Source organism: Pararhodobacter sp. SW119 (assembly GCF_017811755.1).
In the GTDB taxonomy this organism is placed as follows: domain Bacteria; phylum Pseudomonadota; class Alphaproteobacteria; order Rhodobacterales; family Rhodobacteraceae; genus Pararhodobacter.
Map to the genome: position 1 here is coordinate 1 of NZ_JADDJF010000004.1, position 112,998 is coordinate 112,998.

Here is a 112,998-nt window from a genome sequence, read left to right on the forward strand (position 1 = left end):
CGAGAAACGCTTGCCCGGACCGGCCTCGGCCCCGCCGCCGCCAGCGTGTGGGGCGCGCGTCGTCGGGGCCGAGGCCGCCGTCGTGCCAGGTTTCAACTCGTTCTTGTCGTCCATGTTCTACCCCCGTTCATACGGAAAGTAGCGCTCGACGCTGTCTCAAGAAACCGTGCCCCAGCCCAACATTTTGTCTCCGGGATTCACATCAATGCCAACTTTTTTGTTTCGTAAGACCTCTGCAAGTTGAGGATTCCCGCGCCTTGTCTGCCCTGCTATTGTCGATGGGGCAGTTTTCGGGTGGGACCATGGACCTTTTCTTGCGTGAAGTGGCGGTTCGGATTGATGCTGACGACGTGCTCTCCAGGATCGATGCGCTGATCGACTTACGGGCGTTCTCGCCGATCCTGACGCGCGGTCTGGGGCGGTCGGGGGATGGGCCGCAGGGCTATGATCCGCTGGTGCTGTTGAAGTGCCTGCTGATCGGCCAGTGGCACGGGCTGTCGGACCCGAAACTGGAACGCGCGCTCAAGGTGCGGCTGGATTTCATGATGTTTTGCGGGCTGGGCCTGCATGCGCCGGTGCCGGACGAGACCACTCATTGCCGGTTTCGCAACGCATTGGTCAAAGGTGGGGTTTACGATGATCTGCTGGCCGAAGTCTGCCGCCAGCTTGAACATCACGGGTTAAAACTGAAGGCCGCAGAGGCCGCGATCATCGACGCCACGCTGGTCGAAAGCGCCGCGCGGCCGCGCAACCATATCGACCCACCACAGGACCGAGCCGAAGGCGATGCCCCCGACGCGCCGGACATGCACTTCAGCGCCGATCCGGATGCGCGTTGGGTCAAGAAGGGGTCGAAAAGCACCCTGGGCTACAAGGCCTTCGCCCGTACCGACGAGGACGGCTACATCGACCGCGTCCACACCACCCCGGCCAATCAGGCCGAGAGCCCGCAATTCGCCACTATGATCGAAGGCGCGACAGCCCAGCGCGTTCTGGCCGACAAGGCCTATGCCAGCAAGGCCAACCGCGATGCGCTGCGCGGCCAGCACCGCGACGGCATCATGCGAAAGGCCGCACGAGGCCGCCCGCTGCGCCCATCCGAGAAACGCTTCAACAAGCTGATCTCGAAACGCCGCTTCCGGGTGGAGCAGTGCTTCGGCACCATGAAGCGCCTCTTCGGCCTGCACCGCGCACGTTACTTCGGCTGCGCCAGGACCCATGCCCAACTGGCGATGGCGGCCATCGGGCAGAACCTCCTCAAGGCCGCGAACAAGATAATCCTCAACCCGCAAACCCCGGCAATCGCATAAAACTCAACCCACGCCCCACCTAAATCCGCTGCACAGGCAACGGCGCAGACAACGTGGCAAAATCAAACCAGAATCCCGAAATCAGCCCGCTACGCAGAGGCCTTTTCGTTGACTAAAATAGTTTTGTCGCTTGCCGCTCGCTGGCTATTTGCTGAAACGCGCTATGCCGCTAGGCTTAGTCTAGTAAACAAGGTCGCGTGCGTGACGTTGAGGGGAAGCTTCAGTGCAGAAGGCGGAATGCAAGACTCGGACTGGGACTTCCTCGGAACCGATAAGCGTCGTCATTCCTGCCCACGACGAGGCCAACTATATCGGCGCCTGTTTGGAGGCACTACTGGCTCAGGATGCTGCGGCGGGACCGGTCGAGGTTATCGTAGCCGCAAACGGATGCAGCGATGCGACAGCCGACATTGCTCGCAGCTATGCCGCGGCCTTCACAGCTCGCAGCTGGCAACTCCAAGTGCTTGACCTGCCGCAGGGCGGCAAGCCTAGCGCTCTAAACGCCGGCGACGCCACCGCGAGCAGCGCGTGGCGGTTGTACCTGGACGCCGACATCCGTTGCCATCCAGCGCTTCTTGGCCAATTGCGTGCGGCGCTCTCCGTCTCTGAACCTCTCTACGCCACCGGTCGGTTGGAACTAGCTCAGGCACGAAGCCGCATTACCGCACTCTACGGCAGTTTCTGGCGCCGGTTACCGTTTTTGCGTGGTGGTGCGGTGGGCGCAGGTTGTTATGCAGTAAATGCCGCTGGGCGTGAGCGCTGGGACACGTTTCCTCCGTTAATCGCGGATGATAGCTACGCTAGGCTTCAGTTTTCGCCTACGGAACGGGTGGAGGTTCCCGCTCCCTACTACTGGCCGCTTGCTGAAGGCTTCCTGGCGCTGGTCCGGGTGCGACGCAGGCAGGATGCTGGAATGCGACAGCTGTTCGCATACCATCCTGAGCTAGTCGCGCACGAGGGTAAGGCTCGGCTAGGGCCGGGAGAGTTGTTGAGGCTGATACTTGCTGTACCGTCGGGCTTTCTTGTCTATGCTGCGGTGGCCTTGGCGGTGCGTACTCGACCGCAGGGCCACGACTGGAGTCGCGGCCGCTGAGTGGAAACTACTGACAAGGGATTGACACTAGGGTACCGAACTGGGCTTCAATGCACTTCCTTGTTCAGAGGCCGAGTAATTGCCCGATGCCCGACCGTTCGCTACTACCTTATGGTCCGGTCGCCTATCTGACCGGCGTTTATCCTAAGGTCTCGCACACCTTCATCCTGCGCGAGGTAGCCGCGCTGAGGGCCCTTGGAGCTGATGTGCTGCCTTGTTCTGTGCGTCGCCCGCCGCCTGAGGAAGTGCGCGGCCTCGAGGCCGAGGCTGAGTTCGCCCGCACCTTCCTGCTGCTAGAGGCAGCGCGCAGTCCTTTAAGGCTGGCGGGCGCACATCTGCGGCTAATCGCCAACGATTCGCGTCGCTGGGGTGCGGCCGCTCGGCTAGCTTGGAGGACCCGCCCGGCTGGATTGAAGGCGACGCTTTGGCAAGCCTTTTACTTCGCCGAGGCAGGGGTGCTCGCGCGTCATTTGCAGGCCCGTGGCGCGGTGCATCTACACAACCACCTGGGAGATGCTAGCGGCACGGTGGCGATGATTGCAGCAACTATGGCCGGTATCCCGTTCAGCTACACGGCCCACGGGCCGGATTTGTTCTTCGCACCAATTCACTGGCGCATCGACGAAAAGACCGCGCGTGCGCGATTTGTTGCCTGCATCAGCCATTTCTGTCGCTCGCAGTTGATGATCTTTTCCGATCCGGCGCACTGGCACAAGCTCGCCATCGTACGTTGCGGGGTGGAGCCAGCACGCTATGGGGACGCACCCCGCGCCCGTTTTGATCAGCGTGTGCTTTTCATCGGACGTCTGGCTGCGGTTAAGGGCGTGCCGCTACTGCTGGAAGCTTTTGCCCGCGTTGCCGCAGTTTATCCGAATGCGCGTCTTACATTGGTCGGCGACGGACCCGAGCGGGCGATGCTCGAGTCCTTGGCAATGACGCTGGGGTTGACGGAGACCGTCCATTTCGCCGGCTACCGCAGCCAGGAGGAGGTCAAGGCGCTGCTCAACGAGGCCGATATGCTGGTGCTGCCAAGTTTCGCCGAAGGCCTACCGGTGGTGCTTATGGAGGCGCTGGCGAGCCGAATTCCGGTCATTGCAACCCAGGTAGCGGGTGTTTCTGAACTGGTACGCGACGGCGAGACTGGCCTGCTCGTGCCACCGGGCGATGTTAACGGCTTGGTCGAGGCCCTCGATCGTTTACTGGCTGACCCTAGTCTTTGCCGCCGCCTCGGCGAAGCCGGGCGCGCTGCGGTGCTGGACCGACATGACGTAACTCGCGAGGCTGAGCGACTTCTGGCGCTGTTCCGTGGCGGCGCCGCGGAGAAGCCGGTAGTTTCTCAACTTGGTAGAATTACGAGTCTTCAATCACTGTGGTAAAGATATCCTCCATTCGGTTAACTTTGGATTGCCAATCAAAACCGCTGCGTACTCGTGCCGCACCATTTCGCCCCATAGCAGCTGCACGCTCAGGGTCCTGAGCCAAATCCAGAATTGCCCTTGCCAGACGCTGCGCGAAGGTGTCGCGTGGGGTGGGATGTACAAGAACGCCGCATTGAGAAGTCAGATAGTCGGAAGGACCGCCCCAGTCGGAGGCAATCACTGGTAGGCCCATCGCCATCGCTTCCAGCACCACCGCACCTCCGCATTCCCGCAGTGAGTTCAGGATAAGTGCATGACTGGATGCTAGGATTTCTGCACACTCAGTCTGAGGTCGGAAACCATGGAAAGCCACCCCTGGCTGGTCGAGCGCTTCGAGCCGCGAGCGCTCCGGCCCATCACCCAGTATATCAAGTGTGATGTCCAGATCAGAGCGCTCGGTACGGGCTAGAGCAAGTGCATCAAGGGTAATGTCCAGCGCTTTCAACGCGACCAGCCGCCCTAAGAAAACCAGCCGAAAGCCTGGCCGCTTCGCTACCTGTGCGGGCGCGGTCCAAGTAGAAAAATCAACACCGTTCTCCACAAGTTCGATTACCCGCGAATGTGCTACCGGCAAAACGCTGCGGGTGCGCGCGTTGGCTACCAACAGAACGGCCGCTTGCCGCTTGCCTGGCACCAACCGACTTGCGATCCCAGAAAGAGCCCGAGCCAACCGAATGAAAGTTCGTGTGCCTGGCCCTTCATAATCTTCGTATCCAGGCGGAAAACTCATTCCACCATTCATGGGCCCAATTACGACGGGAACTCCCATTCCGTAGACCATAGATGGCGCTGTGGGCGAGACGGGAATCGGTTGATGAATTAGATCTACAAGCTGCTTCGCCACCAACAACCTGATCAAGCGCCGCTGATGCCATTCGTTGACCAGTAGCAGAATATTGCCAAACAGATGGTCGCGGATGCCACTTGGAAAACGAATTCCCATCCGCCATACCGCGACATGCAATGCAGTGTCCTCAACGTAGTGTATGTAAGGTTCGGCATCGGGTAGAGCCGCGGCAAGTTCAGAACGATTGCGGGAATGGGCAATTAGGCGGACGTCATGGCCACGGGCACGCAGGAACGTAAAGTACTTCAAGGGCAGGACTGCTTCGCCTCCAGAGCGAAACGAAGCGTTTGGCGTAACAATCAGTATTCGCATTCAATTCTCACATCTAGCGCAGTCGAATAGGACAATCGCTGACATCCCAGCTTGATTATGAAACTCATATTGTTCTCTATATGCCATTTATATTCGTCTACGCGTAACACGACGTGCGAGACTGACAGCGTCTCGGATCACCGGTAGTCGATCAAACCAGCGCAAGGCGTGGATGTCCGTACGCGACGATCGCTGAAAGCCTAACGCGGGTAAGGCGGCGAGCGCAATCACTTGAGGGTTGTTCGCGCGAAAATGATTGAAGGCGCCGTCCACATGCATCGGCCCGCCGTCCGGATGACCTCGCGGCCGGGCAAGGATTGCTTCGAGACTGGCAATTAGCGGCGCGATGACCGAACAACGAAAAACGAGGAAATGAGCTCCGTGCACAGGCAGTGCTGGCTTGAGCTGTGAAAGTCCACCAGGTAGGGAAGGCTCAAGTTGTTTGGGGAGGTTTAAATGGCCTGCGTATAGGATGTCCCAATCCTCAGCGGCGAGACTTTGGAGCATTTGCGGCACCCGGGCTGAAAGATCGCTGCCGAAGTCAAGATCGTCCTCGCAAACGATCACGCCGGCAGCGTCCTCCGCCAGAGCGGCTCTCAGCACCCCGAGATGGCTCATAAAGCAGCCATGAGCTCCTACGCTCGGAAAGCCGTCGGCCTTTTCAGGACGTACACCGGGAAATACTCGCACGCGCGAGTCCTTTAGAGAAAGCCCGATTTTCGCGAGCTGGGCCGCAAACTCGCGTCGCCGGTCAAGTCGGTGTGCGAGGCTGATCACGTAGAGCGGCCCCAACGCGTCCGACAAAGCCAAGCCGGACGCGTCAGCAGCTTTAGGCATTGGCGCGGCTCCTTCTTTTGCGATCAGGTCGCACCGCCAACTGGCGTTTTAGCGGAATTCCGCGAGCGCGGAAGACTAAAGATCCCAAACCTCGACGCTTACCATGGCTTTCGAGTATAGCCCTGTATCATCAACTGCCCAGTAGGAGAAGTTATCAACGCCAGTAAATCCATGATTAGGTTGGTAGAGAATCTTGCCATCGTCTCCGATGAACACATTTCCATTTCTCGGATCGGCAGCTTCGGCCACTCTAAGAATGCCGCCATCTGGATCTGAATCGTTAGCTAAAACATCCAGAATGACCCCTTGATTGACAAAGGTGGTCATGAAGTCATCATTCACGTCTGGCTTTTGCCCTTCTAGATCGATAACTCCATTATACTCCGCGCCACCAAGTAGTTTAATTCTATAGTCGTTCTGAATTTGCTGATGAGTCATGTTCAATGTGACAACCTGAGTCAGCACTAAAATCTCACCGGTTGCGCGATCCGAGATTAAGTCCGGTATCAAAATTACGTTTCGGCCGTCGCTCGTGCTATAATATCCGTTTTCGGCAATTAGCGGGCTAACTTGGTGCCACCAATGTAGCTTTACTGGGAACCGCTCGTACGCCCCAATGGAGTCCTCAATAGTCCCAGAAAGTATAGCATCCCTACCACTTGCCGTTACTGATGGGTTTGGTTCATAGGAAAGACGACCTGAGATCAGTTCGTCTTTGCTCAGCTCTATGTGCGTAGCGGGGTCATAGCCCACGTAATCTCTCAGATTGCCGCTTAAGCCTCCGTCAATCAAAAAATGGCTCTGCGAGTTTCCAGTAAAATAGACACCAGTGTTAAATCCCTCGACTTTAAATTCGTTCACAACAACATCGCGTGTGTTATTACCTATAACCATTCCGGTGCCGTGATACTTGTTGGCGTAGCTCTCACTCGATCCAACTAGATCGAAGTTCTTCAGAGTGTATTGTCCAGTATATGAAAGATTGGCGCCCTGAAGAGTCTCCCAATTTAGGAATCCGTCCATAATTGTTCTAAAGTCATGATTTTGGATCGAGCTGGCCTTGACAACCATTAAGCCTACTTCGGTCCCGAATGCTTCGTTGTCGCGAAATCCCTGAATGGCCGCCTGGTCGGGCCTGAGAGTTTCTCGCCCATAGGCAATTGTTGGGTGATGTAGACTGTCTGAAAGCGCTGAAGTTGGCGCGGAACGAGTCATCCAGACATAACCGTGTGTCGTGTTGGCTGCTACGTTTTCCGTAGCTTCTACTAGTCGACCTGCGAAGAAAAACCCTTCGCCAGAGCGACCATTGTCGTGCCTCGCTGTGTCTTCTCCGCGTTTCACCGTCCAGTCGCCCCAACCAACACCAGTCACGTTGATCGCCATGTTCCGCAGCCAAGTGCCAGTCTCATCGCCATCTTCAGCGGCATAAGCCGCACCGAAAACATCGTAGGCGACGTTGTCGATGAAGTCAGCGTGACTTGAGTGATGCACGAAGCCCCATCCAATCGACCCCGTGACAGTGTTACCAAGCGCAATCGCGGGGTTCTCCTGGTCTTCCGTGCCGGTCTTGTGGAAGTGGAATGAATATCGCCCTTTCACGTTGCTATCGGACGAGATGGTATCGAGTGCCCCCACGTCAAAAGCAGGGGTCGATTTGTCCGTCCTGCCAAGATGATCGAACGCCGCGTAGCGAACATCTACATCGTCATTATGCATGAACATCACATGGCCGCGATGATGGACGGCACTCTCCGCGCCACTCTCGCTCTCGAAAGTGACATTGCGGGTCGTATTGGCGACGTAGGCGAAAAGATCTTCGCGCGGGGTATCGTGGTCGTATGCAAGCGGACGGTCAAAGGTAATTTTGTTCCCATCGATTGAGACGATCTCCAAAACCTCGTCCTGGCTCGCGGTCCCAAGCTTGGTTTTGTGTGTCCCGGTCACGACCAAAGTGTCACCAACCTGCCACCCGGTCGGCGCTTCAGAGAGATGGAGAGACGTATCACCGCGCATGGGTGCTACCGCAACCTTCTCAAACGCCGTCTTTTCGGCTCCGTAGATTTCTACAGACCCATGGGACAAGACGCCCCGAGAGAGAAGTGTCGGATCCCAATTGACATCGATGTCACCATTGTCGGCAATTACGATCCGAGCGTTCACTCCAGCTTCTATCGGTCGTTCGGCGGAACCAATTTCCAGGCGACCACTCGGCGCAACGACCATCGTGTCCAGCACAAGTTTCGTGTCGCGATCCGTGGCGAACTGCAATGTGCCGTCTACTCTGATCGAGAAAAGAGAAGCGTCGCTTTCACCATTATAGTTCACCTCGACCCCACGGGGGATCAGAACCTTCGCGCCGGCGTCCGGAATGCGCCCTTGATACCAGGTCGAAGCATCGAACCATTCGCCATTTCCGATCGCCACGTGCGTTGCTTCGGAGCGTGGGACGAGATTTAGCAACTGCTGGTGTTCTGTAGCCATTTGTGTGCTGTCAGGGTGCGCGTGGTGGCCGTGATGGTCTTCTTCCGATTTCACGGCCTGCACATAGGCTTCGATTTCTTCATCGGTTCGTGGAGAAGTTGGCGATCCCTGATGATCTTCATCGCCGTGATCGTGCGAGCCATCCTGGTCGTGAGACCCATCATGGTCATGCGGCCCATCGTTTTCCGGAGCTTCGTTCACCGGGTCGGCCGGCGCATCATGGCTCAGGGCCGGTCCGTTCACCAAGCCGCGAACACCGCCGGTGTCCGGCCCGGCCCATTCAAGGCGCAGACTCTGATCCCCACCGCGTTCGAAATAGAGGATCTGGATGTCGTGGGAACCGGCGTCGAGCTGCAGCGTGACCGCGCGTTCCTGCGTTGCGTGAGCGCCGTCATTGTCGATGACACGCTGGCCATCGATGTAGAGGGCTGAGCCGTCGTCGGAGGTGAGATAGAAGGTGTAGCTTCCGCTCTCAGCAACGTTGAGCGCACCAGTGTAGCGAGCCGCAAAGTTATCCGCTGGCCCACCCTCCCAGAACGGGTCCGAAGAGCGAATGATGTTGAACTCTTCCCAGACGTCGGTCGCATCGGGTTCGCGTGAAAAGTCGATGTCGGCAAGGACCGAGACGGACCATGGCTTCAGGACGAAGAACTCGGCCTTGAGGCCAAGGACCTTCGAAGCTTCGTCAGCCTGATCAGGATCCTCGACAGGATCCGGTTGCGTTGCATCCCCGTCAGGATCGATGATCGGGGTTTGGTTTTCCGGAGCTTCGCTCACAGGCACCTCTCCTCCTGGAGTTTCATTGACCGGCTCGTCGGGCGCGGGGGCCGGCTCGTCGCCCGGGTACTCTACCGCGGAATCAGCATCAAGGGACGCATCATGGCTGAGCGTGGAACCGCTCACGAGGCCACGAACACCGCCTGTGTCCGGCCCGGCCCATTCAAACCGCAGACTCTGATCCCCACCGCGTTCGAAATAGAGGATCTGGATGTCGTGGGAACCGGCGTCGAGCTGCAGCGTGACCGCGCGTTCCTGCGTTGCGTGAGCGCCGTCATTGTCGATGACACGCTGGCCATCGATGTAGAGGGCTGAGCCGTCGTCGGAGGTGAGATAGAAGGTGTAGCTTCCGCTCTCAGCAACGTTGAGCGCACCAGTGTAGCGAGCCGCAAAGTTATCCGCTGGCCCACCCTCCCAGAACGGGTCCGAAGAGCGAATGATGTTGAACTCTTCCCAGACGTCGGTCGCATCGGGTTCGCGTGAAAAGTCGATGTCGGCAAGGACCGAGACGGACCATGGCTTCAGGACGAAGAACTCGGCCTTGAGGCCAAGGACCTTCGAAGCTTCGTCAGCCTGATCAGGATCCTCGACAGGATCCGGTTGCGTTGCATCCCCGTCAGGATCGATGATCGGGGTTTGGTTTTCCGGAGCTTCGCTCACAGGCACCTCTCCTCCTGGAGTTTCATTGACCGGCTCGTCGGGCGCGGGGGCCGGCTCGTCGCCCGGGTACTCTACCGCGGAATCAGCATCAAGGGACGCATCATGGCTGAGAGCCGATCCGTTCACGAGGCCGCGAACACCGCCCGTGTCCGGCCCGGCCCATTCAAACCGCAGACTCTGCGCCCCACCACGTTCGAAATAGAGGATCTGGATGTCGTGGGAACCGGCGTCGAGCTGCAGCGTGACTGCGCGTTCCCGAGTACCATGTGTCCCGTCATTGTTGATGACACGCTGGCCATCGATGTAGAGGGCTGAGCCGTCGTCGGAGGTGAGATAGAAGGTGTAGCTTCCGCTCTCAGCAACATTGAGCGCACCAGTGTAGCGAGCCGCAAAGTTATCCGCTGGCCCACCCTCCCAGAACGGGTCCGAAGAGCGAATGATGTTGAACTCTTCCCAGACGTCAGTCGCATCGGGTTCGCGGGAGAAGTCGATGTCGGCGAGTCGCGAGGCAGACTTCGGCCGCAGGACAAAGAACTCGGCCTTGAGGCCAAGAACCTTCGGAGCTTCGTCAGCGGGCGATTCGAGAAAAGCGTAATCCTCCGTAGAAACCTCTTCTGCTTGATAGCCGATAGGTTCCAGTGCGGACTGTTCCTGCGTGCCATTTCCGTTCGTGCTCATGACGTCACCACCCCAAAAAAGTAAAGCTTCTGAGGTTGACTCATCCCAAGGTTGAGTTAAAGTATGGTTGAGTGAAGCCGGCAACATGACGGCGATTGCAACGATGGCAAATATTCGGCTAATGGCCATGTAGTCACAGTGTCCTACGGAGCCGAGATTCCGGACGATGGAATTGAGACATTCCAATCGTGTCGAGCCTGATTTGTAACATTTTTTGCCCCCAACTGCGCCGCTCCGGCGCCAAGTTTTTCTGTCATCAATGCACCGCGCATCACGGCAAGATGGACTGTTTGATGAGCGCTTTCGCCTGCATCGGCTCGTTCACGCTGAGAAGAAAATCTAGCAGTTTTTCAAGAATTCATGGACAGTAAATCCCTCTTGCCTACGATCTGGGCAAGAACTTGCGACGACCTCCGTTGCGGTCACGGTCGGGCGAGTCCCGATTTTGTTCGGCTACAGTGCATGGGTGCCCGCCATTCGGCGGAGATACTTACTCGTCGCCACTGGCGCGCTCTTTGTATTCGATTAGCCCGCGGCGCCGACCCACGAGACGGCGCAGGTAGTACTCAAGGACACCAATCGCCTCCGGGATCTTGCCCAAGGTGACGAAAAAGGCCCATTCCCAGATCAACCGCCGACCGGCGCCGTCTCGGATCGCCAGTCGGACCACCTGTGCCGGCCAAGCAAACAGCAGTGTCAAAGCCCAAGGGGTGAGCAGCGCTCCAAGTCCCGCAACCGCCGGAAGGCCAACTCCCCAGGCCAAAGCCCGACGCGTCTGAGCAACACCATGGCGTTCGGGTCGGCGACCGTGCATTGCAGATCCCTCGGCGGCAGCATGCCCGCCCCGGCGCGCTCGCCGCCACCATTGCGAAAACCGGGCCATGGTAGCGTCGTGCAAAGCCATCTCGGCATCGATGCGCCAGACCTCCCAACCCGCGGCGCGCAGCCGGACACATAGTTCGGGCTCCTCCCCTGCAATCAGTGCTGCATCGAAACCACCCGCAGCAGCGAATGCGTCCGCGCGGATCATGAAGATGCCACCGCATGCACTGTTGAGACCCAACGGCGTATTCCATTCTTGATCGCAAAGCCGGTTATATACACTGGTTTCGGGGAACCGCTCGCGCAGCCGACCGCAAACTACCGCCGCTTGAGGGTTGGCCTGCAAAAAGTCTACAGCGGTGTCGATCCAGCCCGGCTGCAGCGTACAGTCCCCATCGATGAATTGCACGAAATTGACCGCCCAGCCGTCCCGCAGCGTCGCGAAGCCGGCGTTGCGGGCACGGGCGGCGGTGAAGGGGTCGTTCATACTGAGTTCCACCACCCGCGCCCCAAAGGCCCTGGCCAATTCTTGGCTGCCGTCGATGGAACCAGAATCGACATAAATCAGCGGCATCGTCGCCTTTGGGATCGATGCGAAGCAGGCCTCAAGACGTTTCCCCTCGTTGCGGCCGATAATTATCGTGGCGATGCTAGTCATTTTCCTTCGCCCGAACGACTGGATCTGACCCCGCGCAGAAGCACCGGTAGCGCCACGCGGGGAAAATCGCGAAGGAACCCCGCAGGTAGCGAAGGCTGCCGCCGACGCAGTAGCGCAATCAGATGGTTCAGAAGGCCCGCCGACATCTTGACGCCTGCTGCAGCAACTCCGCCGACGCGCCCGTGACTGGCTCGGAAGTAATGGGCCCAAGATTTATACCAGTAATCGGGTCGACGCAGCGGAGCGCCGGCTCCGCCCCGAATGCCGGTCGCGATTCCTTCCGAGTGCAAGACATGGGCTTCGCTGACATGCCAAACCTCGCCGCCCGCCGCAGTAAGTCGCCGCATCAGGTCGACCTCCTCGAAATAAAGAAAGAAGGCAGAGTCGAAACCACCTGCTGCTACCAACGGCTCAAAGCGGAACATTACAGCTGCGCCGGAGACCCAATCCACCCGCATCGTATCGATCACGGGCGAAAGAGGCACTGTCCAATCAGCGCAAAGCCGGGCCACAGGGCCGAAGGCGAGGGTGTCAGCGAATTCGCTGATCAAAGACGGAAAGCGGAACGCTGCCGTGGCTGGATTGCCTTCAGGATCAGAGATCCGAGCCCCGGCACAAGTAGCGGCGGGGTGGCTGTCAAGGAAGTCGGCAAGGATCTGGATCACTTCATTGTCGAGCCTTGCATCGGGGTTGAGCAGCAAAACGTAACGGGGCGGAGCGGAACTGTTAGCCAGTGCTTTCAGCACCAGATTATTTCCGCGTCCGAATCCGTGGTTGACCTTCTCAGGATAAAAGGTGATCCGCTCGGCGCCGAAAGGGGCCTCCAGAGCTCGAGCTAGCCGGGCCGCGTCGTCACCAGGGGAGGCGTTGTCAACCAGATGCATCTCAACCGACCGGCCCCCGTGGCTACGCGCTATTACGCTCTCAATCGCCTGTACAGCCAGTTCGGCGGTGCCGTAGTTTACGATAATCACAGCGACATCCACGCCATTCGGTGAATTGCAAAACAGTTGCTCGGCGGTCATGGGCGGCGGGATCCGGGATGCGGGATGCGGGATGCGGAGTTTTGCCACGAAACTATGGCAGACTTAAAGATATTTTCTGGAAGCAGTGGAAGAAAGGCGGTGCAGTCGCTTGCTTGCCCGATGCATGGAAGCACGAGGCCTGATGTGCGACAACAAGGCGTCGAGACATCGTCCTGGCGGAAACGTCCGCGCGGCCCGCGTAGCCACGACCATCACTCGCACCATCGACGCCCTGTGGAACGAGCGTTGTCCGTCACCCTGATCGCCTTCCGCGAGACCTACAACGATCACTGGCGAATCGAACGGGACGGCCAAGCTGTACTGCACCCTGGCAGGATCACGAGGGTCCACCATGCAAGCGGCGAGACGCTGCGCCAGTCCGGCTTTGCGTTCGATGTCGCGCAGCGGGGTCAAACCGGTGTCGGAACTAATGTCCGCGCCGTCAAAGCCAAGCAGCACAGGCTTGCCATTCAAGGATGACAGAGGGGGGCAAGTGCGTCTAGAAAAAGTCATGGTGGAGGTCGTGATCCTGGAAACTGAGTGTTCGGCGTAGACAACCTGAACATACTCATTTTCAACAGGTTACGATACCTCCACCACACCCTCATGAATTTTCCGGGCTAGATTAAACTCCTAAGGGGGCTATCCTCGAGCACCGTGCAGACGAGGCGGTCGCACAAGGCCGCGTCCAAGCTCGTCTTGTGGGGCTCCCGGAAAAGGACGTTCTTCAGGGAGCGGATGCGAATTTCTTCCACGGGGTCGAGCGGGAGCTCGGTAAAGTCGAAAACCCGTTTCGCGGATCCCGGAAGATCGGCCTCGATCTCGGAATAGGTCAGGAGAAGATAGCGGTCCGAATGGGCGGCCAGCGACTGCAGGCTTTCGTTGATGTATCGCCAGCGCCAAAGCTCCACCTCGACGAGGTTCGCTTCGACCGGCTCTGCCAGCCGGTCCGCATCATGCCGGCCGAAATGGGCTAGAATCCGGGGGACATCCCGGAAATTCGCCTCGAATGACGCCGTGCCCACACCGTTTCTTATGAACCGGTTGTACCAGGATTGCAGATACGCAGCCGGCGCGCGGATATTGTGCAGGATCCGGCACCCCGGATCCGCCTGTGCAAGCGCCGCCGCCCAGGCCGGCGTGCCGTTGAGCTTCAGGACGAGCCGTGCGTCGGGGAGCCTGCTCTCGGCCAGAAGCGGGCTCGGCACGCGCCATTCGTCTTGCCCGTCGAGCAGGCCGAGCGGGCCCAGTAGACGCCGCACCCGCGTCTTCCCAAGGACCGGAAGCACCCGCCGACCCGTTCCGGTGAGGTAGTCCTTGTCGGTCTGGTCGAGCCGGTCGCGCGCGCTTCTGCGCAACGCTGCGCCGGATATCGCGTCCTGCAGGGCCGCAAGCTGCCTCGGACCAAAATCCTCGGGAAACAGCGTCGCCCCGATACCCCCGAAGGAACTGCCTAGTATTTCGTCCACCTCGTTGCGGCACACGGTGCGGCGACTTGTGTCGAGAATATCGAGCAGCCGGTTTGAGCCTGAACGGCCCATGCCGGCAATCAGGATGTAGGAATTTCCCAATTCAGCCGACATGGCCAAGCCGTTGCCCCTTGGGTTTGAACCTCCAACCACAGGGGGATCACGGCCACCGTGGAGGCGGGCTTTACCCTGCGACATTCCTCAATTGGCGCGCCATTGGAAAACAAAATACTGAACGATCTCTTGAGGTCAAGGGCTGTTCGCTTCGGATCGCACATGCGTTGTGCGGCTGCACTCGGCGAGCATGGCGAAGAACGCTCCGAACACGCGGCCTTGCTCAGCCGCGAGAACCGCTTCCAGACGGCAGTGACCGAACCGCTGCGGCAGCCCCCGGCAGGTGATGTTGTGGACTGCGGAAGTAGTTCAGAGCCTCAAGGACCAGCTGATCGTCCCGGCCTTTGGCGCCCCGCCTCGGCAGGCAGGTCCGGTGGGTGTGTGGAAACCAATGTAACATGCGCCCACGCCGCGGTTATTGGCCACCTTGGGCTTGCTAGGGGATGGCGGGGCCATGGGCTTCTCAGATGGATCTTACGCCGCTCGAGGCGATCTCCGTTTCTCAGTCGCGATTGGAGCCGCGTTCTCGATCTTACGAAGGTACTTGTGCCCTTGTGGCGGCGATCACGGCCTGAATTCCGATGATTTCGATGGCCCGTCGCATGTTGTAGGCGAGCACGTGCAAACCGCCCTCTCGGCGCAGCCGAACCCATTGATCAGACGTTCCCTAGCCAATTGGAACCTTCTGGAGACATGCCCCCGAAGGTTTGGCGCTCAACCCGCAGAAAAGGATGCGGACCTCTCGGCTCACCACCAGCTGGGGGGGTGGGCGATGGTGACGCTCTCCGAGGCGCGGGTAATGGCCGTATAGAGCCAGTTCTTGCGCTGATTCGCGTCATTCTTGTCCCAGAGCCTGCTTTCGTCATAGATCAGCACGTGCGGCCACTGGCTACCCTGCGACTTGTGGACCGTCACCGCATAGGCATAGTCGAAGAGCTGGAGTCCCTTGGCGATCTGCGCAGGCAGGGCGGCGGGATTGGTGAAGCACTGGGTCGGCACGTTGACCTCGAACGGCGCGCGATCCGGAAACTCAAGGCTCTGCACCACCAAACCAAGGGCCTGGGAATCGCTATCCTCCCCGGCAATCGAGATGACCTTGAAGATCTCGCCATTACGAATGTTCAGCCCACCATGATTGCGCAGGCAAATCAGCTGCTCGCCGGGCTCGGGAAAGATCGTCGTCCGGCCCTCAGCGCTCCGGTAGCGCATGTTGAAGGCGCGACGAATACGGTTGGTCCCGCAAAGCACGATGTCGATCTGCGCGTCCGACGGCGGCATCACATCCTTTCCGAGGACGCGGCTCCTGCCATACTCGCCGACAGGAAGCTTCTTGCCCTTCCGGGCAAGCGTGGCGAGCTGGATGATCGGATCGTTCTCGGCCTGGCGATGGATCTCGGTCAGCTTCACATCAGGCTTCTCGCCCATGAAATAGCCCGCGCCCTCCACCGGGGGCAACTGACCGGGGTCACCGAGCACGAGAATCGGACGGCCGAAGGACAGGAGATCCTCCGCGAGGTCCCGACCGACCATCGAGCATTCGTCGATCACGATCAGGGACGCACCGGCGGCGACACTGTTCGGGTCGAGTTCGAACCCGGTCGGGGACTTCCGCGGACCGACATAGGTATAGATCGTGGAGTGAATCGTCGAGGCACCCTCGCAACCGGCCTGCGCCATGCGCATGGCAGCCTTTCCGGTGAAGGCGGCATAGACTACCTCACCCTCTACCTGCTCGGCGATACGCCGAGCGATGGAGGTCTTGCCAGTTCCGGCATAGCCGAAGAGCCGGAAGACCTGCTGATGATCGGTGCCATCTTTCAGCCAGCGACCGACGGCGTCACAGGCCTTGCGCTGCTGCGCGGAGAAATCGAGAGAAGACATGTGTAGGTGCTCCTGGGTTGAGGATACGGCGGGAAAGAAGAGAGAGTGATCGGATAGTCGGATGGATCGGAATGCCCGGATCGAGAGGTTCCGCCGGGCCGCGCATTCCGAGCGCATCACTGAAGGATTAAGTCCGGTTGCCGGACGGGTCCGGGGACTGCGCGAATACCGCCTCGTACGCGAGCGTATAGGCACGGCCGGTTCCGAGGCGGCTCGGCAGCTTCCGAGCGAGATTGCCGCCTTCGCCAGCCAGAAGATGACCCGAGCGCCTGAGACCGCGCGCGACCTCGATCCCACCCGAATTCCCGTTGCAGGAATCCCGATACCGTTCTCGATTCGGGTGAACCGATGCTGATTGAGCGAGACGAACTGGCGAATGCGATCCAGCGCGGCGTCGATCTCCTTTGCGCCAGGTGCAGCAGTATTCTCGAGCCATTCCCGATATATCTCGCTGATCGCTTCCTTCACCTCCACGATCGACCAGCCAGTCAGGCCGAAGGCGGTGGCTTTCTCCCCGGCGAGCATGATCAGCGCCATTCGGCGCGCGGCGCGCCGGGCGAGGCCATAGACCGGCCCGACCATCTTCGGCCCGTGCGCGGCCCTGGCATCGGCATGGTCTTTCAGGAACCGATGACCTCGCTCAACCCGGCGATCAGCATTGGAAGGCAGATGGCCGAAGGGCTGGCGCTGCATCGCCGCATGAGACCGGCCGAGATCCGCGCGCATTCCATCGCCATGCTCAAGTGCGTCGGCATCGACGGGGCAGAGGATTGCCTGCGCGCCTTTCCACACGAATTCTCGGGCGGCATGCGCCAGCGGATCATGCTGGCCAGCGTCATGGCGCTGCGTCCCGCACTCCTGATCGCGGACGAACCGACGACCGCGCTCGACACGCTGACCCAGGCCGAGGTGCTCGACCTGATGATGGAACTGACGCGCGAACACGGCACGGCGGTGATGCTGATCACCCACAACCTCGGCCTTGTCGCGCGCTACGCCAACCGCGCCATCGTCATGCACGAAGGCCGCATCGTCGAAGCCGGCACCGCACGCGCGCTGCTCTCCTCTCCGCGCGCGGCCTATACCCGCCGCCTGGTGGACGCCTTGCCGCGCCGCGCGCCGGCGCGTCCGCCGGTCGCCGCCACCGAGCCGCTGATCGCCGCAACCGGGCTGGAAGTTTCCTTTGCCGGGCGGCGGCGCTTCTTCCGCACCGGCCGCGGCGTGCAGGCGGTCCGCGGCGTCGATCTGCAGATCCGCGCCGGGGAGGTCGTGGCGCTGGTCGGTGGCTCCGGGTCGGGCAAGACGACGCTCGGGCGCGCCATGCTGCGCCTGATCGATAGCACCGGCGGTGCGATCACCTTCCGTGGCACTGATGTCACCCAAGCCACCGGCCGCGGCCTCCGCCGGTTCCGGCAGGACTGCCAGATCATTTTTCAGGACCCGTATTCGTCGCTCGACCCGCGCATGCGCATCGGCGCCATCATCGGCGAAGCGCTGCGTTTGTCCGGGCTTTCCAGGACCGAAGTCGCCGCGCGCGTGCAGACCGCTCTGGAGGAGGTGCGCCTTGAGGGGCTGGGCCGGCGCTTTCCGCACGAGCTTTCGGGCGGGCAGCGCCAACGCGTTGCCATCGCCCGCGCGCTGATCCGCCGCCCGGCCTTCGTGGTGGCCGACGAGCCGGTTTCCGCGCTGGACATGACGATCCAGAAACAGGTGCTCATCCTGCTTCGGGAACTGCAGGAGAGGCACGGCTTTGCCTGCCTTTTCGTCAGCCACGACCTGTCCGCGGTCGAGGAGATCGCCGACCGCGTCGCGGTCATGCAGCGTGGCCTGATCGTCGAGGAAGGCCCGCGCGACGCCATTTTCGACACACCGCAAGATGACTATACGCGCGCCTTGCTGGCGGCGGCACCGCGACTCTAGACCCAGGGGTCGATAACCCACGGGGCTTGCTCGGGATAGTCCTATTCAAAGACCATGGTTTGAGGTGGTGTGACGCGCCCAATATTGGCCGCAGAAGACCCGCTACAACCGCTGGGCCCGCTGGAGCCGGCTAAGGGTCTGGGCTCGGATCATGGAAGGGCTAGCCTCCCTGAGGCTGTCCGCCAGGGTTGTCGTTTCGCGACACACGCAAAGAATGATGTGGGATCGGCGCATCGCAGTCGTAGAGCAACACGTCCGCCGCTCGGGTATCCCGCGCGCCCGGAGACGATTCCCTCCACTCTTTTGGAGGCTCAGGCTGATGAAGTCGGCGCAGTGCGGCTTCACAGCGGATCTCGAATGTCGCAATCTTCTGCCGAATAACCCCGAGGAGGCAGCTATGGTGCCTGTTGAAGATCAGCTCGGCGTCTACGAACTTTAAGCCAACAGCCTGAAAATGAATTCCAGCCCGGAGAACGTGCGTGCCATATACAGATCCACTCAAGCGGCTCTTGCGGAAAGGAAGCTTCCCACTGAAGGCGGACAGCAGCCTGCCGTTATGGGAAGAGCTCATCAAGAGCCTCGAGACCCAGGCCGCTACGGCGACGGCGGAGGCCAAGGCGCTGCAGCAAGGTCTCGACTACGGTATTTTCGGCGATACTGTCACGGTGAACGGCATATCTTTCAATCCGGGCCTGGACGATTTAGGCATGTTCCTCGGAGCGATGCATGCTGAACTGATGCGGGACTTCGACATCTACAACCGTCGGGGCGACACACGGATCCATGACTTTGCCCGACGGATCCGCGACATCGCGATCAAGCACAACATACTTGCAGCCTCGGACGTGACGCTGCAGCCGGTCAGTCCCGATCATGGCATGGGCACCGGCCTCGTCACTACCGGCGAATTGAATTTCATTCCCGATCCCAACCTCTGCGACAAGGGCGGTTTCGGATCGCAGCCGGACCAGAAGTTGATCGGCATCGCCGCTCCGCAATGGGAACTGTTGAAGAAAAGGCGCTATGTCAAGCAAACGACGGGCGCGATCGGCCGTGCCTCGCATTACGTCCTTGCGCACCTTCTGAACCACCAGGTGAACGGCAGCGGCAAGAAGGTGGCGAACGTTGTCGCTTTTGCGTCGGATGGCAACAAGCAGATGGCCAAACAGGTTGAGGGTATCCTGAAGGAGGCTGTCCATCGTGGTCTGACCGTGAACTATGCAGTAAGTGCCGTCGGCAAGGTGGGTATGACCCCGGGACGTTCGGCAGCATTACAAGCATGCTCCACGCAGACGCAGAAGGCGATCATCGAGATCGAACAGCATCTACCGGAAGAACTCGTCATCTCGCTATCGGTGCGGCAAGCCGACGGCACCTATGTGTCCATTATCTCGCAACAGCGGATCTCGAATTTCGTCCCCGAAACGGTTCCGGTTATCTGAGTGGCCTTCCGTCGAGCAGAAGCCTCCCCCGACCATCGACCCACGAGTTCTGGATGCATGCACGCGCCAGCAAAGCGCGCGCTGACAGCGTCCATTCCTGAAAACGACCGGGACCATGGCAGTCAAAAGAGAAGCCAGCCCTGAAGGCTCTGGTGAGACAGGCGGGAGCGAACGGCATGGGCACCTGCGATATCCCGCGCCGAAGGTGTCATAGCCCTTGCATTCGACGCAGCCCAATAGCATCTGCAAATGCCCTGATCCTCGAGACGCGTCATGATCCGCTACGCCTTGGCGACCTATGGCCGGAGACCATCATCTTCCGATGCTTGGAAAGAGCATCCGGAAATTTGGACCCAGCTCGTGCTGACGAAGGTCCTCGCGACAAAGCAAGGACACGAGGTTCTCGGCGTCGCGTTCGATTATCATCGCGCGCCGCGAACCCTCGCCGATCTTCCGCAGCTGCGTTCCGCGCTCACTCGCGCGAAACAACTGCGTTCCTGCGTCATGGTCGACACCCTCGGGCGTCTGCTACGTGCAGCGGCACCTGCGCACCGGGAGGCGCTTCTTGCCGAGCTTCGTTCATTCGGTGAGCACCTCTACTGCGCCCAAAGCAAAGCGAGGCTTCGCGAGATCGAGGACGCCTGGATCAGCATGCTCATAGACACACCCGGTCTTGAACGGCAGCTTGCGCATGCCTCACGCAAGATGACAGGCGAAAACCCAAAACAGACCGAAAGCGCGCGCGAACGTTCTGGTGCGACCCGTAGGGTGCGAAGCCAGAAAATCGCGCGGCAGCTTGACGCGATCCGCACAGCGTTGCGGGCGGCCGGAAGGAATGGCACCGGCGAAGAGATCGCAGTGGTTGCCAATGAGCGTGGACTGCGCACACAGCGGGGCACCGAATGGTCCGGCGCGACAGTGCGGCAGGCGTTGCGGAACCAGCATCGGGCCGCATCTGCCGCAAGCAGTCCGTCAAAGAACTGCATGGGTGAAAGCTGCGTCTGACATCAGCGGTGGCGGCCGAAGGCGCTGTTGTCGCCGATCAGCAGCCGGAGCGCAGCGCAGGATCGCGGCATGCTCCCCAGACCAGCCAGATGCGCACCGGCAGCGTCCGTGGCACCCGATGACTCGAGATAGCGGAAGGGGTCTGGCGCCAGCCAAGGAGCGCCCTATTGAGTTTGGGCGATCGAGGCGATGGTGCCGCATCCCGATGTTCGCGGCCTTGGTCGTAGGATCAGCCTCTGGTGACTGGGAGCATCCCCTTCTGCGACTGCGCATGGTTGTGCCGGAGAAGCGCGACGACGATAGAGTCCGCCTGGTCGCGCGGCTCCAAGAGCGCATATCTGTGTAAGTAACACAGTTATGCGATGCTCATCTTTCGCGGACCGGAACCAAGAGCGAGTGACATGGCTGCCGCTGCCTTCCGGAGGTTTGCGCTACTTTTCTGTTAAGGTGTAAAGGTAGAGAGATCACTATATACATGTAGACTTGCGGCTTATGGATCCCGGTCCGTTTCCGACACCTGCAGCCCCTTCCTTACCCCGGTCCGCAACAACGCATGAGCGCAGCGCGGCCTGCAGCGTGACCTCGCTGGCCAAGGCCGACAGGCAACTCGGGGCAAGCGGCTCCGGTTCGACTAGAGCACGCAGGTCAAGCATCGCGCCCAGCGTGTCGGATGCGTCGCCCCGCTCAATGGGGTGGTCGGTGAGCGTGCTCCTCGCACGGGGAGCTATCAGGTGTCGTCTGGTGTGCCAGACCAGCCAGCGAGCGTCCCAATGGTTCCGGCGAACGTGGATATGGATAGGGTCTCGCTGGGCGAGGGCGCTGGGTTCAGAGCATGTCGTGCCCGGCCTGAGGTCGGTGGAGGATGGCTATCCCGGCCGATCTATGAAGGCTGTCGCTGGCGCCGCCGGAAACCTCCACCTCCCGCCGGCCACAAGACCAACCACAAGACCAACACCATGCGCGGCGATGCGGCTTCCGGGAATTCGATCCCCGGCTCTACGCTCTGGCTATTCAGCCATCCAGCCAATCAGCTACTCGGCTACACCTGCAACCTCAGGAAGCTTCCCTCTGCACGTCGCTACCAGCGTGCCGTTGGTTCAGTCCGGTGCATGTGCCGGGCGGCTGGCGAGCTGGACTCGACTTAGAGAAAAGCGGCAATGCGGAGTAGCCGCCGGTGGCTATCGTTCGGGTAGCGAGCGGTGACCTTCGGGCGAGGTTGCCTAAAGGAAAAAAGGAGCCAGGCCCGCTTTCATGAAACCGATATGTAACCCTCGGAACGTGAACATTAGATGAACATCGGTTGCGTGGACGGTTACATAGCATTTTGAATCCGACTCTGCGAACGGCTTGGTCGGTGAGCAGCAAGTCGAAGGACCTCGGCGTCAAAGAAGGCTTCGTCCTCCTCGGAGAAGACTAGAACAACCCGAAGAGCGGGTTGTTCCGATAGGGATGCTCTTCCGCCTCGTCCGCCACGCGGTCGGCCGCGGGCAAGTTCTCGGCATCCGGGCGAGGATCAGTCAGACCCGCGTTCGCAGGTTTCTCGCGCTCCGAAGCAGCCGCGACATGAAATCCGTCGGTCTGAATCGCCGCAGGCGCGCACAGCCCCCCGTCCATCTCGCCGTCTAGCGCAGCTTGTTCATCCAGAAGCCGCAGTGCTGCGCGACGCGGCCGGTGTAGCCCATCCTTTGACCACGGCTTCCCCGAGCCGGACCGGAAACCACGAGCGTTCAGGAGGTCAGCCAGTGCGCGCGTGGATAGCTGCCGATGCGCGGGGGACTCGGCCAGCACTCGAGCGATGTCTTCGATAGCGATGTCGGCCTTTACACGACGCACCTTGCTCGACGCGTAGGCCGCAGCCCGCTTGTTCCCCAGATTGTCCCGGTGCTTGCCGGCGGCGACAAGGCGCTGCATGGCGCCGGAGGTGCGCATGGAGAGCGCATCTGCTTCCGCCGCGGCATCGGCCACCGACTGCTTGATGACCCTGCGTGAACGAACGCCGGTGCGACGGTCGGGCTCCGCGACCGTGATGATCTTCCCTTTCAGGAGACGATCAATCTCGATCTCATCTGCCGGGTTCCGAGACAGACGAGCCGGCGTGGTTATGACGATGTCTGCCGCTGCGCGGTTCGCCTCGGTGATCGCCTGCCGAAGGCCGGGCCTCCGAGCGACACTGCCTTCCTTGCGTCCCGAAGCCGTGTCCTCATAGATCCCCAGAAGAACGTAGCCATGACGTGCGGCCCACTCTCTGATGCGGCTTGCCTGGTTGTCTAGGCTCGGCGTATCGATCTCCTGCTTGGAGGTCGACACGCGGATGTAGCCGACTGCTTTTCGTATGTCTGTCAAGGGCATGGAGAGATCTCACTGAGGGCCTTGGGGGTTAGGCAGAAGCTGAGGTGGTAGCTCGGCGAGGCTCGTTCAAGAACCCTGAGCATTTGCATGAATCGCTCTTGCGAGTGCCCTGAGCATATGCAGACGCTTCTTCAATGCACCCGGTCGACTTTGCTGAGTCCGCTGCTGCGGTCGCGATCCTTCTCGATCCCTCAAGCCAGGTTGCCAGGCAGGGCAACCGGGAACCAGAACGCCAACCACAGGAGGATCGAGCAAAGCTCCGTCTGGCGCAGCGGCTGCTCGATATAGGTGTTTGGGATATGGAGATCGAAACCGGTCGCCTGATCTGGTCCGACAACGTCTACAGCATAGGCGTTCGGGCTGCCGTCTTTGCGTCGCTCTCCAAACTGACAGCGGATCGGTCAACGATCAATAAGGACAATCCGCGACCGCCATGGCGCTCGAGGGCATGACCGACAAACACATTCGCGCAGCCCGGCACGCAGGAGAATTGAGGCTCCTGATGCCTGGGCGTTGCCTCTCCTACTGATCGATAATTCTCTGGGGTGAGGTGACGGGCGCGTAAGTGGGCGCGGCAACCGGGAGGCGAGACGTATCATGCGCGCACATGGCTACGTCTACGTTGACCAAGTCAACGCCACCGACCCTCAGGCCCGAAGGTCCAGTGCCTCGGTCACCCTCTGATAGGGCAACGCGGCCCGGTCGTTCAGCGACTGCACTTGTTCGGCGCTTTCGCCTTCGAAGAAACACATGCACCGGCCGTCGTTGGGCACGAAGGACGAGTGCATGTATCTGACCTTAGCGCCCTCGCGGCGCATGGTTTCGGCAGTGGCGATGGCGGCCTTTTGCGCTGCGGCCAGGTCATCCATCGCGATGCCCTTCAAATCGCGTTCGACCATGTAGACAGTCATCTTTCCCTCCGTGAATGCTTATGATGCAGTCATCATGAAACCCGGTTTCCGGCCGAAAAGAAAATGGCGAGTGGTGATCGAACAATAACCTGCGGTATGGGAAGTTTATGGTATCCTGACGGTCCGGCTGCGCTCTTGGGGGAGGTTGCTCGTGGAAATGGCGCAGATTCGATACGTGCTCGCCGCAACGAAGCACCTCAACTTCACCAGGGCGGCGACAGAGTGCAATGTCACGCAGCCGGCCCTGACCAAAGGCATCAAGGCGCTGGAGGAGGAGCTTGGCGCCACGCTCTTCCATCGCGAAGGACGACGGATCCTTTTGAGCGAATTCGGCCGATCGATGCTACCGCATTTGCAGCACATTTCCGATGAGGCGGACACCGCGCGGATGATTGCTCAGAACTTCCGGCTACTTGAAAAGGTGCCGATCCGGCTGGGCGTGATGTCGACCATCGGGCACCTGCGATTGGCCCGGTTTCTCGCGCGGTTCGAGGCGACGCACAAGGGCCTTGAACTCTCCGTCTCGGAAGGCTCTGTCAAAGACCTGACCGATCAACTGAACGATGGCGACCTCGACATCGCAATCATGACCCGGAGCGAGTCGCTGGCCGACACCTTCCGCACCTACCTCCTCTACTCGGAGCGCTATGTCGTCGTCTTTCCGCCAGAGCATCGCCTTGGAAAGCTGAACGCCGTGACGCTGCGCGAGCTTTCGGGCGAGCCCTATGTGGACCGCCTCGCCTGCGAGATGCGCGAGATGGTCATGGCGGCCTGCGCTGAATCAGAGGTCATGCTCTACGCCCGCTTCCGCTCAGAGCGCGAGGATTGGGTGCAGGCGATGGTGCTGGCCGGCATCGGCTTTGCCTTCATGCCGGAGTACTCGGTGACACTGCCAGGCCTCATTCAGCGCCCCCTGATCGAGCCTGCGGTCGAGCGCGAGATCTGCACCGTCACCGTGCCGGGCCGGCGCCATTCTCCGGCCACCGATGCCTTCCTTCGAGCCACCCGCGGCTTCACTTGGCCAGGCTGAGCAAGTTTTTTTGCAAGCCTTTGCAGAACCTGACGCGTCTGGAGCGCTCCTTCGTGGCGCGAAAAGACCCAGTAGAGCCAGGTTGATGAACATCAAAACGAAAACGAGCAGAAGCGGCCATTCCACCCAGCGCAGCACCGCCCGAATGGCGAACGCATAGACCCCGATCACGACGCCGGGGACCATGGCAAGCGGCTATGAGAAGGGCGCCTGCGCGGCCGATCCGAACGATGATTGGGGCACACTGTCGCGCCGGGGCGCGGTGGCGCGCCCTGCTCGTCACGGAGCTGATTATCGCTGTCGCCGCTGCTGGTGCGGGAGCGGCGATCTGGCTGTGTTTTTCGCTAGGTGGTTGAAGTGCTCAGGGGCGCCTGGTGCGGAACCAGCCGACTACGGCCAACAGCACGACGGCGCCGATCGTTGCGACGATGATCGCGCCAATGAATCCGGTGGCGCCGAGCCCGACAAGCCTGAACAAGAAAGCGCCGAGATAGGCGCCGATCACGCCGACGGCGAGGTTCATGAGCAGTCCGTGGTTGCGGGACATCACCTTCTCGGCGATGAAGCCCGCGATGAGGCCGATGATCAGGAAGCTGATCCAGCCATATCCTTCCATTGCTTCGTCCCTTCGTTGCTTGTCCGGAATCTGCCGGACTTGAGGATCGATTCGATACGCACACGCAGTCCTTGTCAAATTGTTGCGCAGGGCGCCAAGCGAAATGTTCTCTAGAACGGATCAGATCATGCATGACCCAGCTGTCGAATCAAGCGTTGCCCCGACGATCGTGGAGAACTTGGTAGCGCACTGGATCCTGAGCATACCCGCCGAGGCCATCGCAGACCACCTGCATACGCTCGTCTGGAGCAGCGCCGCGCTGGTAGTCTGGCGCGACGCAGCATTGACCGTGGCGCGCCATGCTGGTCGGCCAAATCCCGCAGGTTCTGTTTGAGCCTGCGGGATCGAAGGTCCAAAGGCGTCACCTCGCCGGGCGGATGCGACGGATCTCGATCGTGGTGCCCTGCATGCAGATCGACATCTCGGCGCGGCGACCCTGAACCTGGACGCGATCGCCCGGTTCGAAATCCTCGATATCGCCGGCGAGGGTATAGAGCCGCCCGTCATCACCCCGCATGGCGGGACAGGTTGCGCCCTCCCATGTCAGCGTGCCGGTGATCTCGAAGCTGGCGGGCGCCTGGAGCAGTTCGTCAAGGCGATTGAGCTGGCGCACCTGGATCGTGGTGCCCTGCATGCAAATCGAAGATCGCGCCTCGCGACCAATCACATCCACCCGCTCGCCCGGACGCAACGGCTCGAAGATGCCGGCAAGCGTATAGAGCCGACCGTCGTCGCCGCGCAGTGCCGGACAGGAAACGCCTTCGCGCGTGACAGTGCCGGTGACACGCAGATCGACCGGGACGAACGGCGGCACCGAGGGTTGGGACGGCGGAACGCCGGGCGGATCGAGCCGCGGGGGCTGACCGGCCAGCGCGCCGGGCATCCGGATTACCTGACCCGCCCGGATGACATTCGGGTTGGTGATTTGCGGATTGGCGCGAAGGAGCGCCGCCACCGTTGTCCGGCAGCGCATCGCGATCCAACGCAGCGTTTCGCCCGGTCGCACAGCGACGGCGGATCCGCAGGGTCCGGTGGCAGCGGGCGGGATCTCCGGTGGGGCGGGTCCTCGCGGCACCGCCGCACCCCGGCGGCCCGGCATATGAACGAGTTGCCCGACCCGGATGGCGTCGGGGTCATAGATGCGCGGGTTCGCGGCCATCAGCTCGGCGATGGTCACGCCGCAATACCGTGCAACCCGGTAAAGCGTGTCGCCGGGCTGGATCCGGACGGCATCACCACAACGATCGAATGCCTGGGCTATCGCGACTTGCGGAACGCCCAGATGTGCAGTCGCGGCCAGAATTCCGACCACTAGGATACGAGGAAACCATTTCATGGGAACGGCCTTGCGTGGAGGAGTCGTTGCTGTTCAATCCGTGGCCGGATTGGCCGGTTCTGTCATCGATAGCCAAGCTGACCCCGGCTTCGAACAGATCAAGCTATAGAAGATTGCTCCTGGCCGGATATCAGTTCAATAGGCTGATCTAGCAGTTCGCGAAACCGTGCGTGGCGAGGTAGTTCGCTTCTTAGGCAAGCGTCAATCGCGGCGGACGGCCAAACCGACCGCGTGAGCGTGGCTGGGAGGGCACAGGTCCCTCCAGCGCCTGTCAAAATCAATAGCGGGTCGAACGCGTGGGCGAAGAAATCCCGAGGCCCCGATAAGTGCGTGGCAGTTGCCGCTGTTCACAATTCCCTGAACGAGATACGCGCCGCGTTCCCCGAAGTTTTCACCATGCAACGGAAGAGCCAGCGCCACGAGTATGGTGCTGCCAGACATGATTCCGCTTTTCGTTTCCCTGCATCGCCGGCAGTTCCGCGCCTCGTCGCGCCGCGCCGATTGACGCCGCCATGGCACGGGTAACAGCGCAACGAAACGGAAAACTCCCCTCAGGCGGCGCCGCCCCGCTCAGGGCGGCGCCGCGGTTGTCGATCAGGCGCCGTCAGTCATGCGCGCCGTGGTGGCGTGAATGCGCGGAAGCATGATGTTCGCAGGTCACGTTCGGGTTGAACGGATGCAGCGGCCCCAACGGATTCGGGCGAAACCAGACATGCTGGTCCCAATGCGGCTCGAACCCGTGCGCCTCATCGCCGGGCGTCGCCGGGTCGTCGGCCATATTGTCCCAGTTCCGTCCGGCGAGGCTGGGCGCATCGGTATTGCCGGCGCGGCGCCAGGCTGCCTCGAACACCAGGTTCTCGACGCCAACGAGCACCAGGGAGCCATCCGCCTGTGGCTCGTAGAGCAGAATCGAGGGGTTGAGAAAATCAGTATGCAGCCCGACCCCGTCGACGCGCGGCTCGGTCGCCGTGATCCCGAGCAGGTCCGGGCGCAGGTAGTGGATACCCATGGCGCCCCATTCGGTCGGCAGACCCTCGGCCGCAGCGCTGACGCAATGGCCCGAGGGATCGGGCACAAAACCCTCGGCCAGCGCCACCTCGACGTTCTCGAACCGCAAGGTGGCTGCCTGGATCGACGCGACAAGCGCCGCGATGTCATCCCTCGGCTCCAAAGCGCCAGCAGGCGCAAGGATGGCGGCGGTGGCAAGATAGCCGGCGGCAAGGCTGGTAAGCAGACCGGAACGGTAGACATTCGACATGATCTTCTCTCCATCGGGCCCTGCACGGTTCGTCCGGCAGGGCGAGTTCTCGATGGGCCGTGCAGTAATCCGGCGGCGTTGCCGCGGCTACTTAAGTGTTTCGCAAGCATTCACTAAAAGATTGCTAAATGCCGGCCGCGTGATACTCTTTTTCATCCGAGGCGGCCCATCGGGGGCGGGAGGGGGTTTGTCTGGCGATTCGCCGAGCACCATCCCTTCCGGGCAGGCTGACTCTGGCTTTCGTTATTGTCAGCGTCGTGTGATACGCATGCCTCGGGCAGAAATTCCGTCACGTCCTTCCGATGATTTGGCCGCTCGTCGGCCATGGCGCACACTCGATGGCGTGCTGGTGCCGGAGCTTGCAGCTTTTTGCCAGCGCGGGCTGAGCGTCTGCCTGGCCAGTTGTGACACTGCCGGAAATCCGATCGCTGGACAGGGTCTGGCCTGCCGGCAGGACGGCAAGGCAATGCGGGTCGTCCTCCAGCGGCGCGGAAACGACAGCATCCTGCGCGCGATCGATGCCGGGTCACCGGTCGCGGCCACCTTCTCGCAACCCGAGACCCACCGCTCGATCCAGCTCAAGGCGGTCGAGGCGAGGCTGGCCCCGCTGATGGCCGAAGATGAGCCGGAGCTGGCGCGCCAGGCCGCGGCGATGCGCGACGAGCTGGTCTCGGTTGGCTATCCCGTCACCTTTGCCTCGCTCTACTGTGCCTATGATCGCCACGATCTCGTGGCGATCGTTTTTGTTCCCGCGCAGGCCTTCGTCCAGACGCCGGGCCCAGACGCGGGGAGTGCGCTTCCATGAACTTGATTTCGCTCGACGTGATCCGCAACTGCCTGGAGGGCTTTGTCCCGGCAATAATGGCCACTCGTGATAGCGACGGGATGCCCAATGTCTCGCTGATCTCGCAGGTTCACTACGTCAGCGCCGATCGGGTCGCGCTGTCCTATCAGTTTTTCAACAAGACCCGCCGCAACGTGCTGGCGACCGGCCGCGCCTCGGTTGCGGTGGCCGACCCGCCGACGCTGTCGCAATACCGGCTGTCGCTGGAGTTCGAAACGACCGAGAGCGAGGGGCCGCTTTTCGAGATCATGAAGGCGAAGCTCTCGGGCATTGCCTCGCATTCGGGGATGCAGGGGGTCTTCCGGCTCCTCGGCGCCGATATCTACCGCGTGCGATCGATCGAGCAGATCGCGCCGCCGGTGCTCGCTGCACCGCCCCCCGAGCGCAACCTGCTGACCGCGATCCGGCGCACCTGCGCGGCGATGACGACCTGCTGCGACTTCGACCAGCTGCTGGAGCGCACCCTCGGCTGCCTGGAGACCGAGTTCGGCATCCGTCACGCCATGGTCCTGATGCTCGACGAGGCCGGCGGCCGGCTCTACACCGTGGCCTCGCATGGCTATCCGCGGTCCGGCATCGGCTCGGAAATCGCGCTGGGCGAGGGCGTCATCGGCGTCGCCGCACGCGAGCGGGTGCCAATCCGCATCGGCCACATGACCTCGGAAGACGACTACAGTAACGCAATCCGAGAAAGCGCGCTGGCCACCGGCACCGCCTGGGCCGAGACCACGCGCATCTCCTATCCGGGCCTCGCCGCGCCGCAAAGCCAGCTCGCCCTGCCGATCCTCTGCGCCGGGCGCACGATGGGCGTGCTCTTTGCCGAAAGCCCCGATCCGATGCGCTTCTGGTATGACGACGAGGATGCGCTGGCCGCCGTGGCCGGGCATCTCGGCGCGCTGATGGCCGTGCTGCACGCGACCGAGGCGCAACCCGCGCCGGTCGAGCCGCCGGCTCTGGCGCTGGTGCCCGCCGGGCCACCGCTCATGGTGCGCTACTATCACGCCGATTCGAGCGTCTTCTTCGACACCCATTACATCATCAAGGGTGTCGCCGGCGCGATTCTGTGGAAGCTTCTGCGCGAATACCTCTCCGAAGGACGCGTCGAGTTCACGAACCGCGAATTGCGCCTCGACCCAGCCCTGCGCCTGCCCGACCATGCCGAGAACCTGGAGGCGCGGCTGGTGCTGCTCTACAAGCGCCTCGCCGAGCGCGAGACGCCGGTGCGCATCGAGAAGGCCGGTCGCGGCCGATTCCGGCTGAGTGTGCAGCGCGCCCTGGCCCTCGACGAGATCGGCTCGGGTCGCGGCGAGGCCGCTTAGTGTTCTTTTACGGTTTCTTGATGAAACACTTAGCGGGCACCCGGCACGGCCCGGGCCTATGGCTGCGCTCCGTCACCAGCATGGAGCGCACAGATGACCCCCGAACAACTGATCCACGCCCTTGAGCAGATGCTGCTCATTCGGGCGCACGAAGAAGCCACCGCCGCCCTGCAACGCGACGGGCGCGGTCCCGGCACCTGCACCGCCGTCGGCCAGGAAGCCGCAGCCGTCGGCGTCGTTTCGGCGCTGAGCGCCGAGGACGAGATCCTTACCAACCACCGCAGCATCGGGCACTTGCTGGCGCGCGGTGCCGATCCGCGTCGGACAATGGCCGAGATCCTCGGCCGGCAGGACGGCTATTGCGGCGGCAAGAGCGGCTCGCTGCACATTTCGGCACGGGAGTTGGGCGTCGTGCTGACCTCAACCATCGTCGGCGGGGAACTGGCGCTCGTCACCGGCGTGGCGCTGGCGCGAAAGATGGCGCGACGGCCCGGCATCGTCGCCTGCTTCTTCGGCGACGGCGCCGCCTGTCAGGGCCGGTTCCACGAATCGGTGAACCTCGCCGGCGTCTGGGACCTGCCGATCCTCTATGTCTGCGAGAACAACCAGTGGCAGGCCTTCGTCCACCGCAAGGAAACGATGCGCATCGACAAGATCGCCAGCCGCGCCGCGGCCTACGGGATTGAGGGCGCGACCGTCGACGGCAACGACGTCGCCGCTGTCCACGCCGCCGCCCGCGAGGCCCGCGCCCGGATTGAGGCGACCGGCGCGCCCTTCCTGCTCGAGGTCGTCACCTACCGCCTGCGCGGCCATTTCGAGCCCGACGACCAGGCCTATGTCGATCCCGCCGAACTCGACACCTGGCGCCGGCGCGACCCGATCGCGCGACTCAAAGACCGGCTTCTGGCCGAGGGGCATCTGACCGCCCAATCCCTCACGGCGCTGGAGGCCAGCGTCGCCCGCAGCATCGCCGCAGCCATCACCTTCGCCGAAGCGAGCCCCGTGCCACCCCTGCGCGAACTCAAAACCCATGTCTATGCCTGAAGGAACCCATCCCATGACCGTCATGACCATGACCGACGCCATCACTGCCGCACTGGCCGAGGAGATGCGCCGCGACCCACGCGTGCTGACCTTCGGGGAGGGCGTCGCCACGACACAAGCTGCGCTTCTGGCCGAATTCGGGCCCGGGCGCGTGCGCAACACGCCGCTCGCCGAGGGCATCATCGCCGGCACCGCCGCCGGTGCCGCCGCCTCGGGCCTGCGGCCGGTGATTGACCTGCTGTTCGCGCCCTTCCTGACCTACGCGATGGACGAGATCGTCAACAGCGCCGGTAAGCTGCGCTTCCTTTCGGGCGGGCAGTTCTCGTTCCCGATGGTGGTGCTGGCGCATACCGGCGCCGGTTGGGGCGTCGGCGGGCAACACAACCACAATATCGAGGCCTGGTTCGCGCATGCGCCGGGGCTGAAGGTGGTGATGCCCGCCACGGCCGAGGATGCACACGGGCTGATGCTGTCGGCGATCCGGGACGACAATCCGGTGCTCTTCTTCACCGACACGGCGCTGGTCTTCGCCCCCGGCGAGGTGACGGGCGCGCCGGTCCCGCTCGGCCGGGCCGCGGTGCGGCGGCAGGGCGCGGATGTGTCGCTGATCGCCTATGCCAAGACAGTGCATACCTGCCTCGAAGCCGCCGTCCAGCTGGCCGAAGCGGGAATCGAGGCCGAGGTGATTGACCTGCGCACGATCAAGCCGCTTGACGAGGCCGCGATCCTGACCTCGGTGCGCAAGACCGGGCGTGCCATCGTCGTCCACGAGGCCAGCCGCATCTGCGGCCTCGGCGCCGAGGTCGCGGCCATCGTCGCCGAAAAGGCATTCGACGCGCTGCAAGCGCCGGTGCTGCGCCTCACCGGGCCCGACGCGCCGACCTCGGGCAGCTTCACGCTGGAGGCCGCCTTCGCCCCCCAGGTGGAAGACGTTGTCGCCGCTGCGCGTGCGACCCTGGCCGGAACCCCGCGCAAGGGCCGCGCGTCGCTTCCTGCCTGATCCGGCCGACGGCGCGACCCGCGCCCGCAACCCCGCCGCCGTGCACGCACTTTCGCCCGCGCGGCGGCCCGCTACGGAGATCTTTCATGCACACGCTGACAGTTCACGACATGACCCGTGCGCGACCGCTGCTGCGACAGTTCAACCTGCTACTCCTGGCCCTTCTCGCCGGGCTGATTGTCGGCCGCTCCCTCCCCACAGTCGATAACGGCCTCCCGCAGTCGACCCAGATATCGGATGAGGTGGACGATGCCTAAGCCGATCGCATTAACCATCTGCACCCGACTTCCGAGCGGATTGCCGCGCACCGCCAGCCAAGCTGAGACTCCGCTCGGGCGCATGAGCCGTTTGAAGACGTCATTCTCGTGCGAGCAACAAGTAGATATTTCACGACCGGCACGTGCCCTGGCAAGAGCGTGGACGCGCTTGCTGCGATCCAACCGCCGCCACTGCCCGCCATAAATGGCGTGGCGGGCAGTGGCTTCCAATCACCCGGAAGCCGGCTTCTGGATAAGACAAGCCATGCCGGGTTCGGATCTAGGGTCGATCATATCTGGAACAGATAACGAGCATCTGGCGACAGCAAGGCAAAGCGAGACGACCAGACCCACCTCCGGGACCCCCCCGGTCACTAGTCGCAGACCGCCTGGACGGGCGTCAGGAGCTTGCCGAGCCGTCGACCCGTCCGGCCCGGTCCCGCATGGCGCGCGCCAGTCTCCGGATCCTGAGCGCTCGGTTGAACTCGCCGCCAAAGATCAGAACCAACGCCGCGAGATACATGAAATAGAGAGCGGCGATGATCCCGGCGAGTCCCCCATAGTAGCTGTCGTAGCTGGCGAAGTTGCGCAGGTAGAAGGAGAAGGCAGTCGCCAGGAGCGCCCAAATCGCAAGCGTCAGAAGCACCCCGGGCCAAATGTTGGCGAAGCGGGTCCGGCGGGCCGGCAGCACGACATGAGCCAGGAACAGCGCCGCCAATAGGATCCCCGCCGCCGCCGGATATCGGATCAGTCCGATGGTTACCGAGGCCGGGTCGAAGGTTGGAACCGCCTCGTGGAGGATCGACCCGACCCGCGGTGCGAGGACGAGCAGGTAGCCCACCAGCACCAGCGCAAGACCGGTGACAAAGACGACCGACGACTGCACAGCATAGAGCACGAAGGTGGAGCGCGTCTCGCGTATCCCATAGGCGCGGTTCAACCCGACGCGCACCCCATCGACACCTCCGACGGCGAACCAGATCGTCAGAAGGATTCCGAGGCTGAGAAGACCCCCGCGCTGGACGCTCATAACCTGCTCTACCTCGGACAAGATGGGGGCAACCAGTGCCTGCGGAACGATTGCAATGAGGAAGTGCTCGAGGCCGTCGGCCATCGATGGATCACCGATGAAGGCAGTCAGCGAACTTGCGAAGATGAGAAACGGAAAGATCGCCAGAAGCGCACGAAAAGCCACGTTTCCGGCCAGGCCGAACGCATCGTCGCTCCAGAGTCTCAGCGTCGCCTCTCGGGTCACCGCCCGGATCGCGCGCCAGCCCCTGCCATGCAGCAGATCCTCCGGCCGCTGACTGAGTATGCCGTGCGACAGGACGGCATCGCGTCCCAATTCACGTTCGTTCCTCGTGTTCATTGCCGGTGCCCCATACATCCATGGAGCGACCTCTCCGATAGCCGCTCGCAGCGCAGAAGATATAGCGCTATTCTTGTGCGCAACTCCTCCCCTGGCGATCCAACGGAGGAGCAGGTCCCGGGGTTCCGGAGCATACCCCCGGCCCCATCGTCAAGCTCGGCCTGTTCTCGCCACTCGAAGCGGGAACCCCGCGAGTTTTCGCGTGCGCCGGTGATCGCGATGGCTTCAAGCCAACGGACGCGGATGAAGGCGCTGGCACCGACACATCGGCCGCAATAGACTCGAACATTCCAGTTGGCGCTTCGCGTGACCAACAGGTAAGCGTTGCGCAATCCGCCCTGCGCAGAACAGGTGAGCGATGAAACCCAAGGAGAGCCTGGCTGAATTCGTTCGAGACGGTCTTCGGGCTGGACATGAACCTGAAGAATTGCGCAGCGCCCTGGGACGCGCCGGCTGGCCCGGCGCCGAGATCGATGCCGCGCTGGCTTCCTGGATCGATGGCGGCCTGCGCCTTCCCGTCCCGCGGCCGCGCCCCTCTGTTTCCGGCCGCGCGCTGGTTATGTTCGGCCTCTTCGCAATCACCCTCGTCCTGGTCATCTGGCATCTGGTGCAGCTTTCCTTCGCCCTGATCGAAACCTGGCTTCCCGATCTGGCGCGCCCTGGCGGTGGCTGGGCGCATGGCAGCATCCGGTGGTCGCTGTCGACGCTGGTCGTGGTGCTGCCAATCTTTGCCTGGCTGACCTGGCGGGTGGAGAGACCGATCCGCGGCGACGCAAGCGGGCGGCGATCGCCGATCGAGTTGCGCTTTACCGCAATCGCGGTCCTCCTCTCGATCGTCGTGCTGATCGGCAGCGCGGTCGCCGTGGTCTATGCCGGCCTCAACGGAGACCTGACGGCGCAGTTCCTGGCGAAGGCGGCGGTCGTCGCGATTGTCGCTGGTATCCTGATCGCGTGGTTCCGCGGTCGCGCCGACGAGGCCTGAGCATGCGGATCCCCGCCCTTGCCCTGATCGGACTGGCCGCAGTGATGATCGTCGTCTCGCTCTGGACCGTCGGCGGGCCGGAGCAGGCGAGAGCAGAGCGCCGCGACCAGACGCGCATGAACGACCTGCAGAGCCTCGCCCAGCATCTGACGTGCCTTCACCGCCTGGGGCTGGGTATCGACGAGCAGTCGGACGCCTGCCCGGAAGGCGCGCGCCGGACGGATCCGTTGCGAGGAGAGCCATACCGGGTAGAAGCGGTCTCGGGCGATGCCGTGCGGCTCTGCGCGGATTTCGAGACCCGGCTACCAGGGCAGTGGTGGGCGAACCGTGACGATTTCAACCCCGAAACCGGATGCCTCTTTGCCACGATGCGCGAGGCGAGGCCATGGTAGCGGCGGCACCCGCTATCCGTGGAAGAGCCGAGCGCCGGCAAGCGCCGCGCGCTCGCGGTCCGGGAGTCACCACAAGGCAGGAGCGCGATCCATGACGAAGAAACCGAACAAGGCGACGGGCGCGAAACATGTGAACGTGACGGGACGCGTCCAAGGCGTTTCGTTCCGGGCATGGACGCAAGAGCAGGCCCTGGCGCGTGGGGTCTCGGGCTGGGTGCGCAACCGACCGGATGGATCGGTCGAGGCCATGCTGGCGGGGCCCGATGAAGCGGTTGCGGCACTGATCGCAGCGCTACACGAAGGCCCACCCGCGGCGAAGGTCGTCGAGGTGCGCGTCACCGAAGCGGACACGCCAGCGAGGAACGGATTTCGCATTGTTGGGTGAAGAGCGGCTCTACTTTATGTTGGTAAATATCTGCGCGAACGACACAGGTATGCGATCAATGTGGCTCAGGCCTCTCATGAGGCCGGATTGCCCGTCGCCAGATGGCCCATACCGCTCAACAGGCATCTGAGGACGTCCGAGCCGGTGATCATCCGCTTCTCCTGCGGCGACCAGAGAAGAATGACCGCCTCATCGTGGCCGGTGCCGCGCTCGCGTTTGCCGGCGAGGAGACGTAGCGCATCGTCGAGCGTGTCAGTGGCGTCGGTGACCACCGCCGGGATGTGGCAGTAATCGCTGGGCGCAACGTCCTGTCCCAGGATCATCAGGTCGCGCAGGAAGGCCTGTGAGTTCAGCAGCAGGCGCGGCTGGCCGTCGCCGTCGGTGAGAACGATCCACTTCTTGCCCGAAGCGATCAACTTGCGGACGAGCGGGTCTGCCGGTGACGGCTTGAAATCGGGGAATGCCGGACGGGTTCCCTCGAATGGAAGCTGAACGATGCTCTCGGGAACGATGCGTTCGCCCTGGTCCGACACAAAGAGGTCATCGAGCGCGAGGAAGTTCGTGGCGCCGATCGCCTCCACCGCGCCAACCTCGCTGCCGGTGTTCGCGGCATGGTAGCGCAGGATGTTGTGCAATTCGCGTTCGCGGAACCAAGGCACGGTTTCGGTGCCCACCCAGGCATCGAGCAGTCGAGCGGTGGGCTTTGCAATCGGCCACAGCAGGATCCTGTAGAATCGCAGGACCGGCGCCACGAACGATACCGCCCGCAACGCATGGCGCGAGAAGTAGGCCTGCGGCACGATCTCGCCGATCGCCGTGATGACGATGGTGGAAAAGAGAAACGCCAGTAGGCCCGCCATCACGGAATCGGCGAGCAGGGTCAGCAGGACGTTGATCGCGACATTGCCGGTGAGAATGGTGACGAGTGTGAAGTTCGCATCGCGCCTGAGTTCGAGGGCGCTCGTCGCGCTCTTGTCGCCCGCCGCGGCCGCCGCCTCGAGCCGCAAGCGACTGAGGCTGAAGACAGCGATATTCGATCCGGAGAACAGTGCGGATTGCGAGATACAGAAAGCGATCCCCAACCAGATCAACGCGTCGTTCATGAAAGCTCCTGCATTGCCGAGGTGAACGACAGGACGCGCTATTGGTTCCGGCAGAAGCGGGATGTGCGACGCAACGCGTGCTCAATGCGCAGAGCTGCCCGACGTCATGGGACGCGCGCCGGCTGCTGTCCGCGTCGCCTGATGACTGGAGATAACTGCCAGAGGAGAAGCGAGCCGGTGACGCTCTGGGTGAGCGCGCCGAAAGGCGGATTTCCTGGGCCACACGGGCCGATACCGACTGGCCAGGTCGGGTCTGGAGCCCGCCACGGAGCATCCCATCGAGTTTCGTCGCCCAAGGCGATGTTGACGCATCTCGATGTCCACGCACGCAGGCGCACACCTTGACCGCCTATGCCTTGTCCAGCACCTTGCGCACCTTCGCGGCCAGTTGATCGCGGCGGTAGGGCTTGCCCAGCAACTCGACCCCGGGGTCGAGCCGGCCGTGATGGACGATCGCGTTCTCGGAATAGCCTGAGGTGAAGAGCACCTTCAGATCGGGCCGCTCCCCTCGCGCCGTGTCGGCCAGCACGCGCCCGTTCATGCCGCCGGGCAGGACGATATCGGTGAGCAGCAGATCGATATCGGGCGTCTGCTTCAGCGCGTCCAGCGCCTGCGGCCCGGTTTCGGCTGCCGTCACCCGGTAGCCCATCCCCTCGAGGCGCGCGACAAGATGCTCGCGCACCAGCCGGTCATCCTCGACCACAAGAATGCTCTCGGTGCCGCCGATGATCCGGTCGTCCCTGACGTCGGCCTCTTGCCCGGCCTCCACGTCATAGGATCGCGGGAAATAGAGCTTCACGCAGGTGCCCTCGCGGGGTTCGGAATAGACGCGGATGTGGCCGTTCGATTGCTTGACGAAGCCATAGACCATGCTCAGGCCCAGGCCCGTGCCCTTGCCGACCTTCTTGGTGGTGAAGAAGGGCTCGAAGATCCGCAGCAGGGCCTCGGGCGAGATACCGTGACCGGTGTCGGTGACGGCGATCATCACGTATTGCCCGGGCATAAGATCCGGCTCGGTGGCGACATCATCGTCGTCCAGCGCCGCATTGGCCATCTCGATGGTCAGCCGGCCGCCGTCGGGCATCGCGTCGCGGGCGTTGAGCGCAAGATTCAGGAGCGCCGACTCCAGTTGGCTCGCGTCGATCGCGACCTGCCACAGGCCGGCGGCGCGGGCGATCCGGAGGTCGATGCTCTCGGGCAGGGTGCGGCGCAGCAGTTCCTCCATGCCGTAGACCCGGCTGCTCACATCCAGCACCCGCGGCTGCAGCGCCTGCTTGCGCGAGAAGGCCAGCAGGCGGCTGGTCAGTTCGGCTCCGCGTTCGGCGGCGGCTGCAGACATGTCGGCAAGCCTGCGCAGATCTTCCTGATCGCCCAGTTTCTCGGCCAGCATCTCGGCATTGCCGAGGATCACGGTCAGCAGGTTGTTGAAGTCATGCGCCACGCCGCCGGTGAGCTGGCCCACGGCCTCCAGCTTCTGGGCCTGGCGCAGCCGGCTCTCCATTTCTCGCTGGCTCGTGACATCGGACAGGCTGCCAATCATCCGGATCGCCTTGCCCTCGGTGTTGCGAATGACGAACGAGCGATCAAAGACCGTCAGATCACGGCCGTCGGCGTGGCGATAACGGTATTCGCCCGACCAGTATGTATCCGATCCGGCGATAAACGCCTTGACGCTTGCAACAACCCACTCCCTGTCCTCGGGGTGAATCCGGTTCTGCCATGTGTCGATTGCTCGATCGCTCTTCATAGGATCGTGGCCAAGAACTTTCTTCAGGTTCTCGTTGCCCCATTGCGCGCCGGTTGTCAGATCCCAGTCCCAGATGACGTCGTTCGTGGCCTTGGTGATCAGTTGGAACCGTTCCTGGTTCAGACGGAGCTCTTCCTCTGCGCGTTTGCGTTCGGTGATGTCGCGCTCGACCGAGACAAAATGCGTGTACCAGCCGGTCCCATCGGCAATCGGCGCGATGTCCAACTCGAGCCAGAATTCCTCGCCCGCCTTGGTGTAGTTGATCAGTTCGGCGCGCACCGGGCGCCATTTCTCCAGCGCCTGCCGGATGCGGTCGAGTTCAGCGCGGTCGGTCTTCGGACCCTGCAGCATGCGGGGCGTCGCCCCGATCGCTTCGTCGCGGCTGTAGCCGGTGCGCTTGATGAAGGCTTCGTTGACGTAGACGATCTTCGGGCCGCCGGGGGCATCGATGGGTTCGGCCTCGGTGATCAGCAGCATGTCGCCCTGGCGCGAAACCGCGGTCTCCAGCAGCCGCAACCGTTCCTCTCGGGCCTGTTCCTGGGTGACGTCACGGAAATAGATGGCGAGGCCCTCAGGCGTCGGTTCGGCATCGACCTCGAACCATGTCTCGAGCGGGGGATAGAAGTTGCGAAACCGAACAGGTTTTCCGCTTTCGAGCGCACGCTCGAACTCTCTCTGGACAATGGTGCCGACAGCTTCTGGAAACTCCTCCCGGTAGCTCTTGCCCAGCAGATCCTCACGGCGGCGTCCCACCAACCTTTCAGCCTGTGCGTTGACGAACAGAAATCGCCACTCATGGTCGAGAAGAATGAACGCATCGCTGATGCTTTCGAGCGTCTCGCGCAGACGCCGCGAGAGATTCTCGGATTCATTGCGGGCGGCGATCAGTTCGGAAATATCCTGGAACGCGCCCTGCACTGCGACGATATGGCCCTGATCGTCGCGCACCGCCTCACCGATGGTGCGCACCCATACGCGCTTGCCTTTCGCGGTCACGATCTGAAGCACTTCGTCATAGGGGCGGCCGTCCCGGGCGCAGGCGGTGAATACCTCGGTGATGCGGGCGCGATGCTCGGGCGCGTAGTAGTTGATGCCGTCCTCGATCGAGGACGTCGTGCCTTCGGGCTCTTCATGGATGGCCGCGGTCTCAGGGCTCCAGGTCACTCGTGGTGGATCGAGTTCGGCACGCCAGGCGCCCATTCGCGCCATGCGGCCGGCGATGCGCTGCATTCGCGAGGCTTCGGAAAGCTTGTTCCGGACAAGAACCTCGTCGGTAAAGTCCTGGAACACACCGATGAGCACTCTGTGCGCGCCGTGGCTTTCCGCGAAGGCTTCGCCACGCACATGAAACGTCTCGCCTTCCCGGCCCAGGACACGGTGGCGGAATTCGAAATGCGTTGCGTCCGAATGCCGGAAGTCCTGGAAATTGGCAATCAGCGCCGCGCGGTCGTCGGGATGAACCGTGGCGAGATAGGCGTCGATATCGCCGCTGAAATCCTCGGCGGCCTCGTCATCGGTTCCTTGCAGGCCGCGCGACCAGGTTATCTGCCCGGTCTCGACCTCCATCTTCCAGGTTCCGATATCGAGCATGCGCCGGGCCAGGTGCAGGGTCGTGTCGCATTCGCGCAGACGGAGATCCTGCGCGTCGCACCGGCTCTGCAAGGCCGCCCGGCCCGAGGCATCGTGCAGGGTCGCGAAGATCTCGGGCCCCTCGCCATTTGCAAGCCGGCGCCACCGGATATCGACCGGCCAACATTCACCTGAAGCCCGGCGCAACCGCCACAGACCCGCGTTCGCGAAACTTGTGCCCAGTGCTTCGAGCGCCGCCCTGAAGCCCGCGACGTCCTCGGGCCGCAGAATCTCCTCCAGCGTCATCGCGTGCAGTTCGTTGAAACTGTAGCCGAGGGCATCGGAAAGTTCGCGGTTGACCCCGAGCAGTCGCAGCGAGCCCGGGTCGAACCGGCAATAGGGAAACGCGAGCAGAATGGCGGCTTGATCAAGTCGTTCCGTGCCCTTGCCTGTGTCCATCCGATCACCCGTTAAGCGCGAATCCATGTGGTCCAACTATCGCCTTAGCATACATGAAACCCGAACGGATCGTATTCGCTTTCACCGCCCCGGGCATGCTGCCGGCGACACTGAGGTGCTCAATGGCAGCTCCCCTGCTTCACAACGACTGGAGACAGCAGCGCGCGAGCGTCGCCAGCCCGGTCCGTCCTGACGATGCCGGGCAAACTGGTCCGCAAATCGGAGATCGCGGAGATTTGTCCAGCTCGGCGACGAGGCCGGAAACTTCGTGGCCTGCTCTCAGCCCCTACAATGGACGATCTTATGTTCGTGCGGAGCGGAATTGCCGCAACCGCGTTAGATACGAAAGCCGGAAGGAGGATGTCATGGCGTCGCGCGCGGTGTGGAAAGGGCAGCTGCGGCTGTCGCTGGTCTCGATTCCGGTCGAATTGCATTCCGCAACGAAGAGCGGCGCGCGGATCTCGTTCCGCCAGATCCACGGGCCCTCGGGCAAACCCGTGCGCTACCAGAAGTCGGTGACGGGAGTGGGACCGGTGAAGAACGAGGATATCCTCAAGGGCTACCAACTTCCCGACGACGAATACCTCCTCCTCGATCCCGCCGAGATCGACGACATCAAGCTCGAGACCCGCAAGACGCTCGAACTGGTGCAATTCGTCGATCTGGGGGAAATTTCGCCCCTCTACTATGAGAAGCCCTACTATGTCGTGCCGACGGACGAGCTGGCAGAGGATGCCTATCGCGTGGTGCGCGACGCGCTCCGCAAATCCGGCAAGGTCGGGCTCGGGCAACTGGTCATGCGCGGGCGCGAGCATCTCTGCGCGCTCAAACCTTGCGGCGACGGGCTCCTGCTGGAAACTCTGCGCTACGCTGACGAGATCCGCGAGGCCGAGCCTTTGTTCTCCTCGATCGAGGATGACGAGTCCGACACGGACCTGCTGGCGGTGGCCACCCAGCTGATCGAGCGCAAGACCGCGCCCTTCGATGCGACCGCGTTCAAGGACAGCTTCGACGCGGCGCTGCGCGAACTGATCGAAGCCAAGCGCAAGAACCGCAAGACGCCGCGGGCACGCGCTGCAGACGATGCGTCACCGCAGCGGGGCGACAATGTCGTCGACCTCATGGGCGCGCTGAAAGCCAGCCTGAAGGCCAGCGGCAGCGCGTCGAAGGGCGGAAAATCCGCAGGCCCGGCAAAGAAGACCACGCGACGCAAGTCTGCCTGAGCCGATGGAGCGACTGGGCGCCTACCGACAGAAGCGGGACTTCGCCCGCACGCCCGAGCCCGACACCCCGGGCGCGCCGTCGTCCCTGGCGCTGCGCTACGCGGTCCAGAAGCACGGCGCCTCCCGGCTGCATTTCGACCTGCGCCTCGAATGGGAGGGCGCCCTTCTCAGCTGGGCGATCACGCGTGGACCTTCGTTGCGCATCGCCGACAAGCGGCTGGCGGTGCGGACCGAGGATCACCCGATCAGCTATCTGCAGTTCGAAGGCACGATCCCCGAGGGCAATTACGGGGCCGGCACGGTGATGCTGTGGGACATCGGGCATTGGCAGCCGCTGGATCCGGTGAAGACCGGCCTGAGCAAGGGGCATCTGCGCTTCGCGCTGCACGGCCAGCGCCTGACCGGGGCGTGGCACCTGATCCGCATGAAAGGCGGCAAGGCCGGGGGCGCGAAGCGCGAGAACTGGCTCCTGGTCAAGGAAGAGGACGAAGCCGCGGGGCGGCGCGATCCGGTCGCGCGATACCGGCGCGCCGTCATCACCCGGCGCACCATGCGCGAGATCGCCGCGGATGCCGACGCGCAGCCGCCGCCGCAGGACGGCCCGCGACCGCGCTTTCGGGCGGTGCAACTCGCAACTCTCGCAGAAGACCTGCCCGAGGGCGACGACTGGTGGTACGAGCTGAAGTTCGACGGCTACCGCGCGCTGGTCTCGCTCGGCCGGGGCGGACCGCGCCTTTATACGCGCAACGGGCACGACTGGACGGACCGTTTCAGTGCGCTTCCCGGGTGTTTCGACGACCTCGCCTGCCAGAGCGCCCTGATCGATGGGGAGGTCGTCGTCGGTGCGGGTATCCAGGGGTTCTCGGCAATGCAGCAGGCCCTCGCCGCGGGCGGACCCTTCGCCTTCTACGCCTTCGACATCCTGAGCCTCGACGGCGCCGATCTGACCGACCGGACCGCCGAGATGCGGCGCGCCGCGCTCGAGCGGGTGTTCGCGCCGGTGCCGCCGCTCGGGCCAGTCGCCCTGTCGCCGAAGATCGAGGGCGACGCGCCCGCACACCTGCAGGCGGTCTGCGAAGCCGGCGGCGAAGGCCTGATCGCGAAGCGCCGCAGCGCCCCCTATCGGGGCGGGCGCGGAATGGCCTGGCTGAAGATCAAGTGCCAGCGGCGCGAGGAGTTCCTCATCCTCGGCTGGCAGCCGAGCCGCAGCCGCGGACGGCCGTTCGCCTCGCTTCTGCTCGGCACCCATGATGGGGACACGCTTGTCTACGCGGGCAAGGTCGGAACCGGCTTCGACGCGGACACGATGCAGGATCTGGCCGCCAGGCTCGCACCCATCGCGCGCAAGACCGCCCCGGCCGAGGTGCCCGCCAGCGAGTCCCGCGGCGCGCGCTGGGTGACGCCGCGCCTGGTGGCCGAAATCGCCTATGCCGAGCGCACCGCGCAGGGCCGCCTGCGCCACGCGGTCTTCCACGGGATCCGCGAGGACAAGCCCGCCCGCGTCGTGCAATGGGAACGCCCGCCATCGACCGAGGAGGAAAGCATGAGGATCGCCGGCATCGCCATCTCGAACCCGGACCGCGTTGTGTTTCCCAAGGCCGGCCATACCAAGGGCGATGTCGCCGCATACTATGCCGAGGTTGCCGCGACGATGCTGCCCTACTGCGCGAACCGCCCCGTTTCTCTCTATCGCTTGCCCGAGGGGATAGAGGGGGAGGGCTTCTTCCAGCGCCACGCCGGCAAGGGGTTCCCCGCGGCGCTGAAGATCGTCGAGATCGCCGAAAGCGATGGCGAACGCGCGCCCTACCTTTATCTGACGACGGCTAAAGGGCTCGTCGCCGCGGCGCAGATGGGCACGATCGAGTTTCACATCTGGGGGGCGCGACGCGACCGACTGGACCGTCCGGACCGCATGGTCTTCGACCTGGACCCCGACGAAGGGCTGGGCTGGGCGGATGTCACCTCGGCGGCGATCGATCTGCGCGACCGGCTTGGCGATCTCGAACTGCCGTCCTGGGCGCTGGTTTCCGGCGGCAAGGGCGTGCATGTCGTGGTAGAGTTGAAGCGCACCGCCGAATGGGAGACGGTCAAGCTTTTCTCACGCGTGATGGCGACCCTCATGACGCGCGACATGCCAGACCGCTTCACCGCCGAGATGTCCAAGGCGAGGCGCAAGGGCCGCATCTTCATCGACTGGCTGCGCAACGACCGTTCAGCAACCGCCATCGCGCCCTTTTCCGTCCGCGCGCGCGAGGGCGCACCGGTGGCGGTTCCCGTCGGCTGGGACGAACTCGCGGGCCTGAAGTCGGCCCGCGCCTTCAGCCTCGACGCCGCGCGAGAACGCGCAAAGACGCGCTTTCCCCGACCGGATCCGGTAGCGCTTTCCGCGCCCCTGATCGCCCGCCTGGAACGCGCGGTCGGCAAGCCGAATGGCACAGTGCCAGAGCCGGACGCGTAGTCCGGCGATACCTCGGCACGCCGACGCCCCGCATCGCATCAATATAACGGAGCGCCGTGCCGCCTGGCCAGTCACACTGCAGGTCTGTGTTCAGTCGTGATGCTCAGGCAGATTCTTGACCTGGTCCTTGGTCATCGACGTGGTGGCATGCACGGTGCCGCTTTCATCGCGCATGAAGTTCAACTGGTTTGCGTCCAGCGCAACGGGTTTTGCGCCAATACCAAGAAAGCCACCCACGTCGACGATTACCTTCATCCCGGAACCCGCACCGTGGACATGCGACACCGTGCCGATCTTCTCGTCACCAGGTCCATAGATGGCGGCGTCCATCACGTTCGTTTCGCTGAGTTCAGACGCCGTGAGCGGCGTATGCTTTGAGTGATCCATTGCTTCGTTTCCTCGGGGGTTGGGCCAAAACGCATGGCACCCAATCGAAACGCATCCTTCGTTGGAAGGTTCCGGTCGCGCGCTGATCAAACGCGCCAGATACTTTCTGCAGGAAGGGAACGGACTGCAGGGTTGCGTAGTGTCCCTTCCGGAGGCGGGAAGCAGGGCGGCGACTCGGGGGCACGATTCCACGTTGTTTATCAACGCGGGAAGCGAGATATTCTCGCGCAAAACCATACAATTCAAAATTGTTTAACCAATTCCATGGACTCCCTAGAGCTCAATGACCGGCAAAGAGGCTTCCGGAAGTCGGTCGGAGCGGTCGTAGGCCTCTGCCTGTGGCAGTGGCTCGTGCCGTAAGCTGTCCATGTCCTTAACCATCATGCTCACCGTGACACCACAGTGTCCGAACCAGCCATTCAGAAGCGATCGGGCCAGAGCCGGACACTGTGCCGGAAGGCCAGGAGCTCGAGCACCTCGCTCCGAACCCGGTAGGCCAGGATGTACCGCGGGTGGACAATCAGTTCACGCGTGTCGGTGACGCGGCCGGGTCGCCCCATCCGCGGCTGTGTGACAAGCGTGGTTTCGATAAGTTCAAGGAGGCGGTCATTGAACCGGCTGGCAGCGGCAGGGTCTTCGGCTGCGATCTCGGCAAGCACCGCCGCCACATCCGTGAGGGCGCGCCGCGTCCAGAGGATCGTCATGCGCGGCGTGGCTTCGGCGCACTAGGAGCAGCACCGGTGGACACGCGACGCAAGTAGGCGTTCGCCTCGGCATGCGAGATGACCGCACCGGCGTCGGCCTCGGCGATCCCCTCCTCGACCGCAGCGACGAAAGCCTCCTCTTCGGCCAGGTATCGTTCGACTGCTTCATTAGTGAGGTATGACTTGCTGCGACGGGTCAGATTGGCCAGCCGATCGAGGCGTGCCTTGGTTTCCGGCGTTGTATGGAAAGTGACGGTGGCGCGTTCGCTCATGGCAGCGGCCTCGATGTTTTGATGCATATGTACACATCCTAACACAACCACTGGAAAGCGCCAATGATAGGCCGGACGATGACTCCCCTGCTCTGTCAAGAGACGCGCAATGGCGTGCTGACGTATACAGATCGGCAGACAGTTCCCTCCCCGGCGTCGGGTGCGGCCGAGATTGGCTCGGCCGTGGCCAGCGCCAGGGAGATCAACCATGAACACCACCTCACTTGTGGAGCCGGGCAGCCCCAGTTCCGTCCCGCTCTGTGCCACCCGTGGCAGTGATACCATCATACATGTTGCCTGGGCGGTTTCCCTCGCGCTCATTTCGAGCGCGTGCACAGGAGGCGCACATGGCACCGGACAACAAGGCGAAACCGGGCAACGGAGGCAAGAGCGGGTCCGGAGGCGGGAAGCAGGGCGGCGGCCAGTCGTCGCAGGCCGGCGGCGGCAACAAGAGCGGCGGTTCATCAGCCGGCGGGAAGCAGACCAAGGGCTGAGTGAACGCCAAAACTGATGCGCGGGGCGGCCCGGTGCTGCCCCGCTTCGTCTATCGTTTATTGCGCGCCCGTCCGGGGCTCGACGATGCTTCCAGATCGTCAAGCGGCGCACCGATCAGCACCCTTGTGTGGGCGCTAGCGACGGACCTGGGCAGTCGATCGCACCATTTCCCAGCGCGGTGTCGTGCGGCCGGCAGATCCTCATGCCCTCTGCCCGCGCCGGATCGACAGACGCAGGGCCTGAACCGTGGCGAGGTTCGGTGGCGGGATGACGCCACCTCCAAGTTCGCGGAGCATGCCGATCCAGGCACGCTCGTTCGCACTCAGGCCGGGCATCTCCGTCACCGACTCCGCCAAGCGGATAGCACCCAGATCCGTCACTACGATCATTTCCCGAAGATCCCACGAAAGGCCGCGCGACTGCGTGCCGTCAATCTCGGATCGGTATCGCCGCTCGCATCGCGAAGCTCCAGGATCCATTCGATTTCGTTTCGCGTCAGCGGCGTTCCGAAAATGTCGTGAACAGATTTCGCCGCGGTTGCGCCAAGCGACTGTTCGAGCGCAAGGCGCAGCAGAAACGCAGGATCGCATTCGAGCGCCTTCGACAATTGCGGCACGCGATCGAGCGCGAGTTTCGTCGCGCCAGACTTGATCATCGAGATCATGTTCGAGTTTGCAAAACCCGCCTCGCTGGCGATTTCGGCCTGCGTCTTCCGACCTCCAAGCTCTGAAATTCGCCGCGTCACATATTTCGCCAGCCGCGTATTCGAATGCGGTTTCGTCGCCATTCCCTTGACTCCATGCCTTGACGGGATCGCAACACGCGATCACTGACTTGCTTGTAGCGGCGGCTTTGACGGTTCCCTTTGGGGAGACTATCCGAATCGCGTAAGGAACACGCTTTCGGAAATGGCGCGCTCGGAGGATCGGAATGATCGGATTGCCTCGGAAAGACGACGCAGATCAGCGCATCCGCATGCCGGGCGGTGCGCTCGATTTCACCCAGCAGGTGCCTCGAGACACCGCCTGCGCCAAGCGGGCTAGCGCGGAGATCTCCAGCCACCAGCACCTTTGCCCGTCTCGATCTTCGGGTGAAACCAGCCTCTGAAAAGTTCGAGATGCGCGGAACGCAACAGATTGCTGGCCTTGTGCCCAGAGCCTGGCACTCTCGGCGCCGTCCCGCGTTTGCTCGTGGTTGCGCATTGAGGAGCCGCGGCCACTCAAGTCAGTTCGAAGTCGGGTAGTCGGTCAATTGCTGCGGCCTTTGCGACCAGCGTGACGTCGCCGTAACCATCGCCTGCCGTGCGGCCTGCATGCCCCTGGATCGCATCGACCACACGATCTGATATCCCGATTTCGCGCGCCTTTGTCTTGAGACGGTGCCGCCAGGCATGGTTTGGCTGAATACCCTTGGGCGCGATGCCCGAACGTCGGAGCCACTTGGCGAGCTCATCGGACACGCTTGCAGCCGCCATCGCGAACCTGGCAGGGTTTGCCGCTCCGTGGAACAGCGGGCCGTCTGCGGCAGCCTGGACGAAGTCGATGAAGCCGAGTGCGACAACCTGTCGGTGAATCGGCACATCCCGCCAGGCACCGGTCTTGACCGTGCCGGCTTCCGGCGTGATGCGCATGACCCAATGCTTGCCCTCGCAACGGATGTCCTCCTTGCGCAGCTGCGTGATCTCCGAGATGCGCGCCCCCGAGAAAGCGCACAGGATCGGAGACCAGCGTTTCGCTGCCGTCATATGGGCGGTCTCGCGGACGAAGCCGAATTGGTTTGGCTTCGGCTGGTGAGCGATCGATGCTTTCAGGACAGCCAGCGCCTCCGCGTCGGTGTATCCGCGTTCTCTTGAGTGAACTTTTCGAGGTTTCGGCTGCCGCACCGTCGCGGCCACGTTCGCAGGTAAGCGCTCGTTGTCATGCGCCCAGGCAAAGATCGATCGAATCGTCGAAAGGTAGATGTCGTTGACGGTTTTCGCGGCTTTTCCGTCAACATGCAGAAGATGATCGCGCCATTCGAGCAGGTCTTTCTTGGTGATCCGGCGCGCGTCATCATGCTTGAGAAAGCTCCGCAGGCTCTTGAGGACGGGTTCCTGCCGCTTGCCACCGTCCTTGAGGAAGCCGGCCTGAACTCGACCTGCCAGATAATCGGTCCAAAGACGGGACAGGCTAACCGGTTCCAGGGGCTCCTCAGGCACCTCAGGGTTCGCGAGCATCGGGTGCGTGGGAGTACCGCTGAAATCGCCGTCGTCGCGTTCGGCGAGCCGAGATAGGGCTTCGTATTCAGCAACGCACAACGCCCGTGCAAGCTGGCGCCATTCGTAGGATCCCCGCACGACGTCCGTGTTCCCTAGGTGCTGGAACTGTCGGACCCAAGGGCCCGCGAGCGCCTGAAGCTCATCATCACTCAACTTGCCAGCCATGGCATTTCGAAGCCACCGCACCCGCAGATCGTCAACCCCGATATCACAGGCGCCTGGTACACCGCGAAAATGGTCGTCCATCTTGACGAGCTCCGCATAAAGGCTGCGAGCCATTTGGGTTTCAGTGAGGGGAAAGCGTGCCGGAAGCGGATCGGGTTTTTCGCCCTTGGATTTCTGCTCAGCCTCGGTGACGAGGTGCTGGAGCTTGGCCACCGCTGCCGGGTGGAGTCGAAGGGCGGCTCGGCGATCGGCGCCGAGCGGCTCGATCAGTTCGCTCCGGGGCCGATCGAGGTAGGAACGCAACCGCTCGGGCACCGCGATCCGTGCATAGAACCGCCCGTCCTTTTCTTTCCAATGGCGCAGTTTTCCAGCCATGATCCACCTACATTCTGGAACCGATTCTGGCACAGAAAGGGGCACAAGCTCTCGTAATGCAAGAGATATTTTCGGGTCAAATAGTTAGGATGGTAGGCCCGGAGGGACTCGAACCCCCAACCAAGGCGTTATGAGCGCCCTGCTCTGACCATTGAGCTACGGGCCCGGCCGACTGATCTGCTAGCAGATTACCCGTCCGGGTCAAGGATTTGCGGCGTAATGCAGGGCGCGACGGGGGCGCGTTGAGGCTCAGGACGGGTGTTTCCGGGGTGCTGGCAAGCGTATGGCAGGCGTATGGCAAACGTATGGCAGTTGGCTGGCAGCGGGGCGGGTGCGCCTGTGAAAACGGCGCCCCGAAGGTTCGGGGCGCCGCATCGGTGTCGTCCGTCGGCTTCGATCAGCCCAGATCGAAGCGGTCGGCGTTCATGACCTTGGTCCAGGCGGCGGCGAAGTCCTTCACGAACCGTTCCTGCGCGTCGTCCTGGGCGTAGACCTCCGCATAGGCGCGCAGGACGGCGTTGGAGCCGAAGACGAGATCGACGCGGGTCGCGGTCCATTTCGCCTGTCCGGTCTTGCGGTCCACGATCTCGTAGAGGTTCTGGCCCTTCGGCTGCCACTTGTAGGCCATGTCGGTCAGGTTGGCGAAGAAGTCGGTCGTCAGTTGCCCTTCGCGGTCGGTGAAGACCCCATGCCGGGTGCCGCCGTGGTTGGTGCCGAGCACGCGCATGCCGCCGACAAGGCAGGTCATCTCGTGCGCGGTCAGACCCATGAGCTGCGACCGATCCAGCAGCATTTCCTCGGGCGTGACGACATAGTCCTTCTTCTGCCAGTTGCGGAACCCGTCCGCCAAGGGCTCCATCGGATCGAAGGAGGCGGCGTCGGTCATCGCCTCGGTCGCGTCGCCGCGGCCGGGCGCGAAGGGCACCTCGATCTCGAAACCCGCGGCCTTGGCGGCCTGTTCCACGCCCAGGTTCCCGGCGAGAACGATGACATCGGCGAGGCTGGCGCCGCTATCGGCGGCGATGGGTTCCAGCGTCGAGAGGACCCGCTGCAGGCGCGCGGGCTCGTTCCCCTCCCAGTCCTTCTGCGGGGCCAGACGGATGCGCGCGCCATTGGCGCCGCCGCGCAGGTCGGAGCCGCGGAAGGTGCGGGCGCTGTCCCAGGCGGTGGCGACCATGTCGGCGATGGACAGGCCGCTGGCGGCGATCTTCGCCTTCAGCGCCGCCACGTCATAGTCGCTGCGCCCCTTCGGCACCGGATCCTGCCAGATCAGATCCTCGGCCGGGGCCCAGGGGCCGATATAGCGGTCTTTCGGTCCCATGTCGCGGTGGGTCAGCTTGAACCACGCGCGCGCAAAGGCGTCCGAGAATTCCTCGGGGTTGCGATGGTAGCGTTCCGCGATCTCGCGATAGGTCGGGTCCATCTTCATCGCCATGTCGGCGTCGGTCATGATCGGATTGACGCGGATCGACGGATCCTCGGGGTCGACGGGCTTGTCTTCTTCCTTGATGTCGACGGGTTCCCACTGCCAGGCGCCGGCGGGCGATTTCTTCAGTTCCCACTCGTGATTCAGCAGCAGGTGGAAATAGCCGTTGTCCCACTTGGTCGGGTTGGTGGTCCAGGCGCCCTCGATCCCGCTGGTCACGGTGTCGCGGCCGACGGCGCGCGTGACGTGGTTCATCCAGCCGAGGCCCTGCTCTTCCGGTCCGGCGCCTTCGGGTGCGGGACCCAGGTTCTCGGCACGGCCGTTGCCGTGGCACTTGCCGACGGTATGGCCGCCGGCGGTCAGGGCCACGGTTTCCTCGTCATCCATCGCCATGCGCGCGAAGGTCTCGCGGACCTGGAGGGCGGTCTTCAGCGGGTCGGGGTTGCCGTTCACCCCCTCGGGATTGACGTAGATCAGGCCCATCTGGACCGCGGCCAGCGGGTTTTCCATGGTCGCGGGTTCGTCGACATTGGCGTATCGGTTGTCGCTTGGCGCGAGCCATTCCCGCTCGGACCCCCAGTAGACATCCTTCTCGGGGTGCCAGATGTCCTCGCGGCCGAAGGCGAAGCCATAGGTCTTCAGGCCCATCGAGTCGTAGGCGATGGTGCCGGCCAGCGCCAGCAGGTCGGCCCAGCTGAGCTTGTTGCCGTACTTCTTCTTGATCGGCCAGAGCAGGCGCTTGGCCTTGTCGAGGTTGGCGTTGTCGGGCCAGCTGTTGAGCGGCGCAAACCGCAGGCTGCCGGTGCCGGCGCCACCGCGGCCATCGGCCAGCCGGTAGGACCCGGCGGCATGCCACGACATGCGGATCATCAGCCCGCCATAATGCCCGTAATCGGCCGGCCACCAGTCCTGGCTTTGAGTCATCAGGTCGGTGAGGTCGCGCTTGAGCCCCTCGAAGTCGAGCGCGCGGACCTCGGCGCGGTAGTCGATGTCCTTGAGCGGGTTGGTCTTGGTGTCGTGCTGGTGCAGGATGTCGAGGTTCAGCGCCTTCGGCCACCATTCCATCACCGTGCGCCCGACCGCACTGTTGGAGCCATGCATGACCGGGCAACCGCCCGCGCGTCCTTGATCGTTTCCGTCCATCTTCGTCTCCCTTGTGGGGTTCGCGGGTTCAGGCGGCGCTTGAACCCGGCTGCCTGTCTGGAATGGTTCTAACAGGTCCCTTCCATCGGTAAAAGTTGCATTTCCTGATTATATCGATAAGCAGAGCTGATGGTGAGCTTCACGCTCAAGCAGTTGCGCTACTTCGAGGCGCTGGCCCGGCACCGGCACTTCGGACATGCCGCCGATGTCTGCGCGATCTCGCAACCTGCGCTGTCGATGCAGATCAAGGAGCTGGAGGGATCGCTGGGGGCGGCGCTTTTCGAGCGCAGCGCGCGGTCGGTGCGGCTGACCGGTTTCGGCGAGGAATTCGCCGCGCGCGCCCGCGAGATCCTGCGCGCGGTGGACGAATTGTCCGAACTGGCCCGCGCCGCGCGCGACCGGCTGAGCGGGCGGCTGCGGATCGGGATCATCCCGACGGTCGCGCCCTATCTGCTGCCGGCGATCATCGGCGAATTGTCGCGGCTGTTTCCGGGGCTGGATCTGAACCTGCGCGAAACCATAACACCGCGCCTGATCCGCGAGTTGACGGAGGGCCGGCTGGACACCGCGGTGGTGGCGCTGCCGATATCCGAGCGCGGGTTGGCCGAGGTGCCGCTGTTTTCGGAGGAGTTCGTGCTGGTCCGCCCGCACGGCGATGCGGGGAAACCCGTGCCCGACCGCGAGTCGCTGCGCGAGATGCGGCTGCTGCTGCTGGAGGAAGGGCATTGCTTCCGCGATCAGGCGCTGTCGTTCTGCGACCTGCGGCACGCGCGGCCGCGCGAGTTGCTGGACGGATCGTCGCTGGCGACGCTGGTGCAGATGGTCGGCGCCGGCATCGGCGTCACCCTGATCCCCGAGATGGCGGTCGCGGTCGAGACCCGCTCGGCGCCGGTTTCGGTGGTGCGCTTCGCCGACCCTGCGCCGCAGCGCACCATCGGCATGATCTGGCGCAACACGAGCCCGCTGGCGCGGCAGCTTGCCGAGGTCGCCGATGTCGTGCGGGCGGCGGCGGCGAAGACCCGCGACGTGGGGAAGGCGCAGGCGGGCATGCCGGGCGCGGGCTGAGCCGGCTTGCTTGCGTTCAGTCGGTGACCCGGAAGAACACGCGCCAATCCGGCTGGCCCAATCCGTCCGGCCAAGGATACACCTCGGGGTAGTTGAAGAGAACGACGCCGACGAGGTCCGGAAACCGATCGCCGACCGCGCGGACCTCGGCCTCCCACGCGGCGACATAGTCGGTGGTGCCCGAATAGCCGAGTTCGGCGACGACGATGGGCCGCCCGAAGGGGACCGCGCGGGCGTAGCGGGGTTCCAGGATCTCGGAAAAGGTGCGGTCGCGCCCGAACCAGGCGCGGTCGGCGGGCTGATAGCCGAACACCGAGAGGCCGACGAGGTCGACATAGTCCGCGCCCGGCCAGTAGTCCTGCATCCCCTCCTCGCCCAGCGGGGACCACATGATGGAAATGCCTGGCGCGACCGAGCGGCAGAGGTCGATGACGCGGCGAAACGCGGCGATGTAGGCCGCGGGCGACCAGCCTGCCCAGATGAACTGGCCGCGATCGTCCTCCATCTCGTGCCCCCAGCGGAAGGTTACGGGGACGGGAAGCTGGCCGAGCACCGCGCAGATCGAGAGGACATTGGGATCGTAGGCGCCCGAGAAGATGCCCTCGCGCAGGGCGGCGGGGGTGCTTCGTTCGTTGCGCACCCAGGTCCAGGGTTCCAGCGTTACCAGCAAGACCCGACCGCGCGCGGTGGCATAGTCGGCGGCGTCGACGAGCGAGGCGAGCGCGACATCCTCCCACGGCAGGAAGAGATGCTCGATGGTGACACCGTCGGTCCGGGCGAAGTTGCCCGGCGGGTCGTAGACGCCGAAGGGGATGTCGCCCGGCGGGAGGGGCGCGACCTGGGCGGCGGCGGATGTCGCCAGGGCGGCGATCAGGGTCGCGCAGGCGGGCGCGGCGGCGCGCGTCGCAGCGGATCGGTTTTTCGTCATCGTGGTCCCGGTCTTTCCAGCCAATCGAGGTTCAGTCGGTAGATGAAGGTCCCGGCCCCGTCCCGCCCGGCGCCGGAGACTGCGGCTTCGACGCGGACAAGCTGGATCGGCTCCAGCCCCAGCGAAAGGACATGCAGCCCCTCGAGCCCGCTCGTCGACAGGCCGCTCAGAAGTGCGGCGGTGAGCAACCCGGGCACCGAAAGATGGGCCAGTGTGGCGATGCGACCGGTGGCGCGATCCGTCCGCGTCCGGGCCAGATGAGTGCCGACGATCAGCGCCAGCACGACCACGTAGAGCGCGCCCGTCAGCAGCGACAGAAGAAGAAAGCCGCCCGCCACCTCGAGCCGGCCGGACAGGAGGACCGGCATGATCGCAGCCGTGGCGAGGCCGCCGTAGACGATCGGGATCAGAGGCGGCAGGTTTTCGGTCGTGGCGTCGCCCTTGGGTGTGATGCGGAAGTCGACGAAGCGCCCGGTCAACCGGTCCCGCACGGCCATGACGCACCCCCAGAGTACCCAGGGCCACTGCAGGAGCGGAAACACGACCCGCTCCCAGGACAGAAGCGGCGCGCTTGCGGGTCGAAAGATGCCGTCCCGGCGCAGGGCGGCGGCGTGCAGCAGGAGAAACAGAATCGGCGGCACCGCATGGGCAAGGAACGCCGGATAGGTGACATGGGCGTAGCGCAGATCGAAGATCACGGCGACGATGGGCAAGAGATAAAACGCCATCATGGTGAGAGCGATCAGCGGATAAAGAATCTGGCAGAAGAGGAACTGCGCGCGCAGCCGCCAGGGAAGCGTCGGCAGATATCGCCGGGTGTGCGCCAGAAGCAGCGTGACCAGGCTGCGCGACCACTGAAACTCCTGCACCGCCATGTCGGCGACGCTCGCCGGGCCGTCCCCGACCGCCAGGGCGTCGAGCGCGTGAACACCGCGCCATCCTCCGGCGTTCAGCAGCAGGGTCGTCGAATGATCTTCGGCGAGGTCGGGACCGAGGCCGCCGACGGCGTGCAAGGCCTGGGTGCGCACAGCATAGTGCGACCCGATGCACATCGGCGCGAGCCCGTTTGAATACCCGGCCTGCAGCGCCCCGTGAAACGCCGCTTCGGTGTGCAGGCGGGTTCGGGCGGCCCAGCTTTGGCTGGCGTTGCCGGCGCAGATGCTGGGCGCGGAGACGTAGCCGACGCCGGGGTCCGCAAAGGGCCGCAACATTTCGCGTAGGTAGCCGGGCTGCGGCACATGGTCGGCGTCGAGCTGCACCACGATGTCGTAGTCCTCATAGCCCCAGTGATCGTAGAAATAGGCGAGATTGCCTTCCTTGCAGCGCGCCCGGCGCGGCCAGGAGGCGCGATGGTAGTCCGGACAGCCCTTTCGCGTCGACACGCGCACGCCGTTCGCGCGACACCAGGTCAGGGTCTGGGTATCCGGATCCTCGTCCGCGAGCCAGGTGTCGTGGGGATAATCCTGCGCGCGCATCGCCATCAGCGCACGGCGCACGACGGCGAAGGGCTCCGCCGGGGTCTTGGTCACAATCATCGCCACACTAAAGCGCCCCGGCACCGGGTCGGGCGCCGCGCTTCTCGAGGCCCGGTTGCTGACGATCAGGAAGAAGGCCTGCAGGAAGAAAAGACACAGCAGAAGTATCGTGATCAGGCCATAGCGCCCGTCGCCCGTTGCGTGATGCGGCCGGAGCCACCAGAGCCAGAAAGCGGCCGCTGACACAAGCCAGCCCAGCCCGATCAACAGGTAGAGCCACCGCCGCCGAGGGGGAATTGCCGGAACGAGACCCGCAGTGCCGGCCGCGCGCCAACGCGCCACCGTTGCGACGGGGCGCTTTGGAATCGTCGGGGCACGATTGCGGCTGTCTGCCGGTTCCGGCATCGGCGTGGCGGGGTTTTCCTTGCGTCGCATGGACGCCACCTGTCATCAAATCGCTTCGGCCGGCGTGAACAGGGCCTCTGCCTCATCCAGCATCGCCCGCGCGAAATGCGCGATCGTGCCGCGCAGGCCGGGTTCCAGATCGACCTTCGGCTCCCAGCCTAGCCAGGCTTTCGCGCGCGCGATGTCCGGACGCCGGCGGCGCGGATCGTCGACCGGCAGCGCACGGTGAACGATGCGCGACGGCGCCTCGGTCATCGAAATGATCCGGGCGGCGAGTTCGGCCACCGTGATCTCGGCCGGGTTGCCCAGGTTGACCGGGGCGGGTTGCTTCAGGTCCGATTCCATGAGCGCGATCAGGCCCGCGACCAGATCATCGACATGGCAGAACGATCGCGTCTGCTGTCCGTTGCCGTAGATCGTCAGGTCGTTTCCGTTCAGCGCCTGGGTGATGAAGTTTGCCACGACGCGCCCGTCGTCGGGCGCCATCCGCGGGCCATATGTGTTGAAGATCCGCGCCACGCGCGTGTCCACCCCGCGGCGCATCGCATAGTCGTGGAAAAGTGTTTCCGCGGCGCGCTTGCCTTCATCGTAGCAGGCGCGCGGACCCCAGCATTTCACCGAGCCGGCGTACTCCTCTACCTGGGGGCTGACCGTCGGGTCGCCATAAACCTCGGAGGTCGAGGCCTGAAGGATTCGCGCCCCGGTCCTGTGCGCGAGGTCGAGCAGGTTCGTCGCGCCGAGGACTGATGTGCGGAGTGTGAAGATCGGATCGAGCTGGTACTTTGCCGGAGAGGCCGGGCAGGCCAGGTTGTAGATCCGCAGGACGGGGCCGTCGATGACAGGCAGGTCAATCACGTCGGCGCGCAGGAAGCGGAAACGGGGATGGATCAGGAGCGGGGCAATGTTCTCGATCCGCCCGGTGACCAGGTTGTCGATGCAGAGAACGTGATGGCCGGCCCTCACCAGCGCTTCGCAGAGGTGCGAGCCGACAAACCCCGCGCCCCCCGTCACGATGGTGCGCCCAATCCGACGCGTCCCGGTCGGACTTTCGCAGGCACGATGTTCGCTACCGACAGATTTCATCTGTCCCCCAACGCTTTACTTGAAACAATGTTCGTCGCAATTTATCGAAAGGTTGTCGGAATTTGCGCGGAAATGCGCCGATGCGCGATAAATCTGAGGTTGAGTTGATTTTATGCAACACAACCTAAGGGTCATTTCCCGGTTCGCGCGGAATTAACCAAGGCGTCGGTTTCCGCGCCGCTTCGGGCTGATCGGCCCGTCGTTTCAAGGTTTCGAAAGCTTTCGCACACAGCATCGACCCCGGGTGTGAAGGGTTCTGTTCGGTTTCCTGAGAAGGTTCGACGCGCCAAGCCGCGTCGACGCGCTGGATAGGCCCAGGTTTTTCAAGGTGGGGTCGAAGCCATGCGTAGAATCATGTCTGCAACGTTCGCAGTCGCTGTGTTCATTCTTCTGTCGCCAGAGGGACAGGTCGAAGCCGGCGCGGGCCAGGGCATCGCGGCCTCCCGCGCCGAGACGCCGTCAGTCTCCCGAATTGCGGGCGCGGGCCAAAGGCGCGACTTCGACTGGCACAACCCGAGGCCAGGAGGCAATCGCGCCTATGCCAACGGCGGCAAGACTCCGCGGATCACGGTTGTCTCCGGTCGCGGCTCCTGGATCTGCTCGCCGGCGGGTGCGGGTGCCGACTCGCGTTGCTTCGGGCGTTAGGTACCGGTCTGCGCAAGGCGCGACCCCCGACCGAGTGCCATCTTCCGGTCAGGAGCAGGTCTTGTGCCTGACCCTGCTGAAGTGGCATGTTGCACCCGAGCTTGGCCGCCGGCCGGCCGGCGCTGCCGACTGAATGCGCCGTCGCCAGGGTGCAGGCATTCCGTCGTTTCGGGTGGCGTCCATGAAATCTCCTCGTTCCCTGCCCGTCGAAACTGCGCCCGCCGTTGAGGCGGAAAACTTTACGTCGGCGGAACCCGCGGTCGCGCGCTTGATCGAGCTTTACGAGCAGGCGACGGGTTTTCTGATCGACCGGTTTGCCGCCGTGCTGAAGACCGGCCGCGCCGAGGCGCGCTTTCGGGCCTTCTACCCCGAGATCCGGATCACGACGACCGTCTTCGACCTGCCGGATACGCGCCTGAGTTTCGGACATGTGCCGGGCCCCGGCACCTATGCGACGACCGTGACCCGCCCGGACCTGTTTCGCAATTATCTCGAGCAGCAGATCGAACTTCTGCTCGAGAACCACGGGGTTCCGGTCTCGATCGGTCAGTCCGCGACACCGATACCGCTGCACTTTGCCGTCGCGGGGCACGAGGAGATCACGCTTGCGCAGCATGTCGAGCTTGGCTTCAGCCTCCGCGATCTATTCGATGTGCCCGACCTTGCGGTCACCAACGACGCGATCGTCAACGGCGAAGGGGTGCGCAATCCCGACGGATCGACCCCACTTGCCCCATTCACGGCGCAGCGGATCGACTATTCGCTTGCCCGGCTGGCGCATTACACCGCGACCATCCCCGAGCATTTCCAGAACCATGTCCTCTTTACCAACTACCAGTTCTATGTCGACGAGTTCGAAGCCTACGCGCGTCGTGCCCTGGCGGACCCCGACAGCGGCTACACCGCCTTCGTCGCGCCGGGCAATGCGCTGATCACCGACCCGCACAGTCCGGTCCCACCGATGACGCGACTGCCGCAGATGCCGGCCTATCACCTGAAACGTCCGCGCGGGCAAGGCGTCACGCTGGTCAACATCGGCGTCGGCCCGTCGAACGCGAAGACGGCAACCGACCATATCGCCGTTCTGCGCCCGCATGCCTGGATGATGGTGGGGCACTGCGCCGGGCTGCGGAATTCACAGTCGCTGGGCGATTTCGTCCTAGCGCATGCCTATCTGCGCGAAGACAACGTGCTGAACGAGGATCTGCCGGTCTGGGTCCCCATTCCCGCACTGGCCGAAATCCAGATCGCGCTTCAGGAAGCCGTGGCGGAGGTCACGCAGCTTGAAGGGTACGAGTTGAAGCGGATCATGCGGACGGGGACGGTCGCGACGATCGACAACCGGAACTGGGAGCTGCGCGACCAGTCCGGCCCGGTGCACCGGCTCAGCCAATCGCGGGCAATCGCGCTGGACATGGAAAGTGCGACGATCGCGGCGAACGGCTTTCGCTTCCGGGTTCCTTACGGGACGTTGCTCTGCGTTTCCGACAAACCGTTGCATGGAGAACTCAAGCTGCCCGGCATGGCGTCGGAGTTCTACCGCACCCAGGTCGCGCGGCATCTTCGGATCGGGATCCGGGCCATGGAGCGGCTTCGCGAGATGCCGCTGCACCGGATACACAGCCGGAAGTTGCGCAGTTTTTCGGAGACAGCCTTCCTTTAGGCAGGGTTCAGCCCCGGAAATGCTGTGCTTTTTCGCCTGCAACGGGAGTTTTTTCAATTGTGCCGCATTGCAAAATCTGGCTAGAAGCGCTGCAGTCCAACTTTCACGGGCGAAGAACCCGCAATCAGACCGCAAACGAGAGGATGAGGAGACGAAAATGTCCAAACCGATGACCAAGACCGAGCTGGTCAGCCAGCTTGCCACCGAAATGGGTTCCGACAAGAAATCGGCCGCGGCGGCGCTTGATGGACTGGCCACGATCGTGATGCGCGAGGTCGGTAACGGCGGTGCCGTCACGGTTCCGGGCATCGGGAAGATCCATTGCCGCGCCCGCCCCGAGCGTCAGGTCCGCAACCCGGCAACGGGCGAGTCCCTGACGAAGCCGGCGGACAAGGCGGTCAAGGTGGTGATTGCAAAGGCGCTGAAGGACAGCGTCAACAGCTGATCCTGCGGAAGCGGGGCCGATTGAAGCGGCCCCGCTTCGACTTTCCACGGATGCCCCATCCACAGACTCGTGCAGAGTCCGCCCTGCCCGCTGCATTTGGCGGGACGCAGGCACCAGCGCATCGGCAGCCCCGTATTCCGGTGCAGGTGCTGGCAGCCCCGCGCCGAGCCAGGGTCCAAGGTTGGACCGAACTTCAATGCATTGATATGATTGACGTATTCGTTGCGGTTAACCGCAATGAAACTTTCTGCGTGGGCCCCTCACGGTGTCGGTTTTCAACCGGACTCACCGGCCCCGCCCCCCGCTTACCTTCGCGCCGCATCAGCAAAATACGCTGGTGCACCCGCCGGAAGCGGCGCTTCGGCGGGATTTGCGACGCACGAGGCATCACCGGGTCTGCGGCCAAGTAGCGCCCGCGCGGGATCAGCCGGAAGGCGTCGACGACACCCCGACCTGGGCGGGACGCAGCAACTGATCGTGCAGCCGGAAGCCGTCGGTCATCACCTGGATGATCTGGCCCGCGGCGTACTGCGGGACCGGCGCCTCGAACATCGCCTCGTGCAGGTGGGGATCGAACTGATCGCCCGGCTTCGGCGAAACGCGTTCGACGCCGTGGCGGCCCAGCACGGCGAGAAGTTCACGGTGGGTCAGTTCGACCCCCTCGACCAGGCCCTTGGCGGCCGCGCGCGTCTGATCGTCGGCGGCGTTGAGCGCGCGGTTGAGGTTGTCGAAAACCGGCAACAGGTCCCGCGCCAGCTTCGATCCGCCATAGATCGCCGCCTCGCGCCGGTCCTTCTCGGCGCGCTTGCGGGTGTTTTCCAGTTCCGCGAGCGCGCGCATCAGCCGGTCCCGCATCTCGGCGCGTTCGGCATCGAAGGCGGCCTCGATATCGGCAAGCGCCTGCGCCGGGTCGCGCGCCTCGGATTCGGCGGCCTCGGTGTTCTCTGGTTCTGCGTCGGTCTGCGCGTCGGTCGGCTGTGGCTTCGCCATAAGGTCCTCTGTCAGTCTGCGCCGCGCTCGGTCAGGATGCGTCCCACGAGCTGGGCGGTGTAATCCACGATCGGCACGATCCGGCCATAGTTCAGCCGCGTGGGCCCAATCACGCCCACGGCACCGATGATCTTTCGATCAGCGTTCATATAAGGGGAAACGACCAAAGTGGAACCGGTCAGAGAAAAAAGCTTGTTCTCCGAGCCGATAAAGATGCGCACCCCCTCGCCCCGTTCGGCCAGTTCCAGAAACTCGGCGACGTCGCGCTTGCGTTCCAGATCGTCAAACAGTTCGCGAATGCGGTCCAGTTCTTCGGATGCGGCGCGGTCGAGCAGATTGGCGCGTCCGCGCACGATGAGACGCTCTTGCGCCTCGCCCTCATTCTCCCAAAGCGCCATGCCCCGGGAAACCAGATCGCTTGCCAGCACGTCGATCTGCTGCCTGTAGCGCTCGATCTCGACCCGCGCGCGTTCGCGTAGTTCCGACAGGGTCAGGCCGGGCGCCATCGCATTCAGGAAATTCGACGCTTCGCGCAACGCCGAGGGCGGAACCCCGGCCGGCGGGGTGAAGATCCGGTTTTCGACCTGCCCGTCGGCGAATACCAGCACGACAAGCGCGCGTTCCGTCGAAAGCGCGACGAATTCGATGTGCTTGATCGGCGCCTCGGTCTTCGGCGCGAGGACGAGGCTCGCCCCGCGCGTGAGAGAGGAAAGCGTCTCGCCGATGCGGTCGAGCGTTTCGCCCAGGCCATGATCGTTGCGCGCGCGTGTGGCGTCGAGCTTTTCGCGGTCGGTGGCGGACACGGGGTCGATTTCAAGCAATCCATCGACGAAGAGGCGCAGGCCCTGCTGCGTCGGCACCCGCCCGGACGAGATATGCGGGCTCTCCAGCAGGCCCAGATACTCCAGATCCTGCATCACGTTGCGGATCGTCGCCGCGGACAGGTTTTCGGTCAATTCGCGCGTCAGAGTGCGGGACCCGATCGGCGATCCGGTCGACAGGTAGGATTCGACCACCCTGCGAAAAACCTCGCGCGAGCGGTCGTTCATTTCGTTGAGCAGATTGCGATTCTCGGTCATGTCCCGGCTTGATGTTGCGCCTCTGGGATAGTGTGGAGTTTACCCCCGGTCAATTCAGGTTGCATATGGGCAAGGCGGGACGGTATCTGAAGGGCTTGCCAGATCAGGAGTGAGCATGCGTCCGTCACGACGGGAACTGAATGAACTGCGGCCGGTGTCGATCGAAACCGGCGTGAACCGCCATGCCGAGGGGTCGTGCGTGATCCGGATCGGAAATACGCACGTGCTGTGCACCGCCTCGCTGGAAGATCGGACGCCGCCGTTTCTGAAGGGATCGGGCCTGGGATGGGTGACGGCGGAATACGGGATGCTGCCGCGGGCGACCAACACCCGCAATCGGCGCGAGGCCTCGACCGGAAAGCAGACCGGAAGAACCATTGAAATACAAAGGCTTATCGGAAGATCGCTTCGCGCCTGTGTTGATCGGGCGGCACTGGGCGAACGACAGATCACCATCGACTGCGACGTTCTTCAGGCCGACGGCGGCACCCGCTGCGCGGCGATCACCGGCGGATGGGTCGCGCTGCGGGTGGCGGTCAATCGCCTGATGGCGGCTGGCCTGGTGGTCAGTGACCCCCTGCTGGGTCACGTTACCGCGGTCTCTTGCGGGATCTACGCGGGCCAAGCGGTGCTCGACCTTGATTACGCCGAGGACAGCGAGGCCGGCGTCGACGGCAACTTCGTGCTTCTCGGTCAAGATCGCTTGATCGAGGTTCAGATGTCCGCCGAGGGCGCCGCGTTCAGCCGCGCGCAGATGGATACGCTGCTGGAGCTTGCGCAACTGGGCTCCGAGTGCCTGATTGACGCACAGAGGGGCGCGTTGTGAGTCGCGGGCTGGAAGGCCGCAAGCTGGTCGTCGCCACGCACAACGCCGGCAAGATGGCCGAGATGCGCGCGCTATTCGGGCCGTACAACCTGGGTCTGGTTTCAGCCGCGGAGCTGGAGTTGCCAGAACCCGAAGAAACCGAAGCCAACTTTCTGGGCAATGCGCGGATCAAAGCCAACGCGGCAGCGCGCGCGACGGGCTTGGTCGCACTTGCAGATGACAGCGGGTTGGAGATCGACGCCCTTGACGGGGCGCCCGGTGTGTATACCGCGAACTGGGCGGAGGTGGGCGGAAAGCGGGATTTCGGGCACGCGATGCGGCGCACGCACGAGGAGCTGAGTCGCCGAGGGGCGGCAGAGCCCTGGCGCGCAAGGTTTCGCTGTACTCTCGTGCTGGCATGGCCCGATGGGCATGAGGAGGCGTTCGAGGGTTCGGTCGATGGCAGTTTGGTCTGGCCGATTCGTGGGAAGGAAGGGCATGGCTACGATCCGATGTTCCTGCCGGACGGATCGGCGCTGACCTTCGCAGAAATGCCCGAGACCGAGAAGAATCGCATCAGCCACCGCTCGCGCGCTTTCGCCGGCTTGATCCACGCTTGTTTCACGTGAAACAAAGCAATCGTTCAGTCGCCGAAGGCTGGAAAGTTGCGGGAATGTCGTCGGATGCCGCCGAGGGCGCGCCTGGAGACTTCGGCCTCTATGTGCATTGGCCGTTTTGTGAGGCGAAGTGCCCCTACTGCGATTTCAACAGCCATGTGCGCCGCGCTGTCGATCACGACCGCTGGGCCGCCGCGTTCGAGAGGGAGATCGCGCGCATTCGGGACCTCGCGCCGGACCGCATCTTGGGTTCGATCTTCTTTGGCGGTGGCACGCCCTCGTTGATGTCGCCCGACTTGGTCCACCGGGTCATTGAAGCCGCGCGCCGCGCCTGGAGATGGCGCAACGACATCGAGATCACGCTGGAGGCAAACCCCTCGTCCGTCGAGGTCGCGCGCTTTCGGGGTTTTGTCAGGGCGGGCGTCAACCGTATTTCGATCGGCGTGCAGGCACTGAATGATCTCGACCTCAAGCGCCTTGGCCGTTTGCACTCGGCTGCCGAGGCGCTGGCCGCTATTGAGACGGCGCGGGCGGTGACGGACCGCGTCAGCTTCGATCTGATCTACGCGCGTCAGGATCAAACGGCAGGGGACTGGCAGGACGAGCTGAAGCGCGCGCTTTCGATGGAGCCGAAACATCTTTCGCTTTATCAGTTGACGATCGAGGCGAACACAGCATTCGGCGACAGGTACAAGGCGGGGAAGCTGCGGGGTTTGCCGGACGAAGACCGATCAGCGGAAATGTTCGAGACCACGCAGGCGCTTTGCGATGCCGCCGGTCTTCCTGCCTACGAAATATCGAATCACGCCAGGGTCGGCACAGAGGGGCGTCATAATCTGGTCTACTGGCGATATGGAGAATATGCCGGCGTTGGTCCCGGCGCCCACGGGCGTCTGATGTGGCAAGGCAAGCGCTACGCCACGCACGCCATCCCTTCGCCAGAAGAATGGCTGAAAAGCGCCGAAAACACCGGCGCACTTCACGAAACGCGCACGGAACTGTCCGCCGAAGAACAGGGCGATGAGTATTTGATGATGAGCCTGCGGCTGCGTGAGGGGGCTTCGCTGTCTCGTTTCCAAGCGCTTTCAGGGAGCAACATGCCCGAAGCACGCATCGCGCGACTGATGAACGACGGCCTGCTTTGGCAAGAGGGTGACCGAATCGGCACGACAGATCGCGGACGCCTGCTCCTCAATGCAGTGCTGCGCGAACTTCTGTAAGGCCAGGTTCGCCCTTGGCTTAACCCCCTGAAAGCAGGCGACAAAGCTGGTCCAGGTCGTCCAGCGTACGGTATTTGATCGTCAGCCTGCTCTCGCCACCGGCGCGGTGATCTATCGTGACGCCCATGCCGAGATTGGCAGAGATATCCTGCTCCAGAACCCGCGTATCGGCGTCCTTTTCCGAGGGTTGAATTCTTTTCGCAGCGGCTTTCGGACCCGATTGGCGCGCAAGAATCTCGGTTTCACGTACCGAAAGACCTTGCTGGATCACGCGCCGCGCCAACCCAGCCGGGTCGGCCGACGTGATCAAGGCACGCGCATGTCCCGCTGAAAGCCTTCCCGCGCGCAAGTGATCCTGTACCTCCGCCGGAAGGTTGAGCAGCCTGAGAAGGTTGGCAATATGGCTGCGGCTTTTGCCCAGAGCGCCCGCAACCTGTTCCTGCGTATGGCCAAATCGCTCGATCAGATTGCGATAGCCGATCGCCTCCTCCAGCGGATTGAGGTCCTCTCGCTGAATGTTCTCGATAATGGCGATTTCGAGAACTTCGCTGTCGTTCAGCGTTCTCACCAATGCCGGAACCGCGTGGAGCCCGGCCAGCTGCGCGGCACGCCAACGGCGCTCTCCGGCAACGATCTGGAACTTTCCGGGATGCGGACCAAACGGGCGGACGACCAAGGGTTGAAGCACGCCCTTTCTTCGGATCGATTCCGACAGTTCTTCAAGCGACGCGGCGTCGAAATCCCGCCGCGGCTGCTCGGGATTCGGCTCGATGGTGTCGATCGGGATCTCCCGCAGGCCTTTTCGGCCCTCCTCGGCGCTCGTTTGGCCAGCAGAATGCACATCGACACCCACATCCGACATCAGTGCAGCCAAGCCCCTGCCTAGTCCGCGCTTTTCCTGCTTCCGCTCGTTCATCTTCTCAGCCTTCTTCAGGTTCAAGGGACTCGACCTTGAGGAATTCGCGGGCAAACGCACGATACGCCTTGGCGCCGCGCGATGTCGAATCATAGGTCAGTATGGGAACGGCAAACGACGGCGCCTCGCTGAGGCGCACGTTGCGCGGGATAACCGTGCGAAACACAAGGTCGCCCAACGTTTCCCGCGCGTCCCGCTCGACCTGGAGCGACAGGTTGTTCCTTCGGTCGTGCATCGTCAGAAGAACGCCCTCGACCCGAAGGTCCGGATTTGCCGTTTGCCGGATCTCTCGGATCGTCAGCAGAAGCTGCGAGAGCCCCTCGAGCGCGAAGAATTCGCACTGCAGCGGCACGAGTACGGCGTCGGCCGCGACCAGAGCGTTCACCGTGAGCAGATTCAGGGACGGCGGGCAGTCGACAATAATGAAATCGAACCTGCTTTGCGCTTCCAGGGCCTGCCGCAACGCATCGCGCAAAAGGAATACCCGGCGCGCGGTTGCATGGAGTTCAACATCCGATGACGACAGATCGGGCGTGGACGGTATGACCCAGACATTCTCGGCGCTGCTCTGGACGGCCACATCCTGGACGGTGGCTTCCCCAAGAAGGATATCGAAAACGGACCTGGATCTGTTCTCCACTGTTACGCCGAGGCCGGTTGACGCGTTTCCCTGGGGGTCCAGATCGATCAGAAGCACTTTCCGGCCAAGTTCGGCCAGCGCGGCAGAGAGGTTGATCGCTGTCGTGGTCTTCGCAACGCCGCCCTTCTGATTGGCGATCGCGAGGATTTTCGCTCGGTCAGTTTGCATCAACGCTCCGCAGGTCGGTCACTCGCAGGATCCGGGACTCGCCGTCGACGATACTGTCGAAAGACTCGACAGTGAATGCCCAATCACGCTGGGCTGCAATGATCTCCTCGATTGATCTCTGGCCTTTCTGTAGCAACGCCACGCCCCTTGGCGCGAGATGCCGTTCAACCAACCCGAGGAGGCGCGATAGCGGTGCCAGCGCCCGCGCCGAGACGATGTCGGCGCCTTGCCGTTCGGCCGCCTCGATGCGTTCTGGCAGAACCCTGCAGGCGAGGCCGAGCTCTCGGGCGGTCAGCAGGAGAAAGGCTGCTTTACGCCGGTCGCTTTCGATCAGCGCGAACCGCATCCCGGGTGCTTTCTCTGCCGCCAGGCACGCAACGACTAGGCCGGGAAAGCCACCGCCGGCGCCAAGATCACACCAATGCCGGGCCGTGGGATCGCAATAGCGAAAGAGTTGCGCGCAATCCAGCACGTGCCGCGACCAAACGGTCTCGGGCCGGCTGTCGGCAACGAGGTTGATCTGTGGCGACCACTTTGCGATGCCTTGAACGAGGTGGTCCAGGCGCTCCAATGTTTCACGTGAAACAGGCATAAGCTTGTGCAGCTTCGCTCCAACATCGGCCGGGACGGTCATTTCAGGCTATTTTGCGGAGACGTGACGCGAGCAGGAGGAGCGCAGCGGGCGTCATCCCCTCGATCTGAGAGGCGCGCGCAAGATTTGCCGGTCGCTGCTGCGAGAGCTTCGCCCGGATCTCCGTCGAAAGACCGGAGATCTTGGAAAAATCAAATGAATCCGGTATCTTGATTGACTCGTCGCGCTTCAGTGTCTGGGCTTCGCGCGCCTGTCGTTCGGTGTAGACCCTGTAGAGGGAATCTCTCTGAAGTTGCGCGAAGTCGTCTTCGTGCAGTTCCACGAGCTCCTCATCGAGGCTCATCATGACTTCACGGTCGACGCCAGCGTGGCCGAGGACATCGAACAGGTTCCGCTCGGTCCCGTCTGCGCGGACATTGACCCCGGCGCCGTGCAGTTCACGCCCCGATGCCCTTTTCGAAGCAAGCCGCTCCCGCCAGTTTTCCAGCCGCGCCATTTTCTCATGAAACTGCGCCCGCCGTTCAGGCGACACGCAGCCACTGTCGATGGCCTTCTGCGTAAGTCTCTGATCTGCGTTGTCGATTCGGAGCGAGAGCCGATACTCCGCCCGGGATGTGAACATCCGGTAGGGCTCGGTCACCCCTCGGGTCGTGAGATCGTCCAGCATCACGCCGATATAGCTGTCGGCCCGGGAAAACGACACTTCGGGCAAGTCCAACGCGCGCCCCGCCGCGTTCAGCCCTGCGACCAATCCTTGAGCGGCGGCTTCCTCGTAGCCCGTCGTACCGTTGATCTGACCGGCGAGGAACAAGCCCTCGACCTCCCGGCACTCCAGCGTCGTGTGCAGAGCGCGCGGGTCGACATAGTCGTATTCGATTGCATATCCGTGCTGCAGGATCCTGACGGATTCCAACCCGACGATCGTGCGGATGAACCCCTCCTGAACATCGCGCGGGAGCGAGGTCGAAATGCCGTTCGGATAGACCGTGTCGTCGTCAAGTCCTTCTGGTTCAAGAAAAATCTGATGCGACGGCTTGTCGGCAAAGCGTGACACCTTGTCCTCGACCGACGGACAATACCGCGGTCCGACACCGCTGATATGGCCGGAAAACATCGCCGAGCGCTCCAGGTTGCGCGCGATGAGGTCGTGGGTCCTCGCATTGGTGTGCGTGATGCCACAGGCGATCTGTTGCGCGACTGGCTCTCGGTTGAGGAAACTGAACATGGTCGGACGGTCGTCACCATGTTGCGGCTCCACCCTCGACCAGTCGATCGAGCGGCCGTCCAGCCTGGCGGGCGTTCCGGTCTTCAGGCGGCCGGTTCGCGGCGCGATCTCGGCCATGCGCTCGGCCAGACGCACGGAGGCCTTGGCGCCGACCCTTCCCGCTTCGCGCCGTTCCTCTCCAATGTGGATGACCCCACGAAGGAACGTGCCGGAGGTCAGAATCACCGAAGGCGCGCGGAGGGTCTTTCCTTCCGCGAGCACGACGCCCTCACATCGGCCTGCGTCGATGATCAGGTCGACGACCTCGCCTTCGATCAGGGCAAGGCCCTGCATCGCGGAAACTTCGTTCTGGACAAACGACGCATATCTGTGCCGGTCGGCCTGCGCCCTCGGCCCCTGCACCGCGGGGCCGCGAGATCGATTGAGAAGCCGGAACTGGATCCCCGCATGATCGGCGGCGCGTCCCATGAGGCCGTCAAATGCGTCGATCTCCCGAACCAGATGGCCCTTGCCCAGTCCGCCGATTGCGGGATTGCAGGACATGGTGCCCAGATCCTGCCGGCGGAACGTCACCAGCGCCGTTCGCGCGCCACGTCGGACCGCCGCGTGCGCGGCCTCGACGCCGGCATGCCCGCCACCGATCACGATAACGTCGAACGCATCCATCCTTCAGCCCTCACTTACCGATACAGAACGAGGAGAAGATGCGACCGAGCACCTCCTCGACCCCGACGCGGCCAACCAGTTCGTCCAGCAGAAACAACGCGTGTCGCAGTTCCTCGGCCACAATCTCGAGCTGCGGGTCATCCTTGATCACCTCGTCGCACGCGTTCTCCAGATGCCCTGCCGCCTGGGCAAGCCGCGCAAAATGGCGCTCACGCGAGAAGGTGGACCCACCATTGACCTTCCCTTCCAGTCTGTTCCGGATCGACGCAAGCAGCGCCTCGATCCCCTCGCCCGTCTTACCCGATATTCCGGGTTGGGACCACAGATCGCATCGCCCCAGAAGAACAATGTCGTCGGGATCGGTGACAATCGGCGCGTCCTCCGGACGCGCCTTCAGGAAAACCCGCAGATCGGCGCCGCGCGCGCGACTTTGGCCGCGTTCGATTCCCAGCTTCTCGACGGCGTCTCCGGTGCTCCGCAAACCTGCGGTATCGATCAGCGTGACAGCCAGACCTCCGATATCCATCCGCACCTCGATCACGTCGCGCGTGGTTCCCGCGGTCTCTGAGGTGATGGCGGCTTCACGACCCGCTATCGCATTGAGAAGTGTCGATTTTCCAGCGTTTACCGGTCCGATCAGCGCAACCTCGAAACCGTCACGGATAAGTTCGGCAGCGCTGCGACCGGCCACTTCTTTTCTTATTCCGGCCGTGACGCGCTCCTGCGGCTCCCGGACCAGTTGCCATGTCTCGGGCGGCAGATCCTCATCCGCGAAATCGATCGCCGCCTCGCACATCGCCAGGGCCTCGAGCAGATCCGCCCGCCACGTCTCGACAATTCTTGATAGAGAACCTTCGAGAATCTTCAGCGCGTGCTTTCTCTGCGCTTCGGTTTCCGCTTCGAGAAGGTCGCCCAGTCCCTCCACCTCGGTCAGATCGATCCGCCCGGCATCGAACGCGCGCCGCGTGAACTCTCCCGCTTCGGCGGGTCTGACCCCGTCGATCTTCAGTATCGTTCGCAGGACAGCCCCGACGACAGCGATGCTGCCGTGAAGGTGAAACTCGACCAACTGCTCGCCGGTAAAGCTGTGACCCTCCCGGAAGGCAAGGACGAGCGCCTGGTCCAATCGGTTTCCGCCTTCGTCGCGCAGCCATCTCAGGCTTGCGGTCCTGGGCGCCGGGACCGCGCCTGCCAACGTCTCACAAACATGCCAGGCCGCGGGCCCGGAGACACGTACTACCGAAACCCCGGCGCGTCCCCGGGCGCTGGCCTGTGCGACGATCGTGTCCATGGATGCATGTCCGTCACGAGTTCATCGAATCGAAGAACTCGGAATTCGTCTTCGTCTGCTTCAGCTTCGAAATCAGGAACTCGATCGCATCGGTCGTTCCCATCGGGTTGAGAATGCGGCGCAACACGAAGGTCTTCTGCAGGTTGCCCTTGTCGATGAGCAGTTCTTCCTTCCGGGTGCCGGACTTCAGGATATCCATCGCCGGGAAGACGCGCTTGTCCGCGACCTTGCGGTCGAGGACAAGTTCGCTGTTGCCGGTGCCCTTGAACTCTTCGAAGATGACTTCGTCCATCCGGCTACCGGTATCGATCAGCGCCGTCGCGATGATGGTCAGGCTTCCACCTTCCTCGATATTTCGAGCGGCCCCGAAGAACCGCTTCGGGCGCTGTAGCGCATTGGCGTCGACACCGCCGGTCAGCACCTTGCCGGAGGACGGAACCACAGTGTTGAACGCACGACCCAAGCGGGTAATCGAATCGAGAAGGATGACGACATCCCGCTTGTGCTCGACCAGGCGCTTGGCTTTCTCGATGACCATCTCGGCCACCGCAACGTGACGCGTCGACGGCTCGTCGAAGGTCGAGGAAATCACCTCGCCCTTCACGCTGCGCTGCATGTCGGTAACTTCCTCGGGCCGCTCGTCGATCAGCAGGACGATCAGATAACACTCGGGATGGTTGACCTCGATCGAACGGGCGATGTTCTGCAGTATCACCGTCTTGCCGGTACGCGGCGGCGCGACGATCAGCGCGCGCTGCCCTTTGCCGATAGGCGCCACGATATCGATGATGCGCGCTGTACGATCCTTGATCGTCGGATCCTCGATCTCCATTTGGAAGCGCTCATCGGGATAGAGCGGTGTCAGGTTGTCGAAGTGAACCTTGTGCCGCGCGCGCTCCGGATCATCGAAATTGATCCGGGTGACACGGGTCAGCGCGAAATACTTCTCATTGTCCGACGGCGCCTGGATGACCCCTTCGACCGTGTCGCCGGTCCGAAGCGAGAACAACCGGATCATGTCGGGCGAGACATAAATATCGTCCGGCCCGGGCAGATAATTCGCTTCCGGCGACCGAAGAAAACCGAAACCGTCCTGCAGGACCTCCAGCACACCGTCGCCCGATATTTCCCATCCCTCTTCCGCACGCTCCTTCAGGATCGAGAACATCATCTCGCCCTTGCGCATCGAAGGGGCGTTCTCGATATCCAGATCTTCGGCCATCTCAAGCAGCGCGGCGGGCGTCTGAGCCTTCAGGTCGGATAGGTTGAGGCGGTTCTCGGACATCGATAGCTCCTTGGCAGGCCTGCGCGTGCCAGTGGGTATGGTAGGAATGGGAAATGCCGGTGCCGGACGGCACTGCAAGGACGCTCATATGATTTCAGCGATCCGGAGTCAACGCAGCCCAGCAGGTATCACCGGATCAAAACTTGACCACCACCGAGAGCACGATCAGCACCATCAGCAGCGTCGGAACTTCGTTCATCATTCGATACTGGCGCCCCGAAACTGCATGCCCGCCTTCCGCCAGCAGCCTGCGCTCGCGGGCAAGCCACATGTGAAATCCCGTCATCGACAGGATTCCCACCAGTTTAAGCCAGACCCAGAGCGCCGAGAAGTCGACGGCCCCCGGAACCGAGACGAGGAGCAAGCCAAGGACCCAACTGGCAATCATGGCGGGATTCATGATCACGCGCAGCAGCTTGGTTTCCATGATCTTCAGTGTTGCGACCGGCTCGTCACTGCCCGAGCGTTCCACATGGTAGACGAAAAGCCGGGGCAGATAGAACAATCCCGCCATCCAGGCGATCACGGCCATGATGTGGAACGCCTTGATCCAGAGATACCAGTCGCTCAGCATGTGTTCTCCTTCCTCTTACTTCTCTTAGAAATAAGATTGAAAGGAAAGATGTGGTTGTAGGGGGTGGGACAAGTGGAGTTGTCCGGTTATATACTAGGATATCCACAAGCCGAGAATAATCCACAGCGATTCTGTTTATGATAAATGACTTTAAAACAGCCGCTTATAGGCACAACCACGGTTTTTCACACAGGTGGTTGGCGAAGGGCAGGAAATCTGTGGATCGTCTGCCCCCGTGGACAATCCGGGCATGTTTCTTGACATTCACGGGCCATACGCGCGATGCGTGATCCGACCTGAACCCATCCACTGGCGACACCCGCCGCTCTACATGACTTTTCCCCATGGCTGTCCTCATCCTTGCGTCGGCCTCGAAAATCCGCGCGGAACTTCTTGCCCGGGCCGGTTTGCGGTTTGAGGTATCCCCGGCGCGCATAGACGAAGAGGCGCTGCGCCGTTCGCTTGTCTCGGACGGTGCGGGCGCGCGCGACGTTGCGGATGCCTTGGCCGAGCAGAAGGCAAGGCGCGTTTCCGGTAAGCACCCGCAGGCCATGGTTCTGGGTTGCGACCAGGTTCTGGAATGCGAGGGACGCCTCTTTTCAAAACCCGAAACGCTCGAAGACGCGCGCGCCCAGCTGCGTGAGCTGCGCGGACAGACGCATCAACTTCACACCGCAGCCGTGCTCTATCTCGACGGGGCCCCGATATGGCGCCACGTCAACATGCCGAAATTGACGATGAGAGATTTCAGCGAGGCTTTCCTTGACGAATACCTTGCGCAGAACTGGTCGGATATCCGGGATTGTGTCGGCGCCTATCAGGTCGAAAACGTCGGCATCCGGCTCTTTGACCGCATTGCCGGCGACTATTTCTCGATACTTGGGCTGCCTTTGCTGGAATTGCTCGCCTTCATGGCCCGACGCGGAGACATACCCGGATGACCGCTTCAATCGCGCTTGCCGGTGTGATCGGCTTTCCCATCGCGCACAGCAGATCGCCGCGTCTACACGGGCACTGGCTGAAGGACCACGGGATAGCGGGCCACTATGTTCCGCTTCAAGTCGCGCCAAAGGACCTTGCCGCGACACTGGATTTGTTGCCAAGGATCGGTTTTCGCGGAGTGAATGTCACGCTGCCGCACAAGGAGGCGGTCATGACCCTCGCCGCCGAAACGACGGAGGAGGCGCGCCGCGTCGGGGCGGCGAACACACTTCTATTCAAGGACAACGGCTTTCTGGCCGACAACACCGACGTATACGGCTTCGCCAGCAACATCCTCGCTCAGGTGCCGGCATGGCAGCCCCGCGTGGCGGCGGTCATCGGGTCCGGGGGGGCGTCACGCGCGGTTCTGGTCGCGCTCCTCGACCGTGGCGTTGCCGAGGTACGGCTGACCAACCGCACCAGCGAACGCGCAACGCGCCTCGCCGAGGAGTTCGGAAGCCGGATAAGGCCGATTCCGTGGGACTCGCGCTCCGAAATGCTCGCGGGCTGTGATACGCTGATCAACGCGACCGCGCTTGGCATGACGGGCAAGCCACCACTCGACCTTTGCCTCGATTCGCTGCCCAGCACAGCGGTCGTGAGCGATCTGGTCTATTCGCCGCTGGAAACGCCGCTCCTTGCCGCCGCACGGACGCGCGGGAACAAGGTTGTTGATGGGCTGGGAATGCTGCTCCATCAGGCGGTGCCCGGCTTCGAATACTGGTTCGGCCTGCGACCGAAGGTCGATCTTGCGCTTCGCAATGCGGTGCTGGCGCAATGACCCTGATCCTTGGACTTACCGGCTCCATCGGCATGGGCAAGTCGACGACCGCGGGGTTCTTTCGTGATGCCGGCGTTCCGGTCTGGGATGCTGACGCGACCGTGCACCGCCTGTACGCCCCCGGCGGTTCCGCTGTCGAACCGATTGCGCAACTCTGCCCCGCCGCGCTGAAGAATGGCGGGATCGACCGCGGCGCGCTGAAGGACTGGATCGCGGCGCAGCCCTCCGCGCTTCGGAAGATCGAAGCCGTGGTCCACCCCCTCGTCGCGGCAGACCGTGCGGAGTTCGTCGCGGCGCACCGGGCGGCGGGCACACCGCTTGTCGTCGTGGACATCCCGCTGCTGTTCGAAACCGGTGCCGACAAGCTTTGCGATGCCACGCTCACCGTGTCCGCGCCCGCCGAGGTACAGCGCCAGCGCGTCCTTGACCGACCCGGCATGACGGACGAGAGTTTTCGCGCCCTTCTTGCCAAACAGATGCCGGACGCGGAAAAGCGGGCGCGTGCGACCCATGTGATCGAAAGCCTGAGCGTCGAACAGACGCGCGATGCAGTAAACTCACTGATCAAGAACCTGACAAGGGGCTGAAAGATGCGCGAGATCGTGCTGGATACCGAAACCACCGGGTTCGAACCCGCCGAGGGCCATCGCATCGTCGAGATCGGCGCGGTTGAACTCCTCAACCACATGCCGACGGGCCGCACCTATCATCAGTACATCAACCCCGAGCGTGACATGCCGGCCGGAGCGTTCGACGTGCACGGGCTTTCAGCGGAATTCCTGCGCGATTTCCCGACATTCGCGCAGGTTGTGGATGCGTTTCTGGCCTTCGTGACCGACGCGCGGCTGATCATCCACAACGCCGCGTTCGACATGAAATTCCTCAATGCCGAGCTTAAGTGGGCGAAACGGCGCCCGCTGCCGGCCGACGTCGCCATCGACACGCTCGCCATCGCGCGCCGCCGCTTTCCGGGCTCTCCGGCCTCTCTCGATGCGCTTTGCCGGCGGTTTGGCGTGGACAATTCGGCGCGCGAGAAACACGGCGCGCTCCTCGACAGCGAAATCCTTGCCGAGGTCTATCTGGAACTGATCGGTGGCCGGCAACCGGATTTCGCCTTGGGAACCGCAACGCAAAGCCGGCGATCCCAGCAGTCGGAGGGCTGGCGCCCCTCCGCGCGCCCGCGCCCTCTGGAAGCGCGGATAACCGAGGAAGAGGCCGCCGCACACGCAGGCTTCATCGAAAGCCTGGGCGAAAAAGCGATCTGGCGGGCGCGCGCGACATGACAGAAAGCGTTCCCGCGCTTGTCATCGGCGCGGGACCGGCGGGTCTGATGGCTGCCGAGGCGATCGCCGATGCCGGCCTGCCGGTGCTGGTGGTCGACGCCAAGCCCTCTGCCGGTCGGAAGTTCCTGATGGCCGGGAAATCGGGTCTGAACCTGACGAAGGACGAGGGCCACGACAGGTTTCTCGGGCATTTCGCCGAAGCCGCGCAGTGGCTCGCCCCGATCCTGTCCGAATTCGGCCCGCCCGAGGTGCAGGACTGGTCGCGCACCCTCGGGCAGGAGGTGTTCACTGGCTCTTCAGGTCGGGTCTTTCCGAAGGCCATGAAGGCATCGCCGCTTCTGCGCGCCTGGCTTGTCCGCCTTCGCGGAAAGGGCGTCGAGTTGCGCACGCGCTGGCGCTGGACGGGCCTGTCGGACACCGCCCACAACTTCGACACGCCGGAGGGGCGGAAGGAAATCGCCGCCGCCGGAACGGTCCTTGCCCTCGGCGGCGCAAGCTGGGCCCGGTTGGGCTCGGACGGATCCTGGGCGACGATCCTGGCAAGGCACGGCGTCGACCTTGCGCCTTTCGAGGCGTCGAACGTCGGCTACCAGGTGGACTGGTCCGATCATATGCAGCGCTGGTTCGGCGCGCCGGTGAAATCGGTCTCCCTGATGGCCGGCGGGCAGCGGGTCCGTGGCGAGGTCGTGATTTCGGCCCGCGGGATCGAAGGCGGTGGCCTCTACGCCCTCGCCCGCAGCCTGCGTTCCGGCGCGCCGCTCGCTCTCGATCTCTTTCCCGACTGGACCGTCGAGAGGGTCGCGGGGCGCCTCGCCGCCCAGACCCGCAAGGAAAGCGCCAGCAACAGATTACGAAAGGCCTTCGGTCTGGTGGATGCCCGGCAGGCGCTGGTGCACGAATGGGTGCGTCCGCTCCCAGCCGACCCACATGCGCTGGCAGAGGCCCTGAAGGCAATTCCCGTGCCCCTGGGGCCGCCGCGACCGATCGACGAAGCCATATCGACCGCCGGCGGGATCCGCTGCGCGGCCTTCGACGGCAATCTGATGCTTCCCGCCTTGCCGGGCGTCTTCGTTGCCGGCGAGATGCTGGATTGGGACGCGCCGACCGGAGGCTATCTTCTGACGGCGTGCCTTGCGACCGGACGTCGCGCCGGGCGGGCAGCGGCCGATTGGGCGCGCCGCTAGCGCATGCTGCGGATCATCGCCTGGGCGATTCGCGGTAGCGTCGTGAAGTCGTCGAAAGCCTGACTGTGGGCGATCGTGGCGACCGGGGTCTTCCTGTAACCGGGCGTATAGAGTGCGAAGGGCACCCCCGCCGCGTGTGCCGTTTCAGCGTCGACTTCGCTGTCGCCGACGTAGATGACCGGCCCACCGCCAAGCGCGTCGATCACTGCGTGCAGATGCGCCGGGTCGGGCTTTCGAACGGGTAGCGAATCGCCCCCGACCACCGCGTCAAAGACCGACTCCCAGCCGAAATGTGCTAGCACCGACCGCGTCGGCCCGATCGGCTTGTTGGTGCAGAGCCCCAGGCGCCAACCCGCCGCGCGCAGGGCGTCAAGCGTCGCGGCGGCACCGGGATAGGCCTCGGTCCCGTCATGGCTGGATTCGTACAATTCCAGAAACCGCGCCGTCATCCGGGCAAGGCGCAAAGGCTCGGTCGCTCCGGCGCTGGCGTGTTCGAGCCTTTCCACGAAGACGCCCGCGCCGTTTCCGATGAAGGTTCGGCATTGCGCAGCCGTGATCGCCGGCAGGGCTTCTTCTGCCAGCACCGCGTTTGCGTTCATCAGGATGGCCGGCGCACTGTCGATCAGCGTGCCGTCCAGATCGAAGACGATTTTCATGCTGGCACCGCGTTCATCCGGCGCTCCTGAACCGGCAGATGGACGATCGCCGAAAAACTGCCCACTCCCACGCCGACCCACCACACAAGCGTATATACTCCTAGCCGGCCAAACCCGAAAATTCTGTTGGGAGATGACGCGGAAGTTGTCTGATACTTGTTCCCAGAAGCTTTTCCATTCCTTGGGGACAAGCCAGCGGCTTATCGTGCCTGCGCGTGGTACTCTGGATTCGGCTCCATCCCAGTGGCCGAGGCTACGCGGTTCGACATATTGAAGAATCCGGTGACGGACGCGACATCCCAGATGTCGCGGTCACTGAAGCCTTCGGCGCGCAGGGCGTCGCGATCCTCCTCGGTCACCTCGGCACTTGCTTTCGTAACCTTTTCAGCGAAAGCCAGCATCGCCTTCTGGCGCGGGGGGATCGACGCGGCGCGCCAGTTCATTACCATCGCTTCGCCCAGCGCCGGATCGCCGGAGATCGCACGAACGGCCGCGCCGTGCGCGACCTGACAATACCAGCAGCGGTTGATCGACGACACCACGACCGCGATCATCTCGCGTTCCAGCTTGCTCAGGCCCGAGGGGCCGAGCATCAGGTCGTTGTACATCGCCGTGAAGGCATCGAGCTTTGCGATGTCGAAGGCATAGGCGCGCAGTACATTCGGCACCATCCCAAGCCTTTCCTGACAGATGTCGAAATAGTGCGCGGTCGCCTCGGGCAGCGGGTCGACCGGGGGCAGGTTCAGGGCGGTCGGCAGGGTCATGATGCGTCCTCTGCGGTCTGACGATAGTGATAGCCGCCAGCCTCGGTCATCCCCAGCGCGCTGTAAAGGCCGCGCGCGGCGATGTTGCGCTCGGTCACCGCCAGCGCGAACCAGGCCCCCCCCTGCGCTTGCGCCCAATCGGCCATGCCGCGGATCATGCGCCGCGCGACCCCTTGTCGGCGGTAGGCGGGTTCGATCTCCAACGCGTGCAGCATTGCGATATCCGTGTCCAGAGCGCAGAAACCCACGCCGGCAGCACGATTCTGAAAGCGCGCGATGAATGCCGTGCGCGGCGCGCTCGCCCGCGCCATCACCGCCAACCGCTCGGGACCGATCCCGGCAGCCCGCCAGATCTGTTTCTGCAACGCCAACGGGGGCCAGCATTCGAACAGCGACACCGGGCGGGGCGGCTCGGCGACCGTGGCGACCGGGGCCACATAGAATACCGTCGGATCGACGACGGCGTAATCCCGGTCGGCCAACGCCAATTCAAGCGAGTCCTCGCCCGATCGGATCATGAACAGCGGTCGCGCGCCCCGGTCGCGCATTGCTTTCTCTGCCGCGGCCAGCGCTTCGGGCGTGAACGGCCGGTCGAGCGTCGCGGCACTCACCCGTTTGCCGCCGCCCCCGCCATCGCGCAGCGTGAAGGGCCCGCAGGGCAAGCGCGCCGCGGGGGGCCATGTCGCCTCCAGCGCGGCGTGAAGCCGGGCGGCCTGCGGTATCATCCGGTGCGGCCCAGCAGCTTCGACAACTCCACCATCGCCGCGTCCAGCTGCCCCGCATCCGTCCCGCGTATCACGACCTGCGTGCCATGCGCGCCGTTACGCAGATAGGGATAGGAGCCGAAGCTGAGCCCGGGAAAGCGCTGCGCCAATTCGCCCAGCGGCGTGGCGATTTCGCCCTCGCCCCGTCCGACATCCAGCATCTGGCTGAGCAGCGGCGCGCCTCCGGCGATCCGCGGCAGAAGCCCCGAAAGCATCGCCTGGAAGATCGCGGGCACCCCCGCCATCACATGCACGTTCTCCAGCGAAAAGCCGGGCGCCGCCGAAACCGGGTTCTCGATCAGGTCGGCCCCGTCCGGAATGCGCGCCATGCGTAGTCGCGCGGCGTTCAGCTCAAGCCCCGTGCGCTGGTAATGCGCGGCAAGCAACGCGCGCGCATCGCCGCGGACGTCGATCTTGGCGCCAAGGGCGGCGGCCACCGCATCGGCGGTGATATCGTCATGCGTTGGACCGATCCCGCCCGAGGTGAACAGGTGATCGTGCGCAGCCCTGAGGGCAATCACCGCCTCGACGATGCGATCGTGCTCATCCGGCACGATGCGCACCTCGCGCAGCCGTATTCCGCGGCCCGTCAACTCGCCGGCCAGGTGGTGCATGTTCGCATCGCGCGTGCGCCCGGACAGGATTTCGTCGCCGATGACAAGCATCGCGGCTGTAGGGTTTGTCATCTGCGCATTCCGTGCCTGTTTCGATCCAGATTGACCTAGCAGGCGCGCGCGGGCTTTCCAATTCCCCCCTCTGGCAATCGTTTGACGACAACGCTATTTAGTCGGGACAGGAGGCAGCGTGTACGAACACGGCGGACGCATAACGCGCGAAGGCATTCGCATTCACGAACCGGGCGACTTCGCCGGGATGCACGCGGCTGGGCGCGTCGTGGCGCAGATCCTCGACGACATCGCCGCGCATGTCTTTCCCGGCCAGACCACAGCCGAGGTCGACCGCCTCATCGCGCAGATGGTCGAGGCGCACGGCGCGACATCCGCGACGATCGGCTACCGCAGCTATCAGCACGCCAGCTGCATCAGCGTCAATCATGTCGTCTGCCATGGGATTCCCGGCGCGGCGATCCCGATGCACAAGGGCGAGACGATCTCGCGCGATCTCGAGAAGCGGCGCAAGGACGATCAGTTCAGGGATGGCGATATCCTGAATATCGACGTGACCGTCATTCTGGATGGGTGGTTCGGCGACAGTTCGCGCATGTATGTTGCAGGCAACCTTAGCCCAAAGGCCGAAAGGCTGATCCAGGTGACGCATGACGCGCTGATGAAGGGGATCGAGGCCGTTCGCCCCGGCAACACCTTCGGCGACATCGGCCACGCCATCCAGAACTATGTCGAGGGGCAGCGCCTGTCGGTCGTGCGCGACTTTTGCGGTCACGGGCTCGGGCGCGTTTTTCACGCACCACCGAACGTCCTGCATTACGGGCGACCGGGACGCGAGGCCGTCCTGGAAGAAGGCATGTTCTTCACGATCGAGCCCATGGTGAATCTGGGCAGGCCCGAGACACGGGTTCTGGCCGATGACTGGACGGCGGTCACGCGGGACAAGACGCTATCGGCGCAATTCGAACATTCGGTTGGCGTGACCTCGGATGGCGTCGATATCTTCACACTGTCGCCGGCCGGGAAATTTCATCCCACCTGGGGCTGAATTTGCTTTGCGCATTGTGGGGTCGTTAGGCGCGCGGGCTTGAAAATTCCTCGGGCTCCTCCAGCACGAAGTTCAGCGCGGCACCCAGCAACACCGAAAAAGCGGAAATATAGAACCAGAGCATCAGCACGATCGCAGCCCCGATCGATCCGTAAATTTCATTGTAGCTGTCGAAATGCGTCAGATAGAGCGAAAACCCCGCCGACGCTGCCGCCCAGACGATCAGGGCCAGAAAAAGCCCGGGCGAAAAGAAGGGACTGCGGCTGCTTTCGGGACGATTGGGGCCGTAGCGGTAGAAAATTCCCAGTCCGCAAACCAGGACCGTGATCGAGATTCCCCAACGCAGGGTTTCGGCCAGAAGCGGAATCCAGCTTCCGACGGGGATGAACGGGGACAGGATCGTCAGGATCAGGGGTGCAATGAGCATCGCCGCCATGGCGGTCACGCCGACACCGATAAGTACCAGGGTCATGGTCAGCGCGGTGACGACACTCCGGACACCGCTTCGTGGGCTGCCGCCGTAGATGATTGTCAGACCCTGGATGAGCGCATCCACACCCAACCGCGCCGACCAGGCCGCAACAAGGAGGCCCAACGCCGACGCCAGGCCCAGCGTCCGGCTGGCGGTGTTCATGAGGTCGGTCGTCTGAGATTGGATCAGTGAGAGCGCTTCTTCCGGCAGAAACTCCGCCGCGACGTCCAGCCCATCCTGGATGATTGCCGGATCCGCCAGAAAGCCGAACAGGCCGATCAGCGCACCCAGGGCCGGAAAGATTGCGAGCATCGCAAAGAAGGCGACGCCAGCGGCCAGCAGCCCCAGGCGCCGTTCAGCCATCAGGCGCCATATGGCAACTGCAACCGAAAAAAACTTCGCCAAGGATCAGATGGCGAAGTCTTCGACGCTCTTGCCCTTCGACAGGGCCTCGTCCAGCCAGCGCGGCCGGCGTCCGCGTCCGCTCCAGGTCTGGGTCGGGTCCTGGGGGTTCGCATATTTCGGTTTTGCGGGCTTGCGCGTCCGCCGCTTGACCAGTTCCGAAAGGTCTGCGGGATTGAGCCCGCGCGCGCGCGCGAATTCCTCGACCTCGGCCAAGGCTTTCTTCTTTTCCCGGTTCTTGAAATGCCGGATCTCGAACGCGACATCCTTCTGAAGCTTCTTCAGTTCGTCCAGCGACATGCTTTCCAGATCGATCATTGGCCCACTCCATTGCAGATTTCACTCGGAAGTAAAACGAAAGGAGGCAAGGCACAATAAAAAAATTGGCGCGATGGGAATCAAGGACTTTGGCGCAATTGCGTTTCCCGCCAGATCATGAAGATACCGGAACCGACGATCAGCAAAAATCCCAGCCAGGCAATTCTGTCCGGCCATTCCGCGAACACCACGTAACCCCAGAAGATTGCCATCGGCATTGCAACGTATTCCAGCGGCGCAATCAGGGCGGCCTCGCAACTGCGATAGGCTTGTGAAATCAGAAAGCCACCGATTGCACTGCCAAACCCCGTGAGCAGAAACAGGAAAGCGTCCGCGGGATCGGGCCAGACCCAGGCGCGCAAAAGAAACGACAGCGAAGCATGCGTGCCGGTATCCAGGCGTCCGTCACCGATGCTTGCGCCGACAAGCAGACTGAACATCAGAAAGGCCATTTGCATGTAGACCGCCATTGTCGCGGCACTGTCGGTTGCGCCCAGCCGCCGCGTCATCATGTGCAGCGAGGCATAGCAGACCGCCGCCAGCAGCGGCAGCAACGCGACGATGGAAAAGGCGTCGGTCCCCGGGCGGATCATGATCAGCACGCCCAGGAAACCCACGGCGATGGCGGCCCAGCGGCGCGGCCCCACCGTCTCGGACAGGAAGATCACCGAAAAGACCGCGATCACCATCGGGCTGATGAAGAAGATCGCAGTGGCATCGGCGATCGGCATCGCCGCAAGCGCCAGGAAGAACGCCATGTTGGCGCCCAGCATGAAGCCGCCGCGCACGACATGGATGACCGGCCGGCGCGTGCGAAGTTGCGCAAAGCCCCCGGTCAACGGCAGGACCAGCCCGAACAGCAGACCCAGCGCCACGAATGAGCGCATGAGCGTGACCTGATGCAGCGGGTAGCTGTCCGAAAGCGATTTGACCGCCATGTCGCCCAGGGTGAACGACATCGCCGCCCCGACCGCGCAAAGCGCACCCAGGCCGGCGGTCGAGATTGGCGCGCGGGGCGCACCGCGGGGACGAAGAAATTGTTTCACAGGCGCAATGAACACGCTTGCCGATGCCGGCGCAAGCGTGTGCGGCCCTCAATCGCCCAGCGTGCAGCACCCCGACAGGCCCACCGTATCGCCGCGCCAGTAGACCTGCGCCTCGAGCCCGTAGAGACGGTCGCTCATGCCGTCCGAGCAGGCGGCATTCTCGCGGATGACCACCATCCCCTCCTTCATGCCGGAAAAGGGCACCGCGAGTGTCGGCGGAAAAGCGGTCGTGGGCAACGCCCCAGCGTCGCCGACCAGTTCGAACCCACCGTCGCCGGGCGCGTGGAATTCGATCCGGTGGCTCGGCAGGAAGATCGGCATCGACCAGAAAGGCTCGGTCCCGAAGCACCGCAAGGGGCTCTCCCCCTCGCGCCAGTTTTGCGCACCGACTTGTGCCAGAAAGCGCAGCGACACCCAGCCCGCCCCTTCGCCGCTGTTGATCCGCCCCCAGCCCCCAGAGTCGGAGACCGCCGTGACCTCGACCCCCGTCGCGTCGGGCGCCAGCCCGCCGATCACCGGGTTTGCCACGCCGGGCGCCGTACGGATATTCAACTGATCGTCCGCCCGCACCCCGGTTACGTCGAACAGCGCTGGAACGGACTGCGCCCAGGACGGCGCGGCGACAAGAAGTGAAAGGGCGCAGGCGTATTTCAGGTGCATGGCAGGTTTCCGCTATCCGGGCCCATTTCGCGCAACCACTTTGCGCACCAGGCGTTGTAATCGGGGCGAAGAGCAGCTTACCTCTTTTGCAACCGCGCGGGCAATCGCCGACCTCGAGAAGGGAACTGACATGCGTGACCTCGACCTAGCGCGTCTCGAAAGCGTGTTTCGCGACACCGCGCTCGAAGCCGGCGCGCTGATCATGGAGGTCTATGACCGGCCCGAGGTCGAAACCCGCACCAAGGCCGATGCGAGCCCGGTCACCGAGGCCGACGAAGCCGCCGACGCCCTGATTTCCCGACGTCTGGCCGCGGCTTTTCCCGACATTCTGATCGTGACCGAGGAGCAGGCCAGCAGCCACCTTCACCGTGCCGATCGTTTCCTGATCGTCGATCCCCTGGACGGCACCAAGGAATTCATCCAGCGGCGCGGCGATTTCACCGTCAACATCGCCTTGGTCGAAGATGGCGTCCCGCAGCGCGGCGTCGTCTATGCGCCGGCGAAACAGCGGCTGTTCTATACCCGCGCCGACGGCACCAGCGTCGAGGAGGCCGCCCCCTTCGGTAACGAACCCGGCGCGCAGCGTGTCCTGCGCGTGGCGCAGCCCGACAACGATGCGCTGCGCGTGGTCGCGTCGAAATCGCACCGGGACGCCGCCACCGATGCCTATATCGACCGGTATCGGGTGGCCCAATCGAAAAGCGCGGGATCGTCGCTGAAATTCTGCCTGATCGCGGCGGGCGAGGCCGACCTCTACCCCCGGCTGGGTCCGACGATGGAATGGGACACCGCCGCCGGCGATGCCGTCGTGCGCGGCGCGGGCGGGCATGTCGCCCAACTTGATGATCACGAATCGCTCACTTATGGTAAGGAGGATTACCGGAACCCTTTTTTCGTTGCGTTCGCGCCGGGTGTCGTGCTGGCGTGACCTCAAGGAACGAAGCTTCGGTCGACAAACCGACGCCATATCCACGCCGTCTTTGACCCTCAAGGACCGTGCGAAACGATGACCGGCAATTGGACAGGACTGGTAGGATCACATGACGCATAAAGTAACCAAGGCCGTTTTCCCGGTTGCGGGGTTGGGAACCCGCTTCCTGCCCGCCACCAAATCCATCCCGAAAGAGATTCTCACGCTCGTCGACCGGCCGCTGATCCAGTACGCCATCGATGAAGCACGCGCCGCCGGCATTACCGAGTTCGTCTTCGTGACCTCTCGCGGGAAAAGTGCGCTTGAGGATTACTTCGATCACGCGCCCGAACTGGAAACCGCGCTGCGCGAAAAGAAAAAGGACGAGCTGCTGAAGGTGCTCGACGCGACCAACATGGAAAGCGGCGCCATCGCCTATGTCCGCCAGCATCAGGCCCTGGGCCTCGGTCACGCCGTCTGGTGCGCGCGCCACCTGATCGGCGACGAACCCTTTGCGGTCATCCTTCCCGACGATGTGATCACCGGCGAGGAGTCCTGCCTCAAGCAGATGGTCGACGCCTATGCCGAGGTCGGCGGCAACATGGTCGCCGCGATGGAAGTGCCGGCCAGCAAGGCCTCCGCCTACGGCATTCTCGATGTGCAGCCTTCGGTCAGCCGCTGCCTGCCGGTGCATGGCATGGTGGAAAAACCCGCGCCCGGCACGGCGCCGTCGAACTTAGCCATCATCGGCCGCTACATTCTGACTCCGCAGGTGCTGCGCAACCTCGACAGCCAGCAGCGCGGCGCCGGAGGGGAGATCCAGCTGACAGACGCGATTGCAAAGGAAATCGAGACGTCGGACAATGTCCACGGCTACCGGTTCAGTGGCCAGCGCTTCGATTGCGGCTCCAAGGCGGGGTATCTGCAGGCAACCGTCGCCTTCGCCCTGTCGCGGCCGGATCTGCGGGACGAGCTGGAATCCTTCCTGCAGGAACTCGTCGCCACGCGGCAGGCGGCGCAGTAACGGCGCCATTGCGCTTGGCCGACTTCGCGCGCGCCTCTTGCAAACATCGGGGCGCGGTCGTTCTATCGCATCATGGACTGGGAAGCCGAGGGAATTGCGCTGCGGATTCGCCCCCATGGCGAAAGCGCGGCGATCCTCACGGCGCTGACAGCCGACCGGGGTGTCCACGCCGGGGTGGTCCGCGGGGGTGCGGGACGTCGGCTCGCCCCCGTATTGCAGCCCGGCGCGCATCTGCATCTGCACTGGCGGGCGCGGCTGAACGATCATCTCGGCGCCTATACCGTGGAGCCGTTGCGCGCGCATGCCGCCGCGCTCATGGCCGATCCCGATCGTCTGGCCGCGCTCAGCGCGGTCTGCGCCCTTGCCGCCTTCGCCCTGCCCGAGCGCGAACCGCAGCCGCGCCTCTTTGCCGCGACGCTCGGCCTGCTCGCGCGGCTCGCGGCGGGCGGCCCGTGGTTCGGCGCCTATCTCGCGTGGGAGCGATTGCTGCTCGAGGAAACCGGCTACGGGCTCGATCTGACGCGCTGCGCGCTCAGCGGCGCGACCGAGGGGCTGACCCTGATCTCGCCGCGCACTGGCCGGGCGGTCACCGCCGCCGCGGCCGGCGCGTATGCCGCGCGCCTGCTGCCGCTGCCGCGCCTGCTGGCTGACCCCGATGCCATGCCCGCGGACGCGGCGCCTGACGACGCCCGCGCAGAGATGGCACAGGGTCTGGCGACGACCGGTCATTTCCTCGCCCGCGTCCTTGCACCGGCCCTTGGCGACAGGCCCTTGCCCAACGCCCGCGCGCACCTCGCCGCCCGGTTTTCGCCGTCTCGCGGTCCCGGCGGCAGGGCGACATGATCCGGAAACCGCGCCCGGGTCGCGCCCGGTCCCGGGAACTCGCTGCGCAATCCGCCCGTTTGCGATGACCGCCGCAGACGCGCTCCGGCCCGCGGGCAAAGGTTTCCCCGCGGTTAATTTCAGAACACTTTGCTTTTTGAATCAATACATTGATCAAGGTGTGCAACTTGCACACCCCATCAGTCGCGCCCTGCCACCCTCTCAGATCGTCGCGTTCGTCGCGCCGCCGTCCAGCAGGATGTTCTGCCCGACGATGAAGCCCGCATGCGTACTGCACAGGAACGCGCAGGTCGCCCCGAACTCGGCCGCGGTGCCGTAACGGCCGACGGGCACCGACGCCTCGCGCCGCTTCCGCGCCTCGGCCAGGTCGATCCCGGCGGCCTCGGCGGCCTTGGTGTCCAGCGCGTTGGCCCGGTCGGTGTCGTGGATGCCCGGCAGCATGTTGTTGACGATCACGCCCTTGCCCGCCACCTGCCGCGACATGCCGGCGACGAACCCGGTCAACCCGGTGCGCGCGGTGTTCGACAGCCCCAGCGCCGGGATCGGCGCCTTGACCGACTGCGAGGTGATGTTGACGACCCGACCCCAACCGCGCTCGATCATCCCGGGCACGCAGGCCTGCATCAGCGCGATCGGCGTCAGCATGTTCGCGTCAAAGGCGCGCAGAAAGTCGTCGCGGCTCCAGTCGGTCCACATCCCCGGCGGCGGACCGCCGGCATTTGTGACCAGGATATCGACATTGCCTGCCGCGGCCAGCACTTCGGCGCGTCCCGCTTCCGTCGTGATGTCGGCAGCGACCGTCGTCACATCGACACCATGGGCCTCCTTGATCGCCCGCGCCGTTTCGGTCAGCACCTCCGCCCCGCGCGCGTTGATGACCAGATCGACGCCGGCGGCCGCCAGCGCCTCGGCGCAACCCCGTCCCAAACCCTTGCTGGCCGCGCAGACAAGGGCGCGCTTTCCGCGAATTCCAAGATCCATGGCTCACTCCTTTTCTTGCCGAGTATCAGGCTGGCGCGGGCAGCGCAATTGACGCATCCGCAGGTTGCGCCTTAGAATGCTCTGGCGCGCCAATCCGGGAACCCGAAGCATGCCTAATCGACCCAGCGCAGCGTCCGGCGTCAAGGGCTGTTCCGCATGTCTTGGGTGGATGCGGTGAACGGCTCCGCGATCCTGGCGGCAACGGATCTGACGGCGCGTTCGGCTTACGTCGCGCCGCGCGCCGCGCTCATCGCCCGAACGCTGAAAAAAGACATCGTGCTCGCGCATGTCGGGCGCCCGGATCGCGCTTCCGCTCCGGCCGACGCCCCCAGCGCGAGGGCCGAGGCTGCGGTGGCCGGCGACACCGGCCCCGACGCGGGTTCAGACCCCGGCCCCCTGCAGGCCTTGCGGCAAAGACTGCTCGGCCGCCGCAACTCGAACGATCCCGGCGCGACCGAACTGAAACTGCACCGGGCCGCCGAAGGACTTTCGCCGACGCCGACGGTCCGCCTGCTCGCCGGCGATCCCGCAGACGAGCTTGCCGGCTTGGCGGTCGAGGTGAACGCGGTCCTGATGGTGCTGGGCCTGCACCGCGAACGGCGCGTTCTCGACCTGCTGCGCCTCACCACGATGGAACAGATCGTGCTCGCCGCGCCGACGCCGGTGCTGATCGCCCATCGCGCGGCGGAGGGACCGTATCGCCGGGTGCTGGCGCTCACCGATTTCTCGCCCGCGTCTGCCGCGGCCCTGCGCTTCGCGGCCCAGATCGCACCCGAAGCGGAGTTTCACGCGATTCACGCGCTGCAGCTTCCCATCGGCGCCCGGTTCACCGCGCAGGATGCGGCCAGCGACGACAGCCTGACCCAGGCCGAGCAGATGCGCGCCGCGTTCCTGTCCGCCCCTGGCCTGCCCGAACTGGCCGAGTCGCCCGAGATCGTTCCGGGCGGCGTGCATGAAGTGTTGTCTTTCCGGCAGCGCGAACTCGGCGCCGATCTGGTCTGCGTTGGCACCCATTCGGGGCGCGACCCCAACCAGCTTGGCCACTACGCGCGCGACCTGATGCGCGCGCCGCCGACCGATCTGCTGGTCGCCAAACCGGGCTGAGCCGCCGGCGCCGCTACGTTCGCCTCAGCCCAGCCGACCCATCGCCGCCGCGGTGTCGATCATGCGGCAGGAAAAGCCCCACTCGTTGTCGTACCACGCCAGTACCCGGCAGAGGGAGCCTTCCAGAACACGCGTCTGGTCCAGATGCGCGACCGACGAATGCGGATCGTGGTTGAAATCGATGCTGACATTCGGATGGTCCGTCACGGCCAGAATGCCGCGTAGCGGGCCTTCGGCGGCGGCGCGCAGGGCGGCGTTGATCTCGTCGGCGCTGGTCTCGCGCGCCGCCTCGAAGCCGAAATCGACGACCGAAACGTTGGGCGTCGGGACGCGGATCGCCGCGCCGTCCAGCTTGCCGTCCAGTTCCGGCAGCACCAGCCCTACGGCTTTCGCCGCACCGGTCGTCGTTGGGATCATGCTCAGCGCCGCGGCACGCCCGCGGTAGAGGTCCTTGTGATAGGTATCCAGCGTCGGCTGATCGCCGGTGTAGCTGTGAATCGTCGTCATGAACCCGCGCCGGATGCCGACCGCCGTGTGCAGGACGCTGGCGATGGGGGCAAGGCAGTTGGTCGTGCAGGACGCGTTTGAAACGACGCGGTCTGCCGCCGTCAGCACGCCATGATTGACGCCGAAAACCACTGTCTTGTCAGCGCCCTTCGACGGAGCCGAGACGAGCACGCGGCGCACACCGGCCTCCAGCAGGCGCGCGGCCTTGTCGCGGTCGGTGAAGACGCCCGTGCATTCCAGCGCCACGTCCACATCGCTCCAGGGCAGCTTTTCAGGCTCGCGCAGTGCGGTCACGCGGATCGGTCCGCGCCCCACGTCCAACGAGTCCTCGCCGGTGCGCACCTCTCTGGGGAAGCGCCCGTGGACCGAGTCGAAGCGCAGCAGATGCGCGCTGGTCTCGACGGGGCCGAGGTCGTTGATCGCCACCACCTCGAGATCCGTTCGGTCGTTCTCGACGATGGCGCGAAGGACGTTGCGCCCGATCCGGCCGAAGCCGTTGATCGCCAGCTTCACGGTCATGGAGTACCTCCGTTTCGGTTCGTGCTGCCTGAAATGCCTTGCGGCGCAGGCGTTGCGGCGCAGTCCAGACAACTTACGTTAACGCTAACAGGTTGCTGTTCAACATGACCGGCGCCCCGGAGTCAAGCGCTACCAAGGGTCGGCTCGAGGCCGGAACAAACCTTGCCACAGGGGCATTTTGGGGTGCTGGCAAACGTATGGCAAACGTATGGCAGGCGTATGGCAGTTGGCTGGCAGCGCGCCGGCGCGCGGCGCGCGGCGCGGGCGAAGTCAGTTCCCGAGGATGCCGCCCAGGATGTCGCGGATCGTGTCCTGAAGGCTGCCGCCGGTTGGCCGGTCGTTGGTGACCGGCGGGTCCCAGGCGCTCGGCGCCTCCAGTTGCGGCCGTTCGGGCACGATCATCGGCAGCGGGCGCTGCGGCGAGCCGGCATGCACCCGCTCCATCGTTTCGCGCCAGATGTCGGCGGGTAACCCGCCGCCGGTGACGCCGACCAGCGGGCTGTTGTCATCGTTGCCCATCCAGACCCCGACCACGTAATCGGCGGTGAAGCCGACGAACCACGCGTCGCGCGCGGCCTGCGTCGTCCCGGTCTTGCCTGCCGCCGCCCGCCCGTCCGGCAGGCGCGCGCGACGCCCGGTGCCGTAGGGGGCTTCCAGCACCTGGGTCATCATCCAGGTCAGCTTGCCCGCCGCCTGCTCGGAGATCACCCGCGTGCCGATGCCGCCGCCGATGCCCATCAGGGGCTCGGCATCCGCGACCAGCCGCAGCGACGTGAAGCCATAGGGACGCACCGCGCTGCCGCCGTTGAGGATGCCGGCATAGGCGGCGGTCATGTCCAGAAGCGTCGACTCGCTCGACCCCAGCGCCAGCGCCGGGCCTTCGGCCAGTTCGGCGCGAAGCCCGAAGGCGTTGGCCGCGCGGCGCACCTCCTCGCGGCCCATCGCCTCGGATATGCGCACGGCGGGAATGTTCTGCGACCGCGCGAAAGCCTCGGCGATGGTCATCATCCCCAGGAAATCGTTGGTGTAGTTGCGCGGGCTCCAACTGCCCGAGCCGGGGATCTGCATGGTCAGCGGCACATCCTCGACCATGTCGTAGGGCTCGTACCCGACGTCCATCGCCAGCGCATAGACGAAGGGTTTGAAGGCCGATCCCGTCTGCCGTTGCGCCTGCGTCGCGCGGTTGAATCCGCCGGTGACGTAGTTCCGCCCGCCCACCATGCCACGCACCGCGCCGTCGGCCGACATCACCACGATCGCGGCCTCGGCGACCGAATCGTCGCGGACGCGGGTCGCGAAGACCTCGGTCAGGGCCTCTTCGGCGGCGGTCTGGATGCGCGGGTCGAGCGTGGTCAGGATAATCACGTCTTCCGTGGTCTCGCGCGTCAGATAGGCCGGGCCGGACTGCATCACCCAGTCGGCGAAAAACCCGCCGGTGGGCGATTCGGCGGTATCGGACAGCCGGGCGGGTTGCGTGCGTGCCGCGTTCGCCTCGGCGGTGGTCAGCAGGCCCTCGCGCTCCATCAGCCCGACCACGACATTCGCGCGATCCTGCGCGCGGCGCAGGTTGCGCGTCGGCGCGTAGAGCGAGGGCGCGACCAGCAGGCCCGCCAGCATCGCCGCCTGCGGCGCGTCGACCTCTGCCGCCGAGCGACCGAAATAGCGCTGCGCGGCGGCCTCGAACCCCCGCGACCCCGCCCCCAGGAAGGCGCGGTTCATGTAGATCGTCAGGATCTCTTCCTTGCTGTAGCGAAGTTCCAGCGCGAAGGCGTAGGGCAACTCCTTCAGCTTGCGCCAAACGGTGCCGCGCCGGCAGTCGGCCTCGTAGGCGGCCTCGCTTTCCCATTCGGCCGGGTCGAAGGGCACGCCCAGGCACACGAGCTTGGCCACCTGCTGGGTGATCGTCGACCCGCCATGCCCCGAAAACGGGCGGCGACCCGCCGCCATGTTGATCCGCATCGCGCCCACGATCCCGCGCGGCGACACCCCGAAATGCCACCAGAACCGCCGATCCTCGGTTGCCACGATGGCGTTCTTCAGATGCGGCGAGACGCTGTCGGTGGTGATAATGCCGCCATAGCTTTCGCCGCGCCAGGCGAAAACCTCGCCATTGGCATCCTGCATGGTCACCGACCCGCGCGCCCGTCCGTCCAGTTGCGCCGAAAGCTCGGGTAGCGAGGCGTAGAAATAGAGGGTTGTCGCCGCGAGCACGAGCGCGACAACCGCGACGACCCGCCAGGCAACGCCCCAGATCACCCGCCAGAAGAAGCCGAAGACCCCGCTGACCACCCGCGTCAGCAGGTTGCCCCGGCGCGGTGCCCGGCGTTTGCGCTTGGCGCCGTTCTTCTGGCCGCCGCCGTTGCCGTCGCCGTTGCCGGCGCCACCCGACCGGCGCGTCGGTGACGCACGCCGGTCGGCCACCAGCGGAGGTTTCCGATTGCCGTTGCTGCCCATCTGTCTGCCGCTTCGATCCTGCCTGCGGATTCTTTGACGGCACAATAACCCGCGCGCCCGCCAAAGCGAAGCCCGCGCGCTCGCCGCTGCGGATTTCGTGATTGCCTAAATTTCAGGCAAAGACCAAAATTTGTGCAAACAAGAGGTTGCAGTTGCGGAATCCGACCGCAGTTCGGCGACGCCAGACATTGCGGCGCCCCCGCCCCGGCTTCCATTCAGGACCATGCCGCCCGCGCGACGGGCTCAAGGAGCGAAGGGGGAAGATGTGAAATACATCATCGCAGCGATCAAGCCGTTCAAGCTGGAGGAGGTCCGCGAGGCGCTGACCGCCATCGGCGTGCGCGGCCTGATGGTGACCGAGGTCAAGGGCTTCGGGTCGCAGTCCGGTCACACCGAGATCTACCGCGGCGCGGAATACGCCGTGAACTTCGTGCCCAAGGTCAAGCTGGAAATCGCGGTCAGCGACGGGCTGGCCGAGCAGGTGGTTGACACGATCCAGCGCACCGCCCGCACCAACAAGATCGGTGATGGCAAGGTCTTCGTGCTGGACCTGGAACAGGCGGTGCGGGTGCGCACCGGCGAACTCAATGACGACGCGCTCTAAACAGGGGTTGACGCAGATGAAACTCAGAAACGCTCTACTGATGGCGTCGGCGGCGGTCATGACCCCGCTGGTCGCCCACGCGCAGGAGGCCGCCGAGAATGGTGATCCCCTGGCCGAGATCGCCGCGATGCTGGCCTCGAACCAGGCCGAGACGGTCTTTGTGTTCAACACGCTTCTCTTCGTGATCAGCGGCGTGCTGGTGTTCTGGATGGCGGCGGGCTTCGCGATGCTCGAGGCGGGCTTCGTGCGCTCCAAGAACGTCACGATGCAGCTGACCAAGAACATCGGCCTCTTCTCGATCGCCGCGTTCCTTTACTACCTGATCGGCTTCAACCTGATGTATCCCGGCGACGGCTGGATGATCGAGGGTTGGCTGGGGGCGTTCTCGCCCACCGTGCTGGAGGCCGTGGGCGTCACCGCCGATGCGGTCGAGGACATCACCTACGCCTCGGTCGGGTCGGACTTCTTCTTCCAGCTGATGTTCTGCGCCACCACCGCCTCGATCGTGTCGGGTGCGCTGGCCGAGCGGATCAAGCTCAACAGCTTCCTTGTCTTCGTGGTCGTGCTGACGGCGCTGATCTATCCGATCCAGGCCAGCTGGACCTGGGGTGAGGGTTTCCTGGACGCGGCCGGGTTCCTTGATTTTGCCGGCTCCACCATCGTGCATTCGGTGGGTGGCTGGGCGGCGCTGATGGGCGCGATCATCCTGGGGCCGCGGATCGGCAAGTATGCCAAGGATGGAAAGGTCACGCCGATCCCGGGGTCGAACCTGGCGCTGGCGACGCTGGGCACGTTCATCCTGTGGATGGGTTGGTTCGGCTTCAACGGCGGGTCGGAACTGGCGCTGGGCACGGCGGATGCCGCGGCCAATGTCAGCCGGGTGCTGGCCAACACCAACGCCGCCGCGGCGGCGGGTGCGCTGGCGGCGCTGATCCTGACGCAGGTCCTTTATAAAAAGGCGGACCTGACCCTGATCCTGAACGGCGCGCTGGGCGGGCTGGTCGCGATCACCGCCGAGCCGCTGGCGCCGGGCCTGGGCATGGCGTCGGCGATCGGCGCGGTCGGCGGCGTGATCGTGGTGCTGGCGGTGCCGATGCTGGACCGGATGAAGATCGACGACGTGGTCGGCGCGGTGCCGGTGCACCTCTTCGCCGGGATCTGGGGAACCATCGCGGTGGTGCTGACCAACGATGAGGCCAACATCTTCACCCAGCTTTACGGGATCGTGGTGATCGGCGCCTTCGTGATCGTCACCTCGACCGTGGTCTGGCTGGTCATCAAGGCGACGATGGGCCTGCGCGTCGATGCCGAGGCCGAGGTGATGGGCCTCGACAAGACCGAGTTGGGGATGGAAGCCTACCCCGACTTCGCGCCCGGCAGCTGATCCTTCCCTCCGGCTGCCAAGCGACGCGCGCCCCGGGCTTCGTGCCCGGGGCGTTCGCGTTCGGGGGGCCGTCGCGGGGGTCGAGGGCGGCGGCGGTGCGCTAGCTTGCGCAACTGGCCGCTCGCGCGCCAAAACTGTCGAACTTTTCAGGAAATCGGTCGATCCATGCAAATCAGCGACGGAAATTGGCCAATTCGTGAAAAGAATCGACGATTTCGGGGTCGGGTATTTTCCGTTGTGCCTTGTGGCAGAAACCGGGTGTCGCCTACCATATGTTGTGGTTTGATCGACGAACCCGCGTCGCCCGTCGGTCCGCGCTCGCAGCGCGGGGCACGAAAAGGGCCGCCCGGCGCGGCGTGGCGCGGGCGTCAGCAGGGGGTGGCAGGGGGCCGTATCAGCGCTGGCGGATCGTGTCGCCGGGTTGCAGGGTCGGCGTCAGTTCGACCCGCAGGCCGCCGATCACGCCGTCCATCCCCTTGCCGGCGATGATCTGCGCCGCGCGTTCGCCGATCTCACGCCGGCAGGCGTCGATGGTGGCCAGACGTTTAGGCAACCCGTCCAGGAATTCCAGCCCGTTGAACCCGGCCAGGCCCAGCTTGCCGGGAACGTCCAGCCCCTGTTCCAGGCACCAGATCAGACCGCCGGCGCCGATCATGTCGTTGGAGTAGTAGAGGAAATCGAGGTCCGGGGCGCGTTTCAATATCGCCTCGGTCATCTCGCGCCCCTTGGCGAGCGCGGAGCCGCCCGAATAGAATTCGGTCTCGGCGAGTTCCAGCCCGTGTTCGGCCAGCCCTTCGGTCAGACCCTCCATGCGTTTGCGGGCGCGGTGGTCGTCGGGCATCTTGGTGCCCAGAAACCCGATCCGCCGGTATCCTGCCGCCGCGATTGCTTCGGCCATCTGCCGCCCCGCCGCCCGGTGCGAGATGCCGACGACGGAATCGATCGCCGTGCCGTCGACGTCCATGATCTCGACCACCGGGATGCCGGCGCTTTCCAGCATCGCGTGCGAGGCCGGGCTGTGTTCCAGCCCTGCGAGGATCACGCCGGATGGGCGCCAGGACAGCATCTCGTAGAGCACGCTTTCCTCGCGCTCGGCGGAATAGTTGGTGACGCCGAAGACGGGTTGCAGCCCGGTATCCTCCAGCGCCGCGGAAATCCCGCCCAGCACCTCGGGGAAGACCATGTTCGACAGCGACGGCACGATCACCGCGACCAGGTTGACGCGCTGCGAGGCGAGGCCACCGGCGATCTTGTTGGGCACGTAGCCCAGCTCGCGCGCGGCGGCGAGCACCTTCTCGCGCGTCGGGGGCGAGACGTCGTCGCGGTTGCGCAGCACGCGGCTGACGGTCATTTCGGAAACGCCGCAAGCCTCCGATACATCGCGGAGCGTGAGGGGGCGGCGGATGTCGGGCTTGGTCATCTGGGGTCCGATCTGGCCGGGCGCGGGGCCCATGTCTCGATTACTAGCGACTATGCCGGGGCTGTCAAAGCCCGTCTGAGCCATCCGGGCGCAGGCCGGGCACCCAGGGCAGCGCCAGCCGCGCCACGACCACCGCCAGAACGATGCGCACGAGGTGGTGGACGGTGACATAAACCGTGCTCATCTGCAGCGAGAGGGCCACCAGCGACATCTCGTTGATGCCGCCGGGCGCGAAGGCCAGGATCACCGCCGGAATGGGCTCGCCCACCGGGCCGGCGAAGAGCGCGCCCAACCCGGCGGCCAGCAGCAGGGCGGCGGCGACATAGACCGCGCTGAGCCGCAGCGCCAGCCACAGCAGGCCCCCCCGGAACCCGGCGAAGCGCGCGCCGAGCGAGGTGCCGACGACCCATTGCGTGACCACGATGGACCAGTCGGGGGGGCTGGCCTCGGTCAGCCCGGCGATATGCGTTGCAGCGCTGAGCAGCAGCGGCCCGGCCAGAACGGCCGCCGGCATGCGCAGTCGCGACGCGCCCCACCAGCCGAAGACCGCGCAGCCGAGCAGTACGCCGAGATCCCACAGCGACATCGACACGTCCGACCCCGGCCGGACCAGCCCCGACCCGCTGCCGACCGCCTGGTTGAAGGCCACGGCAAAGGCGATGGGGATCAGCACGATGCACAGGATCAGCCGCAGGAACTGCAGCACGATCAGCATGGGCATGTCGGCGCCGGCCTTCTCGCCCATGTCCAGCGCCTCGATGAAGCCGCCGGGCATGGCGGCGAAGAACGCGGTTTTCGGCGCGATCCGGCCCAGCCGCCGGTAGACCAGATAGCCGATCAGATGCGCCAGCGGAATGAAGACCGCCAGTGCGACCAGCGACAGCCACCAGCGCGCCGCCTGGCTGGCGAAATCGGGCGGGAAGGTGGCGCCGATGGCGATGCCGATGACCGGGATCAGCAGGTAGCGCCAGCCCTGCGGCACGGCGACCGGCTGGCCGAACAGCCGGAAGCCGCCCGAGGCCGCCACCGCGACGGTGACCAGCGATCCGATCAGCATGCCCAGCGGCAGGCCGGCAGCCAGCGCCAGCAGCCCGCCCGCCGCGCCCAGCGCGAAGGTGGCGGCGATGCCCTGCGGGGCCAGCCCGCCCGTCAGACGCTCCTGCAGCCTCAAGCCCGCCTCACATCTGCCCGCCCGCGATCTCGATGCACTGGCCGTTGACGCTGTCTGATCCCGGCAGTGAGAGCCAGAGCGCGGCGGCGGCGACCTCGTCGGGGCGGATCAGGCGCTTGTGGCGGTTGGTCCTGACCATCATCGCATGCGCCTGGTCGTGGCTGATGCCGGCGCGGGCGGCGATGCTTTCGGTGTTGCGGGTGACGATGTCGGTGTCGACATAGCCGGGGCAGAGCGCGTTGAAGGTCAGGCCCGAGCCCATGAAATCCTCGGAAAGGCCGCGCATCAGCCCGATCATCCCGTGCTTCGACGCACTGTAGGCCGGCGCCCCCTTCAGCCCCTTCAGCCCGGCGATGGACGAAACGAACAGCACGCGCCCCCAGCCCGCGTCCTGCATGCCGGGCAGGCAGGCCTGCACGGTCAGCATCGCCCCGTCGAGGTTGATCGCCATCATCCGCCGCCAGAAGACCAGGTCCATCCGCCCGATCGACTTGCCCTCGGCGATGCCGGCGTTGGGCACGCAAATCGTCACCGGGCCGCGGGAGTCGATGGCGGCGGCGCAACCCTCAGTGACGTTCGCCTCTTCGGCCACGTCCATGACCAGCGGGTGCAGGCCCGGCGTGTCCGCCGCCGCAGCGTCCAGCACGTCGCCGCGCCGGCCGGTGATGGTGACCTGCGCGCCGCGCGCCGCCAGCCCCTGCGCGATCGCCAGCCCGATGCCGGTGCCGCCGCCGGTGATCAGCGCGTGCCGCCCGGCCAGTTCGCCCTCGCCCATTTTCGTCCTCCGTCCCAGCGTTTGCGCCAGACTAGACCGGCGCGCGCGGCTTGCCCATACCCGCGCGGCTTGCGCCGGCGTGGCGGTCAGCCCGGCCGGCGGGGGTCGATCAATCCCGCCAGCAGGGCGCGGATCACGGCGTCGGTGCGGGTGCGTGCCCCAAGCTTCAGCCGCGCCCGCGCCACGTATTCCTGGGCCGAGCGTTCGGAAATGCGCAGCTCGTTGGCGATGCCGGCGATCCGCACCCCCTCGGCCAGGCGGGTCAGCACCTGACGCTCGCGGCTGGAGAGTTTCGCGGCGTCGGCATCATGCGGCGCCGACGGCCAGCGCAACGCCAGCAGCCCGGCAAAATAGAGCCCCGCCATCTGCAGGACCGGCAACTGTGCCCGGGCGAACTGCCCGAAGTCCGGTGCGGGGTCGTCGCCCCAGAAGGTCAGCATCGACATCCGCGGCGCGGCCGGCGCGGCCAGCGGGATGCTGAGCGCCTGGTGCTGGCCCAACTCCTCCAGCATGATGCGCGAGATCGGCGCGAAGACGGTCGGTCGTTCCAGCAGACGCCGATGATCGACATAAAGCGGCCCGGCGCTGAGCGAGAGGAACTTCAGCGTCGGGCGCAGGTGCCACAGCGTAGGCTCGCTCGCGCGGCGGACGTCCCCGCGATAGCCGCGCAGCCGCGCGTCCAGATCGCCGTCCCAGACGGTCCCGAAAGCCTGCGCGCCGGGATGCGGGGCGAAGGGGTTGGCGGCGCGCCGCGGCAGGTCGAGATGCAGCGCTGCGCGCGCAAGGCCTTGACGGGCGAGTGCTGCGTGAAACGCCTGCCACGCCGCCTCGGGCGTCGCCGCGCCGGCCACGGTGTCGGCAAGGGCATGCAGATCCAGCCCGTCCATAGCGCCCTTTCGCCCCCCCGGATGTCGTCAAAACTGACGACGTGATCGGGATAGAAAAACGCGTATCCTGATCCTCACGTTTGTTGCCTGCCGTGCTTTTGTCAATCCTGGGGCGTGTTTGGCCCCGAAACGACCATGCGAATTAGGGCCGATCGCATGCCAGAGGAGGATTCGAGCATGTATTTTCGCCAGATCTGCACCGGACTGACCGTTGCGCTGGGCCTGGCCGGGCAGCCGGGAAGCGCCGACACCATCACCGGGCCGACCAGCCGTGTGGTCGTCACCTCCAGCGAATGCCCGGGGCAGCTTTGCCGCGACGTGTTCGGAGATTCGGCCGAGATCCTGCTCTGGCCGGTGGGAAATCCGACCCGGTCGGGCGCGTTCCTGTCCTATGACGCGAGTTCCAGCGCCGCGGGCATCTTCGCCTCGGCGGTGGTGAGCAACCGGGCCCGGAACGGCACCGTCACCGTCTATGCCCGCGATGTCTTCACGCTGGGCACGCTGGACAAGACGAAACCCGAGACACTGGAGACGACCGCGCTGCTGAATGTGTCCGGCACGGCGGGGGAGGGGCTGGGCGGCGATGGCAGCCGGTTCCGCCTCCGCAGCGGCATCAGCGGCGTGCGGCCGGTGGCCGAGGTCAGCCTCGGCTCGCTGGTCGGCACGTCGAGCATCGAGACCACGTCGGTGCAGCTTGGCGGGCTTCTGGACGGGGTGATCCAGCCGGGCGTTGCCAATCTGTCGCAGACCCCCGCGCAGGACATCACGGTGACGGTCGGCGTGCCGTTTCAGCTGAAGATCTTCATGGAGCTGTTCCATGTGCTGGACTGGTCGTCGCCGGCCAGTTTCGTGCAGTCGAGCTTCACCAATTCCGCCCGCGTCGGGTTCGACCTGCCCGAGGGGTATTTCATCACCTCGGCGCGCGGCTACAGCCAGGGGCTGCCGGTGGCGCCGCCGCCGGCCCCGACCGCCCCGATCCCGTTGCCGGCGGCGCTGCCGATGCTGGTGGCGGGGCTTGCGCTGCTGTTCGGGCTGCGCCGGCGGCGGGGCTGAGGTGTCGCCCGCGGGCGCGGTGGCGTGATCGCCGGCAGGCGTGAGCCATATCTGAAAGCGCCCTCCTGATACTTGACATATCAATGATCAGATTCTAGACGGCATCAACGCTGTCCGGAGCCCGATCATGATCACCGCTGGCCAGATGCGCGCGGCGCGCGCCCTGCTGGGTATCGACCAGAAGACACTGGCGGCGCTTTCGGGCGTCTCGGTCCCCACCATCCAGCGGATGGAGGCGAGCGAGGGCCGGGTGCGTGGCGTCGTCGAAAGCCTGACGCGGGTGGTCGAGGCGCTGGACCGCGCCGGGGTCGAGCTGATCGGCGAGGGCGCGGTCAGCCCCGCCGGCGGGCGCGGCGTGCGGCTGAAGGCGCCCGCGCTGCCGCCCTGAGCCCCCGTCCTTCCGTTTCGCGACGAGGATCGCCGACAAGATGCCGACGTTCCCGCCGCCTTTGCCCCTGAAGGTGCGGCCCCATGCATCCGACCCAGATCCCGCGCGACACGGCCAGCTTTGCGGAGCTGTTCACGCCCAAGATCGTCACCGTCCTGCGCGAAGGCTACGGCGCGCGGCAGTTGCGCGCCGATGCGCTGGCCGGGCTGACCGTCGCCATCGTCGCCCTGCCGCTGTCGATGGCCATCGCCATCGCCTCGGGCGCGACGCCGGCGCAGGGGCTCTATACCGCCATCGTGGGCGGGTTTCTGGTGTCGCTGCTGGGCGGCTCGCGGTTCCAGATCGGCGGGCCGGCGGGGGCGTTCATCGTGCTGGTCGCGGCCACGGTGGCGCAGCACGGGTTGGACGGGCTGATCCTGGCCACGTTCCTCTCGGGGCTGATGCTGGCGGCGGTGGGCTTCCTGCGGCTGGGCACGTTCATCAAGTTCGTCCCGTTCCCGGTGACCGTGGGCTTCACCGCGGGCATCGCCGTCATCATATTTGCCAGCCAGATCAAGGAGGTCTTCGGCCTGACGCTGGAGAGCGAGCCGGGCGAACTGCTGGAAAAGCTGCCGGCGCTCTGGTCGGTGCGCGACAGCGTGACGCCCGCGGCCTTCGTGGTGGCGGTGGCGGTGGTGGCGGTGATCCAGGGGTTGCGCCACTGGCGCCCGCACTGGCCCGGCATGCTGATCGCGGTGGTGCTGGCCGGGGTGGCGGTGGCGGCGCTGGGCCTGCCGATCGAGACCATCGGCACCCGGTTCGGCGGCATCCCGTCGTCCCTGCCCATGCCGCGCCTGCCCGCGATGTCGCTGGAGAGGATCGTCGCGGTCCTGCCCGCGGCGCTGTCGTTCACGCTGCTGGGCGCCATTGAATCGCTGCTGTCGGCGGTGGTGGCCGATGGCATGACCGGGCGGCGGCATCGGTCCAACTGCGAACTGGTGGCGCAGGGCGCGGCGAATGTCGGCGCGTCGCTCTTCACCGGCTTCTGCGTCACCGGCACCATCGCGCGCACCGCGACCAACGTGCGCGCCGGCGCGCATGGCCCCGTCGCGGGGATGCTGCATGCGGGGTTCCTGCTGGCCTTCATGCTGGTCGCAGCACCGCTCGCCGGTTTCATCCCCCTGGCCGCACTCGCCGGGGTGCTGGCGGTGGTCGCGTGGAACATGATCGAACGGCCGGCGATCGCGATCCTCCTGCGCTCGGGCTGGGGGGAGGCAACGGTGCTGGCGGTCACGTTCCTGCTGACCATCTTCCGCGACCTGACCGAGGCCATCGTCGTCGGTTTCGCGCTGGGCTCGGTGCTTTTCATCCACCGGATGAGCCGGGCGACCGCGATCACCGCGCAGGCGCCGCTGGTCGGCGGCGACGAGGCCGACAGCGCCCGCCCGCGCGGCGCCTATACTGAGGCCGCCGCCGATCCCGATGTCGTGGTCTACCGGATCACCGGGGCGCTGTTCTTCGGCGCGACGGCGTCGATCGGATCGGTGCTGGACCGCATTCAGGACAGCCATCGCGCGCTGATCGTCGATTTCTCGGCGGTGCCGTTTCTGGATGCGACGGGCGCCAACATGATCGAGGGGCTTGCGCACAAGTCGCGCGGCCGGGGGGTGGAGCTGTGGCTGACCGGGACCGACCGCGCCAGCCGGCGCCTGCTGCTGACGCACGGGCTGCGGCCGCCGCTGGCGCGCCATGCCTCCAGCATCGCGGCGGCGATGGCGGGGGTCCGGCGGCGGGCGGCGGGCCCCCGCTGAAGGGCCGGCGCGCGGCCGCTTCGGGAATGCGTCAGGAAAAGGCGGCTTCGAGCGCGATCTCGACCATCTCGGCAAAGCCGGTCTCGCGCTCGGCGCTGGGCAGATGCGCGCCGGTCAGCAGGTGGTCCGAGATGGTCAGGACGGCCAGCGCGCGGGCACCGTGGCGGGCGGCGACGGTGTAAAGCTCGGCCGCCTCCATCTCGACACAAAGGGTGCCGTGGCGGGTAAGCGCCTCGGTCAGGTCGGGGCGTTCGTCGTAGAAGACATCCGACGAATAGATGCCGCCGGCGTGGACCGTGGCGCCCCGCGCGGTGGCGGCGCGATGCGCGGCCGTCAGCAGGGCGAAATCGGCGCAGGGGGCGAAGGCCATCTCGCGGAAGATCCCGCGCGAGGGGGTCGAGATCGTGCTGGCGGTCATCGCCAGGACGATGTCGCGCAGCTGGACATGGGGCTGCATCGCGCCGGCCGAGCCGATGCGGATCAGCGTCTTCGCGCCATGCTCGCGGATCAGCTCGTTGGCGTAGATCGACAGCGACGGCATCCCCATGCCCGAGCCGTGGATCGTCACCCGGCGGCCGCGCCAGGTGCCGGTATAGCCCAGCATGCCGCGGACCTCGTTGACCGGCCGGGGATCGTCGAGGAAGGTCTGCGCCGCCCAGCGGGCGCGGTAGGGATCGCCGGGCATCAGGACGGTTTCGGCGATCGCGCCGGGCTCGGCGCCGATATGGAGGGACATGCGCGGCCTCGTGCGTGGCGATGGGGGCAGGATGGCGCGCGGGGCGGCGGCGCGCAAGGGGCCGGCAGGGCGACCGTGACCGGGGGCGCCGCGCTCGGGGGCATCGAGCCCCCTCGCGCGGCCTTGGGCCGCGCCGCGGCGTCCGGCGTCGATCAGTCCGGCGGCACCGCCGTGGCGATCACCGCCAGGCAGTCGCCGGTCTGGATCAGCCCCGGGAAATGCCGCGCCGCCAGCAGCCCGGCGCGCTGCGCGCGGTAGATGACGGGGTCCAGCCCGGTGCGGTCGGCGGGCCAGACGCGGGCCAGCGGCGCGCCTTCCGCGACCCGTTCGCCGAGGTCGACCAGCGGCTGCACCAGCCCCTCGGAGGTGGCGAAATGGTAGCAGTCGTCGCCGGGCATATCGAGCGTCACGCTGCGCTCCAGCTCCATCTCGCCGGCCAGAATCCCGGCGTGGATCAGCACGTTGCGCGCCCCGCGCGTCGCGATCCTGGCCGAGCGCGCGGTCGCCGTGCCGCCGCCGCCCAGTTCGGTGGTCACGAAGACCTTGCCGTGCCCCTCGACCGCGGTGTCGTACATGCCGACGCTGTCGATCTCGCGCAGCATCAGCGTGTAGGGGGCGTTGAAGGCGCGCACGGCCTCTACGCAGGCGGCCTGCTGGCTGACCGAATCGAGGTGATGCGCGCAGGCGAAGGGCAGGAAATCCAGCGTCTTGCCGCCCGAGTGGTAGTCGAGCACGATATCGGCCATCGGCACCAGCGTGGTGTCGAAGTAATGCGCGATCTTCTGCGTGGCGCTGCCGTCGGGGGCGCCGGGGAAGGCGCGGTTGAGGTTCACGTTGTCGATCGGCGAGACGCGGGTGGCGGCGCGGAACGCCGGATAGTTCATGTAGGGCACGATGATGACGCGGCCCTGGACCTGCTTCGGCTCGATCTCGCGCGCGAGGGATTGCAGAGCGATCGGCCCCTCGTATTCATCGCCGTGGTTGGCCCCAGTGAGCAGCGCCGTCGGCCCGTCGCCGCGCCGGATCACGCAGATCGGGATCATGATCGCCCCCCAGGCGCTTTCGTTGCGCGAATGCGGCAGGCGCAGGAAGCCGTGGTGCTTGCCGTCGCGGTCGAAGGGCACGGTGGGGGTGATCGGGTTGGCGGGCATGGTGTCCTCGGGCTGGATGGGCGGCCAGTCTAGCGGGACGGGCGGCAGGCGCAAACCGGATGCGCAGGCGGGGCGGGTTGACCCAACGCGCGGACGCGATTGCGATCCGCAACCGAGCGGGAAAACTCGTAATCGACCTTTCACCTTCTAGGTAGTAGCCTGAGGAGACCCAAGCGGAGCCCGCCATGCCCACCCTGCCCGCCGCGCTGCGCGTCTTGCGCCTGCTGGCCGCGACCCTGGCGGTGATGGCCGGGGCCTTCGGTCTGCTGGCGCAGGAGAATGCCGGACGCACCGCGCATCTGCTGGAGCTTGATGGCGCGGTCGGCCCGGCGACGGCCGACTACCTGATCCGCGGCATCGACAGCGCCCATGCCGAGGGCGCGGCGCTGGTCATCATCCGTATGGACACGCCCGGCGGGCTGGTCACCTCGACCCGCGCGATCAACCGCGCTATCCTGTCCTCGCCGGTGCCGGTGGCGGTGCATGTCGCCCCCTCGGGCGCGCGGGCGGCCAGCGCCGGGACCTTCATCGCCTATGCCGCGCATGTCGCGGCGATGGCGCCGGGCACCAGCATCGGCGCCGCGACCCCGGTGGCGATGGGCGGCCTGCCCGGCAGCGAGCCGCCGCAGAGCGACCCCGCGCCCACCACGGAGAGCGAGTACGCCACAGAGAACGGCGAGAACGGCGACGACACGCCCGCCCGCCCGGCCTCGCGCCCGCCGGCCGATGCCTCGATGGCCAAGGCGATCAACGACGCCGTCTCGCAGATCCGCGGCATGGCCGAGTTGCGCGGCCGCAACGCCGACTGGGCCGAACGCGCCGTGCGCGAGGCGGCGACGGCCACCGCCACGGAAGCCCTGGAGCTGAACGCGATCGACCTGATCGCGCGCACCACGGAGGACCTGCTCAGCGCCGCGCATGGCCGCACCGTCGAACTCAACGGCGCCGAGCTTGTCCTCGACACCGAGGGGCTGGAGGTGATCGAGCGCGCCCCCGACTGGCGCACGCAGCTGCTGGCGACGATCACCAACCCCTCGGTCGCGATCCTGCTGATGGTGCTGGGCTTCTACGGGATCGTGTTCGAGCTGTTCAATCCCGGCGCGCTGGTGCCCGGCACGATCGGCGCGATCAGCCTGCTGACCGGGCTTTTCGCGCTGTCGATCCTGCCGTTTTCCATCGCCGGGCTGGCGCTGATCCTGCTCGGCCTCGCGCTGATCGTGGCCGAGGCCTTTTCGCCCAGCTTCGGCATCCTCGGCATCGGCGGCACGGTCGCGGTGGTGCTGGGCGCGATCCTTCTCTTCGACAACGACGTGCCGGGGATGGAGCTGTCCTGGCCGGCGCTGGCCGCGCTCGCCGTCGGCAGCGCCGTCTTCTCGCTGATCGTGGCGCGGCTCGCGGTGGTGTCGCACCGCGGCCGGGTCGCGACCGGCGCCGAGCAAATGGTCGGGATGACCGCGCGCGTGCTCGACTGGCAGGGCACCGAGGGGCATGTCCACGCCCACGGCGAACGCTGGCGCGCGCGCGCCGCGGCCCCGTTGCGGCCCGGCCAGACCGTCCGCATCACCGAAATCGACGGGCTGACCCTGCAGGTCACGCCCGCGCCCGACACCGCCTGAGCGCGGGCCGCGCGCCCGCATCCGGCCAATGGAGGACCCCATGGACCTGTTCTTTCTCGATTTCGCCTTCTACATCGTCCTGATCTTCCTGCTCGTGGCGTTCCTCGCCTCGGCCATCAAGATCCTGCGCGAATACGAACGCGGCGTGGTCTTCACGCTGGGCCGCTTCACCTCGGTCAAGGGGCCGGGGCTGATCATCATCATCCCCTATATCCAGCAGGTCGTCCGCGTCGACCTGCGGGTGCGCGTGCTCGACGTGCCCAGCCAGGACGTGATCAGCCGCGACAACGTCTCGGTGCGGGTCAACGCGGTGATCTACATGCGCATCGTCGACCCCGAGAAGGCCACGATCCAGGTCGAGAACTTCCTGCAGGCGACCAGCGAACTCAGCCAGACGACGCTGCGCTCGGTCCTCGGCAAGCACGAGCTGGATGAGATGCTGGCCGACCGCGACCGCCTCAACGCCGACATCCAGGAGATTCTGGACGCCCAGACCGACGCCTGGGGCATCAAGGTCGCCAATGTCGAGATCAAGCATGTCGACATCAACGAATCGATGATCCGCGCCATCGCCCGCCAGGCCGAGGCCGAACGCGAACGCCGCGCCCGCGTCATCAACGCCGAGGGCGAGCAGCAGGCGGCGGCGAAACTTCTGGAAGCCGCCGAGATCCTCGGCCGCCGCCCCGAGGCGATGCAGCTGCGCTACCTCGCGACGCTCGCCACCATCGGCAACGAGAAGAACTCGACCATCGTCTTCCCCTTCCCGATGGAGATCAGCAAGATGCTGAAATCACTGGGCGTCGACGACACCCCGCGCGGCGGCTGAACGCGAAGGGCAAGGGGGGCAGCGCCCCCTCTTGCGTCTTGCGGCGCGACGCGGCGACAGGCCTCGCGCCTGTCTTGAGCCTTTGCCGTGGCGCATGCAGCCTGTAAGGTCGCCGCAACCCGACGATCCCCGCGTGAGGTTCTGCTGTGCCGCTGGCCCTCTATACCTTCGGGATGTTTGCCGAACCGGCCGAGGATGCGGCGAATGACGGCTTTCATCACCTCAACGATATGGTGCTGGCCTCCGTCGATCGGGCCGAAGGCCTCGTCGCGCGATCCGGGTACGCCTCGGACCCCGGCCCCGCCTCCTGGGGCCCCGAGGTCTATCCGCGGTTCTACACCGAACGCGGCGACGGCTGGTCGCCCGCCACCCTGTCGCTCTGGACCGATCTGGAGGCCGCCTTTGCCTTCACCTATTCCGGCCTGCACGTCGCCGCCGTGAAGCGCGGGCGGGAATGGTTCGTGAAGCCCGCCTGGCCGCCCCTGGCGATGTGGTGGCATGCGGGCCCGGACCATCCGACCTGGGCAGAAGCCGTCCGGCGGCACGAGCATCTGCATGACGCCGGCCCGACACCCACGGCCTTCACCTTCAAGGCGCCCTTCGACGAAAGCGGCGCGCCGATGAAGCTCGATCAGGCGCGCATCCGGGCACTTCGTCTGGCGCAAGCGTGAACGCGACGCCGGGACAGGCTCTGGCCAACCCGGCCTTCGGCCCGGTCACTTCGTCAGGATAAGCTTGCCGGCGCGGGTGATGCGCAGCGCGTAGACCTTGCCATCGAGCACGATCTGCGCCAGCGCGCCGCCGCGCGTCAGGTCCTGCGCGCGGTGGACAGGGACCGGGGCGGGCGCGCTGTCCGGGCCGCGGGTGTCGAAGGATTGCTGCGCCTGGAAGGACATGATCGGCTCCATTTCCTGTTGGTGCGGCAAATCTGACAATAACACTCGGCTTTGTCAATTCCGATTCTTTCGCTCGGCTATACGCCCGCCACGCCCCGTTTTCCCCGCCCCCGCGCGTCATCGGCATTTCCCCGCGGGGAATTTAGACGCCGTTAACCCCCGTTCCCCGCCGAAAGGCCGCCGGCGCGGGCCGCCATTTCCCCGCGGGGAATCGCTACCTGCCGGCCGGTCCCCGCCCCCGCGCGCCTTCGGCATTTCCCCGCGGGGAATTCAGACGCCGTTAACTCCGTTCCCCGTCGAAAGCCGCCGGTGCCGGCCGCCATTCCCCGCGGGGAAAGTGCCACCTGCCGGCCGGTCCCCGTCCCCGCGCGCCCTCGGCATTTCCCCGCGGAGAATTCAGACGCCGTTAACGCCCGTTCCCCGCCGAAAGGCTGCCGACGCGGGCCGCCATTTCCCAGCGGGGAAAGCGCCACCATTGGGATTTCCCCGCGGGGAATTCAGCGTCTGTTAACAACCGTCTCCCGCCGAACCGCCGCCAAACCGTGCCGCCCTTTCCCCGCGGGGAAATCTATTGAGCTTTCGCGCCCCCCGGCCTAGGCCTCCCGGCGGGGGTGCGGCGATGGCGATTCGGGTTCTGATCAACGGTTTCGGGCGCATCGGCCGGACGGTGCTGCGCACCTGGTCGCAGGGCGCCGCGCAGGGCGGCGGCTGGCCCGAGGTCGAGATCGTCGCGCTCAACGACATCGCGGCGCCCGAAACGCTGGCCTATCTTTTCGAATACGACAGCGTCTTCGGCCCGTTCCCGGGCGGCGTTTCGCTGCAGGACCGCGCGCTGGTCTTCGCCGGCCACCGGCTGAACCTGACCCATGCGCCCGACATCTCGGCGCTGGATCTGTCGGGGATCGACCTGGTGATGGAATGCACCGGCCAGGCCGAGCGTCGGCAGGTCGCCGAACGCGGGTTGCGCGGCGGGGCCGGGCGGGTGCTGATCTCCGGCCCCTCGGGCGCGGCGCAGGTCACCGCGGTCATCGGCGCGAACGAGGGGGCGATCACGCCCGCGCACCGCGTCATCTCGAACGCCTCGTGCACGACCAACGCGCTGGCCCCGTTGGCGCGCGTCCTCGACGCGGCCTTCGGGCTGCGCACCGGCTGGATGACGACGATACATTGCTACACCGGCAGCCAGCCCACGGTCGATGCGCCGCGCGGGCGGGATCTGGCGCGCTCGCGCGCGGCGGCGCTGTCGATGGTGCCGACGACGACCAGCGCCGGGCGGCTGCTGGACGCGGTGCTGCCCGACCTTGCCGGCCGCATCGCCTGTTCGGCGGTACGGGTGCCGACCGCCAGCGTCTCGGCCGTCGATCTGGTCTTCCAGCCCGAACGGCCCGCAACGGTCGAGAGGGTCAACGCGGCCCTGCGCGACGCCGGCGGCGTGATCGGCTGGACCGACCGCCCGCTGGTGTCGACCGACCTGCGCGCCCGGCCCGAAAGCGTGGTCATGGCCCTGCCCCAGACCGAGGCGACCGGCGGCGGGCTGATCCGGGTCTTCGGCTGGTACGACAACGAATGGGGGTTTTCCTGCCGCATGCTGGACATGGCGCGGCATCTGGGCCCGGCCGGCCCGGCGCCGGCCCTGCCCCCCATCGGCTGACAGCCGGCGGCTTTGCATTCGCCGCGCGGGCGCTACACTCCGACAGGCATGACGCATCCTGAACCCCCCGCGGCGCTGGCGGCGCGCGATCTGGTCAAGCGGTTCCGCACCGGCGAGGGCCCGGTCGAGGTGTTGCGCGGCGTGTCCTTCGATCTGGCCCCCGGCCGGTCGATGGCGCTGACCGGCGAATCGGGCAGCGGCAAAAGCACGCTTCTGCACATCTGCGCGGGGCTGGAGCCCGCCGATGGCGGCGCGGTCCTGGTCGCCGGGCAGGACATCGCCGCCCTGCCCGAGGCGGCGCGCGCGGCGCTGCGGCGCGGGACGCTGGGGCTGGTCTTCCAGCAGTTCAACCTGATCCCCTCGCTCGACGTGGCGCGGAACCTGGCGTTTCAGGCGCGGCTGGCCGGGCGGCACGACCCCGCGCAGGTCGCAGAACTCGCCGCGCGGCTGGGCATCGCCGATCTGACCGCCCGCTACCCCGAGGAACTGTCCGGCGGCCAGCAGCAGCGCGTCGCCATCGGCCGGTGCCTCGCCGCGCGGCCCGCCGTGGTGCTGGCCGACGAGCCGACCGGCAACCTCGACGAGGCGACCGGCGACCGGGTGCTGGACCTGTTGCTGGAGGCCTGCCGCGACGCGGGCGCGGCGCTTCTGCTGGTGACACACTCGCCCCGGCTGGCGGCGCGCTGCGACGCGCGGCTGCACCTGCACGCCGGCCTTGTGGCGCCGGCATGACCCGCGCGGCGCTCTCGGCGCTGCTGTCGCACTGGCGGCGGCATCCGTTGCAACTGGCGATGCTGCTGGCGGGGCTGGCGCTGGCGACCGCGCTCTGGTCCGGGGTGCAGGCGCTGAACGCCGAGGCGCGCGCGTCCTACGATCGCGCGGGGGCCTTTCTGGCCGAGGCGGATCTGGCGCGGCTGGAGGCGCCGGCGGGGCTGATCGACCAGGCCGACTACATCGCGCTGCGCCGCGCGGGCTGGCAGGTCTCGCCGGTGCTGGAGGGGCGGGTGGATCTGGGTGCGTCACGCGTCACGCTTCTGGGGGTGGAGCCGATGACCGCCCCGCCGGGGGCTGTGGCAGCCGACCTGACCGGCGCCGATCCCGTGGCCTTCATGTCCGCGCCGGGTCAGGGTTTCGCCGCGCCCGAGACGATCCGGGCGGTGGGTGACGCGCCTTTCGAGCTGATCGAAGCGCCCGAGGTGCCGGTGGGCCAGGTGCTGGTCGATATCGGGCTGGCGCAGGCGCTGCTGGGCCTTGAGGGGCAGGTTGGGCGGCTGGTTCTGCTGCCGAATCAACCGCTTGGCCTGCCGCCGCTGAATGAGATTGCGCCGCATTTGCAGCGCGTCGATCCGGAGACCGAGACCGATCTGGCGGCGCTGACCGACAGCTTCCATCTGAACCTGACCGCCTTTGGCCTGCTGGCCTTTGCCGTCGGCCTGTTCATCGTCCACGCCGCCGTGGGTCTGGCCTTCGAGCAGCGGCGCGGGGTCTTTCGGACGATGCGCGCTTTGGGCCTGCCGCTGGGCCGGCTGATGGCGCTGCTGGCGGCCGAGATGCTGATCATGGGCCTGCTGGCCGGGACCGTGGGGCTGGTGTTGGGCTATCTGGTCGCGGGGGTGCTGCTGCCCGATGTCGCGGCGACCCTGCGCGGCCTTTACGGCGCGCCGGTGTCGGGCACGCTGCAGTTCCGCCCCGCCTGGGCGGCGGCGGGGCTGGCGATGGCGCTGGCGGGGGTGCTGGTCGCGGGCGGGCAGGGCCTGTGGCAACTGGCGCGGCTGCCGGTGCTGGCGCCGGCGCGGCCGCGCGCCTGGGCACGCGCCTCGGGCCGGGGGATGCGGGTGCAGGGGGTCGCGGCGACGGGGCTGGCGTTGCTGGCGGGCGCGCTGGTCGTGATCGGCGACGGGCTGATCGCGGGGTTCGTGCTGCTGGCGGCGCTGCTGCTGGCTGCCGCACTTTTCGTGCCGCTGGTCCTGGCCGCGATCTGCGCGCTGGGCGAGCGGTGGGCGCGCGGGCCGGTGGCGCAGTGGTTCTGGGCCGACGGGCGGCAGAACCTGCCGCGCCTGAGCCTCGCCCTGATGGCGCTGATGCTGGCGCTGGCCGCGAATATCGGGGTCGGCACGATGGTGTCGAGCTTTCGCACCACCTTCGTCGGCTGGCTCGACCAGCGCCTGGTGGCCGAGTTCTACGTCACCGCCCGCACCGAGGCCGAGGCCGAGGCGCTGCGCGCCGCCCTCGCCCCGCGCACCGACGCGGTGCTGCCGGTCTGGTTTGCCGAGGCGACGATCGCGGGCCTGCCCGCGCGCCTTTACGGGACCGCCGATCATGCGACCTTCCGCGACCACTGGCCGCTGATCGCCGAGGCGCCCGGGGCGTGGGACCGGCTGGCCGCGGGCGAGGGGGTGATGATCAACGAACAACTCGCCCGCGCCGCGGACCTGTGGCCGGGCGATACGGTCGATCTGCCGGGCGCCGGTCGGCTGGCGGTGGCCGGGGTCTATTCGGACTACGGCAATCCGCGCGCGCAGGTCATGCTGGGGATCGACGCGTTCCTTGCGGCCTTTCCGCAGGCCCCGCGCCTCAGCCACGCGGTGCGCATGGACGCCGCCGAGGTGCCGGCGCTGATGGCCGATCTGCAGGACGATCTGGGCCTGCCGCACACGCTGATGAGCGATCAGGCGCAGGCCAAGGCGGTGTCGCTGCAGATCTTCGAGCGGACCTTCGTGGTCACCGGCGCGCTGAATATCCTGACGCTGTCGGTGGCGGCGCTGGCGCTGTTCGCGAGCCTCGTGACGCTGTCGGGGATGCGGCTGGCGCAGCTGGCGCCGCTCTGGGCGCTGGGGCTGACGCGGCGGCGGCTGGCGGCGCTGGATCTGGCGCGCGGCATGGTGCTGGCGGGGCTGACCGCGGTGCTGGCGCTGCCGGTGGGGCTCATGCTGGCGCAGGTGCTGCTGGCGGTGATCAATGTGCAGGCCTTCGGCTGGCGCCTGCCGATGCAGGTCTTTCCCGCCGACTGGGCGCGGCTGGGCGCCTGGGCGCTGCTGGCCGCACTGGTCGCCTGCGCGCTGCCGGCGCTGCGGCTGGCGCGCAGCGCGCCGGCCGACCTGATCCGGGTCTTTGCGCATGAACGCTAGGCGCGCCCTCACCCGCCGCGGGCTGCTGCGGCTGCTGGCGGCGGGGGCGGCGTTGCCGGGCGTGGCGCGCGCGCAAGGCTTTGCCGGGCTGGGCACGACGGCCGAGGGGTTCGCCACACCCCAGCGCGGCCGCGCGCTGGTCTTTCCCGACGATCACGGCCCGCACTGGGCCTTCCGGATCGAATGGTGGTACCTGACCGCGGTTTTGCGCGGCGCCGACGGGCAGGAGTATGGCGCGCAGTGGACGCTTTTCCGCTCCGCGCTGGCGCCCGAGGAGGGGGCGGGCTGGGACGCGCCGCAGCTGTGGATGGGCCATGCCGGGCTGACCACGGCCACGCGGCATTTCAGCGCCGAGCGGTGGGCGCGCGGCGGGATCGGGCAGGCGGGGGTGACCGCTGGACCCTTCCGCGCCTGGATCGACGAGTGGGAAATGACCGGGCGCGCGCCCGAAGACGCCGACGCGCTGGACGCGCTGCGCGTGGTCGCGCGCGGCGGCGATTTCGGCTACCGGCTGGAGTTCGACGCCGAGGGGCCGCTGGTCCTGCAGGGCGACGCGGGCTATTCGGTGAAATCCCCCATCGGGCAGGCGAGCCATTACTACTCGCAACCCTTCTACCGGGTGGCGGGGGTGCTGGACCTGCCCGAAGGCCCTGTCGAGGTGACGGGCCACGGCTGGCTGGACCGCGAATGGTCAAGCCAGCCCTTGCAGGACGATCAGGAGGGCTGGGACTGGCTGTCGCTGATTTTCGACGATGGCACGCGGATGATGGGGTTCCAGTTGCGCGGGGCCGAGGTTTTCACCTCGGGCACCTGGATCGGGCCGGACGGGCGCGCCACGCCCCTGCCCCACGGCGCGCTGCGCTTCACCGCGCTGGAAGAGGTGCAGGTCGCCGGGCGCGCGGTGCCGGTGCGCTGGCGGGTGGAGTGGCCCGAGGGCGGGCTGGCGATCGAGACCGAACCCCTGAACCCGCAAAGCTGGATGGCGACCTCGTTTCCGTACTGGGAGGGGCCGATCCGGTTTTCCGGCAGCCATGCCGGGCGCGGGTATCTGGAGATGACGGGTTACTGAAGCGCGGCCAGCAGCACGGAGGAGCCCAGCGGCCCCTCGTCGCTCAGGATACCGGCATAGCGCGGATCGGCCAGCAGCGCGCGCAGGTCGGTGGCGCGGCCATCGACAAAGGCGGTGCCGCCGATCAGGCGCACGCCGTGGCTGTAATCGGCATAGCCCGCGCCATGCACGGTGCTGAGCGGCTGGATCGGCCGGCCGTCACGGTGGTGCCAGCCATAGATCGCCACGCGGCCGGGGCGGGTGGCGAGGCGGTTGGTCAGCACCAGGTCCTTCTTGTGGCCGGCGATCAGGGTGCCGGCGGCGGCGCCGGCGCGGTTGCGCTGCGCCTCCAGCGTGGCGTTGTGGCGCAGCAGGTAATCGGTCGATTCCATCTGCGGCCCCGGCGTCATCGGCTGCGGGGCCAGCCGCAGCGGGGCCTGGGCGTGGATCGCGTCGACCATGCGCGCGGTGGGCAGGAGCATGCCGAAACGCTCGGCGATGCGCGAGGCGGCGGGCAGGCCCATCGGCACGCGCACGAAGTCGCGGTCGTGGCCCAGCGCGAGGTAGTCGGGCAGCACGCAGATGGTGATGCGCGCGCGGGCGCCGGCGCTGGTGCGGCCCGACAGGGTCACGGGCACGAGGCGGCGCTGGAAATCGGGGAAGTTGCCGGACAGCACCGCCCGCGCGACGGCGGCGTCGCGGCGGCTCCCCGACAGATCGGCCAGCCGCGCCAGCGCCGCCCGCCCGCCGGGCGCGCCGGCGGGGCGCGACGGCAGGGCCGCGGCCTCGCAGGTGTCGCCCACGGCGGGGGCGGCGGCGAGGCGGGCGGGTATCGGCTGCGCTTCAGGGACGATGGCGGCAGATGCGGCAGGCCGGGGCGCGGGGCGGGGCGAGCGGTCCAGCGCCGCATCGGCGGTCAAGCGATCGGAAGGCGGCGCGTCGGGCGCCACGGTGCGCAACGGGCGCTGCGGCGGGCGGGCGCGGGGGCGGTCCCGGATCACCGCGACGGATTGGGCCTGCTGTTCGGCAGCCTGCGCGGCTTCCTCCGCTGGCACGGGGCGCGGCGCGTCGGGCGCGGGATCGCTTACCGCCAGGCGCGGCGCGTCGAAGCCACGCGGCTCCCCGCGCAGGATCGGCGGGGGCTCGACATGCTCAGCGCGGGCGAAGCCGGCAACCGTGCGGGCGTCGGTCCCGGACCAGACGCGCGGCGGCTCGGCCGCGTAGGAAATCCGCGCCGGGGTGTCGGGCGGCCAGAACCAGTAGGCCGCGGCCCCCGAGGCGCCGAGCGCCAGAAACACCAAGCCGAGGATCGCCGCGGCAAGCCGGGGCGATGACGCGGTTGCGGGCGGCCGGGGATCGGCGCGCCTGTCAGGGGACGGGGGCGTTTTGCGCATGTCCTTGATTAGGCTCGTCGCCGCCCCGCGGCAACGGCCCGGCCGCCGGAAGCCTGCCCGATGCGCGGCGGACCGCCGATACGGTGCGGCCTGCGAGCGCGCGGCAGGCGGCGGATGAAGGTTTCGTTGCGGTTAATTTTCTGAAATTGTGAAACAGGAACAACGCCTTGCCGACCTGCTCGCATGCGAGCAGACCCCGGGTCAGAGGCGGGTTTTCTTGAAGATGCCTTCGGGCAGGGCGCGGATGATGGCCATGATCAGCCGCCAGACCGGGCGCACCCAGACCACGTCGCGCCCGCGCCGGGTCGCCTGAAAGATCGCCTCGGCGACCTCCTCGGGCTGGGCGGTCAGG

Annotated in this window: 101 protein-coding genes, 1 tRNA gene and 2 pseudogenes (1 of these 104 only partly in view); 48 read left to right on the top strand and 56 right to left on the bottom strand. The window is 65.1% G+C overall.

What is annotated here, in order from left to right; translation table 11 throughout:
* Window positions 1–302 precede the first annotated feature (302 nt).
* The 3 genes from IM708_RS03955 (at window position 303) to IM708_RS03965 (ending at window position 3,779) form a co-directional block, all read left to right on the top strand.
* Window positions 303–1,310 (top strand): IS5 family transposase, encoded by a 1,008-nt coding sequence (locus tag IM708_RS03955; protein ID WP_209425025.1) that lies wholly within the window; start codon window positions 303–305, stop codon window positions 1,308–1,310.
* Window positions 1,311–1,533: 223 nt separating this feature from the next.
* Entirely contained in the window at window positions 1,534–2,403 is an 870-nt protein-coding gene (locus IM708_RS03960) for a glycosyltransferase (RefSeq protein ID WP_209425026.1), read from the top strand.
* Between the two features lie 86 nt (window positions 2,404–2,489).
* Window positions 2,490–3,779, top strand: coding sequence for a glycosyltransferase family 4 protein (locus IM708_RS03965; RefSeq protein WP_209425027.1), 1,290 nt, complete (start codon window positions 2,490–2,492; stop codon window positions 3,777–3,779).
* Here the strand turns inward: IM708_RS03965 and IM708_RS03970 are convergent.
* The 8 genes and pseudogenes from IM708_RS03970 to IM708_RS04005 form a co-directional block, all read right to left on the bottom strand.
* A complete protein-coding gene (locus tag IM708_RS03970; protein WP_209425028.1) occupies window positions 3,754–4,980 on the bottom strand; it encodes a glycosyltransferase family 4 protein in 1,227 nt (408 codons plus the stop codon). The genes IM708_RS03965 and IM708_RS03970 overlap by 26 nt on opposite strands.
* A gap of 87 nt (window positions 4,981–5,067) precedes the next feature.
* Window positions 5,068–5,817 (bottom strand): glycosyltransferase family 25 protein, encoded by a 750-nt coding sequence (locus tag IM708_RS03975; protein WP_209425029.1) that lies wholly within the window; start codon window positions 5,815–5,817, stop codon window positions 5,068–5,070.
* Window positions 5,818–5,892: 75 nt separating this feature from the next.
* A complete protein-coding gene (locus IM708_RS03980; protein WP_209425030.1) occupies window positions 5,893–10,542 on the bottom strand; it encodes a PA14 domain-containing protein in 4,650 nt (1,549 codons plus the stop codon).
* 361 nt (window positions 10,543–10,903) lie between these two features.
* On the bottom strand, window positions 10,904–11,893 hold the full coding sequence (locus IM708_RS03985; RefSeq protein ID WP_209425031.1) for a glycosyltransferase family 2 protein: 990 nt from the start codon (window positions 11,891–11,893) through the stop codon (window positions 10,904–10,906).
* On the bottom strand, window positions 11,890–12,918 hold the full coding sequence (locus IM708_RS03990; RefSeq protein ID WP_209425032.1) for a glycosyltransferase family 2 protein: 1,029 nt from the start codon (window positions 12,916–12,918) through the stop codon (window positions 11,890–11,892). The genes IM708_RS03985 and IM708_RS03990 overlap by 4 nt, the downstream gene beginning before the upstream one ends.
* Window positions 12,919–13,230: 312 nt before the next feature.
* A pseudogene (locus IM708_RS03995) lies at window positions 13,231–13,431 on the bottom strand (transposase); the annotation flags it as partial.
* A gap of 107 nt (window positions 13,432–13,538) precedes the next feature.
* Window positions 13,539–14,501, bottom strand: a complete 963-nt coding sequence (locus IM708_RS04000) for a sulfotransferase domain-containing protein (RefSeq protein ID WP_245243000.1) — start codon at window positions 14,499–14,501, stop codon at window positions 13,539–13,541.
* Between the two features lie 747 nt (window positions 14,502–15,248).
* Window positions 15,249–17,108, bottom strand: a complete 1,860-nt coding sequence (locus tag IM708_RS04005; protein WP_245242987.1) for an AAA family ATPase — start codon at window positions 17,106–17,108, stop codon at window positions 15,249–15,251.
* Here IM708_RS04005 and IM708_RS04010 point away from each other — a divergent pair.
* From IM708_RS04010 to IM708_RS04020, 4 genes and pseudogenes are all read left to right on the top strand, one after another.
* Entirely contained in the window at window positions 17,013–18,302 is a 1,290-nt protein-coding gene (locus IM708_RS04010) for an ABC transporter ATP-binding protein (protein ID WP_245242988.1), read from the top strand. The two genes, IM708_RS04005 and IM708_RS04010, sit on opposite strands and share 96 nt — an antisense overlap.
* 2 nt (window positions 18,303–18,304) lie before the next feature.
* Window positions 18,305–18,471: pseudogene (locus IM708_RS21215) on the top strand (IS5/IS1182 family transposase); the annotation flags it as partial.
* Between the two features lie 310 nt (window positions 18,472–18,781).
* Window positions 18,782–19,744: a hypothetical protein gene (locus IM708_RS04015; protein WP_209425036.1), complete on the top strand. Its 963-nt coding sequence runs from the start codon at window positions 18,782–18,784 to the stop codon at window positions 19,742–19,744.
* Between the two features lie 273 nt (window positions 19,745–20,017).
* Complete coding sequence (locus IM708_RS04020) at window positions 20,018–20,749, top strand: recombinase family protein (RefSeq protein WP_209425037.1); 732 nt, start codon at window positions 20,018–20,020, stop codon at window positions 20,747–20,749.
* Between the two features lie 1,413 nt (window positions 20,750–22,162).
* On the opposite strand, the gene IM708_RS04025 is transcribed toward IM708_RS04020, so the two are convergent.
* Window positions 22,163–23,098 (bottom strand): recombinase family protein, encoded by a 936-nt coding sequence (locus tag IM708_RS04025; protein WP_209425038.1) that lies wholly within the window; start codon window positions 23,096–23,098, stop codon window positions 22,163–22,165.
* A gap of 134 nt (window positions 23,099–23,232) precedes the next feature.
* On the opposite strand from IM708_RS04025, the gene IM708_RS04030 reads away from it, so the two are divergent.
* A complete protein-coding gene (locus IM708_RS04030; protein WP_209425039.1) occupies window positions 23,233–23,550 on the top strand; it encodes a hypothetical protein in 318 nt (105 codons plus the stop codon).
* 195 nt (window positions 23,551–23,745) lie between these two features.
* Here the strand turns inward: IM708_RS04030 and IM708_RS04035 are convergent, their stop codons facing one another.
* Complete coding sequence (locus IM708_RS04035) at window positions 23,746–23,997, bottom strand: nickel-binding protein (protein WP_209425040.1); 252 nt, start codon at window positions 23,995–23,997, stop codon at window positions 23,746–23,748.
* A gap of 169 nt (window positions 23,998–24,166) precedes the next feature.
* On the opposite strand from IM708_RS04035, the gene IM708_RS04040 reads away from it, so the two are divergent.
* Window positions 24,167–25,039, top strand: a complete 873-nt coding sequence (locus tag IM708_RS04040; protein ID WP_209425041.1) for a LysR family transcriptional regulator — start codon at window positions 24,167–24,169, stop codon at window positions 25,037–25,039.
* 361 nt (window positions 25,040–25,400) lie between these two features.
* On the opposite strand, the gene IM708_RS04045 is transcribed toward IM708_RS04040, so the two are convergent.
* The 3 genes from IM708_RS04045 to IM708_RS04055 form a co-directional block, all read right to left on the bottom strand.
* Entirely contained in the window at window positions 25,401–25,655 is a 255-nt protein-coding gene (locus IM708_RS04045; protein WP_209425042.1) for a GlsB/YeaQ/YmgE family stress response membrane protein, read from the bottom strand.
* A gap of 361 nt (window positions 25,656–26,016) precedes the next feature.
* Window positions 26,017–26,991 carry a LysM peptidoglycan-binding domain-containing protein gene (locus IM708_RS04050; RefSeq protein WP_209425043.1) on the bottom strand — a complete coding sequence of 325 codons (975 nt, stop codon included), beginning with the start codon at window positions 26,989–26,991 and terminating at the stop codon, window positions 26,017–26,019.
* Window positions 26,992–27,595: 604 nt separating this feature from the next.
* Complete coding sequence (locus IM708_RS04055) at window positions 27,596–28,249, bottom strand: hypothetical protein (protein WP_245242989.1); 654 nt, start codon at window positions 28,247–28,249, stop codon at window positions 27,596–27,598.
* A gap of 466 nt (window positions 28,250–28,715) precedes the next feature.
* On the opposite strand from IM708_RS04055, the gene IM708_RS04060 reads away from it, so the two are divergent.
* The 5 genes from IM708_RS04060 to IM708_RS04080 all read left to right on the top strand — a co-directional run bounded on the left by IM708_RS04060 (window position 28,716) and on the right by IM708_RS04080 (window position 32,713).
* On the top strand, window positions 28,716–29,054 hold the full coding sequence (locus IM708_RS04060) for a hypothetical protein (RefSeq protein WP_209425044.1): 339 nt from the start codon (window positions 28,716–28,718) through the stop codon (window positions 29,052–29,054).
* Window positions 29,051–30,412 carry a GAF domain-containing protein gene (locus IM708_RS04065; protein ID WP_209425045.1) on the top strand — a complete coding sequence of 454 codons (1,362 nt, stop codon included), beginning with the start codon at window positions 29,051–29,053 and terminating at the stop codon, window positions 30,410–30,412. Before IM708_RS04060 ends, IM708_RS04065 begins: the two co-directional genes overlap by 4 nt.
* A gap of 93 nt (window positions 30,413–30,505) precedes the next feature.
* Complete coding sequence (locus IM708_RS04070) at window positions 30,506–31,456, top strand: thiamine pyrophosphate-dependent dehydrogenase E1 component subunit alpha (RefSeq protein ID WP_209425046.1); 951 nt, start codon at window positions 30,506–30,508, stop codon at window positions 31,454–31,456.
* 13 nt (window positions 31,457–31,469) lie between these two features.
* Complete coding sequence (locus IM708_RS04075; protein ID WP_209425047.1) at window positions 31,470–32,456, top strand: pyruvate dehydrogenase complex E1 component subunit beta; 987 nt, start codon at window positions 31,470–31,472, stop codon at window positions 32,454–32,456.
* Between the two features lie 86 nt (window positions 32,457–32,542).
* The gene (locus IM708_RS04080) at window positions 32,543–32,713 is read left to right on the top strand and encodes a hypothetical protein (RefSeq protein ID WP_209425048.1); all 171 of its coding nucleotides are present in this window, start codon (window positions 32,543–32,545) and stop codon (window positions 32,711–32,713) included.
* Window positions 32,714–33,113: 400 nt separating this feature from the next.
* Here IM708_RS04080 and IM708_RS04085 read toward each other — a convergent pair whose 3' ends face one another.
* A complete protein-coding gene (locus tag IM708_RS04085) occupies window positions 33,114–34,082 on the bottom strand; it encodes a YihY/virulence factor BrkB family protein (protein WP_209425049.1) in 969 nt (322 codons plus the stop codon).
* A gap of 427 nt (window positions 34,083–34,509) precedes the next feature.
* On the opposite strand from IM708_RS04085, the gene IM708_RS04090 reads away from it, so the two are divergent.
* The 3 genes from IM708_RS04090 (at window position 34,510) to IM708_RS04100 (ending at window position 35,841) form a co-directional block, all read left to right on the top strand.
* Window positions 34,510–35,064: a DUF5671 domain-containing protein gene (locus IM708_RS04090; protein ID WP_209425050.1), complete on the top strand. Its 555-nt coding sequence runs from the start codon at window positions 34,510–34,512 to the stop codon at window positions 35,062–35,064.
* A gap of 2 nt (window positions 35,065–35,066) precedes the next feature.
* The gene (locus IM708_RS04095; RefSeq protein ID WP_209425051.1) at window positions 35,067–35,456 is read left to right on the top strand and encodes a hypothetical protein; all 390 of its coding nucleotides are present in this window, start codon (window positions 35,067–35,069) and stop codon (window positions 35,454–35,456) included.
* 91 nt (window positions 35,457–35,547) lie between these two features.
* Window positions 35,548–35,841 (top strand): acylphosphatase, encoded by a 294-nt coding sequence (locus IM708_RS04100; protein WP_209425052.1) that lies wholly within the window; start codon window positions 35,548–35,550, stop codon window positions 35,839–35,841.
* Between the two features lie 74 nt (window positions 35,842–35,915).
* Here IM708_RS04100 and IM708_RS04105 read toward each other — a convergent pair whose 3' ends face one another.
* A complete protein-coding gene (locus IM708_RS04105; RefSeq protein WP_209425053.1) occupies window positions 35,916–36,944 on the bottom strand; it encodes a CNNM domain-containing protein in 1,029 nt (342 codons plus the stop codon).
* A 349-nt stretch (window positions 36,945–37,293) separates the two neighbouring features.
* Entirely contained in the window at window positions 37,294–40,719 is a 3,426-nt protein-coding gene (locus tag IM708_RS04110; protein ID WP_209425054.1) for a PAS domain S-box protein, read from the bottom strand.
* Window positions 40,720–40,841: 122 nt separating this feature from the next.
* Here IM708_RS04110 and IM708_RS04115 point away from each other — a divergent pair, with 122 nt between their 5' ends.
* Both IM708_RS04115 and ligD read left to right on the top strand, forming a co-directional pair.
* Window positions 40,842–41,942 (top strand): Ku protein, encoded by a 1,101-nt coding sequence (locus IM708_RS04115; RefSeq protein WP_245242990.1) that lies wholly within the window; start codon window positions 40,842–40,844, stop codon window positions 41,940–41,942.
* Between the two features lie 4 nt (window positions 41,943–41,946).
* Complete coding sequence (ligD, locus tag IM708_RS04120; RefSeq protein WP_209425055.1) at window positions 41,947–44,400, top strand: DNA ligase D; 2,454 nt, start codon at window positions 41,947–41,949, stop codon at window positions 44,398–44,400.
* A gap of 90 nt (window positions 44,401–44,490) precedes the next feature.
* On the opposite strand, the gene IM708_RS04125 is transcribed toward ligD, so the two are convergent.
* The 3 genes from IM708_RS04125 to IM708_RS04135 form a co-directional block, all read right to left on the bottom strand.
* Window positions 44,491–44,787 (bottom strand): PRC-barrel domain-containing protein, encoded by a 297-nt coding sequence (locus tag IM708_RS04125; protein ID WP_209425056.1) that lies wholly within the window; start codon window positions 44,785–44,787, stop codon window positions 44,491–44,493.
* A 419-nt stretch (window positions 44,788–45,206) separates the two neighbouring features.
* On the bottom strand, window positions 45,207–45,491 hold the full coding sequence (locus IM708_RS04130; RefSeq protein WP_209425057.1) for a type II toxin-antitoxin system RelE/ParE family toxin: 285 nt from the start codon (window positions 45,489–45,491) through the stop codon (window positions 45,207–45,209).
* On the bottom strand, window positions 45,488–45,790 hold the full coding sequence (locus tag IM708_RS04135) for a ribbon-helix-helix protein, CopG family (protein WP_209425058.1): 303 nt from the start codon (window positions 45,788–45,790) through the stop codon (window positions 45,488–45,490). The genes IM708_RS04130 and IM708_RS04135 overlap by 4 nt, the downstream gene beginning before the upstream one ends.
* Before the next feature lie 320 nt (window positions 45,791–46,110).
* On the opposite strand from IM708_RS04135, the gene IM708_RS04140 reads away from it, so the two are divergent.
* Window positions 46,111–46,257 carry a hypothetical protein gene (locus IM708_RS04140; RefSeq protein ID WP_209425059.1) on the top strand — a complete coding sequence of 49 codons (147 nt, stop codon included), beginning with the start codon at window positions 46,111–46,113 and terminating at the stop codon, window positions 46,255–46,257.
* A 201-nt stretch (window positions 46,258–46,458) separates the two neighbouring features.
* Here the strand turns inward: IM708_RS04140 and IM708_RS04145 are convergent, their stop codons facing one another.
* The 5 genes from IM708_RS04145 to katG all read right to left on the bottom strand — a co-directional run bounded on the left by IM708_RS04145 (window position 46,459) and on the right by katG (window position 51,624).
* Window positions 46,459–46,647: a hypothetical protein gene (locus tag IM708_RS04145; RefSeq protein WP_209425182.1), complete on the bottom strand. Its 189-nt coding sequence runs from the start codon at window positions 46,645–46,647 to the stop codon at window positions 46,459–46,461.
* Window positions 46,644–46,922 carry a hypothetical protein gene (locus tag IM708_RS04150; RefSeq protein WP_348524938.1) on the bottom strand — a complete coding sequence of 93 codons (279 nt, stop codon included), beginning with the start codon at window positions 46,920–46,922 and terminating at the stop codon, window positions 46,644–46,646. The genes IM708_RS04145 and IM708_RS04150 overlap by 4 nt, the downstream gene beginning before the upstream one ends.
* A 555-nt stretch (window positions 46,923–47,477) precedes the next feature.
* A complete protein-coding gene (locus IM708_RS04155; RefSeq protein WP_209425061.1) occupies window positions 47,478–49,055 on the bottom strand; it encodes an integrase in 1,578 nt (525 codons plus the stop codon).
* A 90-nt stretch (window positions 49,056–49,145) separates the two neighbouring features.
* Window positions 49,146–49,221, bottom strand: a tRNA-Ile gene (locus tag IM708_RS04160).
* A 231-nt stretch (window positions 49,222–49,452) separates the two neighbouring features.
* Window positions 49,453–51,624, bottom strand: a complete 2,172-nt coding sequence (gene katG, locus IM708_RS04165; protein WP_209425062.1) for a catalase/peroxidase HPI — start codon at window positions 51,622–51,624, stop codon at window positions 49,453–49,455.
* 129 nt (window positions 51,625–51,753) lie between these two features.
* On the opposite strand from katG, the gene IM708_RS04170 reads away from it, so the two are divergent.
* Complete coding sequence (locus IM708_RS04170) at window positions 51,754–52,689, top strand: LysR substrate-binding domain-containing protein (RefSeq protein WP_209425063.1); 936 nt, start codon at window positions 51,754–51,756, stop codon at window positions 52,687–52,689.
* A 16-nt stretch (window positions 52,690–52,705) separates the two neighbouring features.
* Here IM708_RS04170 and IM708_RS04175 read toward each other — a convergent pair whose 3' ends face one another.
* From IM708_RS04175 to IM708_RS04185, 3 genes are read right to left on the bottom strand one after another with little or no spacing between them, the layout of a single operon-like run.
* Complete coding sequence (locus IM708_RS04175) at window positions 52,706–53,617, bottom strand: glycosyl hydrolase (protein ID WP_209425064.1); 912 nt, start codon at window positions 53,615–53,617, stop codon at window positions 52,706–52,708.
* Window positions 53,614–55,527, bottom strand: coding sequence for a glycosyltransferase family 2 protein (locus tag IM708_RS04180; protein ID WP_245242991.1), 1,914 nt, complete (start codon window positions 55,525–55,527; stop codon window positions 53,614–53,616). The genes IM708_RS04175 and IM708_RS04180 overlap by 4 nt, the downstream gene beginning before the upstream one ends.
* A gap of 15 nt (window positions 55,528–55,542) precedes the next feature.
* Window positions 55,543–56,580, bottom strand: coding sequence for a UDP-glucuronic acid decarboxylase family protein (locus IM708_RS04185; RefSeq protein WP_209425065.1), 1,038 nt, complete (start codon window positions 56,578–56,580; stop codon window positions 55,543–55,545).
* An 826-nt stretch (window positions 56,581–57,406) separates the two neighbouring features.
* On the opposite strand from IM708_RS04185, the gene IM708_RS04190 reads away from it, so the two are divergent.
* Both IM708_RS04190 and IM708_RS04195 read left to right on the top strand, forming a co-directional pair.
* The gene (locus tag IM708_RS04190) at window positions 57,407–58,888 is read left to right on the top strand and encodes an AMP nucleosidase (RefSeq protein ID WP_209425066.1); all 1,482 of its coding nucleotides are present in this window, start codon (window positions 57,407–57,409) and stop codon (window positions 58,886–58,888) included.
* A 157-nt stretch (window positions 58,889–59,045) separates the two neighbouring features.
* On the top strand, window positions 59,046–59,333 hold the full coding sequence (locus tag IM708_RS04195) for an HU family DNA-binding protein (protein ID WP_209425067.1): 288 nt from the start codon (window positions 59,046–59,048) through the stop codon (window positions 59,331–59,333).
* 423 nt (window positions 59,334–59,756) lie between these two features.
* Here the strand turns inward: IM708_RS04195 and IM708_RS04200 are convergent, their stop codons facing one another.
* The gene (locus tag IM708_RS04200) at window positions 59,757–60,323 is read right to left on the bottom strand and encodes a nucleotide exchange factor GrpE (RefSeq protein WP_209425068.1); all 567 of its coding nucleotides are present in this window, start codon (window positions 60,321–60,323) and stop codon (window positions 59,757–59,759) included.
* 11 nt (window positions 60,324–60,334) lie between these two features.
* Window positions 60,335–61,402 (bottom strand): heat-inducible transcriptional repressor HrcA, encoded by a 1,068-nt coding sequence (gene hrcA / locus IM708_RS04205; protein WP_209425069.1) that lies wholly within the window; start codon window positions 61,400–61,402, stop codon window positions 60,335–60,337.
* A gap of 115 nt (window positions 61,403–61,517) precedes the next feature.
* On the opposite strand from hrcA, the gene rph reads away from it, so the two are divergent.
* The 3 genes from rph to hemW are packed head-to-tail and all read left to right on the top strand — an operon-like array spanning window position 61,518 to window position 64,044.
* Window positions 61,518–62,228, top strand: a complete 711-nt coding sequence (gene rph / locus IM708_RS04210) for a ribonuclease PH (RefSeq protein WP_209425070.1) — start codon at window positions 61,518–61,520, stop codon at window positions 62,226–62,228.
* On the top strand, window positions 62,225–62,836 hold the full coding sequence (rdgB, locus tag IM708_RS04215; RefSeq protein WP_209425071.1) for an RdgB/HAM1 family non-canonical purine NTP pyrophosphatase: 612 nt from the start codon (window positions 62,225–62,227) through the stop codon (window positions 62,834–62,836). The genes rph and rdgB overlap by 4 nt, the downstream gene beginning before the upstream one ends.
* Window positions 62,837–62,880: 44 nt before the next feature.
* Window positions 62,881–64,044 (top strand): radical SAM family heme chaperone HemW, encoded by a 1,164-nt coding sequence (hemW, locus tag IM708_RS04220; protein ID WP_209425072.1) that lies wholly within the window; start codon window positions 62,881–62,883, stop codon window positions 64,042–64,044.
* 19 nt (window positions 64,045–64,063) lie between these two features.
* On the opposite strand, the gene IM708_RS04225 is transcribed toward hemW, so the two are convergent.
* The 7 genes from IM708_RS04225 to hemJ form a co-directional block, all read right to left on the bottom strand.
* The gene (locus IM708_RS04225; RefSeq protein ID WP_209425179.1) at window positions 64,064–64,960 is read right to left on the bottom strand and encodes a ParB/RepB/Spo0J family partition protein; all 897 of its coding nucleotides are present in this window, start codon (window positions 64,958–64,960) and stop codon (window positions 64,064–64,066) included.
* A gap of 4 nt (window positions 64,961–64,964) precedes the next feature.
* Window positions 64,965–65,768 (bottom strand): AAA family ATPase, encoded by an 804-nt coding sequence (locus IM708_RS04230; RefSeq protein WP_209425073.1) that lies wholly within the window; start codon window positions 65,766–65,768, stop codon window positions 64,965–64,967.
* A complete protein-coding gene (rsmG, locus tag IM708_RS04235; protein WP_209425074.1) occupies window positions 65,758–66,402 on the bottom strand; it encodes a 16S rRNA (guanine(527)-N(7))-methyltransferase RsmG in 645 nt (214 codons plus the stop codon). Before rsmG ends, IM708_RS04230 begins: the two co-directional genes overlap by 11 nt.
* Window position 66,403: 1 nt before the next feature.
* On the bottom strand, window positions 66,404–68,251 hold the full coding sequence (mnmG, locus tag IM708_RS04240) for a tRNA uridine-5-carboxymethylaminomethyl(34) synthesis enzyme MnmG (RefSeq protein ID WP_209425075.1): 1,848 nt from the start codon (window positions 68,249–68,251) through the stop codon (window positions 66,404–66,406).
* Window positions 68,252–68,261: 10 nt separating this feature from the next.
* The gene (mnmE, locus tag IM708_RS04245; protein ID WP_209425076.1) at window positions 68,262–69,542 is read right to left on the bottom strand and encodes a tRNA uridine-5-carboxymethylaminomethyl(34) synthesis GTPase MnmE; all 1,281 of its coding nucleotides are present in this window, start codon (window positions 69,540–69,542) and stop codon (window positions 68,262–68,264) included.
* A 13-nt stretch (window positions 69,543–69,555) separates the two neighbouring features.
* Window positions 69,556–70,827, bottom strand: coding sequence for a transcription termination factor Rho (gene rho / locus IM708_RS04250; RefSeq protein WP_209425077.1), 1,272 nt, complete (start codon window positions 70,825–70,827; stop codon window positions 69,556–69,558).
* A 136-nt stretch (window positions 70,828–70,963) separates the two neighbouring features.
* Complete coding sequence (gene hemJ / locus IM708_RS04255) at window positions 70,964–71,401, bottom strand: protoporphyrinogen oxidase HemJ (RefSeq protein ID WP_209425078.1); 438 nt, start codon at window positions 71,399–71,401, stop codon at window positions 70,964–70,966.
* 344 nt (window positions 71,402–71,745) lie between these two features.
* Here hemJ and IM708_RS04260 point away from each other — a divergent pair, with 344 nt between their 5' ends.
* From IM708_RS04260 to IM708_RS04280, 5 genes are read left to right on the top strand one after another with little or no spacing between them, the layout of a single operon-like run.
* Window positions 71,746–72,342 (top strand): nucleoside triphosphate pyrophosphatase, encoded by a 597-nt coding sequence (locus IM708_RS04260; protein WP_209425079.1) that lies wholly within the window; start codon window positions 71,746–71,748, stop codon window positions 72,340–72,342.
* Window positions 72,339–73,163, top strand: coding sequence for a shikimate dehydrogenase (locus IM708_RS04265; protein ID WP_209425080.1), 825 nt, complete (start codon window positions 72,339–72,341; stop codon window positions 73,161–73,163). Before IM708_RS04260 ends, IM708_RS04265 begins: the two co-directional genes overlap by 4 nt.
* A complete protein-coding gene (gene coaE / locus IM708_RS04270) occupies window positions 73,160–73,750 on the top strand; it encodes a dephospho-CoA kinase (RefSeq protein ID WP_209425081.1) in 591 nt (196 codons plus the stop codon). Before IM708_RS04265 ends, coaE begins: the two co-directional genes overlap by 4 nt.
* A gap of 3 nt (window positions 73,751–73,753) precedes the next feature.
* Window positions 73,754–74,446: a DNA polymerase III subunit epsilon gene (dnaQ, locus tag IM708_RS04275; protein ID WP_209425082.1), complete on the top strand. Its 693-nt coding sequence runs from the start codon at window positions 73,754–73,756 to the stop codon at window positions 74,444–74,446.
* A complete protein-coding gene (locus IM708_RS04280; RefSeq protein WP_209425083.1) occupies window positions 74,443–75,630 on the top strand; it encodes a TIGR03862 family flavoprotein in 1,188 nt (395 codons plus the stop codon). Before dnaQ ends, IM708_RS04280 begins: the two co-directional genes overlap by 4 nt.
* On the opposite strand, the gene gph is transcribed toward IM708_RS04280, so the two are convergent.
* From gph to IM708_RS04300, 4 genes are all read right to left on the bottom strand, one after another.
* On the bottom strand, window positions 75,627–76,286 hold the full coding sequence (gene gph, locus IM708_RS04285; RefSeq protein WP_209425084.1) for a phosphoglycolate phosphatase: 660 nt from the start codon (window positions 76,284–76,286) through the stop codon (window positions 75,627–75,629). The two genes, IM708_RS04280 and gph, sit on opposite strands and share 4 nt — an antisense overlap.
* 200 nt (window positions 76,287–76,486) lie before the next feature.
* Complete coding sequence (locus IM708_RS04290; RefSeq protein ID WP_209425085.1) at window positions 76,487–77,050, bottom strand: peroxidase-related enzyme; 564 nt, start codon at window positions 77,048–77,050, stop codon at window positions 76,487–76,489.
* On the bottom strand, window positions 77,047–77,775 hold the full coding sequence (locus tag IM708_RS04295; RefSeq protein ID WP_209425086.1) for a GNAT family N-acetyltransferase: 729 nt from the start codon (window positions 77,773–77,775) through the stop codon (window positions 77,047–77,049). The genes IM708_RS04290 and IM708_RS04295 overlap by 4 nt, the downstream gene beginning before the upstream one ends.
* Window positions 77,772–78,500, bottom strand: a complete 729-nt coding sequence (locus tag IM708_RS04300) for a molybdopterin-binding protein (protein WP_209425087.1) — start codon at window positions 78,498–78,500, stop codon at window positions 77,772–77,774. The genes IM708_RS04295 and IM708_RS04300 overlap by 4 nt, the downstream gene beginning before the upstream one ends.
* A gap of 118 nt (window positions 78,501–78,618) precedes the next feature.
* Here IM708_RS04300 and map point away from each other — a divergent pair, with 118 nt between their 5' ends.
* A complete protein-coding gene (gene map / locus IM708_RS04305) occupies window positions 78,619–79,488 on the top strand; it encodes a type I methionyl aminopeptidase (RefSeq protein ID WP_209425088.1) in 870 nt (289 codons plus the stop codon).
* A gap of 25 nt (window positions 79,489–79,513) precedes the next feature.
* Here the strand turns inward: map and IM708_RS04310 are convergent, their stop codons facing one another.
* From IM708_RS04310 to IM708_RS04325, 4 genes are all read right to left on the bottom strand, one after another.
* Entirely contained in the window at window positions 79,514–80,365 is an 852-nt protein-coding gene (locus IM708_RS04310) for a YihY/virulence factor BrkB family protein (RefSeq protein WP_280859654.1), read from the bottom strand.
* Window positions 80,366–80,368: 3 nt separating this feature from the next.
* Window positions 80,369–80,680 carry an H-NS histone family protein gene (locus IM708_RS04315; RefSeq protein WP_209425090.1) on the bottom strand — a complete coding sequence of 104 codons (312 nt, stop codon included), beginning with the start codon at window positions 80,678–80,680 and terminating at the stop codon, window positions 80,369–80,371.
* Between the two features lie 80 nt (window positions 80,681–80,760).
* Window positions 80,761–81,741: a DMT family transporter gene (locus IM708_RS04320; protein WP_348524939.1), complete on the bottom strand. Its 981-nt coding sequence runs from the start codon at window positions 81,739–81,741 to the stop codon at window positions 80,761–80,763.
* A gap of 33 nt (window positions 81,742–81,774) precedes the next feature.
* The gene (locus IM708_RS04325; RefSeq protein ID WP_209425092.1) at window positions 81,775–82,386 is read right to left on the bottom strand and encodes an SH3 domain-containing protein; all 612 of its coding nucleotides are present in this window, start codon (window positions 82,384–82,386) and stop codon (window positions 81,775–81,777) included.
* Window positions 82,387–82,516: 130 nt separating this feature from the next.
* On the opposite strand from IM708_RS04325, the gene cysQ reads away from it, so the two are divergent.
* From cysQ to recO, 3 genes are all read left to right on the top strand, one after another.
* Window positions 82,517–83,314 carry a 3'(2'),5'-bisphosphate nucleotidase CysQ gene (cysQ, locus tag IM708_RS04330; RefSeq protein ID WP_209425093.1) on the top strand — a complete coding sequence of 266 codons (798 nt, stop codon included), beginning with the start codon at window positions 82,517–82,519 and terminating at the stop codon, window positions 83,312–83,314.
* Window positions 83,315–83,426: 112 nt separating this feature from the next.
* Window positions 83,427–84,320, top strand: coding sequence for a UTP--glucose-1-phosphate uridylyltransferase GalU (gene galU / locus IM708_RS04335; RefSeq protein WP_209425094.1), 894 nt, complete (start codon window positions 83,427–83,429; stop codon window positions 84,318–84,320).
* Window positions 84,321–84,389: 69 nt separating this feature from the next.
* On the top strand, window positions 84,390–85,163 hold the full coding sequence (gene recO / locus IM708_RS04340; protein ID WP_209425180.1) for a DNA repair protein RecO: 774 nt from the start codon (window positions 84,390–84,392) through the stop codon (window positions 85,161–85,163).
* Between the two features lie 201 nt (window positions 85,164–85,364).
* Here the strand turns inward: recO and IM708_RS04345 are convergent, their stop codons facing one another.
* Complete coding sequence (locus IM708_RS04345) at window positions 85,365–86,144, bottom strand: SDR family oxidoreductase (RefSeq protein WP_209425095.1); 780 nt, start codon at window positions 86,142–86,144, stop codon at window positions 85,365–85,367.
* 156 nt (window positions 86,145–86,300) lie between these two features.
* On the opposite strand from IM708_RS04345, the gene IM708_RS04350 reads away from it, so the two are divergent.
* Entirely contained in the window at window positions 86,301–87,248 is a 948-nt protein-coding gene (locus IM708_RS04350) for a universal stress protein (RefSeq protein ID WP_209425096.1), read from the top strand.
* A 24-nt stretch (window positions 87,249–87,272) separates the two neighbouring features.
* Here the strand turns inward: IM708_RS04350 and gap are convergent, their stop codons facing one another.
* Both gap and IM708_RS04360 read right to left on the bottom strand, forming a co-directional pair.
* Window positions 87,273–88,274, bottom strand: a complete 1,002-nt coding sequence (gene gap / locus IM708_RS04355) for a type I glyceraldehyde-3-phosphate dehydrogenase (protein WP_209425097.1) — start codon at window positions 88,272–88,274, stop codon at window positions 87,273–87,275.
* Window positions 88,275–88,544: 270 nt separating this feature from the next.
* Window positions 88,545–90,728 (bottom strand): transglycosylase domain-containing protein, encoded by a 2,184-nt coding sequence (locus IM708_RS04360; protein WP_209425098.1) that lies wholly within the window; start codon window positions 90,726–90,728, stop codon window positions 88,545–88,547.
* Window positions 90,729–90,993: 265 nt separating this feature from the next.
* On the opposite strand from IM708_RS04360, the gene IM708_RS04365 reads away from it, so the two are divergent.
* Window positions 90,994–91,332: a P-II family nitrogen regulator gene (locus IM708_RS04365; protein ID WP_209425099.1), complete on the top strand. Its 339-nt coding sequence runs from the start codon at window positions 90,994–90,996 to the stop codon at window positions 91,330–91,332.
* Window positions 91,333–91,348: 16 nt separating this feature from the next.
* The gene (locus tag IM708_RS04370) at window positions 91,349–92,716 is read left to right on the top strand and encodes an ammonium transporter (RefSeq protein ID WP_209425100.1); all 1,368 of its coding nucleotides are present in this window, start codon (window positions 91,349–91,351) and stop codon (window positions 92,714–92,716) included.
* A 394-nt stretch (window positions 92,717–93,110) separates the two neighbouring features.
* Here the strand turns inward: IM708_RS04370 and IM708_RS04375 are convergent, their stop codons facing one another.
* From IM708_RS04375 to IM708_RS04390, 4 genes are all read right to left on the bottom strand, one after another.
* On the bottom strand, window positions 93,111–94,136 hold the full coding sequence (locus IM708_RS04375; RefSeq protein WP_209425101.1) for a LacI family DNA-binding transcriptional regulator: 1,026 nt from the start codon (window positions 94,134–94,136) through the stop codon (window positions 93,111–93,113).
* 64 nt (window positions 94,137–94,200) lie between these two features.
* Window positions 94,201–95,307 carry an AbrB family transcriptional regulator gene (locus IM708_RS04380; protein WP_209425102.1) on the bottom strand — a complete coding sequence of 369 codons (1,107 nt, stop codon included), beginning with the start codon at window positions 95,305–95,307 and terminating at the stop codon, window positions 94,201–94,203.
* A gap of 7 nt (window positions 95,308–95,314) precedes the next feature.
* Complete coding sequence (locus IM708_RS04385) at window positions 95,315–96,082, bottom strand: SDR family oxidoreductase (RefSeq protein ID WP_209425103.1); 768 nt, start codon at window positions 96,080–96,082, stop codon at window positions 95,315–95,317.
* Window positions 96,083–96,168: 86 nt separating this feature from the next.
* Window positions 96,169–96,969, bottom strand: coding sequence for a helix-turn-helix transcriptional regulator (locus tag IM708_RS04390; RefSeq protein WP_209425104.1), 801 nt, complete (start codon window positions 96,967–96,969; stop codon window positions 96,169–96,171).
* Between the two features lie 177 nt (window positions 96,970–97,146).
* Here IM708_RS04390 and IM708_RS04395 point away from each other — a divergent pair, with 177 nt between their 5' ends.
* The 3 genes from IM708_RS04395 (at window position 97,147) to IM708_RS04405 (ending at window position 100,200) form a co-directional block, all read left to right on the top strand.
* Window positions 97,147–98,022 carry a hypothetical protein gene (locus IM708_RS04395; protein WP_209425105.1) on the top strand — a complete coding sequence of 292 codons (876 nt, stop codon included), beginning with the start codon at window positions 97,147–97,149 and terminating at the stop codon, window positions 98,020–98,022.
* A gap of 127 nt (window positions 98,023–98,149) precedes the next feature.
* Complete coding sequence (locus tag IM708_RS04400; RefSeq protein WP_209425106.1) at window positions 98,150–98,410, top strand: helix-turn-helix transcriptional regulator; 261 nt, start codon at window positions 98,150–98,152, stop codon at window positions 98,408–98,410.
* 83 nt (window positions 98,411–98,493) lie between these two features.
* On the top strand, window positions 98,494–100,200 hold the full coding sequence (locus tag IM708_RS04405; RefSeq protein WP_209425107.1) for a SulP family inorganic anion transporter: 1,707 nt from the start codon (window positions 98,494–98,496) through the stop codon (window positions 100,198–100,200).
* Between the two features lie 31 nt (window positions 100,201–100,231).
* Here IM708_RS04405 and deoD read toward each other — a convergent pair whose 3' ends face one another.
* Together deoD and doeB are read right to left on the bottom strand one after the other, a co-directional pair.
* A complete protein-coding gene (gene deoD, locus IM708_RS04410) occupies window positions 100,232–100,936 on the bottom strand; it encodes a purine-nucleoside phosphorylase (RefSeq protein ID WP_209425108.1) in 705 nt (234 codons plus the stop codon).
* Between the two features lie 152 nt (window positions 100,937–101,088).
* Window positions 101,089–102,087, bottom strand: a complete 999-nt coding sequence (doeB, locus tag IM708_RS04415) for a N(2)-acetyl-L-2,4-diaminobutanoate deacetylase DoeB (protein ID WP_209425109.1) — start codon at window positions 102,085–102,087, stop codon at window positions 101,089–101,091.
* Between the two features lie 185 nt (window positions 102,088–102,272).
* Between doeB and IM708_RS04420 the strand changes: the two genes are divergently transcribed.
* The 3 genes from IM708_RS04420 to IM708_RS04430 all read left to right on the top strand — a co-directional run bounded on the left by IM708_RS04420 (window position 102,273) and on the right by IM708_RS04430 (window position 105,200).
* Window positions 102,273–103,703, top strand: a complete 1,431-nt coding sequence (locus IM708_RS04420) for a nodulation protein NfeD (RefSeq protein ID WP_209425110.1) — start codon at window positions 102,273–102,275, stop codon at window positions 103,701–103,703.
* A gap of 40 nt (window positions 103,704–103,743) precedes the next feature.
* The gene (locus IM708_RS04425; RefSeq protein ID WP_245242995.1) at window positions 103,744–104,529 is read left to right on the top strand and encodes an SPFH domain-containing protein; all 786 of its coding nucleotides are present in this window, start codon (window positions 103,744–103,746) and stop codon (window positions 104,527–104,529) included.
* Between the two features lie 146 nt (window positions 104,530–104,675).
* Window positions 104,676–105,200: a DUF3291 domain-containing protein gene (locus tag IM708_RS04430; protein WP_209425112.1), complete on the top strand. Its 525-nt coding sequence runs from the start codon at window positions 104,676–104,678 to the stop codon at window positions 105,198–105,200.
* A 45-nt stretch (window positions 105,201–105,245) separates the two neighbouring features.
* Here the strand turns inward: IM708_RS04430 and IM708_RS04435 are convergent, their stop codons facing one another.
* On the bottom strand, window positions 105,246–105,425 hold the full coding sequence (locus IM708_RS04435) for a hemin uptake protein HemP (RefSeq protein WP_209425113.1): 180 nt from the start codon (window positions 105,423–105,425) through the stop codon (window positions 105,246–105,248).
* Window positions 105,426–106,044: 619 nt separating this feature from the next.
* Between IM708_RS04435 and IM708_RS04440 the strand changes: the two genes are divergently transcribed.
* From IM708_RS04440 to IM708_RS04455, 4 genes are read left to right on the top strand one after another with little or no spacing between them, the layout of a single operon-like run.
* Window positions 106,045–107,076 carry a glyceraldehyde 3-phosphate dehydrogenase NAD-binding domain-containing protein gene (locus IM708_RS04440; protein WP_209425114.1) on the top strand — a complete coding sequence of 344 codons (1,032 nt, stop codon included), beginning with the start codon at window positions 106,045–106,047 and terminating at the stop codon, window positions 107,074–107,076.
* Window positions 107,077–107,124: 48 nt separating this feature from the next.
* Entirely contained in the window at window positions 107,125–107,808 is a 684-nt protein-coding gene (locus IM708_RS04445; protein WP_209425115.1) for an ABC transporter ATP-binding protein, read from the top strand.
* Entirely contained in the window at window positions 107,805–110,204 is a 2,400-nt protein-coding gene (locus IM708_RS04450) for an ABC transporter permease (protein ID WP_209425116.1), read from the top strand. Before IM708_RS04445 ends, IM708_RS04450 begins: the two co-directional genes overlap by 4 nt.
* Window positions 110,194–111,273 carry a lipocalin-like domain-containing protein gene (locus IM708_RS04455; RefSeq protein ID WP_209425117.1) on the top strand — a complete coding sequence of 360 codons (1,080 nt, stop codon included), beginning with the start codon at window positions 110,194–110,196 and terminating at the stop codon, window positions 111,271–111,273. Before IM708_RS04450 ends, IM708_RS04455 begins: the two co-directional genes overlap by 11 nt.
* On the opposite strand, the gene IM708_RS04460 is transcribed toward IM708_RS04455, so the two are convergent.
* Both IM708_RS04460 and IM708_RS04465 read right to left on the bottom strand, forming a co-directional pair.
* Window positions 111,267–112,646, bottom strand: coding sequence for a hypothetical protein (locus IM708_RS04460; RefSeq protein ID WP_209425118.1), 1,380 nt, complete (start codon window positions 112,644–112,646; stop codon window positions 111,267–111,269). The genes IM708_RS04455 and IM708_RS04460 overlap by 7 nt on opposite strands.
* 201 nt (window positions 112,647–112,847) lie before the next feature.
* A protein-coding gene (locus IM708_RS04465) for an SDR family oxidoreductase (RefSeq protein ID WP_209425119.1) crosses the window boundary here: on the bottom strand, window positions 112,848–112,998 show its final stretch. 599 nt of this gene lie beyond the right edge of the window; the window shows 151 of its 750 coding nt (coding positions 600–750); the start codon falls outside the window, past its right edge; it ends in the stop codon at window positions 112,848–112,850.

What these genes read in the sequence shown, in the direction of transcription:
- IM708_RS03955 (WP_209425025.1), top strand. Translation starts at nt 303, where the DNA reads ATGGACCTTTTCTTGCGTGAAGTGGCGGTTCGGATTGATGCTGACGAC.
- IM708_RS03965 (WP_209425027.1), top strand. Translation starts at nt 2,490, where the DNA reads ATGCCCGACCGTTCGCTACTACCTTATGGTCCGGTCGCCTATCTGACC.
- IM708_RS03970 (WP_209425028.1), bottom strand. Translation starts at nt 4,980, where the DNA reads ATGCGAATACTGATTGTTACGCCAAACGCTTCGTTTCGCTCTGGAGGC.
- IM708_RS03975 (WP_209425029.1), bottom strand. Translation starts at nt 5,817, where the DNA reads ATGCCTAAAGCTGCTGACGCGTCCGGCTTGGCTTTGTCGGACGCGTTG.
- IM708_RS03980 (WP_209425030.1), bottom strand. Translation starts at nt 10,542, where the DNA reads ATGGCCATTAGCCGAATATTTGCCATCGTTGCAATCGCCGTCATGTTG.
- IM708_RS03985 (WP_209425031.1), bottom strand. Translation starts at nt 11,893, where the DNA reads ATGACTAGCATCGCCACGATAATTATCGGCCGCAACGAGGGGAAACGT.
- IM708_RS03990 (WP_209425032.1), bottom strand. Translation starts at nt 12,918, where the DNA reads ATGACCGCCGAGCAACTGTTTTGCAATTCACCGAATGGCGTGGATGTC.
- IM708_RS04000 (WP_245243000.1), bottom strand. Translation starts at nt 14,501, where the DNA reads ATGTCGGCTGAATTGGGAAATTCCTACATCCTGATTGCCGGCATGGGC.
- IM708_RS04010 (WP_245242988.1), top strand. Translation starts at nt 17,013, where the DNA reads ATGACCTCGCTCAACCCGGCGATCAGCATTGGAAGGCAGATGGCCGAA.
- IM708_RS04005 (WP_245242987.1), bottom strand. Translation starts at nt 17,108, where the DNA reads ATGCGCGCGGATCTCGGCCGGTCTCATGCGGCGATGCAGCGCCAGCCC.
- IM708_RS04020 (WP_209425037.1), top strand. Translation starts at nt 20,018, where the DNA reads ATGATCCGCTACGCCTTGGCGACCTATGGCCGGAGACCATCATCTTCC.
- IM708_RS04025 (WP_209425038.1), bottom strand. Translation starts at nt 23,098, where the DNA reads ATGCCCTTGACAGACATACGAAAAGCAGTCGGCTACATCCGCGTGTCG.
- IM708_RS04030 (WP_209425039.1), top strand. Translation starts at nt 23,233, where the DNA reads ATGCACCCGGTCGACTTTGCTGAGTCCGCTGCTGCGGTCGCGATCCTT.
- IM708_RS04035 (WP_209425040.1), bottom strand. Translation starts at nt 23,997, where the DNA reads ATGGTCGAACGCGATTTGAAGGGCATCGCGATGGATGACCTGGCCGCA.
- IM708_RS04040 (WP_209425041.1), top strand. Translation starts at nt 24,167, where the DNA reads ATGGCGCAGATTCGATACGTGCTCGCCGCAACGAAGCACCTCAACTTC.
- IM708_RS04045 (WP_209425042.1), bottom strand. Translation starts at nt 25,655, where the DNA reads ATGGAAGGATATGGCTGGATCAGCTTCCTGATCATCGGCCTCATCGCG.
- IM708_RS04050 (WP_209425043.1), bottom strand. Translation starts at nt 26,991, where the DNA reads ATGAAATGGTTTCCTCGTATCCTAGTGGTCGGAATTCTGGCCGCGACT.
- IM708_RS04055 (WP_245242989.1), bottom strand. Translation starts at nt 28,249, where the DNA reads ATGTCGAATGTCTACCGTTCCGGTCTGCTTACCAGCCTTGCCGCCGGC.
- IM708_RS04060 (WP_209425044.1), top strand. Translation starts at nt 28,716, where the DNA reads ATGCGGGTCGTCCTCCAGCGGCGCGGAAACGACAGCATCCTGCGCGCG.
- IM708_RS04065 (WP_209425045.1), top strand. Translation starts at nt 29,051, where the DNA reads ATGAACTTGATTTCGCTCGACGTGATCCGCAACTGCCTGGAGGGCTTT.
- IM708_RS04070 (WP_209425046.1), top strand. Translation starts at nt 30,506, where the DNA reads ATGACCCCCGAACAACTGATCCACGCCCTTGAGCAGATGCTGCTCATT.
- IM708_RS04075 (WP_209425047.1), top strand. Translation starts at nt 31,470, where the DNA reads ATGACCGTCATGACCATGACCGACGCCATCACTGCCGCACTGGCCGAG.
- IM708_RS04080 (WP_209425048.1), top strand. Translation starts at nt 32,543, where the DNA reads ATGCACACGCTGACAGTTCACGACATGACCCGTGCGCGACCGCTGCTG.
- IM708_RS04085 (WP_209425049.1), bottom strand. Translation starts at nt 34,082, where the DNA reads ATGAACACGAGGAACGAACGTGAATTGGGACGCGATGCCGTCCTGTCG.
- IM708_RS04095 (WP_209425051.1), top strand. Translation starts at nt 35,067, where the DNA reads ATGCGGATCCCCGCCCTTGCCCTGATCGGACTGGCCGCAGTGATGATC.
- IM708_RS04100 (WP_209425052.1), top strand. Translation starts at nt 35,548, where the DNA reads ATGACGAAGAAACCGAACAAGGCGACGGGCGCGAAACATGTGAACGTG.
- IM708_RS04105 (WP_209425053.1), bottom strand. Translation starts at nt 36,944, where the DNA reads ATGAACGACGCGTTGATCTGGTTGGGGATCGCTTTCTGTATCTCGCAA.
- IM708_RS04110 (WP_209425054.1), bottom strand. Translation starts at nt 40,719, where the DNA reads ATGGACACAGGCAAGGGCACGGAACGACTTGATCAAGCCGCCATTCTG.
- IM708_RS04115 (WP_245242990.1), top strand. Translation starts at nt 40,842, where the DNA reads ATGGCAGCTCCCCTGCTTCACAACGACTGGAGACAGCAGCGCGCGAGC.
- ligD (WP_209425055.1), top strand. Translation starts at nt 41,947, where the DNA reads ATGGAGCGACTGGGCGCCTACCGACAGAAGCGGGACTTCGCCCGCACG.
- IM708_RS04125 (WP_209425056.1), bottom strand. Translation starts at nt 44,787, where the DNA reads ATGGATCACTCAAAGCATACGCCGCTCACGGCGTCTGAACTCAGCGAA.
- IM708_RS04130 (WP_209425057.1), bottom strand. Translation starts at nt 45,491, where the DNA reads ATGACGATCCTCTGGACGCGGCGCGCCCTCACGGATGTGGCGGCGGTG.
- IM708_RS04135 (WP_209425058.1), bottom strand. Translation starts at nt 45,790, where the DNA reads ATGCATCAAAACATCGAGGCCGCTGCCATGAGCGAACGCGCCACCGTC.
- IM708_RS04140 (WP_209425059.1), top strand. Translation starts at nt 46,111, where the DNA reads ATGGCACCGGACAACAAGGCGAAACCGGGCAACGGAGGCAAGAGCGGG.
- IM708_RS04145 (WP_209425182.1), bottom strand. Translation starts at nt 46,647, where the DNA reads ATGATCGTAGTGACGGATCTGGGTGCTATCCGCTTGGCGGAGTCGGTG.
- IM708_RS04150 (WP_348524938.1), bottom strand. Translation starts at nt 46,922, where the DNA reads ATGATCTCGATGATCAAGTCTGGCGCGACGAAACTCGCGCTCGATCGC.
- IM708_RS04155 (WP_209425061.1), bottom strand. Translation starts at nt 49,055, where the DNA reads ATGGCTGGAAAACTGCGCCATTGGAAAGAAAAGGACGGGCGGTTCTAT.
- katG (WP_209425062.1), bottom strand. Translation starts at nt 51,624, where the DNA reads ATGGACGGAAACGATCAAGGACGCGCGGGCGGTTGCCCGGTCATGCAT.
- IM708_RS04170 (WP_209425063.1), top strand. Translation starts at nt 51,754, where the DNA reads ATGGTGAGCTTCACGCTCAAGCAGTTGCGCTACTTCGAGGCGCTGGCC.
- IM708_RS04175 (WP_209425064.1), bottom strand. Translation starts at nt 53,617, where the DNA reads ATGACGAAAAACCGATCCGCTGCGACGCGCGCCGCCGCGCCCGCCTGC.
- IM708_RS04180 (WP_245242991.1), bottom strand. Translation starts at nt 55,527, where the DNA reads ATGCGACGCAAGGAAAACCCCGCCACGCCGATGCCGGAACCGGCAGAC.
- IM708_RS04185 (WP_209425065.1), bottom strand. Translation starts at nt 56,580, where the DNA reads ATGAAATCTGTCGGTAGCGAACATCGTGCCTGCGAAAGTCCGACCGGG.
- IM708_RS04190 (WP_209425066.1), top strand. Translation starts at nt 57,407, where the DNA reads ATGAAATCTCCTCGTTCCCTGCCCGTCGAAACTGCGCCCGCCGTTGAG.
- IM708_RS04195 (WP_209425067.1), top strand. Translation starts at nt 59,046, where the DNA reads ATGTCCAAACCGATGACCAAGACCGAGCTGGTCAGCCAGCTTGCCACC.
- IM708_RS04200 (WP_209425068.1), bottom strand. Translation starts at nt 60,323, where the DNA reads ATGGCGAAGCCACAGCCGACCGACGCGCAGACCGACGCAGAACCAGAG.
- hrcA (WP_209425069.1), bottom strand. Translation starts at nt 61,402, where the DNA reads ATGACCGAGAATCGCAATCTGCTCAACGAAATGAACGACCGCTCGCGC.
- rph (WP_209425070.1), top strand. Translation starts at nt 61,518, where the DNA reads ATGCGTCCGTCACGACGGGAACTGAATGAACTGCGGCCGGTGTCGATC.
- hemW (WP_209425072.1), top strand. Translation starts at nt 62,881, where the DNA reads ATGTCGTCGGATGCCGCCGAGGGCGCGCCTGGAGACTTCGGCCTCTAT.
- IM708_RS04225 (WP_209425179.1), bottom strand. Translation starts at nt 64,960, where the DNA reads ATGAACGAGCGGAAGCAGGAAAAGCGCGGACTAGGCAGGGGCTTGGCT.
- IM708_RS04230 (WP_209425073.1), bottom strand. Translation starts at nt 65,768, where the DNA reads ATGCAAACTGACCGAGCGAAAATCCTCGCGATCGCCAATCAGAAGGGC.
- rsmG (WP_209425074.1), bottom strand. Translation starts at nt 66,402, where the DNA reads ATGACCGTCCCGGCCGATGTTGGAGCGAAGCTGCACAAGCTTATGCCT.
- mnmG (WP_209425075.1), bottom strand. Translation starts at nt 68,251, where the DNA reads ATGGATGCGTTCGACGTTATCGTGATCGGTGGCGGGCATGCCGGCGTC.
- mnmE (WP_209425076.1), bottom strand. Translation starts at nt 69,542, where the DNA reads ATGGACACGATCGTCGCACAGGCCAGCGCCCGGGGACGCGCCGGGGTT.
- rho (WP_209425077.1), bottom strand. Translation starts at nt 70,827, where the DNA reads ATGTCCGAGAACCGCCTCAACCTATCCGACCTGAAGGCTCAGACGCCC.
- hemJ (WP_209425078.1), bottom strand. Translation starts at nt 71,401, where the DNA reads ATGCTGAGCGACTGGTATCTCTGGATCAAGGCGTTCCACATCATGGCC.
- IM708_RS04260 (WP_209425079.1), top strand. Translation starts at nt 71,746, where the DNA reads ATGGCTGTCCTCATCCTTGCGTCGGCCTCGAAAATCCGCGCGGAACTT.
- IM708_RS04265 (WP_209425080.1), top strand. Translation starts at nt 72,339, where the DNA reads ATGACCGCTTCAATCGCGCTTGCCGGTGTGATCGGCTTTCCCATCGCG.
- coaE (WP_209425081.1), top strand. Translation starts at nt 73,160, where the DNA reads ATGACCCTGATCCTTGGACTTACCGGCTCCATCGGCATGGGCAAGTCG.
- dnaQ (WP_209425082.1), top strand. Translation starts at nt 73,754, where the DNA reads ATGCGCGAGATCGTGCTGGATACCGAAACCACCGGGTTCGAACCCGCC.
- IM708_RS04280 (WP_209425083.1), top strand. Translation starts at nt 74,443, where the DNA reads ATGACAGAAAGCGTTCCCGCGCTTGTCATCGGCGCGGGACCGGCGGGT.
- gph (WP_209425084.1), bottom strand. Translation starts at nt 76,286, where the DNA reads ATGAAAATCGTCTTCGATCTGGACGGCACGCTGATCGACAGTGCGCCG.
- IM708_RS04290 (WP_209425085.1), bottom strand. Translation starts at nt 77,050, where the DNA reads ATGACCCTGCCGACCGCCCTGAACCTGCCCCCGGTCGACCCGCTGCCC.
- IM708_RS04295 (WP_209425086.1), bottom strand. Translation starts at nt 77,775, where the DNA reads ATGATACCGCAGGCCGCCCGGCTTCACGCCGCGCTGGAGGCGACATGG.
- IM708_RS04300 (WP_209425087.1), bottom strand. Translation starts at nt 78,500, where the DNA reads ATGACAAACCCTACAGCCGCGATGCTTGTCATCGGCGACGAAATCCTG.
- IM708_RS04315 (WP_209425090.1), bottom strand. Translation starts at nt 80,680, where the DNA reads ATGATCGATCTGGAAAGCATGTCGCTGGACGAACTGAAGAAGCTTCAG.
- IM708_RS04325 (WP_209425092.1), bottom strand. Translation starts at nt 82,386, where the DNA reads ATGCACCTGAAATACGCCTGCGCCCTTTCACTTCTTGTCGCCGCGCCG.
- cysQ (WP_209425093.1), top strand. Translation starts at nt 82,517, where the DNA reads ATGCGTGACCTCGACCTAGCGCGTCTCGAAAGCGTGTTTCGCGACACC.
- galU (WP_209425094.1), top strand. Translation starts at nt 83,427, where the DNA reads ATGACGCATAAAGTAACCAAGGCCGTTTTCCCGGTTGCGGGGTTGGGA.
- IM708_RS04345 (WP_209425095.1), bottom strand. Translation starts at nt 86,144, where the DNA reads ATGGATCTTGGAATTCGCGGAAAGCGCGCCCTTGTCTGCGCGGCCAGC.
- IM708_RS04350 (WP_209425096.1), top strand. Translation starts at nt 86,301, where the DNA reads ATGTCTTGGGTGGATGCGGTGAACGGCTCCGCGATCCTGGCGGCAACG.
- gap (WP_209425097.1), bottom strand. Translation starts at nt 88,274, where the DNA reads ATGACCGTGAAGCTGGCGATCAACGGCTTCGGCCGGATCGGGCGCAAC.
- IM708_RS04360 (WP_209425098.1), bottom strand. Translation starts at nt 90,728, where the DNA reads ATGGGCAGCAACGGCAATCGGAAACCTCCGCTGGTGGCCGACCGGCGT.
- IM708_RS04370 (WP_209425100.1), top strand. Translation starts at nt 91,349, where the DNA reads ATGAAACTCAGAAACGCTCTACTGATGGCGTCGGCGGCGGTCATGACC.
- IM708_RS04375 (WP_209425101.1), bottom strand. Translation starts at nt 94,136, where the DNA reads ATGACCAAGCCCGACATCCGCCGCCCCCTCACGCTCCGCGATGTATCG.
- IM708_RS04385 (WP_209425103.1), bottom strand. Translation starts at nt 96,082, where the DNA reads ATGGGCGAGGGCGAACTGGCCGGGCGGCACGCGCTGATCACCGGCGGC.
- IM708_RS04390 (WP_209425104.1), bottom strand. Translation starts at nt 96,969, where the DNA reads ATGGACGGGCTGGATCTGCATGCCCTTGCCGACACCGTGGCCGGCGCG.
- IM708_RS04395 (WP_209425105.1), top strand. Translation starts at nt 97,147, where the DNA reads ATGTATTTTCGCCAGATCTGCACCGGACTGACCGTTGCGCTGGGCCTG.
- IM708_RS04400 (WP_209425106.1), top strand. Translation starts at nt 98,150, where the DNA reads ATGATCACCGCTGGCCAGATGCGCGCGGCGCGCGCCCTGCTGGGTATC.
- IM708_RS04405 (WP_209425107.1), top strand. Translation starts at nt 98,494, where the DNA reads ATGCATCCGACCCAGATCCCGCGCGACACGGCCAGCTTTGCGGAGCTG.
- deoD (WP_209425108.1), bottom strand. Translation starts at nt 100,936, where the DNA reads ATGTCCCTCCATATCGGCGCCGAGCCCGGCGCGATCGCCGAAACCGTC.
- doeB (WP_209425109.1), bottom strand. Translation starts at nt 102,087, where the DNA reads ATGCCCGCCAACCCGATCACCCCCACCGTGCCCTTCGACCGCGACGGC.
- IM708_RS04420 (WP_209425110.1), top strand. Translation starts at nt 102,273, where the DNA reads ATGCCCACCCTGCCCGCCGCGCTGCGCGTCTTGCGCCTGCTGGCCGCG.
- IM708_RS04425 (WP_245242995.1), top strand. Translation starts at nt 103,744, where the DNA reads ATGGACCTGTTCTTTCTCGATTTCGCCTTCTACATCGTCCTGATCTTC.
- IM708_RS04435 (WP_209425113.1), bottom strand. Translation starts at nt 105,425, where the DNA reads ATGTCCTTCCAGGCGCAGCAATCCTTCGACACCCGCGGCCCGGACAGC.
- IM708_RS04440 (WP_209425114.1), top strand. Translation starts at nt 106,045, where the DNA reads ATGGCGATTCGGGTTCTGATCAACGGTTTCGGGCGCATCGGCCGGACG.
- IM708_RS04445 (WP_209425115.1), top strand. Translation starts at nt 107,125, where the DNA reads ATGACGCATCCTGAACCCCCCGCGGCGCTGGCGGCGCGCGATCTGGTC.
- IM708_RS04450 (WP_209425116.1), top strand. Translation starts at nt 107,805, where the DNA reads ATGACCCGCGCGGCGCTCTCGGCGCTGCTGTCGCACTGGCGGCGGCAT.
- IM708_RS04455 (WP_209425117.1), top strand. Translation starts at nt 110,194, where the DNA reads ATGAACGCTAGGCGCGCCCTCACCCGCCGCGGGCTGCTGCGGCTGCTG.
- IM708_RS04460 (WP_209425118.1), bottom strand. Translation starts at nt 112,646, where the DNA reads ATGCGCAAAACGCCCCCGTCCCCTGACAGGCGCGCCGATCCCCGGCCG.